This window comes from Rhizobium rosettiformans (genome assembly GCF_016806065.1).
In the GTDB taxonomy this organism is placed as follows: domain Bacteria; phylum Pseudomonadota; class Alphaproteobacteria; order Rhizobiales; family Rhizobiaceae; genus Allorhizobium.
Genome location: NZ_CP032405.1, coordinates 4,260,310 through 4,373,347 on the forward strand (window position 1 = coordinate 4,260,310; position 113,038 = coordinate 4,373,347).

Consider the following 113,038-nt stretch of genomic DNA (forward strand, 5'->3'; position numbering starts at 1 on the left):
CTATCAGGCACCTGCAACCGAGTGAGGCTGGAGGTCAGCGGCGCCGCTTGCGGCCCTCGAACGGGTTCTCACCCGCCTTGAAGTGGATGCGGATCGGCACGCCCGGCATGTCGAAATCGGCGCGCAGACCATTGGTCAGATAGCGCACATAGCTTTCCGGCAGCGCATCGGGACGCGTGCAGGAAATCATGAAGGCCGGCGGGCGGGCCTTGACCTGCGTCATGTATTTCAGCTTCAGGCGGCGGCCAGAGACGGCCGGTGGCGGATGCTGGGTCGTGACGCTATCCAGCCAGCGATTGAGCTTGGCCGTGGAGATACGCTTGTTCCACACCTTGTCGGTGTCGACGATGTTCTGCATCAGTTTGTCGAGGCCGTAGCCGGTCTGGCCGGACATCGGCACCGCGCGGATGCCGCGCGCCTGCGGCAGAAGCCGCTCGGTCTTTTCACGCAGGTCGGCCAGAACCGCTTGTGGATCTTCGACGAGATCCCACTTGTTGAAGGCGAGCACGGCGGCACGGCCTTCGCGGAGCACGAAATCGACGATCTGGATGTCCTGCTTTTCGAACGGAATGGTCGCGTCGAAAACGATGACCACGGTTTCGGCGAAGCGGACGGCGCGCAGCGTGTCGGCGACCGAGAGCTTTTCGAGCTTTTCCTGCACACGCGCCTTCTTGCGCATGCCGGCGGTGTCGAACATCTTGATGGTGCGGCCGCGCCAGTCCCACTCGACCGAGATCGAATCGCGCGTGATGCCGGCCTCAGGCCCGGTCAGAAGACGATCTTCGCCAAGGAAGCGGTTGATCAGCGTCGACTTGCCGGCATTCGGACGGCCGACGATGGCGACGCGCAGCGGCTTGGTGTCGTCGTATTCGGGCTCGAACTCTTCGTCTTCGTCGCCCTCGCCCGCGGTCAGGACAACATCGGTTTCCGCCTCGTCGTCGGGCTCTGGGAAGGCGCGATCCTCGCCGATCGCTTCGACGATGGCGTCGCGCAGATCGATCATGCCTTGTCCATGTTCGGCCGAGATCGGTACGGGTTCGCCGAGACCGAGCGTATAAGCGTCGTAGAAGCCGCCGTCAGAGCCCTTGGCTTCCGACTTGTTGGCGACCAGCACGACCGGCTTGCCGCGACGGCGCAGCATTTCGGCGAGCGTCTGGTCTACGGGCGTGAGGCCATACTTGGCATCGACGACGAAGAGCGACAGATCCGCCTCGTCGATTGCCATCTCCGTCTGCGCCCGCATGCGGCCTTCGAGCGTGTCGGCGCCAGCCTCTTCGAGACCAGCCGTATCGATGATGGTGAAACGCAGGTCCACGAGCTTGGCCTCGCCCGGACGGCGGTCGCGGGTCACACCCGGGGTGTCGTCGACCAGCGCCAGCTTCTTACCGACGAGGCGGTTGAAGAGCGTGGACTTACCGACATTCGGGCGCCCGACGATGGCGACTGTGAAACTCATGGGAACGCTAGCTTTCCGGCCTTAACAGGCCTTGTCGTTGTTACGGCGCCTTGCCCGACGCCTTGATGTTGTCGAGCAGCATCTGGGCGCGGTTGGCGACATTGCGCGGGGTTTCCGCATCTTCACTGATCTGTTCGAACCATTCGCGGGCGCGGACCATGTCGCCGGCCTTGTAGGCGGCGAGACCCAGCGCTTCGCGGGCGGCGTGGCGCATGGCATTGGTCGGCGTTGCCATCGACTCGACGAGCGCCGAGACATCCTGGTAGGTGCCGGTATCGACGAGCAGCCAGGCAGCGCGGATCTTCGCCGTATTGCGCACGGCATCCGGGATCGAGGCATCGTCGCCGATCGTCTTGAAAGAGGCAATGGCGCCGGCCGGATCGCCCTTTTCGGCCAAAACCGAGGCGCCACGGAAACGGGCGAGCACGCCATAGGCGCCGTAGCCCTCCTGCTCCAGCGCCTGAAGTGCGGCTTCCGCCTCGTCGCGCTTGCCCTGGTCGGCCAGAGTAAGCGCCGCCAGGAACTTGTCGCCGGCATCCGACGCCTGGGTCGAATCCCAATGGGTCCAGAGACGATGGCCGGCCGTGCCGAGCACGATGACGACGGCGACACCGATGATCCAGCGGCTGTAGCGCTTCCAGGCATTGCGTACCTGGTCGGAGCGAAGCTCCTCGTTCACTTCGCGGATAAAGCTGTCGTTCTGGTCAACCATTCATACTCCCGGACGTCGCCGGCCTTTCCATGCAGTCTCTCATGCGTGAGCGGCCTTCTAGCCGATTTTTGCCCGCTTGTAAGGGGAAAACCGCCAAGAGCCTTAAGCCGTCACATGGCAAGCGGTGCCACACCGATCAACAGTTTGTGCAGCCACATGGTGATGACGGCCCAAGCGACGATACCACCGACCACGGCAATCGCATCGAAGCGGGCCGAAACGAAGGGCTTGAGCACGAGATCGCCGGCCCGTACACGCCGCTTGTAGTTGATCCTGAGGACCACGCCCCAGGCGAGAAGCGCGACGAACAGGAGAACCGACGCCAGGTCCCCATTGGCGAGCAGATGGGCAGCCGCCCAGATCTTGATGGACAGCACGATCGGGTGCTTGGTCTTGGTGGCGATATGGCCCGCCGGCAGGAAGCCGGCCACCAGACAGATCATCGCAAACAGCATCAGCGTTGTCGTCAGGTGGTTCATGCCGACAGGCGGGAACCAGAGATTGATGACGGGCGCGGTCGCATAGCCCCAGATCAGGACGACGAGTGACACGAGGCTCATCACCGAATTGATCACCCGCCAGCCCGTCTCGCCAAAGCGGTCGATCATCGACAGCCGGAAACCGGGCGCGACGACGCGGATCAGATGGGTAGCGAGAAACAGGATGATGCCAAGGATGAGAAGCGTCATGGGTCAGAACCTTTCAGGTCGAGTTGCCCAAAGCCTTACTGGTCCGGCGATCGAATTTCCAGAGCGTTCAAAGCTTCGCCGCATTTGGATGGGAGGCAACGCACCCTTTTGATTGCCGGGTAAATGTTGATGTTTCGTAGCCTGATTGCCTTTTCCCTCGCCGCAATGGCGACCACCGCGCTCGCCGGGGAGCCTGCCCCTGCGGCAAAAGGCGCAGATGAACAGAGGCCGAAACAACTGCTGCTCGTCTCCTTCGATGGCGCCCATGACAACAGGCTCTGGGCGCGCAGCCGCGAGATCGGCCAGAAAGCCAATGCCCGTTTCACCTATTTCCTCTCCTGCACCACGCTGATCCCGCGTGCCCGTGCTGGCGACTACAAGGCCCCGGGCATCAAGGCGGGCCGCTCGAATATCGGCTTTGCCATAAGCACGGAGGAAGTCGGCAACCGGCTGGACCACATCTGGAAGGCCCGCAGCGAAGGCCATGAGATTGCCAGCCATACCTGCGGCCATTTCGACGGCAAGGACTGGACGAAGGCGGACTGGCTGAAGGAATTCGAGGCCTTCGACCGGGTTCTGACGAATGCGTGGAAGGACAACGGCCTTGCCGATCGCGAACCGGAAGGCTGGGCGGACTTCGTCACGCAGGACATCACCGGTTTCCGCGCCCCTTATCTCTCGGCACCCGAAAGCCTGTTTCTAGCCGAGCGCGAACACGGCTTCCGGTATGACGCAAGCATCGTCACCCACGATCCGACGCTACCCGTCGAAAAAGCAGGCGTCGCCCGCTTTGGCCTGCCGCTGATCCCGGAAGGTCCCAGAGAGCGACGCATTATCGCCATGGACTACAATCTCTTCATCCGCCATTCCGCCGGCATCGACCATCCCTCGAAGGCCGACGAATTCGCCGAGCGCAGCTATCAGGCCTTCCGGTCGGCCTTCGATCGCCAATATGACGGCGAACGCATCCCCCTTCAGATCGGCCTGCATTTCGTCGAGATGAACGGCGGCGCCTACTGGACCGCGATGGAGCGGCTGGTAACGGAGGTCTGCCCTCTGCCCGATGTCGCCTGCGTGACCTATGCCGAAGCGCTCGACATGCTGGAGGGCCGGACCAACCCGGCGGCAGCCCCCGGCGCCATGTGATCGCATGACGCATTTACTTCCCGGCCGGCAAACCCGATATGCCGGTCAAACATCTCGGGGAAATCCATGAAGATCCTGTTCTTGCTTGCCTGCGCCTGCGTGATCGCCGCCACCATCGGCGCTGTCGCCATTGGGCTTTCGCTGTTCACCCAGCCGGAAGCCTATGCCGCCCTGCCCGCGGGCTTCACCACGGCAGCCTTGGTGTCGCCAAGCTTCGGCTGACAACCTCCTTCATCGCAAACGCAAAGGCCGCACCGGTTTCCCGGCGCGGCCTTTGCCATTTGGTCGCGTTGTGTCGGTCTCAGTAAGGCCGATCTGCGGCAATCTCGCCCTCTGCCGCCTCACGCTCGAGGTAGCGCTGGTCGATTGCCGGCAGCGGATCGCCTTCGATCGCTGCCTCGAACGCCTTCAGACGCTTGTGGATCGAGAGCAGTTCAATGATCGTTGACCAGTAGCTCACAAGATACTGGAAGCTGTCCGTCACCTGGCCGAAGGCGGTGGCGATCTGCTGCCACAGGCCCATGGTGATCTTTCCGGCAACGATCGTCGGGATCAGGATGAAGGTCAGGAAGATCGCGTCGAGCTGGCCATAGGTGTAACGCGCGACATTGAAATAGGTGTAGTGCCAGTACATCCGGAAATAGTTGCGGCGGACATTGCTGAAAAGCTCGCGCATCGTGATGGGCTCGGCCCGCTCGGCATTATCCTCGCCATAGACGAGTTCCTTACGGAAAGCAGCCTCGACGCGCTGATTTCGGAACTGCAGGCCCGGCAGCTTGATGCCGGCAACCATCAGCAGGATCGTGCCGAAGGCAGACCAGAAGATCGCCAGCCAGAACAGCGCATGCGGCACCGCGCCAATGATCGGCAACTCGCTGACATTCTCCGACATGCGGAAGAGGATCGGCAGGAAGACGACCAGCGTCATGACCGAATTGATCAAGGCAACGCCCAGTCCTTCCAGGATGTTGGCAAAACGCATCGTGTCTTCCTGGACACGCTGCGAGGCACCCTCGATGTGACGCAGCTTGTCCCACTTCGACAGGTAGAAGTCATTCATCGCATTGCGCCAGCGGAAGACATAGTGGTTGGTGAAGAAGGCGGTGAAGACCGAAAGCGTCACGCCGACCATACCGATTTCCAGGAACCGCAGTTGCAACTCATAGAGCTGGCCGGCCGTCACCGTGCCGTCGCCGTTCAGCGCCTGCTGGAAGAGGTCGAAAAAGGGACCGCGCCAGTTGTTGACCGCGACCGAGATCTGCACGCTGAAATAAGCGATGAAGATGATGAAGGCCGAGCCCCAGATCGACCAGTTGGTCCAGGGATGATCTTTTGCAATCAACTGCCAGGCGACCCCGAAAATCAGCACGAATATGGTGAAATACAGATAGAACCAGAGATTGTCTGGCGTGAAGAAGAAGGCGAGACCGACCGGCGGCTGCTGCCCCTCTGCAAGCGGCGGAAGACCGATCGCGGCACCGATCTGCGGTCCGACCGTATACCAAACGATGATGCAGACGAGGGTCCAGAGCGCAGCCGACGTGAAGAACAGTTTGGGCTGAGGAAAGAAGGAGTGAAACACGCGGAAAACCTTCGTGTGGGAGAAGTCCTGTAGAGCCAGCCGGAACCTAGGGCAGATGGTTCCGTGCAGCAATGGCATCGCCAAATTGTGGCAGAATTACCCCCGCGAAAATTAAGGGTCTGTAAGGTTGGATGGAAGGCGTGTGTCTCAAGCTTGTCTTGCCTCCAGCCCAAAAACCGCTAGGGAAGTGCCAAAGCTTTTTCAGGAGTGCCCCATGAGCGATCTCAGCCTGCAGCAGGCCATCGACAACATCTACACCTCGATCAACAACGACAACGAAGACATCGATCTTCACATTGCAGCCCTGAAGGCCGCGATGGCGAAGGAAGGCGTCAAGGAAGCCGTGTTCGAGCCGTCCAAGCTCGCCCAGTCGAACCGTCAGGGCCGCAAGATCATGCAGTCTTACTTCAAGAAAAAGGGCGTCGCCGTCGCTTTCTCGAAGGCCGACTGAGACACACCAGAAGCCACGGCGCTCGCCCTAGTCGGCGAGCGTCATCACCAGCGGTCCGTTCTTGGTCACCACGATCGTGTGTTCGAACTGCACGGTCGGCGCGCGCGGCTCACTGTAGAGCGTCCAGTTGTCCTTGTCGCCGTCCTCGGCCCATTGGCCGCCGAGCGAGAGAAACGGCTCGACGGTAAAGACAAGCCCCTCCTCCATGATCCGCGTTTCATCCGGATCTGGCCAGGTCGAAAGCTCCGTCGGTTCCTCGTGCAACGAGCGGCCGACGCCGTGGCTGGCGAGATTGGTGATCAGCGTATAGCGGTTCTTCTTGGCAAAGGCGCCGATCGAATTGCCGATATCGGCCAGCGGCCGTCCGGTCTTCACCTGGTTCAAGCCCACCCAAAGCGCCCGCTTGCCGTCGCGCAGCAAGCGTTCCTGCTTGGCCGTGCCCGGCGGCACGATGAAGGACGAGCCGGTATCGCCGAAGTAACCGAGCTTTTCCGCCGAGACGTCGATGTTGACGAGGTCGCCCGCCTTGATGACCCGGTCGCCCGGAATGCCATGGGCGATCTCTTCATTGACCGAGATGCAGGTCGCACCGGGAAACTGGTAGCAAAGCTCCGGCGCAGACTGAGCGCCATTGTCTTCCAGTAGCTTTCGGCCGATCAGATCCAGTTCGCGCGTCGTGATCCCCGGCTCTAGCGCCGCCGCCATCACCTTGACGGCGGTCGCACAGATACGGCCGATATCCTTGAGACGGACGAGGTCCTCTTCGGTTTCAACAATCATCAGGGGTCCTCGCAGTCTTCGGGGCGCAGGCCCTCAGGGCAGCAGCCCACGGGGGCAAGGCCGCTGCTTACGCAGCCGACGCCTTCTCCGTCAATGCCTGGCGCACCAGGGGAGCTACTTTCGTGCCGTAGAGCTCGATCCCGCGCATGATCTCGACATGCGGCATCGGGCCGATCGCCATCTGCATCAGGAAGCGATCGTTCTTGAAGATGCCGTGCATGGCGACGATCTTTTCGGCCACGGCTTCCGGATCTCCGACGAAGAGCGCACCGCGCGGACCGCGCGAGGCATCGAACTGCGCCCGGTTGGTCGGGCCCCATCCACGCTCACGGCCTATCCGGTCCATCACCACCGCCTGCGGCGCGTAGAAGATGTCGGCCGCCGACTGCGTCGTGTCATGGATGAAGCCATGCACGTTGATGCTCGTCTTCAGCAGCGCGGGATCAACACCGGCCTTGGCCGCACTCTGACGATAGAGATCGAAGAACGGCGCAAAGCGATGTGGTTCACCGCCGATAATGGCAAGCGCCAGCGGTAGGCCGAGATAACCTGCGCGCGCTGCCGACTGGGGCGTGCCGCCGATCGCGATCCACAGCGGCAGCAGATCCTGCAGCGGACGCGGATACACGCCGCGACCCTGGATGGGTTTGCGGGTCTGACCTTCCCAGCTCACCACCTCGTTTTCGCGGATCTCCATCAACAGCTGCAGCTTTTCGGCAAACAGCAGGTCGTAGTCTTCCAGGTCGTAACCGAAGAGCGGAAAGCTCTCGATGAAGGACCCGCGACCGACCATCATCTCGGTGCGGCCGTTGGAGAGCAGATCGACCGTCGCATATTGCTGGAAGACACGCACCGGATCATCAGAGGAGAGCACCGAGACCGCGCTGGTCAGCCGGATGTTCTTGGTCTGCACGGCCGCAGCGGCAAGAATGGTCGCCGGCGAGGACGCCATATAGTCAGGGCGGTGATGTTCGCCGAGACCGAAGACATCGAGCCCAACCTCGTCCGCCAGCCGGATTTCCGCCAGGAGTTCGTCGACACGGCGCTTGGCATCGGCCCCCTTGTTCGCGACATTCGGGTCGACATCGGCAAATGTGTAAAGTCCGAGTTCCATGGGAAGACTCCTGATTGCGTGTATTGGCTCAGACATAGAGATTTGCGGCTGCAGACAAAAGGGCCCGCCATCGAACAGTGTGTCTCCCCGGACTTGCTCTATAGGAGGGGCGTTGTCGGCTGCGGCAAAACGCCGTTGCACTGGAACTTCCTTTAGGACTAACCTTTCCCTTCGCGGGCGCAACATCACGCCCGTGATCCATCGGCATCCGTCGAGAAGGAACCATTCACATGAAAAGAACTGTTGTCATCACCGGCTCCACCAGTGGAATCGGCCTTGGAATCGCCCGTGCCTTTGCCGCTGAAGGGGCGAATGTCGTCATCAACGGCTTCGGCGATGCCGCCGAAATCGAGAAGGCGCGCAAGTCTCTGGAAGCGCATGGCGGCAAGGCGCTCTATCACGGCGGCGACATGACCAAGCCGGCCGAGATCGCCGACCTGATCGCCACAGCCGAGAAAACCTTCGGCGGTGTCGATGTGCTCGTCAACAATGCCGGCATTCAGCACGTCTCCCCGGTCGAGGATTTCCCGATCGAGAAATGGGACCAGATCATCGCGATCAACCTGACCAGTTCCTTCCACACCGTGCGTGCGGTGGTCCCCGGCATGAAGGCGAAGAAAAAAGGCCGCATCATCAACATCGCCTCGGCCCACGGCCTCGTCGCCTCGCCCTACAAGTCCGCTTATGTGGCAGCAAAGCACGGGATTCTCGGTCTGACCAAGTCGGTCGCGCTCGAAGTCGCCGAGTTCGGTATCACCATCAATGCGATCTGCCCGGGTTACGTGCTGACCCCGCTTGTGGAAAAGCAGATCCCCGATACGGCCAAGGCCCGCGGCATCACCGAAGAACAGGTGAAGACCGAGGTGATGCTGCGCCTGCAGGCAACCAAGGAATTCGTATCGATTGACGAGGTCGCTCAGACCGCGATCTTCCTCGCGAGCGAAGCTGCCCGCCAGATCACCGGCACCTCGATCTCCATCGATGGTGGCTGGACCGCACAATAGACTTGAAAGATAACGCTGCGCCGCCCACCATTGGTCACGTGGTCGGCGCAGCGCCGGCGTCCGCAAAATGGACGTCTCCAGGGGGACAAAAGACATAAATGACAGACTGCATTCGTTTCATCCTGAACGGCGAAGACATCGCCCTTACCAGCCTCGATCCCACCGAGACGCTGCTCGACTTCCTGCGCCTGAAGCGTCGGCTGACCGGCTCAAAGGAAGGCTGCGCCGAGGGCGACTGCGGCGCCTGCACGGTGTTGGTCGGGCGGCTCGTCGCAGGACGGCTACAGTATCAGACGGTCAATGCCTGCATCCGCTTTGTCGGCTCATTGAACGCCACGCACGTTGTCACGGTCGAACACCTCGCAGCCAAGGACGGGACGCTGCATCCCGTGCAGCAGGCCATGGTCGACTGTCACGGCTCGCAATGCGGTTTCTGCACCCCGGGCTTCGTCATGTCGCTTTACGGGCTTTGGCTGACCTCGGAAAACCCCAGCCGTGCCGAGATCGAGCGCGCGCTTCAGGGCAATCTCTGTCGCTGCACGGGTTATGAGCCGATCGTTAAGGCTGCCGAACAGGTCGCCCGCATCCGCCCGTCTTCCCTCTTCGACCCGCTGGAACGCGAACGGGCCAACATCATCGCGCGGCTGGAAGAGATCTCGACCCGCGAGGCGATCGCGATCACAGGCCCCGATGGCCGGCGCCTCGTCGTGCCCGGCAGCGTCGAAGGGCTGGCCGAAACGCTGGCTACCCATCCCAAGGCGACCGTTGTCGCCGGCGCCACCGATGTCGGTCTTTGGGTCACCAAGCAGATGCGCGTGCTCGACCCTGTCGTCTTCATCAATCATCTGGAAGACCTGCGGAAGATCACCGTCACGCCAGAGGGCATCACGCTCGGCGCCGGTGTCAGCTATACCAGCGCCTTCGAAGCGCTGCGCCGCGAAATCCCCGCCTTCGGTCGTCTGATTGAACGCATCGGCGGCCAGCAGGTGCGCAACATGGGCACGATCGGCGGCAATATCGCCAACGGCTCGCCGATCGGCGATAGCCCGCCGGCCCTGATCGCGCTCTCCGCCACTGTCACCCTGCGCGCAGCCTCAGGCACCCGCACCATGCCGCTCGAAGATTTCTTCATCGACTACGGCAAGCAGGACCGCCAGCCGGGCGAATTCGTCCAAAGCATGTTTGTGCCCCGCCCGAAAGCTTCGAGTCACGTCGCGATCTACAAGATCACCAAACGCCGCGACGAGGACATCTCGGCGCTCTGCGGCGCCTTCCATCTGGAGAGCGATGCCGATGGCACGGTCACCCATATCCGCATCGCCTTCGGCGGCATGGCGGCAACCCCGAAACGCGCCCGCGCCGTCGAGGCAGCCCTTTACGGCAAGCCCTTCACCCAGGCGACCGTGGAAGCTGCCCGCGACGCCTTCGATCTCGACTACAAGCCGCTCACCGACTGGCGCGCCACGGCGGAATATCGCCAGCTGACGGCGAAGAACCTGCTGACGCGGTTTTTCCTGGAAGTGTCCGGCACGCCGCAGGAACTGCAGCGCTTTGCGGTGGAGGAGGCGTGATCATGGATAAGGCGACCTACGAGACGACGAAGTACATCAAGGGGCCGATGCACCAGTCGCTCCGGCATGATTCAGCGCACAAGCATGTCGCCGGAAGTGCCGAATATATTGACGATATTCCAGAACCCGCAGGCCTCCTGCATGGTGCGCTTGGCATGGCGGACCGCGCCCATGCGGAGATCCTGTCGATCGATCTTTCGGCGGTGAAGGCCTATCCCGGCGTCGTCTGCGTGCTGACGGTCGACGACATCACCGGCGTCAACGACGTCTCCTCTGGCGGCCGCCACGACGAGCCGCTGATCGCGACCGACAAAATCGAATTCCACGGCCAGACTATCTTCGCCGTCATTGCCGAAACCCGCGACGCAGCCCGAAAGGCCGCCCGTCTCGCCAAGGTCGAGTACCGCGACCTGCCCTTCTGGACCGATATCGACGGCGCGTTGGGAAATGGCAGTCCGCTCGTCACGCCGGGCATGACCCTGAAGCGCGGCACACCGGAGACCGAACTCGACAAGGCCAAACACCGCATCCAGAGTTCGATGCGCATCGGCGGCCAGGAACACTTTTATCTCGAAAGCCATATCGCTCTTGCCATCCCCGGCGAGGACGACGATGTCACCGTATGGTCCTCGACACAGCATCCGTCGGAGATCCAGCACATCGTCGGTCATGTGCTCGACATCCCCTCCAACGCCATCACCGTCAACACGCGGCGCATGGGCGGCGGCTTCGGCGGCAAGGAGACGCAAGGCAACCAGTTCGCGGCACTCGCCGCACTCGCCGCCAAGAAGCTGAAGCGCGCCGTCAAATTCCGCCCCGACCGCGACGAGGACATGGGCGTCACCGGCAAGCGCCACGACTTCAAGATGGATTTCGACGTCTCCTTCGACGATAGCGGAAGGATCCATGCGATCGAAGCCAATTTCGCCGCCCGCTGCGGCTATTCCTCCGACCTCTCCGGCCCGGTCACCGACCGCGCCCTCTTCCATGCAGACTCAAGCTATTTCTATCCGCATGTGAAACTGACCTCGCAGCCGCTGAAAACCCACACCGTTTCCAACACCGCCTATCGCGGCTTCGGCGGGCCGCAGGGCATGCTTGGGGCAGAGCGGGTGATCGAGGAGATCGCTTATGCGTTGGGCAAGGACCCGCTCGAGGTCCGCAAGGCCAATTTCTACGGCGAGAAGGGCTCCGGCCGAGACGTGACCCCCTACCACCAGCAGGTGGAAGACAACATCATCCTCAAGGTCGTGGAGGAGCTGGAAACCTCCTGCGACTACCAGGCCCGCCGCCAGGCGATCCTGGAGTTCAACCGGACCAGCCCCGTCATCAAGAAGGGCATCGCGCTCACACCGGTGAAATTCGGCATCTCCTTCACCATGACCGCCTTCAACCAGGCGGGCGCGCTCGTCCATATCTATCAGGACGGCTCGATCCATCTGAACCATGGCGGCACCGAAATGGGCCAGGGCCTCTACACCAAGGTCGCCCAGGTCGTTGCCGATTGCTTCCAGGTCGATGTCGACACGGTGAAGATTACCGCAACGACCACGGCCAAGGTGCCGAACACCTCGGCCACCGCCGCCTCTTCCGGCTCGGATCTGAACGGCATGGCAGCATGGGACGCCGCCCGGCAGATCAAGGAACGGCTGATCGCGTTCGCAGCCGAGAAGTATGCGGTCCCGGCCTCGGAGGTCGAGTTCTTGCCCAACCAGGTCCGCGTCGGCGGTGAGATCTTCTCCTTCGGCGACTTCGTCAAACAGGCCTATTTCGGCCGCGTCCAGTTGTCTGCCGCCGGCTTCTACAAGACACCGAAGATCCACTGGGACCGGGCTGCCGGTCGAGGCACACCCTTCTACTACTACGCTTACGGCGCCGCCTGCACGGAAGTCTCGATCGACACGCTGACGGGCGAATATCTGATGGAGCGCACCGACATTCTGCATGATGTCGGCAAGTCGCTCAATCCGGTCATCGACATAGGCCAGATCGAAGGCGGCTTCGTCCAGGGCATGGGCTGGCTGACGACGGAAGAACTCTGGTGGGACGGCAAGGGGCGCCTGCGCACCCACGCCCCCTCGACCTACAAGATCCCGCTCGCTTCGGACCGGCCAAAGATCTTCAACACACGGCTCGTGCCCTGGTCTGAGAATACCGAGCCCACCATCGGCCGCTCCAAGGCCGTCGGTGAACCGCCGTTCATGCTGGCGATCTCGGTGCTGGAGGCGCTGTCGATGGCGGTGGCTTCGGTTGCCGATTACCGTGTTTGCCCAAGGCTTGATGCGCCGGCGACGCCGGAGCGCGTGCTGATGGCGGTGGAGAGGTTGAAGCGGGCCTAGCTCTGGCGTGTTGCTGCCCGCAACAGATAGAGAAAGGCCGCGAGGATCAGCACCGGTAGAACCAGCAGCTTAACCAGATAGGCCGTGGCGATGCCGATCGATGCGGAGAAGAGGTCGGCCGAGATCGCGACGCCATCCTGAATCACCTGCGCATTCGCAGCGGCGGTGGCGGCCATGTCGGAGGCCGCCTGCAATGTCCCGGTAAAGGCCGAACCGAGGCGGTCGAACATCCCCTCCTCCGCAGGTGGAATCCGGTCGGTCGGAGACAGCGTCGGAAGCGCTGGCGCTGCCTCCCCCTCGATCCCGACCAAATCGTGCTGGCCGCTCATGCGATCCAGAACTTCCGTCGCATTGGTCCAGGCTCGGTCGGTGATCGCATCACCCGCATAAAAGGCGATCGTATAGGATGCAGGCAGGAGGACCGCCCCGAGCACGCCAAGGACGAGAACGGCCCTGGCCAACCGGTTAAGGATGGGTGGCACCCGACGCGCGGTAAGGGTGAGCCCGGCGCAAAACAGCGCGCAAGCTCCCAGAGCGATCGACGCGACCTTCGCGACCGGCACCAGAACGAGCGACAGGATGCCGGAGACGATCGCAAGGCCGAAGAGAAAGTCCACCAGGCGCTCGATCGTGTTGATGACAGGCTGCAGCAATTGCCCCGGGCTTGCGGTCACCGATGCGACGCCAACGCCGCCGGTGATATCGGCATCGCGCGCCACACTCATCACCGAATTCGCCACGCGCAAGGTCCCATAAAGCGCGCCGCTGCCAATCATGACGTCGCGGCTGAACCGGGCAGCAATGTCTGCCAGCGGATTGACGAGAAAGAGCGCCACCGCAAAGCAGGCAACGAGAAGCCAGATGATCGTTCCCTGCGTCCTGGTCATTCGAACTCCCATGTCGTCGATGCGAAACCATAACATGGTCGGCATGTTACGGGCGCAGAGAAACCATGGTCGGATAAACCAAAAGCCACGCTGTCCAGTTCCCCGCCGAAAATGCTAGGATCGCCGCATCATGAGCCTCACCACCCTCCGCGTATTCCTCGCCGCCCATCAAAACACCGTCCTCGTCGAGGTCGCCGAGACCAAGGGATCGACGCCGCGCGACAACGGCACGATCATGCTGGTCGCGGAAACCGCGCTGTGGGGCACGATCGGCGGCGGGTATCTGGAATTCCTGGCGATCGGCCATGCGCGCAGGCTGCTCAGCGGCGAGACGCTTGCTGCAACCCTTGACGTGCCGCTCGGCCCGGAGATCGGTCAGTGCTGCGGTGGACGGACACTTCTGAAGTTCACCCGGCTCGACAGGGACGGCAACCAGATACTCTTGCAACGCCTCGCCGAGGAGCGGTCACATTTCCCCGAGGTCATGGTCTTCGGCGCCGGCCATGTCGGCCTCGCGCTAGCCCAGGCACTCGCCCCTCTCCCGCTGAACGTCACGCTCATCGACTCGCGGCCGGAAATCGATGGCGAACCGCCCGAAGGCATCACCTTCCGCCGCGTCGCCATGCCCGAGGCAGAGATCGGGAAGTTGAAACCCGGCGGTGCCGCCGTCATCCTCACCCACGATCATGCATTGGATTTTCTGATCGGCAAGGAAGCGCTTGAGCGCACCGACCTCGCCTATGTCGGCATGATCGGTTCGAAGACCAAGCGCGCTACCTTCGCTTCCTTCTTGGAGCGCGAGGGCGTGGGGCGTGCAAGCCTGGACCGGCTGACCCTGCCGATCGGCGGCAGCACGGTGAAGGACAAGCGCCCGGCCGTGATCGCGGCGATGGTCGCAGCCGAATTGCTGGGTGTGCTGCTGAATACAGAGTGAGTGACATGCGGAGCCGATTGGGTTTATGCTGAAACCCAATCATGAGGATACCATGGCCACCGGATCACACCTGACGATCGAACTCAACCAGGATGTCGAAGCGAAGCTGTTGGAGCTTTCCGCCGCGACCGATCGCAGCCAGGCGGAACTGGCAAACGTTGCGCTGATGAGCTATCTTGACCGGGAGCTGAAGACTGTCGACGGCATTCGCCGAGGGCTGGCTGATATCAAGAGCGGCGATCTTGTTGACCACGACAAAGCCATGGACGAGCTCGACGCCGTGATCGAAGCAGCCGAAGCGGCACGACTGTGACGCGTCGGGTCCGATGGACGCGAACGGCCCTCGATGACCTGAAATCCCAAATTGCCTTTATAGCAGCTGATCATCCGACGGCGGCTAGATTGGTTGCCAGGTAGATCCGATCGAGCGGAGAACTGCTGGGGCAGAAACCGACAGGACGTCCGGGACGTGTCACGGGGACATGGGAAAAATCGGTCCCCGGCCTCCCTTATATCCTCGCCTATACGATGATAGCCGCCGAGACTCCTGAAACGGTCGTAATTCTTCGCGTGATCCATGCGGCCCGTGATTGGCAGTCAGAAAGCTGGCCAGCCTGACATGTGCATGAAGTGCCTGATTCAAGACAGGAGAACCGCGCCTCAAGCACCTGATAAATCGAGAAATCTTTCATATCGATCCAAGCCGCATACGGTCAAGCAGCCGTCTCTGAGACGCCTCTATGCCCCGCTGCATGTCAGCCTCAGCCTCCAACCCCACGTCCCGTCTGAGGTCTTCGGGCAGCTCGTCCACCGAGAACCGCCGGCGCCGTTTGCCCGGCGAGAAGACACCCCGCAGCCATTGTTTGATACCCTCTGATCTGGGCATGAACCGTCCTATCGCGGACACCATCTCTGCCTCCACGCGTTTGATGTCGTCTTGTTTTATGACGCAATCATGCCCGCGGTTGCGGGCGCGATCCAATTCAATTACGCTTTCCATGGATAAAGAGAGCTGATCCATGAAACTGTCGCGACAACTGCCGCTAAACGCGCTTCGTGTCTTCGAGGCCGTCGGGCGGCTCATGAGTTTCACCCGCGCGGGCGACGAGCTCGGCATGACCCAGACGGCCGTCAGCTATCAGATCAAGCTGCTGGAGGAGCATGTCGGAGAGCCACTGTTCTGGCGCCGACCACGGCAGATAGGGCTGACGGAGACGGGCCAGCGGTTGCATCCAAAAGTGGCGGAAGCGCTCGGCCTTATGGCGGATGCTGTCGCGGACGCCAGGCAGGAGGCGGAAGACATTTTGGAGATCCGCTCGACGCCGACCTTTGCCTCACATTGGCTGGCGCGCCATATCGGAGCCTTCCAGCTTCAGCATCCGGGTTTGGCCGTACGCATCCTACGCATCGAAAAACCGATGGACCTTCGCGAGGACAATGCCGATGTCGCCATCTGGCGCGGCGAGAGACCACCGGCGGATCTGGAGGCGCAGGAGCTTTTCCGCCTGCAGTTCGCGCCCATGCTGAGCCCGAAGCTGGCCGAAACCATCGGCGGCGTGAAGACGCCGGCAGATTTTCTCAAACTGCCACTGATCATCGGTGGCGGCGAATGGTGGCGGGCATGGCTCAAGGCTGCCGGCATCGACAACACGAGCCTTGGCATCACCACAATCGATACCTATGGCGCGCTGGACCTAGAAGGAAACGCGGCCATTGCCGGCCATGGCGTGGCGCTTCTCAGCCGTTTCTTCCACCAAGATGATCTTGATGCCGGCCGTCTGATCATGCCGTTCGACATTTCCAAGAAAGACGACAAGACCTACTGGCTGGTCTATCCGAAAAGCCGGCGCAAATCGGCTAAGGTGCAGGCATTCCGCCAATGGATGAATGAAACGCTGCCGCCCTGGATCGCACCTGCGGGATCAGCTGATCAATAAGCCATGTCCCACACATAGAAGCGGCGCAACATGTCCTCGTTGAGATCGAGATAAAGTGTGGGAGTAGTCGTTGTTGCAGCGCACTCTCCCTCTTTCCTTCATGGCAAAATTTTCGCAATGTGGCTGGTCGGGAATGTGAAGGAATTCTGCAATGTATGAATACGCGATTGCCTGGGAATGGCTGAACTTTGCCGTCCGCTGGCTGCACGTCATCACGGCCATCGCCTGGATCGGCTCGTCCTTCTATTTCATTGCGCTCGATCTCGGCCTGGTGAAGCGCCCAGGCCTGCCCGTCGGCGCCTATGGCGAGGAATGGCAGGTGCATGGCGGCGGCTTCTACCATATCCAGAAGTACCTGGTCGCGCCCGCCTCAATGCCGGAGCATCTGACCTGGTTCAAATGGGAAAGCTATGCCACCTGGCTCTCGGGCTTCGCACTGCTCGCCGTGGTCTATTATGGCGGCGCCGATCTCTTCCTCATCGACCGCACGGTCCTCGATATCGAACCATGGCAGGCCATTGCCCTGTCCGTCGGGTCGCTGGCCGTCGGCTGGATCCTCTATGATCTCCTGTGCAAGTCGCCGCTCGGCCGCAACACTTGGGGCCTGATGGCCTTTCTCTATGTCGTGCTGATCGCCATGGCATGGGGATATACGCAAGTGTTCACCGGCCGCGCCGCCTTCCTGCATCTCGGTGCGTTTACCGCCACCATCATGTCGGCCAATGTCTTCTTCATCATCATCCCGAACCAGAAGATCGTCGTCGCCGACTTGATCGCTGGCCGCACGCCCGATCCGAAATACGGCGTGATCGCCAAGCAGCGCTCGCTGCACAACAACTACCTGACGTTGCCCGTCATCTTCTTCATGCTGTCGAACCATTATCCGCTGGCCTTTGCCACGGAGTTCAACTGGATCATCGCAGCCCTCGTCTTCCTGATGGGCGTCACCATCCGCCACTGGTTCAACACCACCCATGCCCGCAAGGGCAAGCCGACCTGGACCTGGCTGGTAACGGTACTGCTCTTCATCGTCATCATGTGGCTCTCGACGGTGCCAAAGGTGCTGACGGGCGAGGAAGAGCAGGTGGGGCTTTCGACCCGTGAACAGACCTTTGTTGCAAACGGCCATTTCGAAGCCGTGCGCGATGTCGTACAGGGCCGCTGTTCGATGTGCCACGCAGCCGAACCCGTCTGGGAAGGCATTGCGCGGGCACCGAAGAACGTGAAACTCGAGACGGACGGCGAGATCGCTGCCCATGCCCGTGAAATCTATCTCCAGGCCGGCCGCAGCCATGCCATGCCGCCCGGGAACATCACCGATCTCTCGAGCGAAGAGCGCAAGCTGCTCGTCGCCTGGTACGAGACGACGGTTGAAGGCAAATGATGACAACTGAGACCCTGATCCGTGGCCGCCTCCTCTCTTTCAACCGTGCACCTGAGCATGCCGGCGACAGCGAGAGCTATCTCTACGAGGAAGACGGCGCGCTGCTGGTCCGCAATGGCAAGATTGCTGCTGTGGGCACCTATGCGGAGGTGAAGCCAAAGGCCGGTGGAGAAGCGACCGAGATCGACCATCGCCCGCATCTGATCCTGCCTGGCCTGATCGACTGCCATGTGCATTTCCCGCAGATGCAGGTGATCGCCTCCTATGCCGCCAATCTCCTGGAATGGCTGAACACCTATACCTTCCCCGAGGAATGCCGCTTCGTCGAAAGCGCGCATGCGCAGCGGATCGCGACGCAATTCTTCGACGAATTCCTGCGCCAGGGCACGACGACGGCGGTGGCCTATTGCTCGGTACACAAGGCGTCTGCCGATGCCTTCTTTGCCGAGAGCCTGAAGCGCGGCACGCTGATGATTGGCGGCAAGGTGATGATGGATCGGAACGCACCGCAGGGTCTGCTCGACACACCGCAGCTTGGGTACGACGAGACCCGCGCCGTGATCGAAGAGTGGCATGGCAAGGGCCGCAACCACGTCGCCATCACCCCCCGCTTTGCCATCACCTCGACACCCGAGCAGATGGCGATGACGCAGAAGCTGGCGGAAGAATTTCCGGACCTGCATATCCAGACGCATCTGTCCGAGAACCACGACGAGATCCGCTACACCTGCGAACTCTATCCTGACGCCACTGACTATACCGACATCTATGCGCGCTATGGTCTGCTGCGGAAAAAGGCCCTCTTCGGCCATGCGATCCACCTATCGGAGCGCGAAGCGGATGCCATGGCGGAGAGCGGTGCGGTCGCGGTCCATTGCCCGACCTCGAACCTCTTCCTCGGCTCCGGCCTCTTTCCGCTGAAGGCAATCCAGCGCAGAGAGAAACCCGTGACGGTCGCGGTCGCCACCGATATCGGCGGCGGCTCCAGCTATTCCATGCTGAAGACCATGGACGAGGCCTACAAGATCCAGCAACTGCTCGGCGAACGCATGAACCCGCTGGAAAGCTTCTACCACATGACGCTCGGCAATGCCGTGGCGCTCGATCTGGCAGACAGGATCGGCACGCTGGACGAAGGCACAGACGCAGATATCGTCGTGCTCAATGCCGCCGCGACCCCCGCGATGCGACTGCGGATGGAAACCGTCACATCACTTACCGAAGAACTCTTCCTGCTGCAGACACTGGGCGACGATCGCGCGGTGGTGGAAACCTATGTGGCAGGCAAGGCTTCGAAGCCCCAATCCGGCCTTTGAAGCAGCCCCGAGGGAGGGAGCGGATCCATGCTGTTGACCAACCTCGCGCTCGGCACGCTGATGATCTCGCTGACGGTGGTCATCCACACCTTCGGCCTGATGGGCGTCACACATGTCATGGCCTGGGTCACCGACCGCATTCGCCTGCATGGCCACAGAAGCCGCCTGCTCGCCATGAACACCGTTGTCATCGGCGTGTTTGCCGTCTTGACGGCGGAAGTCTGGCTCTGGGCCGCCGCCTACAGCCTGCTCGGCGTCGTCGACGATTTCGAGACCGCCCTCTACTTCTCCACCACGACCTTTTCCACCGTCGGTTTCGGCGACGTGGTCCCGCATCCGGAATGGCGCATGCTGGCAGCTCTCGAAGGTGTCAACGGGTTCCTGCTGATCGGCTGGTCGACCGCCTACCTGATTGCCGCCGGCATCCGCGTCGGACCGTTCCGCTCGGGCGAGCATTTCTGACCACAGCAAGAGGTAAAATAGTTTTACCTCTTGGGCGTAATCTCTGTTCCCAGCTGCCTTTCGGACATGATATGGCGGTGAGCATACTTTTCCGGAGAACCTGTCGCATGGCCCCGATCCTCGAAATCGCAGATCTGAAAACCCTTGCGCGCAAACGCGTGCCGAAACTCTTCTTCGACTATGCCGATAGCGGCTCCTACACCGAGGGCACCTACCGCGCGAACGAGAGCGATTTTTCCAGGATCAAGCTGCGCCAGCGCGTGCTGGTCGACATGAGCGGCCGCACACTCGAAACGACCATGGTCGGCGAGAAGGTGAAGATGCCGGTGGCGCTTGCCCCGACCGGCCTGACCGGCATGCAGCATGCCGATGGCGAGATGCTGGCGGCGAAAGCGGCGGAAGAATTCGGCGTGCCCTTCACGCTGTCCACCATGAGCATCTGCTCGATCGAGGACGTCGCCTCTGTCACCACCCGCCCCTTCTGGTTCCAGCTCTACGTCATGCGCGACCGGGACTTCGTGATGAACCTGATCGAGCGCGCCAAGGCGGCCAAATGCTCGGCCCTGGTTCTGACTGCCGACCTGCAGTTGCTCGGCCAGCGTCACAAGGATATCAGGAACAGCCTCTCCGCCCCGCCGCGATTGACGCCGAAACACCTCTTCCAGATGGCCATGCGCCCGCGTTGGTGCTGGAACATGCTGCAGACCCAGCGCCGCACCTTCCGCAATATCCAGGGTCATGCCAAGAATGTCTCCGATCTTGCCTCGCTCGGCGCCTGGACCAACGAGCAATTCGATCCCAAGCTGTCCTGGAAGGATGTCGAATGGATCAAGAAACAGTGGGGCGGCAAGTTGATCATCAAGGGCATTCTTGATGTCGAAGACGCCAAGATGGCGGCAAAGACTGGCGCTGACGCGATTGTCGTTTCCAACCATGGCGGTCGCCAGCTCGACGGCGCGCATTCTTCCATTGCCATGTTGCCGAAGATCGTCGAGGCCGTCGGGCACAAGATCGAAGTGCATATGGATGGCGGCATCCGCTCCGGCCAGGACGTGCTAAAGGCCGTGGCGCTCGGCGCCCGGGGCACCTATATCGGCCGGCCCTTCCTCTATGGCCTCGGCGCGATGGGCAAGGATGGGGTGAGCAAGGCGCTGGAGATCATTGCCAAGGAGATGGATGTCACCATGGCGCTCTGCGGCAAACGACAGCTTACCGATGTCGACAAGTCGATCATCGCGGAAAGCCCCTTCTGATTGGTCTCAGGAAATCCAGCCGCTGGAGAGGGCACTGACCCAATCCATCATGCCGTGGCGGCGCGCAAGCTCTGCCATGGCGAGATTGTCGTAGCGCACCAGCCGAAAGCTCGGCTGCCAGCCGCGCGGCGTCTTCTCCAGGATCGCATAGCTGGCAAAGGGCGTTGCCGCCTGAGCCTTGTGATAGACAGGCACATCATAGTCGAAGCCGGGGCAGCCGACACTGCCGGGATTGACGATCAGCCTGCCGTCGCTGAGTTGCACGGCGCGCGGAATGTGGCTGTGTCCGCAGAGCAGAAGCCTCGCATCGACACCGTCCGCCAAGGCTTCGATCTCGGCCAGCGGCTTCAGGTGGAAGATGCCGTCGGCCGACAGCGTCTCGGTCCAATAGGTGTTATCGTCGCGTGGCGTCGCGTGACAGAGGAAGACCTCGTCACCAAGGCGAGCCGTTTCCGGCAAGTTGCGGATCCAGTCGAGATGAGCGGGCGTCAATTGCGGATAGCTCGGCTTTTCCCAGTCCCCCATTGCCTCGAAGGGCCGATCGATGAGCGCTCGATCATGATTGCCGCGCACAGTGAGCGCATTGAGCGGCACCAGCAATTCAGCGGTCAAACCAGCCTCGAGCGGCCCGGAAAAGCTGTCGCCGAGATTGACGATCGTATCGACTCCCTGCGCCCGGATATCCGCGAGCACGGCTTCGAGCGCCAGATGATTACCATGAATATCGGCGATCGCCGCAAATCGCATGCTCAGCTTCCTCGATAGGTGGAGTAACCATAGGGCGAGAGCAGCAAAGGCACGTGGTAATGCGCCGTAGTGTCGGAAATGCCGAAGCGGATCGGGATCACGTCGAGGAAGGGCGGATCCGTGAGCGTGGCTCCCGTCCCCTTCAGATAATCCCCGGCATGAAAGAGCAGTTCATACTGCCCGACCTGGAATTCCTCGCCGATCAGCATCGGCCCGCCGTCGACGCGCCCGTCGTCATTGGTGAAGACGGTCTTGATCAGCTCCGCCTCCTCGCCATTCATCCGCATCAACTGGATGCGAAGTCCCTGGGCGGGCTTGCCGAGGGCCGTGTCGAGGACATGGGTGGTGAGGCCGGTCATATCTGAGGCTCCCGAATCATGAAGGGGGTATCGAAGAAATACTCTTCGAGATTGTTGCCGGGTCCGTCGCGATCGACAACCAGGAAATCGCTGACCTCGCCGATCGCCATCAAGGGATGGTGCCAAGTGTTGCGCCGGTAGTTCACGCCCTGATGCGGGCTGGCCAGAAACACCTGCGGCTGACCCGGCTTGCCATCTTCATCCGAGGAGACGGCCACGAGAAACGGCCGGCCCGACAGCGGCGAAAAACTCTGGCTGCCGAAAGGATGACGCTCCATCATGCCGATCTCATAGGGAAAGGTGCGTGGCTGTCCGCGGAAGATATTGACGATCACCCGGGCGCCCTCGCCCGCTATCTCCGGCGAAAACAGCGCATGAAAGCGCTCGGTCGTGCCGCCATTGATCAGTCGCATGGTCGAAGGATCGGCCCCGATCACCTCACCGAAGGGCGCGAAGTCGGATGCCGTCAGGGGACGGATGGGGAGGTCGATGGGCAAAGGGGTTATTCTCCCTGGATATGCGGATGGCGGAGTTGGTCGATCTGGCGAACCAGTTTCGGAAGGTCACGCTGCACCGTATCCCAGACCTGACGCCAATCCAGCCGGTCATATTGATGGACCACAAGATTACGCAGCCCCCGCATTTGTGCCCAGGCGATCTCGGGTTGCTCAGAGGCAATATCGGGAAACCGCGCCTGGATACGGGCGGCGGCTGCAGCAATCAGAACGAAGGTCATGGCCACCGCGCGCTGGCGCAGCAGATCATTCTCGAACGCCTCGAAACTCACCCCATCGAGGAACCCTATGGCTTCCGCCGCGGCCTCCTCCATGTCTATGAGATTATCGAGCAGCCGCTCTTCGGGCGTCATATGGCGCGAGCCTCAGCGAGGATCCGCGCTCGCAGCCGCTCTTTCAAGCCGCCCGAGGAGACGATGTCGACCCGACAGGGCAGCAGGTCCTCCATCTCGGCCTGTAGCCCGCCGAGGTCGAATAGCGTCATGCCGGGAAGGCCATCCACCAAGATATCGAGATCGCTGTCCGGCCCGTCTTCGCCTCTGGCGACAGAACCGAAGACGCGGGGGTTTGTCGCCTTGTGACGTGCCGTCACATCGCGGATCACTTGCCTGTTCTTCTCCAGCACTTCGGACGGTCGCATGGCCCATCTCCTTAGGATCAAGTGTAATCCAAAGCCGGAAGCCGCGGAAGCCTCGACCGTTTGCCCCCCCCGAACGAAAACAGCGCCGAGGTCACCCCCGGCGCTGCAATCTTATCACTCAACCTGAAATCAGGCAGCGTTCTTGGCGTAATCAGCCGTCGGCACTTCGGCGATCGTCTTCAGGACGACGGAAGCGATCTGGTAAGGGCAGCCCTGGGAGTTCGGGCGGCGATCTTCGAGATAGCCCTTGTAGCCGTTGTTGACGAAGGAGTGGGGAACGCGGATCGAGGCGCCACGGTCGGCAACGCCGTAAGAGAACTTGTTCCACGGAGCCGTTTCGTGCTTGCCGGTCAGGCGCAGATGGTTGTCCGGACCGTAGACGTCGATGTGGTCCTGCCAGTTCTTGGCAAAGGCGGCCATGAGGGCTTCGAAATATTCCTTGCCGCCCACTTCGCGCATGAAAGTGGTCGAGAAGTTGCAGTGCATGCCCGAACCGTTCCAGTCGGTGTCGCCGAGCGGCTTGCAATGGAATTCCACGTCGATGCCGTAGGTCTCGCAGAGGCGAAGCAGCAGGTAGCGGGCGATCCAGATCTGGTCGGCGGCCTTCTTAGAGCCCTTGCCGAAGACCTGGAATTCCCACTGGCCCTTGGCCACTTCGGCATTGATGCCCTCGTGGTTGATGCCGGCTTCGAGGCAGAGGTCGAGATGCTCTTCAACGATTTCGCGGGCGATCGAGCCGACATTCTTGTAGCCGACGCCGGTGTAATACGGACCCTGCGGAGCCGGGTAGCCCTGCTCCGGGAAGCCGAGCGGACGACCGTTTTCGTAGAAGAAATATTCCTGTTCGAAACCGAACCAGGCGCCTTCGTCGTCGAGGATCGTGGCGCGGCTGTTCGACGGATGCGGGGTGACGCCATCGGGCATCATGACTTCGCACATGACGAGAGCGCCGTTGGTACGAGCCGGGTCGGGGTAGATGGCGACCGGCTTCAGCACGCAGTCCGACGAGTGGCCTTCGGCCTGCATCGTCGAGGAGCCATCGAAGCCCCAGAGCGGCAGCTGTTCCAGGGTCGGGAAGCTGTCGAATTCCTTGATCTGCGTCTTGCCACGCAGGTTCGCTACCGGCTTGTAGCCATCGAGCCAGATATACTCGAGCTTAAACTTGGTCATGGTGCTCTCTCTTCAGTCTCGCGCCACTCATCGGCGCAACAGAGGGGTGATTCTCCGGCGTGCCCGGGAGTCGGAAACTAAAAAGCAGGAAGCGTGCCAGTTTGGCGGTGGCAGCCGAGAGCAGGCCATTTTGTCGCAGGCGGGACCCGGAAACCCTGCAGCAGAAGGCGTTTCTTTAACAGATTCCGCTGATACTCAGGAACCGGAGTGCCGTGTCGGGTGTTTTTCGAGCACAAACGACCACGAAAACAGTGTGATGATTTTAAATTCATCACTTTTTCTTCGCGAATACTGCCCACAAAATAGGCATTTTGCACTTTTCATATGCAATACGGTTTAGAACGTGGTATCTAGAGATCATCGAGACAACACTCGGTGAAACGAGAGGTAGTAGCATGACAACGAACATGGTTCGGGAATCGGCGAAGATCTACGAATTCCCGGTGCGTGACCTGGCCCGGCTGAACGCCATGCGTGAGCGCCAGACGCCGAAACCCGTGATCTATGAGAGCGGTTCGGCAAGCTGGTATCACGAGGAAGCGATCCGCGAAGCCGAACGGGCGCCGAAGCAGTAAGGGCAAAAGCCCAACAAGAAAGCCGCCCGCATTGCGGACGGCTTGAAGCATGCGACGAGCGGGCCTTTGCCCGCTCTTTTCGTATCTATCCTACATTCAAGCCTTCGTGCCGAAAAGGCGCAGGCGCATCACGCCGCCATCCGGATGCACGCCGATCCGCACATGCGTCACCGGCCCGATCTTTTGCAGCTGGTCGCCTTCATAGAAATGCTCGGCATCCATCTGCATCTTCTGCCGCGTTAGGATCGGCTTCCACTGTTCGGACGCCGCAATCTCCGCTTCGGAGAAGGTGTCGCCGGCGTCAGGCAGATAGGCACCCAGCAGCTCGCAGGTATCGGGATAATTGCCCTTGTAGAAATGCGTATCGATCAGCACCCGGTTGATCACACCTGGATGGCCAAGGCGGATGATCGCCCAGTCATGGCCGGGACCGCGGCGACGCTTTGTTTCCCAGCCATCACCCATGTTTGTGCCGCGACCGGGCGACAGGATCTTGTCGGGATGGCCGTAATGGGCGTCCGACCAGGCAAGCGACTTGGCGCCATGGAAGATATAGGCGAGATCGATCTCTTCCGTCGCGCCGACCTTCGACCAGTCGAAATGGGCAGCGCCATAGACGCGCAGCCGCGCCACGCCGCCATCGGGGTAGATGTGCAGGCGCAGATGCGTCCAGACCTTCGACGTGTCGGAATTGGCAAAGAAATGCTGGGCAGACGCGCCGAGCGGAGACTTCGGCACCAGCTCTGTCCAGACGGTCGCATCGGTCGGATCGCCGCTTTCAACGAAAGCTGCCTCGATCGAGCCATGCGGCGGGTAGTTGCCGGTAAAGAAGCGGGTATCGACATCGAAACCGAAGATTCGGCCCGGCATGGCAAGACGGATGATCGCATAGTCATGGCCCGGCACACGCTTGCGACGGCTTTCCCAGCCATCCATGTATTTGCCGTTATCGTCGTAGAGGTCCGGATCGAAACTCGCGGGCTCATCGTTCAGCATGCGCGACACCGGCGCAAAGAACTCGTCGGTCGAGAAGATGCCCACGGCACCAAGGCGGGCCGAGGCAAGGTTGACGGCACCGGCAGCGAAATCCGGCAGGACGACGGTCGAGGTCTCAAGCATGTCAGTGTGTCTCCGGAAGCAGGGCTTCAAGGCGAAGCCTGGCGATTTTTTCCACCTGCTGGCAGGCGGTGTCGAATTCCTGGTCTTTGGCGTTGGCGATGCGCGTCTCGAAGGCGGCGAGAATATCGTCCTTCGTCAGTCCCTTGACCGCGATGATGAAGGGAAAGCCGAATTTCTCGACATAGGCCGTATTCAACGCGGTAAAGCGGGCATGTTCGTCAGCCGACAGCCGATCGAGACCGGCACCGGCCTGTTCCCGCTTGCTGTCCTCCGTCAGTTCACCTGCAATAGCGAGTTTGCCCGCCAGATCGGGATGCGCACGCAAGACGCCCAACCGCTCCTCTGCGCTCGAGGTGCGGAAGATCATCGCCATCGCGTCATGCACGTCGAGCGCCGTCAGCGGCGCCTCGATCATGCCGGCATCGAAGGCACGCTCCGCAATGAAGGGCGAATGTTCGAACACTCCGCCGAAACGCTGAACGAAGTCCGCTCTGTCCATGCCATCAATCCAGTATCATGTGAGGCCGCAGCTGAGACAGCGGCGGCAGGGAGGGCCCGCTTGCGCATCCCGCGAAGCAGTTGACGACAAGGATTAGCCGAGCCCCCTGTCCTTGTCGAGTTTCCGAAGGCGACAGGCACTTTCAACGCAAACAGCAGGTCGGTTCGCTTGTGCAGCAGCGCTTGCGACCTATCTACAGCTCGCTCCTCCCATTCCATTTGAAAGGATACCCCATGCCGATTGCCAAAGGCTATGCCGCAACGGATGCCTCCAAGCCATTGGTTCCCTTCACCTTCGAGCGTCGCGAACCTAACGCGGACGACGTGGTGATCGAGATCAAGTTCTCCGGCATCTGCCATTCGGACATTCACCAGGCGCGCAACGAATGGGGCAACTCGACCTTCCCCATGGTCCCCGGCCACGAGATTGCCGGCATCGTCACCGCCGTCGGCTCGAGCGTTTCGAAATACAAGGTCGGCGACCGCGTCGGCGTTGGCTGCTTCGTCAATTCCTGCCTGCATTGCGAACGCGATCTCTACCGCGAACAATATATGCCCGGCCTCGTCGGCACCTATAACTCCACGGAAGTCGACGGCGTCACCCCGACGCAAGGGGGCTATGCCGATTCCATCGTCGTCCAGGAAGACTATGTGCTCAGCATTCCCGACAACCTGCCGCTCGACAAGGCAGCACCGCTGCTCTGCGCCGGCATCACGCTCTATTCGCCGCTCAGCCACTGGAAGGCCGGCCCCGGCAAGAAGGTCGCCGTCATCGGCATGGGCGGCCTCGGCCATATGGGCGTCAAGATCGGCGCGGCCATGGGCGCCGACGTCACCGTACTCAGCCAGAGCCTGTCGAAGAAGGAAGACGGCCTCGCCTTCGGCGCCAAGGAATATCACGCCACCTCGGATCCGGAGACCTTCAAGACGCTCGCCGGCTCCTTCGACCTGATCCTCTGCACCGTCAGCGCCGAGATCGACTGGAACGCCTATCTCAACTTGCTGAAGGTCGATGGCACCATGGTGCTGCTCGGCGTGTCGGGAAACCCGGTGCCCGTGCATGCCTTCGCGCTGATCGCCGGCCGCCGCTCGCTCGCCGGTTCGATGATCGGCTCGATCCAGGAAACCCAGGAAATGCTCGACTTCTGCGGCAAGCACGACATCACCCCGGAGATCGAGATCATCGACATCGCCCAGGTGAACGAAGCCTATGAACGCGTCATCAAGAGCGATGTCCGCTACCGCTTCGTCATCGACATGGCGACGCTCGCCAAGGGCTGATCTACGAGGATGGAATGAGAAGGGCCCGGCATCGCTGCCGGGCCCTCTTTTCGTGGAGAAACCTGCCCTCAAACGCGACGTCATCCTCGGCCTAGTGCCGAGGATCCACCGAGGCCGAACTAACCAGATACGTTGCAGATGCTCGGGACAAGCCCGAGCATGACGACCGCAGGGTAGACGGCGTTAATCCTGAAGCTGATACCCATTCCGCTCCGGAAACGGCCAATCAGCCAGTAAGGCCATGTCCGGCCTGTAGATCTCCACCTTCAGCGGATAGCACTTGGCGACATCGCTCGAATGGCTTGTGCTGCAGTCGCCACCCGGGCAGGCTGAGAGCGCGCCCAGGAGATCGATCTCCGCAAACATCTCAAGAAAGTCGCCGGGACGAACCGGGCTTGCCTTCATGAAATACTGCTGCGTATCGCGGGTGAAACCGGTGCACATGAAGACGTTCAACACGTCATGCACATGCGGTTCGGCGGCCTTGATGTCGATGCCACGGTGATGCGCCAGCGCACGGCAGAGGTTGGAATGGCAGCAGTGATGATAGTCGCCGCCTGAGAGTAACCGGTTGGTATAGGGGTCGCAACGCGTGCCGATCACGTCATGCACGCCGCCACCGAATTCGTCGAAACCGTACCAGCCGAGCGTATCATGGCTGATCGTCGCCATGGGACGCAGCGACGGCAGATTGCTCCAGAGACGGTTGCCGGTGGTGACATGGGTCGCATGCAGCGCCCGCGTCTTGCCGGAGAAGAAGCGCTCAGAAAGGTCGTTGGCGTTCCAGAGGTTGAGGTCGCCGACCTGCGGCCCCTCGACGCTGACGATGCGGAAGAAATGCCCCTTCGGCACCTCGAACGTATTGCCCTCGCGCGGCGGCACGATCACCTCGCCGACCTTCTCCATCGTCGCCCGCGCCTGCTCCAAGATGCTCATGTCGGGTGCTTTCAACGACTCGACCGGATAGCAGACGACGGGTTTAACAGCCCGGCGGGCAGCCGCATCGGCGGGAACGGGGATGTTGGCGTTGAAGGGGGACATGGAAAACTCCGCGGATCGGCATCAAGATCTGATCCGCAAGGTGCCCCACCTGCCCCATCAAGACAACTGCCTCTCTTCTTGCCCCATGACCAAGTCTGGCTTAGTCATAGAGCCATGAAACTGCCGCCGCTCCCAACACTCCGCGCCTTCGAGGCCGCCGCCCGTCGCGAAAGCTTCCTGCAGGCTGCAACCGAACTCGGCATGACGGCGGCGGCCGTCAGTCAGCATGTGAAGGCGCTGGAAGATTGGCTGGGCCTTGCCCTCTTCGACCGCCGCCCGCGTGGGGTGCGCCTCACCGCTGACGGCCGCGAATTCGGCGCTGCCTGCTCGGAAGGTCTCGGCCACATCGCCCGCGCCGCAGAGCGGCTGACCGCCCGCAAATCCTTGGCCCGCGCCAGCCTCGCCTGCATGCCCTCGGTGGTCACTCACTGGCTCGGCCCCCGCCTGCCCCGCTTCCGCGCCGCACATCCTCAGATCCAGGTCTCGATCGTCTATCCGTTGGGGTCATTGACCCCGGATGAAGCCGGCGCAGACCTGCTGATCGGACACGGGACACGACCGCCGGGTCAGGCGGAGCGCATCCTCGACGCCGCCACCCGGCCCACCTGTGCGCCCGCCTATCTGGAGCAGCACGGGCCGATCACAACACCCGCCGACCTGCTGAAACAGAACTTGCTGCACGACGCGACCGAGGCCGCCTGGCAGTCCTGGCTGGCGGCGCGCGGGATCAAGGGCCTGACACCGTCAGGACCGCTCTATGCCGATTTCAACCTGCTGGTCAGTTCGGTCCTCTCAGGCCTCGGCATCGGTCTCTGCCCAACCGCCCTGATATCAGACCATCTGGCAGCCGGCACGCTGACGGTACTGTTCGAGGAAGCCGCCGACGAGGACAAGGCCTATTGGCTGCTCTCAGGCACTGACTTGCCCGAGCCTGCCGCGATTTTGCGGGACTGGTTGCTGGCGGAAGTTGCCGACTAGCACCGTCACCAAGCCGGCTTGTGATGCTTGTGCCAGTGCTCGGCGATCTCGATGCGCTTGGGCACCCAGACCTTCTCATGACCCGTCACATAATCGATAAACCGCGCCAGCGCTGCAGCCCGCCCGGGACGTCCGACGAGGCGGCAGTGCAAACCGACGGACATCATCTTCGGGCTACCGTTCTTCCCCTCTTCGTAGAGCACATCGAAGGCGTCCTTGAGATAGGTGAAGAACTGGTCGCCGGTGTTGAAGCCCTGCGGCGTGGCAAAGCGCATGTCGTTGGTCTCGAGCGTATAGGGGATGATCAAAAAGGGCTTGCCCTCCAGATCCGGCACCCAGAACGGCAGGTCGTCGGAATAATTGTCGGAGGAGTATAGAAAGCCCCCCTCCTCCATCACGAGGCGCAGCGTGTTGTCAGACGGCTTGCCCTGATACATGCCAAGCGGATGCGAGCCGGTCAGTTCCTTGTGCAGGCGAACCGCCTCGCGGATATGCTCGCGCTCGACGTCTTCTGGAAAGTCCTTGTATTCGAGCCAGCGATAGCCGTGGCTGGCGATCTCCCAATCGGCTTCCTTCATCGCGGCAACGGCTTCCGGGTTGCGCGCCATGGCAAGCGTCACGCCATAGACGGTGACCGGAACCTTGCGCTCAGTGAACATCCGCCAAAGCCGCCAGAAGCCGGCGCGCGAGCCGTATTCGTAAATCGACTCCATGTTGAGATTGCGCTGACCGGCCCAGGGCTGTGCGCCGACGATCTCTGACAAAAGGCATTCCGAGGCTGGATCGCCGTCGAGAATGCAGCTTTCGCCACCCTCCTCGTAATTCACCACGAACTGCACCGCGATCCGCGCCTCCCCCGGCCATTTCGGATCGGGAATGTCGCGGCCATAGCCGATCAGGTCGCGGGGATAGGGAGCAGTCGTCATCGGTTCACCTCTCGTGTTTTGACGCGAGGCTATTGGCGAGGACGGCGCCTGTCGAGATGGAAAACGCGCATTTTGCTGCAGCGCAAACCGGTCAGGCAATCTTCCGGCTCGAAACCCGGCCCAGCGGATGCAGCGAATGCACGGTAAACGGTGCGCCACGCTCGGTTTCGACGAACAGGGCGAGATTGGCAATCACAACGGGCTCAGCGAGGGCGGGATCGAAATGCGCCTTCAGAGCCTGCTCGATTCGCGGAAAATCGCGGGCGAGCAAAGGTCCTGTGAGCGTCATGTGGAACCGGAACTCGTCCATCACGTAAGGATGTCCCCAGCGGCTGAGATTGGTGAATTGCGGTGCCGAGAGCCGTTCGGGATTGCGCCGGTCGATCTCGGCCTCGGAAAGCGGCGCACGAAAGCCGTCGAAAGCCTGGACGATGGATGCGGCCAGATGATCGACCTCCGGACAAGGGCGCTGAAGGATCAAGCCATAGACGTCACCGATGCGTCCGACCGACAGCCCCTGCAGAACCACGGGCTCCATCCGGCCGGAAAAATGCATCAGGTCGCGCAGGAGAGAGGCCTCGTTCGCGCCTTCGCTCAGGCGGAATGGCGCCTTGAAGGTCGCATGAAAGCCGAAGCGTCGCGGAAGCGCCGTGTGAAAGGCAATCTCGTGCACGCCCAGGCCCTTCAGCCCCGGATGCTCCTCTGCCTCGCCGGAGAACACGTTGCGGCCGAGCCAGCGTGCCGCTGCATCGGCAAGCGGATCACGGGCAGGCGGCGTAAAGCAGATGGCATAGCGCATGTCGAGCACCTCACACTGGCTCGCGACGGCACTTTAGCAGATGCCGTTACAACCCGGTGGATAGGTGATTTGCATGACAGTATCACGAAGCGCGCGAGACAAAATCGCGGCAGAGTCCTGAGATAATCCCTTTAATTTCAGGGTATTTCGGTAAATTCCTCACCGCCTGCGCGGCGCGCAGCCACCGAAACGTGATGGGCAAGGGCAAAGCCGTGAGGCAGGGACATGGGCTCACCGGCAATCGAATCGAGAGCGGCATCCGCCAGCAAGTGCGCGATACCGAAACTCACCTTGAAGCCGCCGGTCAGCGCATGCACATGCGGATGATCGGGATGCGGCCCGACCATCGGATCTCGATCGACCGCCTTGGGTCTGAGACCTGCCCAGCGTTCGACCACCTCCGCTCCCTGCAGCGCCGGTGCAAGCTCCCTCGCCCCGGCGATCAGGACATCCAGCTGCGCGTCCGTCGAGAAAGGGTCGTCGAACGTGTTTTCGCTGGTGCTGCCGATGGCGACCCGCCCGCCTTCATGCGGCACCACATAGAGGCCGTCGAGATAGAGGAGCGGCAGGTCCGCCGGCAGGTCCAGTCTGAGCAGCGCCGCCTGCCCTTTCACGCCGCGGCCAAGAGGTCTGCGAAGCGCAGGTCCGATGGCGTCGAGCAGCGGGAAGGATCCGACACCGGCTGCGACCAGCAGATCGCCGTAACCGACCACTGTCCCGTCGGCGAGCTTCACTTGCCTTCCCCCGGCATTGATCGATTGCACGGCGGCACCGACCAGCAACCGCACACGCCCCGATCGCTCAAGACGCGCCCGGATCGCCGTGGTGAGAGCACGCGGTGAGACGCGGCCCGCAAGGCGATCGAACACCACACCGGCCTCCGAAAAACTCCGCGAGGGCCAGTCGGCAAACGGGCTCTCGTCAAGGACGGTCCAGTCGAAGGCCCTGCCCTCCTGGTTCCAATTCGTAGCCGCCTCGCCCGAATGCCTCTCGGCAATCGGCCTCAGATGCGGCTTCGGCAAGGGGATAAGACGACCGCAGCGCTGATAGCCAGCCGAGAGCCCAGTTTCGTCCTCGAGCAGAGCGATCTCCGCCTCGAGCGACAACAGCCCCTCGAATTGCAACTGCTTCTTCTCGTTCCAGCGATCCGGCATATGCGCCATCAGGGCGCCGAGCAGGCCGCCGCTCGCACCGCTCGCAATACCGTCACCGTCGATCAGGATCGTATCGATGCCACGGCGCTCTGCTTTCAGCGCCGCCCAAAGTCCCATGATGCCGCCACCGACGATCACGAGATCGGCGCGCAATTGACCTGACATCGCAGCCGTTTTATCGGACATCACCATGACCCATTCAAATTATCCGCCAGGCACCGGCGACACCCAGGCACCGCTGGCCTGGCACGACGGCGATATGCCCTTTTCCACCGCCTTTGGCGATCATTTTTATTGCCAGACCGATGGCCGGCTCGAATGCGGCCACGTCTTCCTGGCCGGCAACGGACTGCCGGAACGCTGGCGGGATGCGGACGATTTCACTATCGGCGAACTCGGCTTCGGCACAGGGCTCAATGCCTGCGAGACCTGGCGCCAATGGAAGGAGCATCGTCGTCCCGGCACTCACCTCCACTTCGTCTCCTTCGAACTATTTCCCATGCAGGCCGAAGAGATCGACCGCGCCCTCTCCCGGTGGTCGGAGATCGATGCCGAGCGCGAGGTCCTCGTCGCGCGCTGGCCGACGGATCCTTCAGGCGTCGTTAAAATCGATCTTGATGACCAGACGCGTCTCTCGGTCGTCTGCGGCGATGCCTTGAAAAACCTGACGGCAAGCACACTGACCTTCGATGCCTGGTTCCTCGATGGCTTCGCCCCCTCGCGCAACAGCGCCATGTGGTCGGCGGACCTCATGCAGCGTGTCCACGACACGACGCGAGTGGGCGGCAGCTTTGCGACCTATGCCGCAGCCGGCTTTGTCCGGCGCAACTTGATCGCAGCGGGTTTTGACGTCAAACGTCGACCGGGTTTCGCCGGCAAGCGGGAAATGCTGTGCGGCGTCAGGCGCTCGGCCTGATCAGCCTTCGGCGGCGAGCCCGGTGACGGGCCTGCCACTCCATTGCTCGATCTTGCGCATCAGAAGTTCCGGCGAGATCGGCTTGGAGAGATAGTCATCCATGCCGGCAGCAAGGCAAGCCTCACGGTCGCTGTCGAGCGCATGGGCGGTGACGCCGATGATCGGGGTCCTTCCGCCGCTGAGGGCAGCCTCTTCCTCGCGGATCACGCCAGTCGCCTGATGCCCGTTCATGACCGGCATCGAGACATCCATCAGGATCAGATCCGGCGGCTCGCTGCGCCAGGCCTGAACGGCTTCTTCGCCATTACCAACGATGCGATAGGCAATGCCGCTTCCGGTCAGGATCTGGCGGAAGACAATCTGGTTGACGGGATTGTCTTCGGCGATCAGCACCCTCAGGGCCCCATCGTGGGAAAGCACTGAAGCTATTGGCTTGGCCTCAACAGCCGATGGCGCGCGCGGAGCCAGTGGTGCAGGCGGCGACGAAAGGGGACGAAGGCGTGGCGCGTTCACGCCGTGAACCCGCGCCGTTCGCACCACGTCGATGATCGCGCCGCGAAGAACGTTGGCCCGCGCCGGCTTCATCAGATGTGCCTGGATCTTCAGGCTTTCGAACAGCCTGTCATCGCCGACCATGTCCATCGAGGTCAGGAAGACGAGTGCAATATCGTCGAAGCGACGGTCGCTGCGGATTGCTTTCGCCACGTCGATGCCGTTCATGTCGGGCATCTGGTAGTCGATGACGACGACGTCGATCGCCAGCCCTTCCGTATGGGCGGCAGCGAGAATATCAAGGCCGGTCAGCCCGTCCGGAACCGCGAGCCCGTCGAAACCCCACATATCCAGCTGCTCGGTGATAATGCGGCGGTTGACGGCGTTGTCGTCGATGACCAGCACCCGCGCATCCTTGACCGTGGCCGGCAGTTCCTTCTGGCCGCGGCGCTCGGCAACGATGGCGAGCGGCAATTCGACGGAGAAGGCTGAGCCGCGCCCAACCTCGGATTCGACCTGCAGCTTGCCCCCGAAGAGGCGCACGAGACCGCCGGTGATCGCGAGCCCGAGACCGGTACCCTCGTGGCGACGGGTCGACGATGTGTCGACCTGGGAGAATTTCTCGAAAATCTTCGCCTGCATGTCTTCAGGAATGCCGATGCCGGTATCCTCGATGCGGAGCTTCAGGATCGCCTGCCCCTCCGCCACGGCATCCGCAGACACCTCGACATGCACGTGGCCCTTCTCCGTGAACTTGATCGCATTGCCCAGGAGATTGGTGACAATCTGCCGGAAGCGCCCCGGATCACCCATGAAGGTGTGGCGCACCTTCTGGTCGCCGGAGACCACGAGTTCGATATCCTTTTCGGCAGCGGCGGCAGACAGCAGCGTCGCCACATCCTCGATGGCCTCGACCGGATCGAAGGGAGACTTGCGCAGCTTGAGCTGTCCGGCGTCGATCTTCGAGAAGTCGAGAATATCGTTGATGATGGTGAGCAGTGCGTTGCCGGACTTCACCATGATGTCGACAAAGGTCTTCTGGCGGCTGTCGAGTTCGGACTTGGAAAGCAGTTCCGCCATGCCGAGAACGCCATTCATGGGCGTGCGGATCTCGTGGCTCATATTGGCGAGGAAGTCGGACTTCGCCTTGTCGGCCGCCTCGCTGCGCGCCAAGAGCACTTCGAGTTCGGCTTCGCGCTCCTTCAGCTCGGTGAAATCGGTGAGCACGACAACACAACTGCGGTCGCCACCGAAGGTCGCTTCCAGCTTGACCCAGGTCTTGCCGTCGACGAGGAAATTGGTCGAGACTGCGTTTGCTGTCTGCACGGCCGATTGCCATTGCTGCAGAATGTCGTGCGCTTCCTCGCCGAAATCGCCACGCGCCGCGCAATATTCGAAGATCGGCCGCCAGCTTTCGCCCGACGCCACCAGGTTTTCGGGCAGGTTCAGGATGCGGCTGAAGGAAGGATTGACCTCCGCGATCCGGCCTTGCTCGATCATCATTAGGCCTTGCGTCATCATCCGCATGGATTCCTGGACGAAGCGTCCGAGCCGCTCCAGCTTTTGCTGCGCCTGGTCGATCTCGCGTTCGCGCGCCCGCATCTCGGTGAGATCGGAATAGGTGAGCAGGATCTTGCGGTCATGCAACCGCGTGATCGTTGCCAGAACGAACTTGCCATCGTCATAGGCGAGTTCGGTGACATGCGAGCCTTCCAGCGCATCGAACTGCGCAACGCGGGCGCGATAGCCTTCCTCGAACTCGATACCAGGCCAGGCATAGCCGAGCTTGTGGTTCATCTCGCAATAGGACCGGAAGCTCAGCCCGCTCAGCTGCATGTTAGCCGGCCAGCGCCAGATGTCCCGGCACTTCTCGTTGGCGAATTCGACCATGTAGTCGGAATTCATGATCACCACGCCGACAGGCATGACCTGCAACATCGAGACGATGTCGGCATAGAGCGACTCGGCACGCGCTTGGGCCGCGACGAGCGCAAGCTGCCCCTTCTTCAGGATGGAAATGTCGTTCACCGACCCGACGATGTAGTGCTTCTTCTCGGCGGTAGTGATCCGGCTCAATCGCGTGATGACAGAGATCTCCTCGCCGTCTCGAACCACGACTTCGCGGTTCTTCTCGATCATCTCGCCCGTTTCGAAGATGCGGAGGTTTTCCTCCTTCATCAACTGGCCCTGCTCCGGCCATAGCTCCTCTTCGGTCAAACCGTAAATGTCTTCCCGCCGCTGGCCGTGCAGGTCCTCATAGGCAGTGTTGACGTAGATCATCCGCCTATTGATATCGCGGATGAAAACCGGAACCGGCATTTGCTCAAGTGCAGCACGGTAGAGGAGCGTCTCCTCCTCGCGCTGCAACATGTCCGAGATATCGGAGTAGGTCAGGAGAATGCGGCCACCGTCAATGCGACGACTGCCGCCAGCGAGCGCACGTCCGGAAGGGGTCTTGACGTCGATCAGCGCGCCCTCGTTCAGGCCGAGAACCTGTTCCATGCGAAAGGCCACACGCTCTTCGAGTTCCTCGGCGCTGACGCCGGGAATGCCGCGACCGATCGTCCGTGTCAGGAACTCCCGGTACGTCATGCCCTCCAGGGGTATGGGCGGATCAAGTTCCGCCATTTCGACAATGGCGGGATTGGCGAAGGCGATATTTGCATCGGCATCAAGGACGATGATGCCGACAGGAAGCGAGGCCATGAGGCTCTGGAGTTGCGACTGCAGCGATTCGGATTCCCGCCGCGCAGCTTCCAGTTTCTGCTGCTCTTGCCTAAGCAGCGACAGATCTGTGATCGAGCCGACAATGTAGCGGTCTCCGTCAGGGCCGGTCACGGCACCGGTACGGGAGAGAACCGGCACGCGTTCCCCGTCCGCACGGATGAAGGTTTCCTGAACTTCCTCCGTAATACCGCGTTCCAGAACGCGGCTATTTCCCTCGAAATAGTCCTGCCCAAGTTCGCGGAAGTTTTCCTGTTCTGTCCGACCGAGGAGCTCCTCAAGTGGCCGCCCGACCATATCGGCATAGGCGCAATTGGCAAAAATCAGCCTGTGATCGGCGCCGCGGACATAGGTTGCGACCGGATACTGTTCCAGCACGGCCTGAAACAGAGGGGCAGACGGCAACGCGGCCGGTGTGATAGGCGTCGCTGAAACGGACGCGACGCTCTCCTCCATGAAAGCGAAGAGATAGATCCGGTCATCGTCGTCGAAGAAGCGTTCGATATGCAGGACCCGCGTCGGTCCGCCCGGTTCACCCCGCAGCTGCAGCGCCTCGTCCTCCCCGAATACGAGAACCCGCCGCTCGCGATCGTCGCGCAGGGCGTCCAGATCGCCGCCCAGGATTTCCCGATCGCTGCGACCGACGAAGCTTTCGACCGACAGGTTGTGCAGGTCGGCAAAGGCCGCATTGACCGCGACATAGCGCAGCTCGCTGTCCTTCACGTAGGAAGGCAGATCAAGCACCGCGATCTTGTCGCAGACCAAGTCCAGCAAGTCGCTTCCCCGGATCAAATCAGTTTCTCCCTCCTCCGATCAATGACGCGGAATGGTAAACAGCGGGTAAGCGAACCACCATCCCAAGCTTTAAAAGCGAAGCAGAATGAACGCGTATCGGTCTCGGATCCCGTCATCGGCACCACTGTTCCAGATGAGCCGGTTTTTCGTCGCAAACGGCAATGCCTTTTCAGCCGCGAACCTGCGAGACTTGATGTCGAGATTGACACAATGGATCGACCATGAGCGACATTACCACCTCCGCCTTGTCCGAGACTGATACGCTATCCGTCGGCGGTGAACGCCGCCGGCGAACCGGCGGTCGAGGCGCTGAACGCATCCGCACCGGTGCGGCCGGCAAGTATCGCAATCTCGTCAATCGCCTCGCAAAGACGGAGCTCCTCGATCCGGCGGCGCTCGACGCGATGCATGAGGCCTCGCTCACCATCCTCGAAGAGATCGGCATGGACATCATGCTGCCCGAGGCCCGCACCATCATGAAAGCGCATGGCGCCGAGGTCACTGAAGGCTCCGACCGCGTCCGCTTCGACCGCAACCTGATCATGGACATGATCGCGTCGGCCCCGCGCGAGTTCCAGATGTTCGCCCGCAATCCCGAGCGCAACGTCAAGATGGGCGGCAACAACCTCGTCTTCGCCCAGATCGCCTCCGCCCCCTTCGTCGCCGACCGCGAAGGCGGCCGCCGCGCCGGCAACCAGGAAGACTTCCGCAAGCTTGTGAAGCTCGCCCAGTGCTACGACGTGATCCACACGACCGGCGGCTATCCGGTCGAGCCGATCGACATCCACGCCTCCGTGCGCCACCTCGACTGCCTCTCCGACATGGTGAAGCTGACCGACAAGGTCTTCCACTGCTACTCGCTCGGCAAGCAGCGCAATCTCGACGCCATCGAGATCGCCCGCATCGGCCGCGGCGTCTCCATGGAGCAGATGGAGAGCGAGCCCTCGCTCTTCACCATCATCAACTCGTCCTCGCCGCTCCGGCTCGACGGCCCAATGCTGCAGGGCATCATTGAAATGTCGTCCCGCGGCCAGGTCGTGGTGATGACGCCGTTTACGCTGGCCGGCGCCATGGCACCCGTCACCATCGCCGGCGCCGTCGTCCAGCAGAATGCCGAAGCCCTTTGCGGCATCGCCTTCACCCAGATGGTCAAGCGCGGCGCACCCGTCGTCTATGGCGGCTTCACCTCGAATGTCGACATGAAGACCGGCGCCCCCGCCTTCGGCACGCCGGAATACATGAAGGCCGTCATCGTCGGTGGCCAGCTCGCCCGCCGCTATGGCATTCCCTACCGCACCTCCAACACCAATGCCGCCAACACGCTCGACGCTCAGGCCGCCTATGAGAGCGCTTTCTCGCTGTGGGCGCTGACGCAAGGCGGCGGCAATTTCATCATGCATTCCGCCGGCTGGACCGAAGGCGGACTGACGGCCTCCTTCGAGAAGTTCATCCTCGATGTCGACATGCTGCAGATGGTGGCGGAATTCCTCACCCCCCTCGACGTCAGCCAGGATGCGCTGGCGCTCGACGCCGTCCGCGAAGTCGGCCCCGGCGGCCACTTCTTCGGCACGGCCCACACGCTCGCCCGCTACGAGAGCGCCTTCTATTCGCCGATCCTCTCCGACTGGCGCAACTTCGAGACCTGGACCGAGGCCGGCCGCCCGACCACCTACGACCACGCCAACCGCATCTTCAAGGAGAAGCTGGCCTCTTACGAGCGTCCGCCGATCGATCCGGCCATCGAGGAAGAGCTCGACGCCTTTGTGGCGAAACGCAAGGCCGAAGGCGGGGTTGCGACGGATTTCTGATCAGTCAGGACAGCTGCTTCAAGTAAGCCTGATAGGTCTGATGCGGCTCAGGTTCGAAACGGTCCGGCATGACCTTCCAGTCCTCGACCCGGTCGAGGCGGAAGTCGCGGAAGCCGGCGCGCATCTCGCACCAGGCGGTCATCACCCAGATCGCGCCAAAGGCGGCGAGCCCCAGCGGCCAGAGGACGCGCTGGCTGCGCTCGCCGGGCAGCGAGTGATAGGCCACCCACACCTTGCGCTTGGCCGACAGCGCCGATCGGACATCGCCGAGGCAGGCCGGCACTTCCGGCTGGGCCGAGGATCGGAAGGCGTGGATGGGTGCCGAGATAAGGCGTTCGGCATGATCCTTCGGCAACATGCCGAGCATTTTCTCCTTCGCTTCCCGCGCCGCCTGGCCGAGCCTGGGATCCCCGAGCATCTCGACGGCGCGAAGCCCGAAGGCGAGCGCTTCCAACTGTTCGAAGGTGAATGTGAGCGGCGGCGCGTCGAAAGCCTCGCGCAGCATGTAGCCCACCCCGCGTTCACCCTCGATCGGCGCGCCGGAGGCGATCAGGTGATCCATGTCGCGATAGATAGTCCGCGGCGCGACCTCCATCTTCTCGGCGATCTCGGCTGCGGTCATCGCGCGACCTGTCGCGCGCATCAGCTGGATGATCCGGAACAGGCGGTCGGCGGGGCGCATGCAGGCCTCCTTCGAAGGTAATGGCCAGAAGGTTGTCAGTTGCTCTGTGCTAGGTCAAGCCATCATCGTCAACGGGAGAGCCACATGACCACCAACACCATCCTAGAAATCGCGGTCTGCACCGTAACCGACAAACCGGCCGCGGAAGAGGCTCGTCGTGCCGCCATGGCTGCGGTCAAGACCTATCCAGGCTTCGTCAGCTGGCGGCCGCTCAACTCCATGGATCAACGCGACATGATCGCCGACCTCGTCGAATGGGCCGACAAGCAAAGCGCCGACGCAGCAGCCGCAAAGGTTCAGGCAGATCCGGCCTTCGCACCTTACATGGCAGCGATCACGGGTGTTACGCTAATGCAGCACTTCGAGACGCAGGACACTATCCGAGACAATGGCTGAGCCGCTGAAACACCTGATCGGCCCAAACACCGCTCGCGACACGGCAGAGGCCGTGGCGCGGGCGAGTGAGACTTTCGATCGCGCCGCCTTCCTCGCTGACATCCTGCCGGTCATCGACGACCTGGAACTGATGCAACGTGGTCAATGCATTGCGGATGCGCTGCACCGCCATCTGCCGGACGATTTCGAGCAAGCAGCCTCCATCCTGCATTCTTGCCTCCCAGGACCGGAACAGGGCGGCCTCAGCGGCTGGGCCCTCCTCTCCTTCAATCAGTATATTGCCGCCCATGGCCGCCGCGATCTCGTAACCTCCCTCGGCCTTCTGAAGGCACTGACGCCGCATTTCACCGGAGAATTCGGCATCCGCCCCTTCATTGCCGAAGAGCAAGACAGGGCCCTGGCGATTATCGCCGGCTGGGCAAACGACCCGAACCACCATGTCCGGCGACTTGCCAGCGAAGGCACCCGCCCCCGCCTCCCCTGGGCCATGCGACTACCGCGGCTGGTCCGGGAACCATCCCCGATCCTGCCAATCCTCGAAGCCCTGATTGACGACCCCGAGGATTATGTCCGCCGCTCGGTTGCCAACAGCCTGAACGACATCGCCAAGGATCACCCGGATCTGGTAGCAGACTTCGTTGAACGGCATAGGGCCGGCGCTTCCAAGGATCGGCTTTGGCTGCTCAAACACGCCTCGCGCACGCTCATCAAGAAGGGCCATGCCAAGGCGCTCGCCAATTTCGGCTTCGAGCCACTCTCCGATGTCACCGTGACACTGGCTCTTGCAAACGACCGCGTGAGCTTCCCCGGAGAGCTCGGCTTCGAGGTCCGGCTTCGCAACAATGGAATTGAGGTACGCACCGTTCTGGTCGATTACGCCATCCACCATCAGAAGAAGGACGGCTCGCTCTCGCCCAAGGTCTTCAAGGGCAAGAGTCTGATGATACGGCCCGGAGAAAGCCTGGCGTTCGCCAAGCGCCACACCTTACGGCCGATCACGACGCGGGTCTATCATCCTGGCGTTCACAGGCTGGAAGTCATGCTGAACGGCGTCGTTCAGGCCGGGGCAGATTTTGAGCTGACCGCCCTGCAAACACCGATGACGGGAAGCGGCGCAACCATTGAGACACGATAGAACGAGAGAGGCCCGCCGGAAGCGGGCCTCGAATAGATTGAGATAGCGGTCCTGCGCCTCAGTCGTTTTCGATCTTCAGCAATTCGCCCGAGACGGGATGGAAGGTCGCTTCGACACGCTGACCGTCGCGCATCCCCTTCACCTCATAGCAGCCGTCATCGACGGTGATCTCCTCGGCCCTGACATTCGCAGCCAGAGCCTTCTGCTCCATGTCCCCGAGCGACATCCGCGCATCAGCCGCCACATCCCGGCAGGACGGATCGTCATCGGCCTGAACGGATCCGATCGAAGCGGCAAGGATAAGGGCAGATGCGGCGAGAAGGGTCTTCATGGCTGTCTCCATTTGTCATTCATCGGGTGACGCAGTGCCAAAGGGTACAGATCGCGGCTGTCACCGAAGGCCGTCCCGAAACGGGCGTCGTCTTGTTGCAAACACCCGTCAGCCGTATTTGTTCACCTTGCGACTGCGACACCGGAGCCAAGGAAACGGACGAACCGATGGCGCACGAGGGACGACGCCGAGGAGACTGTTTTGTGCATTGCACTTGACTTCTCAGGCAAAAGGTATCATTTGCAGGTCAGCTTTTACCTTCCGGCCGCCGCGTGAGCGTGCCCAGCGACAACTGAGACGCGACGAAGGATAAGGCGCATGACATCAGGGCGGACATTCCGCCGATGCGCTTGGAAAGCTTTTTTCCAACTTACAAGTTCCCAAATCACGCGGGGTTCTTGACGCCAGTGCCAACCGGCTCGCGAAGAACGCGTTCCGGGGTTTGTGCATTTGGCGCCCCGAAAGGTATGACTTTGACAACTTTCGATGATCTTGGCCTCTCCAAGAATATCGTCGCGACGCTGACGACGCTTGGCTTCACGACCCCCACTCCGATCCAGGAGAAGGGTATCCCCGTCGTTCTCGGCGGTCGTGACCTGATCGGTCTCGCACAGACCGGCACCGGCAAGACAGCCGCTTTCGGCCTGCCGATGATCGAGATGCTCCTCAAGGATGAGAAGCGTCCCGACAACCGCACCACCCGTGCCCTCATTCTCGCTCCGACCCGCGAACTGGTAAACCAGATCGGCGACAACCTGCGCAGCTACCTGCGCCGCCTGCCGCTGAAGATCAACCAGGTCGTCGGTGGCGCCTCCATCGGCAAGCAGCAGCTGCAGCTCGAAAAGGGCACCGACATCCTCGTGGCCACGCCTGGCCGCCTGCTTGACCTGATCGCCCGCAACGCGATCTCGCTGCGCGCCGTGCGTTACCTCGTTCTCGACGAAGCCGACCAGATGCTGGACCTGGGCTTCATCCATGACCTGCGCAAGATCTCGAAGATGGTCCCGCCGAAGCGCCAGACCCTGCTCTTCTCGGCGACCATGCCACCGTCGATCGCCGATCTCGCTGCAAGCTTCCTGACCGACCCGCTCAAGGTCGCCGTGTCCCCTCCGGGCAAGGCCGCCGACAAGGTCGAGCAGCACGTGCATTTCGTCGCCGGCCAGAACGCCAAGACGGAAATGCTCAAGAAGATCCTCAACGACAATCCGGATGGCCGCTCCATCGTCTTCCTGCGCACCAAGCACGGCGCGGAAAAGCTGATGAAGCACCTCGACGCCACCGGTTACTCGGTCGCTTCTATCCACGGCAACAAGAGCCAGGGTCAGCGCGAGCGGGCACTGAAGGGTTTCCGTGACGGCGAGATCAAGACGCTGATCGCCACCGACGTTGCCGCCCGCGGCATCGACATCCCGGCCGTCTCCCACGTCTTCAACTACGATCTGCCGGAAGTGCCGGATGCCTATGTTCACCGCATCGGCCGTACGGCCCGTGCTGGCCGTGACGGCATCGCGATTGCATTCTGCGGTCCCGACGAAGGTCGCCTGCTGCGCGACGTCGAAAAGCTGATGGGCATCGACATTCCGGTCGCGTCCGGCGAACCGCCGGCAAACCTTGCACGCCCGGCTCGTCCGCAGCGTCGCGCTGGCGGCGGTGGCGGCGGCAACAACCGCAACCATCAGGGTGGCCCCGGTCGCGGCAAGTCGGAAGGCGGCGCCAAGGCTGATGGTCGTCCGGCCAAGTCCGGTCACCGCAAGGGTGGCAATGGCGGCGGACAGAACCGCAACGCCAATGGCGGCCAGGGTCGTCCGGGCAATGGCAGCGGCCAGGGCCGTCCGGCCCGCTCCGGCACTGCCGGCGGACGCCGTCGCGAAGCCTGAGCCAAGGCTTGAACCTGTTTGAATCTGAAATGGCGCGGTTCACACCGCGCCATTTTTCATAGCATCAGTCTTTCAGGATGACTGGCTCGACCGAGCTCTTCCGGTTGATCAGATAGACGCCGACCATGACCACTGAGGTGCCGATCATCATCGGTACCGTCAATTCTTCTCCGAACGCGATCGCTGCCTCAAGCGCGGCAAGCGGCGGAACGAGATAAATGAGCGACGCTGCCTTCGACACGTCTCCGCGACGGATGAGGTAGAGCAGCAGCGCGACGGCCCCCATCGAAATGCCGACCACCGACCAGGCGAGCGTGGCGAAGAAACCGAGGCTCCAGTCGATCCGCAGGTTTTCCAGAGCGACGGCCGCCGGAATGGTGACGATCAGCGCACCGACATATTGCAGCGTCGCGACCGACCGGAGGTCACCCTCTTTGACGAAACGCTTCTGGTAAAGCGTGCCGACCGTCACGCAGGCCATGGCGAGCACGTTCACTGCAACCGCATAGGCCGGAATGCTCGACGCATCGATGATCAGCATCTTCGGCAAGACCGCGATCGCCACACCCAGGAAGCCGATGACCAGACCGACCCGCTGTCCGGTATTGAGACTTTCCCCGATCAGATAGGCCGCGGCAATCCCGGTCATCAACGGCTGCAGCCCTGCAATGATTCCGGACAAGGCGGCCGGCACGCCCTGCCCGATCGCCCACCAGACCATGCCGAGATAGAGCCCGTGCAGGAACATGCCGGATACGATGGCATGCAGCCACCCGGCCCGCTGCTTTGGCCAGGAAACGCCGCCAATCCGACAGACGACATAAAAGAGGACGACGGCCGTGCCGTAGCGCACCACGAGAAAGGTCAGCGGATCCGCAAAGAATGTCGCGTATTTGGCGGAAATCCAGCCGGTCGACCACAGGAGAACGAAGAGGACAGGCGCAAGCCGGGCAAGGGTCATGGAAAAGTATCTTTCTTGGACCGGATCGCAACAGCCGGCAGAAAGCTTCGATACTGCGGCACCAGGCAACGGTCAAAAGAGTTTTCCTGCAGGCAGCTATGAATTCCGTTCAAGCGCGTCTTTGCAAAAAATCTCTCAGGCCGGCATGCATCTTTTTTCGGCAAATCCGGCCGGATAATGCCTGTCGAATTTTACGATATGCCAAATCACGCGGGAGTAGAGCCGCCGGGACCGGCAAAACAGTCGGGAACCTGCACAGGCTTTACGCGATTGCACTATTTTCCAGCAGATGTGGCCGTCTCTCTTTCTGCGAGCGGAGCCCGCGAACGACCTTGCATTGCCCAATTGGTTGTATTCAAATGAACAAAAAAGGGGATGGCGCCATTGGCATTTGATGAAATGATGACTGCGGACAACGATCCGCGCGCACCGTACCAGAACTACTTCGATTGGTATTCCAGCCAGGACCCGGCAAGGCTTCTGGCGAAGTCGCGAGATGCGGAGAACATATTCCGCAAGACCGGCATCACCTTCGCCGTCTACGGCCATGCCGACAGCGCCGAGAAGCTGATCCCCTTCGACATCATTCCGCGCATCATTTCCGGCCGCGAATGGCGCAAACTCGCCCAGGGCATCGAACAGCGCGTGCTGGCACTCAACGCCTTTCTCGACGACATCTACCACAAGCAGGAAATCATCAAGGCCGGCCGTATTCCCCGCGAGCTGATCGAGAAGAACGTCGCCTTCCTGCCCGAGATGATCGGCTTCCGCCCGCCGGGTGGCGTCTATACCCACATCGTCGGCACCGACATCGTGCGCACCGGCGAAGACCAGTTCTACGTGCTGGAAGACAATGCCCGCACCCCCTCCGGCGTCTCCTACATGCTGGAGAACCGGGAAACCATGATGCAGATGTTCCCGGAGCTCTTCCAGCTCAACAAGGTTCAGCGCGTCGAGGATTATCCTTATCTCCTGCGCCAGTCGCTGGCCTCTCTCGCCCCGCCCGGCTGCAAGGGCAAGCCGCGCGTCGCGGTGCTGACGCCGGGTATCTACAACTCCGCCTATTACGAGCACTCCTTCCTCGCCGACATGATGGGCGTCGAACTGGTCGAAGGCTCGGACCTGCGCGTCATCGACGGCAAGGTGAAGATGCGCACCACGCGCGGCTACGAGGCGATCGACGTGCTCTACCGCCGTGTCGACGACGACTTCCTCGATCCACTCACCTTCCGGCCCGATTCGGCGCTGGGCATTCCCGGAATCATGGATGTCTACCGCGCCGGCAACATCACCATCGCCAATGCGCCGGGCACCGGCATTTCGGACGACAAGGCGATCTACTCCTACATGCCGGAGATCGTCGAATTCTACACCGGCCGCAAGGCCCTGCTCGAGAACGTGCCGACCTGGCGCTGTTCGGAAGCCGACAGCCTCAAATACGTGCTCGAACATCTCGAAGAGCTCGTGGTCAAGGAAGTGCACGGCTCCGGCGGCTATGGCATGCTGGTCGGTCCGACCGCGACCAAGAAGGAGCGTGCCGATTTTGCCGACAAGCTGAAGGCGCGCCCCTCGAACTATATCGCCCAGCCGACGCTGTCGCTCTCGACGGTACCGATCCTCGTCAACAAGGGGATCGCGCCCCGCCATGTCGACCTACGTCCTTATGTCCTCGTCTCCGACAAGGTGCAGATCATTCCCGGCGGTTTGACCCGCGTGGCCCTCAAGCAGGGTTCGCTCGTCGTCAATTCCAGTCAGGGCGGCGGCACCAAGGACACCTGGGTACTGGAGGACTGACATGGTCATGCTCGGAAGAACTGCCAACGGTCTTTTCTGGATGTTCCGCTACATCGAAAGGGCCGAAAACATCGCCCGTCTCGTCGATGCGGGTCTGCGTATGTCGCTCACACGCTCGGGCGCCTCGGACGAGGATTGGGACGCGGTCCTGAAAAGCGCCGACGTCCGGCCGCTGTTTGCCGAACGCCATGGCAAGGTGACGGCCTCTGATGCCATCGACTTCATGCTGCGCGACACCGCCAACCCGTCGAGCGTCATGTCCTGCATCGACGCCGGCCGCAACAATGCCCGCATGGTGCGAACCGCGCTCACCCGTGAGACCTGGGAAGCGACGAACGAATGCTGGATCGAATTGAAGCAGATGCTTGCCCGCAAGTTGAAATCGGCCGACCTGCCCGAGGTGATCGATACCGTGAAGCGCCGCGCCGGCCTGATCCGCGGCGCCTTCCATGGCTCGATGCTCCGAAACGAACTCTACAACTTCGCCCGCATCGGCACCTTCATCGAGCGGGCCGACAACACCAGCCGCATCCTCGACGTCAAATACTACGTGCTTTTGCCGGCGATCACCCATGTCGGCTCCTCGCTCGACAACATGCAGTGGGAATCGATCCTGCGATCGGTCTCCGCCCATCGTTCCTATCGCTGGGTCTATGACGGGGAATACAAGGCGACCAACATCGCCGACTTTCTGATCCTGAGCGGTCAGATGCCGCGCTCGCTTGCCTATTGCTACGAGAAGATCGTTTCCAATCTCGGTTACATCGGCAAGGATTACGGCGAGCGCATCGCGGCACACGACACTGCCGACACGGTCTATGCCACCCTTCGGACGACCAATATCGACCAGATCATGGATCAGGGGCTGCACGAGTTCCTCGACAATTTCATTGCCCTGAACAACAAGCTGGGCAGCGAGATCACTGAGGGCTACAGGTTCTACAGTTGAGCAGGATTGAGCGCATGCGTCTCCGGATTACCCATACCACCGAGTATCGCTACGACGATCCCGTTCAGTATTCGCTGCAGCGCCTGCGACTGAGCCCACAGGATGGCCCGGGCCAGAAAGTGCTGTCGTGGAATATCGTCGTCGATGGCGCGAAGGTCGAAGCGGGCTTCAACGATCAGTTCGGCAACCACACGCACCTCGTCTCCACCGAAGGCGATAGCCACAGCGTTCACATCGTCGCTTCGGGTGAAGTCGAGACGGAAGACAGGGCCGGCGTCTTCGGCCCGCATCAAGGCTATGTGCCACTCTGGCTCTATCTGCGGGATACGCCGCTTACCAAGCCAGGCAAGCTCATCCGCGAACTCGCACGCAGCCTGTCGGGCGACAACGAGTTGGCGAAGATGCATGACCTCATGGGGAAGCTCAACGCACAGATCGCCTATGAAACGGGAACGACCGGCACGGAAACCACCGCCGAACAGGCGCTGGAAGCCGGCCACGGCGTCTGCCAGGACCATGCGCATGCCTTCATCGGCGCGGCACGGGTTTTGAGCCTGCCGGCCCGCTATGTCTCCGGCTATCTCATGATGGACGACAGGATGGAGCAGACCGCGACCCACGCCTGGGCGGAAGTCTATCTGCAGGGCCTCGGCTGGGTGGGCTTCGACGCCGCCAACAACCACTGCCCCGACACCCGATACATCAGGATCGCGACAGGCCTGTCTTATACCGATGCCGCCCCCGTCTCCGGCATGCGCATCGGGCTCGCCGGCGAAGACCTGACGGTCAAGCTGATGGTCGAGGCGACGCAGAGCCAGAGCCAGTCCCAGAGCTGATCCTTCGCCGCCGGGCTGGCTTGGATCATACGACGCAAGCCCCGCACCACGTCAGTCTGTTCTCCTGCAGGGAAAGCGCGGCAAGGTGACCGCTGCGGAGGTCTTTGCACGCATGCTGTTTGGCAAGTCGCTCTTCCAGTCGGTCGTCGACCGGCTCGGTGCCGAGGCGGAAGAAGCACCTCCGACAGAAGAGCCGACCTTCCGGATCAATGGCCTGTCGACGAGCTTCCTGCCGGAGACGCCCGAGCAAGCACCCACTCTTTCCGAACCGAGCGCAGATCCGAGGCTCGATGCCTATCTGTCCCTGATGTCCGATGAGGTCGCGCCGGCCGAGCCTGAACCGCCTGCCGAACCACCACCGGCCGCGCCCCCGCCACCGCCCGCCTGGCTGGACCGGCTCTCTCCGGAGGAGATCGCCGAGGATCTCGGTCTTGAGCCATCGGATGATCGCGAGCGCCTGCAGGAGCGACGACGGGCCTTCGCCCGCGACAATCATCCGGACCGTCTTGCCGAAGACTATCGTGACGCAGCAACTATTCGCATGAAAATCGCCAATCGCCTGATCGACGAAGCGATCAGACGATCCGATCTCGGATTCGGACGCTGAGAATCAGTCGTAGAGGCGCCTGAGCAGGCGGTTCACCGTATCGCGCTCGGCAACGCCGCCGAGTTGCTCCAGCACCCAGCGCTCGTGATCGATCCAGATCGGCATCAACTCTTCGAGATAGGCCTCGCCGGCCGGCGTCATGTAGAGCGACTGGACCCGGCGGTCGGTTTCCGACTTGCGGCGCTCGATATAGCCCTTGTTCTCCAGACCATCGACGATCGCGACGAAATTCGCCCGCTGAATGCCGAGTGCCTCGGCAACTTCGCTCTGCTTGGCACCCTGATTGTCGGTCAAAAGAAGCAGGGTTGCAAAATCGGTCGGGCGAAGACCTTTCGAAGAAAAGGCTTCGTTGAAATGCTGAAAGACGGCGAGCTGCGCCCTCCGCAGTCGATAACCCACAGCATCGTCCATGACTGAGAAGTCTAGACCAGACGTGTTGGGTACCAATTCATCCATAGTAATCTCAGGCATTTCCCCGCCATTATCATTATTGCCCCTCGGGCGACCGCTGCCCCCGACAACGACCTTCCTGTAACGATACTAACCGTTTAAGCCGTTGCCACAAGGGCACAATCGGCTTCACGATGGTGCGACCCGCAAATTTTGAACGTCTAACGTTCATTTCCCCCAGCTTGGGGCTTGGTGACCAGGGACGGCGCGAGCAATTGATCGGCATCTGCCCACTTCGCCCGCTTCACGGCCGCTGCCGTTGGTTTACCCAGCCGTCTACTGTTTTTCGGATTGATGCGCGCGAGCGACTGCGCTATGACCGCTTCTGGAACGGCGAGTCATATCGCCTTCGGATGCACCCGTAGCTCAGCTGGATAGAGTGTTGGATTCCGATTCCAAAGGTCACAGGTTCGAATCCTGTCGGGTGCGCCATTCTCTTGTTTAATCAATCCATCGAACGACAGTGGCTCCGACCGTGTTGCTGCCTCTGCCCGTGTCTGTCCGATAACGCGGACGTGATGGGATTTCTCCGTTCAAGGCTTTACCCGTCAGCCCCATTGCTGTGCCAAGCCCCCGAAAACGCTGGACTTTAAGCCAGGAGAAATCCATCCTCCACACGTTAGAGGGAACCGGAATCGCATTTGCACCCGGCCCCTCGACGGTGAAGCGCCGAAGAGCGCTCTGGGGAGGAAACATGGAACACATTTTCACGCCGCCACGCCCGTGGCTGGCGGCTTACGGAACAGGCATCCCGCAGGAACTGGGCGACCTGCGCTATCGCAGCATCGCCGAACTGGTGGATCGGTCCTGCGCCGAAAACGGTCCGCGCAAGGCATTTACCTGCGTCGTGCCGAACGGCATGAATGGTAGCCTGACCTACGACCAGATCGGCGAGATGTCGGATGCCTTCGCGGCTTTCCTACACCATGATTGCGGCCTGCGCGCCGGCGACCGGGTCGCCGTGCAGCTGCCGAACGGCCTGCCCTATCCCGTGGTCGCCTTCGGCGTCTTCAAGGCCGGCTGCATTCTCGTCAACACCAACCCGCTCTACACGCCGAGCGAAATGATCCATCAGTTCAACGATTCCGGGGCCAAGGCGCTTGTCATCGTCGACATGTTCGCCGACAAGCTGGCGGAAGTCGTGCCGAAGACGGGAATCAAGACCGTTGTTCTCGCCGGCGTGCCGGAATTCTTCCCCAAGCTGCCCGAGATCATCATTCGCGGTGTCCAGAAGGTCTGGAACAAGGTACTCCCGCCTATCCCGAACATCGGCGTTCCCGTTTTGCGGATCAAGGAAGCGCTCGCCAAGGGAAGGAGCCACGGCGCCGACGTGAAGGCCATGTGGGCGGCCTCGGGCCCCGACGACCTCGCGCTTCTGCAATATACGGGTGGCACCACCGGCGTCGCCAAGGGCGCCATGCTCACGCATGGCAACATTTTGACCAATCTCGACCAGGTGCGTGCGGTATCCGGCGGCGTGATGGCCCGCGAGGATCAGGTGCTGACGGCGCTTCCGCTCTATCACATCTTCGCCTTCACCGCGAACCTGATGACCTTCTTTGAACTCGGGGCGCGCAACATCCTGATCCCCTCGCCGCGCCCGGTCCAGAACCTTCAGCGGGCAATCGAGAACTACCCGATCACCTGGATCACCGGCGTGAACACGCTGTTCAACGGCCTGATGAACGAAGAATGGTTCGCAGCCTATCCGCCGAAGAAGTTGCGCGCGGCGATCGCCGGCGGCACGGCGCTGCACGAGGCAGTTGCAACCCGCTGGCGGGTGATGACGGGGACCCCGATCGCCGAAGGCTACGGGCTCAGCGAAACCTCACCGCTGGTGAGCTTCAATCCGCTGGATGATCGCGCCAAATCCGGCAGCATCGGCATTCCGGTGCCCGGCTGCGACGTCATTCTGGTGGATGGCGACGGCAAGCTGGTTCCATCGGGCGAGCCGGGAGAACTACTCGTGCGCGGCCGCCAGGTCATGCTCGGTTACTGGCAGCGTCCGGATGAAACGGCGACGGCCTTGCAAAACGGCTGGTTCGCGACCGGCGACATCGCCGTGATGGACGACCAGGGCTTCCTGAAGATCGTCGACCGCAAGAAGGATCTGGTCCTTGTCTCCGGCTTCAATGTCTATCCCAACGAGGTTGAGGACGCGCTCGCCAAGATGGATGCGGTACTCGAAGCCGCCGTCGTCGCCATTCCCGACGCCAAGACCGGTGAAGCCGTACGTGCCTATGTCGTCAAGAACCCGGACCACGACGGCGAGCTCACAGAGGAGGCCATCCGCAATCACTGCAAGACCCTGCTCAGCGACTATAAGGTGCCGAAATCCATCGTCTTCCGGGACACGCTGCCAAAGACGCCCATCGGCAAGATCCTGCGCAAGGATCTGAAGGCCGAAGTGCAGAGCGAATTCAAGAAGTGAGGGGCAGCCACCATGTTGACGGAACTTGAAACCACACTTCTCGGCATCATGATGATGGTGATCATGCTCGGCATGGGCGCCTCCATGACCTGGCGCGACTTCTTCATCGCCTTTCGCAAGCCCAAGGGCATCCTGATCGGGCTGCTAAGCCAGTATCTGATCATGCCCTTCCTCGGATATGCCCTGGCACTCGCTCTCGGCCTGCCGGCCGGCATGGCGGCGGGCCTGATCCTGATCGCCTGCATGCCGGGCGGCACCACCAGCAACATCTTCGCCTATTTCTCCAAGGGCGTACTGGCGCTCTCGATCATGATGACGACTGTCTCGACACTCGTCGCGGTCGTCACCGTCCCCTTCCTGCTCAGCTTCTACAGCGGCCTCGCGGGCCTCGGGGGCGAATACGTGATCCCGGCCGGCAATGTCGCGCAGGTGCTCGTGGTGTTGCTCGTGCCGACCGTACTTGGCATGTTCCTGCGCAAGATGAACGCCAATGTCGGCGCCACGATCGAGATGATCGGCTCGCTGCTCGGCGTGGTCGTCATCCTCTTCCTGATCGGGTCCTGGGTGCCGCGCAATTACCAGATGCTGCTCGACACCCCCTTCCCCGTTTACATCGCGGCAGTCGGGATCGGCCTGACGGGCATGCTGCTCGGCTATTGGCTTGCCCGGGCGCTCCGCCAGGACAGCAACCGTGCCCGCACCATCAGCCTGGAAACAGGCATCCAGAACGGGCCGCTCGCGGCACTCATCGTGACACTCTCCTTCACAGGCATTCAGCAGCAAGAGGTTCTGTTCATCCCGATCCTCTACAGCCTCTTCATCGTCATCACCTCGTCCTTTATCACCATGTGGTATCGACGAAGCGCAACAGCCGAGGCTCTGGCCCGCGATGCCGCGAAGGTTCGGGTCTGACGGCAGCAAGGCTGATGGGAACACCACCCGGCAGCTAATGTAGTCCCCTTGCCATCGGATCGAGCCCGCCAACTTCCAAGTTGGCGGGCATTTCCGTGGCGAGTCTCTGCCTACACCGGGATCCCGATGCAGACATCATCACTCAAGGTCGACCTCTGCACGAGACGAACACGTCATGCCCCAAACGAAAAGCCCCACCGCAATGGGTGGGGCTCTTCAAACGATCGGTGGGAAGAGGCGGCGAGCGCCTCCCCTGATCAGAGCGACTGGTAGGCTGCGATGACAGCAGCGATCTGATCGTCTTTCAATGCCTGGATCTGTGCAGACGTCAGGGCCCGCAGCTGATCGCTGGTCAGATCATCGATGTCCTGCGTGGAGAGACCAGCAAGAGCTGCCGTGTTGATCGCGGCAATGTCGGCGGTCGAGAACTCGGCCAGATCTTCGCTCGACAGGGCGCTGATGCCAGCCGAATTCAGAGCCGCCACCTGCGCCGGTGTCAGCGCTTCGATCTGGTCCGTGGTCATCGCCACCAGCTGGTCGGTAGAGAGGGCCGCAATGGCGCGGGTGCTCAATGCCATCACCTGGTCGGTGCTGAACGAGGCCAGATTCTCGGTCGAAAGCGAGCGGATCTGGCTCGAGGTCAGTGCTGCGATCTGGCCGGTGGAGAGCCCGTCAATCTGATCAGAATTCAGCACACCCACCTGGGCAGAGCTGATCGCAGCCACCTGAGCGGCGCTGAGGCCGGTCAGCTGAGCCGAGGTCAGTTCGGCGAAGTTGGCGGTCGACAAGGCCGCAATGGTCCGCGTGCTCAGAGCCCCGAGTTCAGCCGACGAGAAGGTCGCCATGTCCTCGGTTTCGAGACCGCCGATCGCTGCGGTGCTCAGCGATGCCAGCTGGGCGGACGACAAGACGTCGATCTGGTCGGTCGAGAGTGCCCTCACCTGGCCCGAGCTCAGGCTTGCGAAGATACGGGTTCCGAGTGCCGCAATCTGTTCCGTCGAGAAGGAAGCCAGATTGTCGGTCGACATCGCGGCGATCTGAGCGGTCGTCAGCGCACCTGCCTGCCCTGTCGTCAGACCATCGATGTCGTCAGTGGTCAGGACCCCGATCTGGGCAGTCGTCAGGGCGGCCACCTGAGCGGTGGTCATCCCGGCGAGCTGCGTCGAGTCGAGGGCTGCGAAGTTCTCGGTGGACAGGGCAGCCAGAGCCCGAGTGTTAAGAGCGGCGAGATCCGTCGGTGCGAATGTCGCGATATCCTCGGTCGTCAGACCGGCGACACCGGCGGAGCTGATTGCGCCGATCTGTGCCGTCGATAGGTAGTCGAACTGGCCAGACGTCATGGCTCCGATCTGCGCCGAGTTCAGGCTGGCAACGCCCGAGGTCGACAGACCCGGAAGCTGTAGAGACGTCAGTGCAGCCAGCGCGCCAGTCGACAGAGCCGCAACCTGCCTGGAGTTCAGGGAAGCGATCTGGCTCGAGGAGAGACCGGCGATCGTATCGCTGGTCAGCAGCGATACCTGAGTAGTGGTCAGCGACGCCAGCTGGTCGCTTGTCAGACCCGAGAGCTGGGTAGAGGTGAGAGCCACGAAGTTGTCGGTGCTGAGAGCTGCAATGGTGCGGCTCTGCAGGACGGCAATTTCGGAGGAGTCGAGGGTTGCAAGGTCATCAGTGCCAAGACCGGCGACCGCAGCAGAGCTGATCTGGGCAAGCTGGGCAGTCGACAAGGCCGCGAACTGAGCCGTATCGAGTGCTCCGATCTGGGCCGAGCTCAGCGCGCCAACCGATCGGCTAGAGATCGCCGCGACCTGCTCAGTATCGAGACCAGCGATCGCACCTGTCGACAGGCCGGAGATCGCGGCGGAGCTGATCACCCCGATCTCGGCAGCCGTGAAGGTGGCGATGTCAGCGGATGACAGGGCAGCGAGGTCGGCCGAGCTGAGCGCCATGATCTGACCCGAAGTCAGGGCTTCCACCTGATCCGTGCTCATAGCATCCAGCTGCTCGGAAGTCAGGGCGCCGATGGCTCTGGAGTTAAGGGCAGCCACCTGATCGGTCGACAGCGAAGCGATGTTATCGGTCGACAGAGCAAGGATCTGAGTGGAGCTCAGAGCAGCAACCTGGGTCGAAGACAGACCGTCGAGCTGGTCGGAGTCGAGGACAGCGAGCTGGTTCGTCGTCAAGGCGGCGATCTGGCCCGTTGTCAGGCCACTCAGCTGCAGCGAGTTGAGGGCAGCAATGTTGTCCGTCGACAGCGCAGCCAGAGCGCGAGAATTAAGCGCTGCCAGATCGGTCGATTCGAATGCTGCGACGTCCTCGGTTGCAAGGCCGGCGACCGCGGCGGATGTAAGGGCGGCAAGTTGGCCGGTCGTCAGCACACCAATCTGGTCGGACGACAGGGCGGCGATGGCCTCAGAGCCGAGGGCCCCGACGGCGCGGCTGCTGATCGAAGCCACCTGGGCCGTGTCAAGCGATGCCAGGGCGTCGGTAGTCAGCGCCTTGACCTGCGAGCTGGAGAGCATCGCGATGAGGGCCGTCGTTATCCCATCCAGCTGATCACTGACCAGGCTCTCGATCTGGCCGGTGGTCAAAGCGGTGACCTGACCAGTCGTGAGACCGGCCAACTGGGTTGAGTCGAGCAGTGCAAAGTTGCTGGTGCTGAGTGCTGCCAGAGTTCTGGAGTTCAGCGCACTAAGTTCCGCAGACGTCAGGGTGCCGATAGCCGAGCTGTCGAGACCGACGATCGCCGCAGATGTCAGGGCCGCAAGCTGAGCGGTTCCAAGTGCGGCGAACTGGTCGGAGTCGAGCGCACCAAGTTGGGTGGAGGACAGGCTTGCGATGGCACGTGTATTGAGAGCGCCGACCTGTTCCGTCGTGAAGGAAGCAATCGCGTCAGCGTCGAGGGCGCGAAGCTGGGCGCTGCTCAGTGTCGCGATCTGCGAAGATGTCAGACCGTCGATCTGATCGGTGGAGAGGATGCCGACCTGCGTGGTGGTCAGCACAGCCATCTGCGCCGTCGTCAATCCTGCGATCTGGTCGGAGCTGATCAGTGCCAGGTTGTCGGTCGAGAGCGCGGCAATTGCACGAGAATTCAGGACAGCGAGTTCTGTCGAAGTGAGGGTGCCGATGGCATCGGAGTTGAGGCCGCGGATTGCTGCAGACGAGAGGACGGCCAGCTGTCCGGTTCCAAGTGCTGCGAACTGGTCGGAGGTCAGCACGTTCAGCTGTTCCGACTTCAGAGAAGCAATGGCGCGAGAGCTGAGCGCACCGATCTGTTCGGTGGACATCGAGGCGATGCCATTCGTGCTGATGGAGGCAAGCTGCGAGGAAGAGAGTGTAGCTACCTGTTCTGTTGTCAGGCCATCGATCTGCCCGCTCGAAAGTCGGCCGACGAGGTTGGTCGACAGGGCAGCGATTTGGGCGGTTGTTAGGCCGACGATCTGGTCGGAGCTGAGAGTCATGAAGCTGATTGTCTGCAGCGCAGCCAGCGAACGCGACTGCAAGGCAGCGAGTTCGGTGGAGGAGAAGGTGGCCACATCCTCGACTTCGAGGGCGGCAACGGCAACCGAGGTCAGCGCTCCGAGCTGGCCGATCGACAGTGCGGCGATCTGGTCCGAGGTCATGGCGGTGACCTGAGCTGCAGAGAGCGCAGCCACGGCGCGGGTGTTCATTGCAGCGATCAGCTCAGTCGAAAGCTCGCCGATCACGTCGGTGGAGATGCCGCGGATGGCGGTCGAACTGATGACCGAAAATTCGGCTGTGGTGAAGGTATTGATGTCTTCAGATGAAAGGGCCAGCAGGTCAGTCGACGAAAGGGCGGCAATCTGCGCCGAGCCAAGGGCTTCGATCTGATCACTCGTCATGGCGGTGAGCTGGGCCGCCGTCAGGGCGCCAACCGCGCGGCTGCTGAGCGCAGCGACCTGCTCGGTGGAGAGAGACACCACATTGTCCGTACCGAGCGCGATGACCTGGGCGGAGCTCAGGGCACCGACCTGGGAGGCGCTGAGGCCGTCAAGCTGAGCACTGTCGAGTACAGCCACCTGCGCCGTTGTCAGTGAGGCGATCTGCCCGGTCGAAAGGGCGGTGAGCTGCTCGGATGTGAGGCTCGCGATGTTTTCGGTGGAGAGAGCAGCAAGCGCACGGGAATTGAGTGCTGCGAGTTCCGTCGAGGTGAAGGTTGCAAGATCTTCCGTCTCCAGCCCCTTGACGGCGGCGGAGCTCAGCGAAGCGAGCTGCATCGTGGACAGGGCAGCGACCTGGTCGCTGCTCAGTGCAGCCACCTTGGCGGAGTTGAGGACACCAATAACACGGCTGCTGAGCGCACCGACCTGTTCGGTCGAGAGCGAGGCCAGCGTATCCGTCGTCATCGCGTTCATCTGGGCGCTGGTCAGGCCGGCGATCTGGGCAGAGGTTAGACCATCAGCCTGATCGGAGCTCAGTACGCCAATCTGTGCTGCAGTCAGTCCGGCGATTTTCGCTGAGGTCAGGCCGACCAGCTGGTCGGACCCCAGAGCTGCGAAGTTCGTCGTCGAAAGGGCGGCAAGCGTCCTGGAGCTTAGGGCGGCCACACCGTCTGAGGTGAGTACGGCCATATCGTCGGTGCCGAGACCTGCTACCGCCGAGGACGTCAATGAAGCGAGTTGACCGGTGGTCAGCACAGCGATCTGGTCGGTCGACAGGGCTGCGATCTGGGTCGACTTCAGCACCGACACTGCACGGCTGTTCAGGGCAACGATCTGGGCGCTGGAGAAGGAGGCAAGGGCATCGGTAGAAAGAGCGGCGATCTGGCGCGAGTTGAGGGCCGAGATCTGCGATGCGTCCAGGCCGTCGATCTGATCCGAGGTCAGGATTGCGATGACAGCGGTCGAGAGCGCGGCGATCTGGCCGGAGGTCAGGCCGGATAGCTGGCTGGAATCGAGAGCGGCAAAGTTGGCAGTAGAGAGACCGCCGAGAGCGCGGGTGCTGATAACCGCGAGTTCCGCCGAGGTCAGCGTCGCGATATCGTCAGTCTGAAGGCCGGAAAGAGCGGCGCTGCTCAGCGAAGCGAGCTGGCTGGTGGTCAGAGCAGCGAATTGCTCCGATGTCAGGGCCGTCATCTGCGATGAAGTCAGCGCACCCAGCTGACGGCTGCTCAGGGCAGTCATCTTGGCGCTGTCGATGACGGACAGCTGGTCCACCGTCAGGCCGCGGATGGCGACACTGGAGATCGCACCGAGCTGGGTGGCGTCGAGCTGGTCGAAATCCTCGGTCTGGAAGGCGGAAATCTGTTTGGACGAAAGCGCAGCGACCTGAGCGGAGCTCAGCGCAGCAACGTCGTCGCTCGTGAAGGAAGCGATGGTCGCCGTAGACAGCGACTTGATCTGGGTGATGCTCAGAGAAGAGATAATCGAGGTCATTTGACGCGCGCCTTCAACGTTAGCGATTGGCCGTTGCATTCCTTTGCCACCGGTCGGGGGAGCACTTCGGGTGCCTCACCGCGCGACCCAGGGAGCATCCTGCGCCCTGAATGGCCACAATCCGAACGCAAGCGCAGATCGATCGCGCTTACCGTGCGGTGTCCTTACGGACGAAAGTTTTTAAGTGGAACATGGCTCGACCGAGCCTGGCGTTGGAGAGGGCATCATGCATGCAGAGTTGATCTCTGCTTCCCACACCTTTTGGAACGTCTACCCCCGGACCCGGGAGACGACCTTGCCTCATCTTTCCGCAAACACAGAAATACGATGAGACGAGTCTTGCCCAGATGATTAGGGCGCACACTCTAATTTTCTATTAACAGTCACCCCCGGAACTCACCTGTCTATTCTTGGCAGAAAGCTACAACGGCACCTCTTAACCTCGGATGCTATCGCCAATGGCGAGTGATTTGGCAAGTCCTAAGATAAGGCGGACTGCGACCACGCAAGCCCAAAGCAAGCTAAGCTGATTAGGAGTTTTTTACACGCCGCTCAGCGGGAACGAAACCCGGCCACACTCGGCCGATGAGAGATGTCATGTCGATGGTGATACATACCGCATTCGCCCCGGAGCAGAACGCCCAGCTCGCAGCAGCTCTGGAAAAGTCGAGACGCCAGCAGCTTTCGCTGCTCGACGCCCTGCAACTGGCGGAACGGTGGTCGGCAGCCGGGCAGTTCGCCCTTGCGGCCGAACTCTACAAGACCTGGACGGCATTCAATGATCAAAGCCCGCTGCTTCACCTCGCCTTCTTCAACTATTCTGTGACACTCAAGCAACTGGGCGACAGCGCCGGCGCGATCAACGCATTGAAAGCGGCGCTCAAGGCCCAGCCGATGATGGGCCAGGCGCACATCAATCTTGGCCGAACCTACGAGGATTGCGGTCTGGGCGCCCAGGCGATCCAGCAGTGGCGGAGCTACGTGGACTCGACCGCCGAAATCACCCCCGACAAATCGGTTCATCGTCTGATGGCCCTGCAGCATATCGGCCGCGTCATGGAAGGCGCCGGCCTTCTGGAGGATGCCGAGACCGCGCTCTGGCAGGCAATCGAACTGCGTCCCGACAAACCTGAAGCAGGCCAGCACTGGATCTCGGTCCGCCAGCACCAGTGCAAGTGGCCGGTTGTCCAGGGATCGGAATATGTGACGAAGCGGCAGATGCTGGATTCCATCTCGCCGCTGCCGCTTGCCTGCTATGCCGACGATCCGCTCTACCAGATGGCCAAGGCCCATCGTTACTTCAAGATGCTCGCCGGCCGCCCGGATGCAGCCCATCTCAACACGCCTGTCCCGCGCAAGAAGGTCGGTACCGGCCAGCGTCTGCGCATCGGTTACGTCTCCTCGGACCTGCGCGACCATGCTGTTGGCTTCGCTTTGAGCGAAGTTCTCGAACTGCACGACAAGACATCTGTCGAAGTCTATGCCTATTACATCGGCGAGCCGCGCACCAATGATGCCACACAAAACCGGATGAAGGCCGTCATCGATGTTTGGCGCGACATCACCGCACTTTCGGACCTCGACGCCGCCCGGCAGATCATGGCCGACGAGATCGACGTCCTCATCGACGTCAACGGCTATACCAAGCTCGCCCGCACGAAGATCTTCTCCTACCGCCCTGCCCCGGTCATCGTGAACTTCTGCGGCTATCCCGGCACGATGGCGAGCCCGGTCCATCAATACATCATTGCCGACGAGCAGATCATTCCGCCCGGCAACGAACTCTACTACACCGAAAAGGTGCTCCACATTCCCTGCAACCAGCCGGTTGACCGCAAGCGCGCAATCGGACCGCGCCCGACACGCACCGAGGTCGGCTTGCCGGAAGACGCCTTCGTCTTCGCCTGCTTCAACGGCATGCAGAAGATCACGGCCCCCATCTTTGCCCGCTGGATGGCCATCCTGACAGCGACCCCCGGCAGCATTCTCTGGCTGCTCGGTGGCTCCGATGCCGTCAACCAGAGACTGCGCGACCTCGCGAAGTCCGCAGGTATAGACCCGGCCCGCCTCTACTTCGCCTCCAAGGTGCCGAACCCGAACCATCTAGCCCGCATCGCAATCGCCGATCTCTTCCTCGACACCTTCCCCTATGGTGCCCATTCGACGGCGTCGGATGCTCTGACGATGGGCCTGCCGGTGCTGACGCTCCCGGGCAAGAGCTTCGCCTCGCGCTTCTGCAGCAGCATCGTCAAATCGGCTGGGATTCCCGAACTGATCTGCACAAGCCCTGACGACTACGTCCGCAAGGCAGTGGCGCTGGCGAACGACAAGACGGAACTGGCACGGATCCGCAGCTCCCTGCAGGCCCAGCGCGAAACCTGCGCGCTTCGCGACATCCCGCGCCTCGTCCGCCGGCTGGAAGAACTCTACTGGCAGATGCAGGGCGAGCGCGAGCGCGGCGAGACCCCGGTTCCGGATCTCACCAACATGGAGATGTATTACGAAATCGGCTCCGAAGTGATGATGACCGAAGTCGAGTTCGAAGACGAAGAGGCCTATCGCAAGCGCTATCGCGACCGCATCTCCGCCTGGCACGATTTCCACCCCGTCCCGACCGACACACGTCTGTGGACGTAACGGCAGTGACGAAAGACTGCGGGCAAAGACCGAACTGGGCTGGGAGAGAATTGTGGCGCCTGTAATACTTGTGACCTTTGCCGGCCGGGAACACCGGATGCAGATCCTCAACAGCTATGTCCGCAAGGCCATGGCGGACGGTCTGATCGACGAATGGCATATCTGGGACTTCACCCGCGCGGCTGCCGATCACCAATGGGTCACGCGTGAGTTTGGCCCGCTCCGCTTCATGGGCGACGCCGTTGGCTACCATGCCTGCGGGACCGTCTCCGCACGGTCTCCGCTGCGGCTCGATGCCAGGATCAACAACGACCTGCATCTGGCGATCTTGCCAAAGCATGACCCGGACAATTTCTACGAGGTCGTCATTGGCGGCTGGAACAATCAGCAGTCCGTCATTCGCAAGGCGCCGCGCGCGCGGCTCAATGATGCCGACCGAGGTGACGCCCCGACTGTCTGGGCGAAGCTGACCCCGAGCGTGCTGTCGCCCGGCAGGGCAAACGAGGTCATCGTCTCCACCGACCACTCAGGAACACCCGAACTGATGGTCAACGGCGTCTTGCTCGGTAGCTGGCCGGACATCGCCCTGCCTGCTGGGGCCGACGTCATGGTCCGCGGCGGCTGGGGGGCCACGCTCGAACTCTGCCATGTCGACGCGCCAGTGCGCCGATACGTCGGCAACCCCGGCGAACAGATGCCCTATTTCCAAGCCTATCAGTATTACGCCCGCCGTCTGGCCGATTTCGCTGACGCACTCTTCCTGAAATGCGACGACGACATCGTCTACCTGGATCTCGACGGCCTCGCAGGCTTCATCGACCACCGTCGCAAGAACCCGCATTACTTCGTGACCTCGGCGAATGTCGTCAACAATGGCGTCTGCGCCTACTTCCAGCAGGCCTCGGGAGCGCTCCCCGCCTCGCTCGGCCATTTCGAGCGTCCACCGGGCGGCTTTGGCGGCACCCTTTGGACCGATCCGGACAAGGCAAACAAGCTGCATGACTTCTTCCTGGCATCGCCGGAGAAAGAGTTGCCGCTGCCGTCGAAGGTCGTCGACTGGCAGGAGCGCCAGTCGATCAACTTCATTGCCTGGCTCGGCCGCGACCTGCAGCATATGGCGCTCGCCAAGGGCGATGACGAGAAGATGCTGACCGTCGACCTACCGGCCTTCCTCGAACGCCCGACATGCATCTACTCTGACTTTACCGTCAGCCATCTGAGCTTCGGACCACAGGAGACCGGCGTCGACGTCAACCGGCTGATCGCCGCCTATGACAAGCTCATGCGCGAGAAGCTGTCAGCCTGAGTAATTCATGATTCGACCGGCGGGCAACCGCCGGTCTCTCTGCAATTAGGCGAGATGCGGCAGGCCGTGAGGCTGGAACCGCACCGCCCCGAAAATCGAGGAACACCCACCGGATGGCACAGGGTCAGAAAATCGGCATCGTCGGCGCGGGCCTGTCCGGCGCGGTCATCGCACGGGAACTGGCGGAAGCCGGCTACGAGGTCGAGGTCTTCGACACGCGTCCGCATATCGGCGGCAACTGCCACACCGAGCGCGATGCGGAAACGGGCGTCATGGTGCACATCTACGGCCCCCACATCTTCCACACGGATGACGCCGAGGTCTGGGACTACGTCAACGGTTACCAGACCTTCCTGCCCTACAAGAACCGGGTGAAGACCACGAGCCAGGGCCAGGTCTATTCGCTGCCGGTCAACCTGCACACGATCAACCAGTTCTTCGGCAAGACCTTCCGCCCGGAAGAGGCGCGCGCCTTCATCGAGGAACAGGCCGACAAGACGATCACCGACCCGCAGACCTTCGAGGAACAGGCGCTCCGCTTCGTCGGCCGCGACCTCTATGAAGCCTTCTTCAAAGGCTACACCGAAAAGCAGTGGGGTTGCTCGCCGACCGACCTGCCGGCCTCGATCCTGAAGCGCCTGCCCGTGCGCTTCAACTATGATGACAACTACTTCTTTCACAAATTCCAGGGCATGCCGGAAAACGGCTACACCGACATGATCGAAAAGATCTTCGATCATCCGAAGATCAAGGTGACGCTCGGCCAGCATTTCGACCCGCGCGCGCCGCATGATTATGCACACCTCTTCTATTCCGGTCCGCTCGACGGCTATTTCGCCTATGAGTTCGGCCGCCTCGGCTATCGCACGCTGGATTTCGAGCGCTTCACCTATCAGGGCGACTATCAGGGCTGCGCCGTGATGAACTACGGCGACGCCTCGGTGCCTTACACCCGCATCACCGAGCACAAGCATTTCTCGCCCTGGGAAAGTCACGAGGGATCGGTCTGCTACCGCGAATTCTCCCGCGCCTGCGGCGAGGATGACATCCCCTACTACCCGATCCGTCTCGTCGAGGAGAAAGCGCAACTGGCAGATTACGTCGCCCGCGCCAACGAGGAGAAGGCCGTCACCTTCGTCGGCCGCCTTGCCACCTACCGCTATCTCGATATGGATGTAACGATCCGCGAAGCGCTTGACACCGCTCGCCTCTTCCTCGCCAAATCGAAGGAAGAGGCAGCCATGCCGGCCTTCGTCCATGCACCGCTCTGATTAGAGAATGACCATGACTGCCACCCCCATCCTCGTTGTCGGCGGCGCCGGCTATATCGGCTCGCACACCTGCCTCGCGCTCTCCGAGCGCGGCTATCTGCCTGTTGTCTACGACAACTTCACCTCGGGCCATCCGGAATTCGTCAAATGGGGGCCTGCCGAACAGGGCGACATCAGGGACAAGGCGCGGCTAAAGGAAGTGCTTGCCAAGTACCAGCCGAAGGCGGCGATGCATTTCGCAGGCCTGATCGAGGTCGGCCAGTCCTTCAAGGAGCCGGAGCACTTCTACGACGTCAACGTCTCAGGCACGCTGAGCCTGCTGCAGGCCTTGAGCGAAGCCGATATCCGCAACTTCGTCTTCTCCTCGACCTGCGCAACCTATGGAGCGCCGGAATATCTGCCGCTCGACGAGAAGCACGGCCAGAAGCCGATCAACCCCTATGGCCGCACCAAGCATATCGTCGAACAGGCACTCGGCGACCTGAACCTTTGCGGCCGTATGCGCTCGGTCATGCTGCGCTACTTCAACGCCGCCGGCGCCGATTTCGAGGGCCGGATCGGCGAGTGGCACTCGCCCGAAACCCACGCGATCCCGCTTGCTATCGAGACGGCACTCGGCCGCCGGGAATTCTTCTCGATCTTCGGCGAAGACTATGACACCCGCGATGGCACATGCATCCGCGACTATATCCACGTCAACGATCTTGCCGACGCCCATGTCCGTGCGGTTGAATATCTGCTTAACGGCGGCGAGACGATCGCCATCAACCTCGGCACCGGCAACGGCACCACCGTCAAGGAACTGATCACGGCCATCGAGACGGTGTCCGGCCGTCCGATGCCGATCAAGCGCACCGAGCGCCGCCCGGGCGATCCACCCGGCCTCGTCGCGAGCAACGCCCTTGCCCGCGAAGTTCTCGGCTGGGATCCCAAGCACGGTATCGACGACATCATCCGCTCTGCCTGGAAGTGGCATTCGACCTTCAACGGCCATTCCGATTGAGGACGACTACCCGGCGGTCGGACTTTCCCTAAAAAGGCGCGTGAACGGCCTGTACCGCTCGCTGCGGCCCCTTGACGCGCCGCGATCCTTCCGCTTTTCGTCGTGCAGATTTTGCGGAGCCCGAACCATGCGCGACAGACTGAAGACAATCCTCTCCTCCAACGCATGGGAGCGGTTGATCATCGCGGTCATCCTGATCAATTCGGTCACGCTGGGCCTTGAGACGTCGCCTGCGGTGATGCAGGTCATGGGGCCGCTGCTGGTGACGCTGGACCGGCTCATCCTGGCGATTTTCGTCATCGAGATCGCAGCCCGGCTCTACACCTTCCGGCTCGCCTTCTTCCGCGACCCATGGAGCATTTTCGATTTCTCGATCGTCGCCATCGCGCTGATCCCCGCGACCGGCCCCTTCCAGGTCCTGCGCGCGCTGCGCGTCCTGCGTATCCTGCGCCTGATCTCCATCGTGCCCTCGCTGCGACGGGTCATCGGCGGCCTCATTGCCGCCCTTCCCGGCATGGGCTCGATCATCGTGCTCCTGTTCATGCTGTTCTATGTCGCGGCCGTCATGGCGACCAAGCTCTACGGCGCGACCTTCCCGGACTGGTTCGGCAATCTCGGCGCCTCGACCTATTCGCTCTTCCAGATCATGACACTCGAAAGCTGGTCCATGGGCATCGTCCGGCCGGTGATGGAGGTCCATCCCTATGCCTGGCTGTTCTTCGTACCCTTCATCCTGCTCAGCACCTATTCGGTTCTGAACCTCTTCATCGGTGTCATCGTCTCTGCCATGCAGGAACAGAGCATGGCCGACACCGACGCGGACCTGAAGACCTTGCATGTCGACAATGCCGAACTGCTGCGAGAAATGCAGGCGCTGCGATCCGAGATCGCCGCGCTTCGGGCCGAGAGAACAGCGGCTGGCGCCTAATTCAAAGTCGTCACTGATTGCCGGGCTTCAGCTTCTGAGGCCCGGCGCCTCATGGCCCGTACGCTCGACATACTCAGTGTAACCGCCGCCATACTGGAAGACGCCTTCGGGCGTGATCTCCAGCACGCGGTTCGACAGGGCCCCGAGAAAGTGACGGTCGTGGCTGACGAAGAGCATGGTGCCTTCGAACTGCGACAATGCTTTGATCAGCATTTCCTTGGTGTCGAGGTCGAGGTGGTTGGTCGGCTCGTCGAGCACCAGCAGGTTCGGCGGATCGAACAGCATCATCGCCATGACGAGCCGCGCCTTTTCACCGCCCGAGAGCACCCGCACGCGCTTGTCGATATCGTCACCTGAGAAGCCGAAGCAGCCGGCAAGCGCCCGAAGCGGCGCCTGACCAGCGCGCGGAAAACTCGTTTCCAGCATCTCGAAGATCGTCATGTCGCCGTCGAGCACATCCATCGCATGCTGGGCGAAATAGCCCATCTTGACGCTGGCACCGATCGACACCGTGCCCTCATCCGGTTTGGAATCACCGGCAACGAGCTTGAGCAGCGTCGACTTGCCGGCCCCGTTGATGCCCATGATGCACCAGCGCTCGCGGCGGCGGACCATGAAGTCGAAGCCGTCATAGATGACCTTGTCGCCGTAGCGCTTGGAGACATTTTTGACGCTGACCACGTCCTCGCCCGAGCGCGGCGCCGGCTGGAATTCGAAGGCGACGACCTGGCGGCGCTTCGGCGGTTCGACCCGGTCGATCTTTTCGAGTTTCTTCACCCGGCTCTGCACCTGCGAGGCATGGGAAGCGCGCGCCTTAAAACGCTCGATGAACTTGATTTCCTTGGCAAGCATCGCCTGCTGGCGCTCGAACTGCGATTGCTGGTGCTTCTCGTTCAGTGCACGCTGCCCCTCATAGAAGACATAGTCGCCGGAATAGCTGTTGAGCTGGCCGGCATCGATTTCGATGATCTTGTTGACGATACGGTTCATGAACTCGCGGTCATGCGAGGTCATCAAAAGCGCGCCCTCGTAGCCTTTGAGGAACTGCTCGAGCCAGATCAGGCTTTCGAGATCGAGATGGTTCGACGGTTCGTCGAGCAGCATCACATCGGGGCGCATGAGAAGGATGCGGGCAAGCGCCACGCGCATCTTCCAGCCGCCAGAGAGCGCGCCGACATCGCCGTCCATCATGGCTTCCGAGAAGGAGAGACCGGCCAGCACTTCGCGGGCACGGCCATCCAAGGCATAGCCGTCGAGTTCCTCGTAACGCGCCTGCACTTCGCCATAACGTTCGATGATCGCGTCCATCTCGTCCATCCGGTCAGGATCGACCATCGCAGCTTCGAGTTCGCGGAGCTCCGCTGCGACTTCGCTGACTGGTCCTGCCCCGTCCATGACCTCGGCAACAGCCGAGCGGCCGGACATCTCGCCGACATCCTGGCTGAAATAGCCGATCGAGACACCCTTATCGACGGAGACCTGGCCCTCGTCAGGCTGTTCATGCCCAATGATCATCCGGAAGAGCGAGGTCTTGCCGGCCCCGTTCGGTCCCACGAGACCAATCTTCTCGCCGCGATTGAGCGCGGCGGAGGCCTCGATAAAGAGGATACGGTGGCTGAGCTGCTTGGAGATGTTTTCGATACGGATCATGGACAAGGGCGCCTGCTGGAAATCGGCGCCCTTATGGCATGTCGAGGGCCCACTGTCCCCTGCTTTTGTTGCAAGGCGGCATCGCGGCTGCGCCGGATTGCCACGGGAACATCACACCGGTTGCAAGAGCGGGGCGAAAGCGCGAAAAGAGCTCACGCAAGGACGACAGCATGAGTGACGAGACGATAACCCTCTACGAAGCGATCGGCGGCGATGCGACCGTCAAGGCGCTGACGCGGCGCTTCTACGAGCTGATGGATACGCTGCCCGAGGCCGCCCATTGCCGGGCGGTGCATCCACCGGATCTCTCCGGTAGCGAAGAGAAGTTCTACGAGTACCTCACCGGCTATCTCGGTGGTCCACCCGTCTACATGCAGAAGCGCGGCCATCCGATGCTAAGGCGGCGCCATTTCGTGGCAGAAATCGGCCCGCTGGAACGGGACGAATGGCTCTTGTGCTTTCGCCGCGCGCTGGATGAAACCGTCGAGCATCCGAAGCTGCGGGAACTCATCTGGCCGCCGATCGAGAAGCTGGCCTTTCACATGCAGAACAAGGAATGAGGGACATGGCGAGCGTACGAAGTTACCGCTGGGCGACCGTCGCGGCCGGACTGATCGGGGCTGCCGGTGTCGGACTGGCCGCAGCCGCCAGTCACGCGGGCGGCGAAGCGCTTCTGCGCCCGGCCTCGACGATATGTCTCGCCCATGCCCCGGCACTCGTTGCACTCTCCATCGCCGGAGATCGGGTCAGACTGGCAGCACTGGCGGCTGTCGGCATGACGCTCGGCACACTGCTGTTTTCAGGCGATCTGGTAGCCCGGCACTTCATCGGAAGCGGGCTCTTTCCGATGGCGGCCCCCACAGGCGGGGTGACGCTCATCGTATCGTGGCTGCTGCTCTGCGCAGGAGCTTTGGTTCCGGGGCGTAACTGACGCCGATCAACCTCCACTGGAGGACGAGGCTTCGGCATCAACGCCCCGAAATCATTGTGATGGTATGGCTCAGTGGGCCATGGTAGCCGAAATGGTACCACCGAACATCAGCAGATTGCCGTGGGGATCGCGGATGTGGAAACGCACGGTTCCGCCGCACTCTCCCGAATTGTCCGACGGACGGATCGCCTCGATGCCGCGATCGCAGAAGTCCCGGTAGATCTCCGTCGGCGCTTCGGCCCTGAAGAACACAGAGCTGTTCTGGCACTGGAGTGGATCGTCGCTCAGCCAGAAATGCAGTTCCATTCCGCCGCGGCGGACGACGAGGTAATCAAGCCCATCGAAGCCGACATCCTCGAAACCGAGCGTATCGACGTAGAAATTGCGTGTTTCCGAAAGATTAAGGGATGGGAGGATGGGCACGGCGTTGAGGATCGTCTTCGCAACAGGTTGCTGGGCGTTCATGCGGAAAGTTCCTCTGCTTCCCGCATGAGATTGGCTGACGAAACGGCTACGACCTTGCGTTGGCGTTTCGCTGCCATCTTGGCGCGGGAAAATCGATAACAAGGGCGGGGGCCCGGTTCAATTCTGCGTACATGGTAGCAGGTTTGCGTTCATGCAAGCCCGACAAAGTGACGATTTCGCAATTCGTCACTTCACTTTCCCGAGAGCGTTGCAACATTGCATCGGCGAGCTCCGGTAAGAGCCCCTCGCCGCGCTGACGTGCAAGCTCGTGGAACGAGTTCATGCCACCCTTGTCTGACCCGTCCCTGCTCATGCTTCGGCATTCCTTTCATTCAGCGTCTGCAACGCGCGCTCGAGACTGGATTTCGAGCCGTTTCGCAGCGGAATGAAAGTCTTTCCGAACTTCTTGCAACCGCTCTTCACGCGCAGACAAGCATCGTGACTGATACAGTCGATAGGGCAGAAGACGCAGTCGACGGAGGGTAGCACCGTGTCGATACGCGAAACCGCTTCACGTAAACCCCCATCATGGTGAATTAGTTCCGCACCAAAATTGCTGGCGATCTGACGAAGATGGGCGACCTGGCAATCACGGCCGCCGACATACAGAAAGCTGCGAACTTCCGCTTGCGTTTTCGCGGTGGAGGCCGTCGCGGAAGCCTCCGCACCCGACTTTTTCGTAGCCTGCTTCTTCTTCTTCGCCATGACGTCCTGTCTCCTCGAATCCGATCAGAGGCAGCGGTTGCGAGCCTCATGACGACAGGCATACAAAACATGACAAAAAGAGTAAAGTATATAGTTGAGGTTTACAGTCATGTTTTCTCCGAGAGAGATGCGACCCAATTCGGGCATGGCGCCTAGGATTGACACGGATCAACTTCCTTTGATTTCCAGGGGTTCCGCGGCGCTCATTGCAATTTTTTACCGTTTGATAAAACTTTGTTCCTGAGTTACCTTTCTCTGCATCGCTTCGAATATAAAAGAGGGAACTGCGATGCGAAGACTGGAACCGGGCCTCAAGGCCGGGCGGCTTGACGCTGCCGATTATGCAAAGAATTTCTCTGACCTGCATCCCCGCCTCGGCGGCCATGAGGCACTCGTCGCCTCCGACAGATGCTACTTCTGTCACGACGCGCCGTGTATGACGGCCTGTCCCACCGCCATCGATATCCCGATGTTCATCCGGCAGATATCGACTGGCAATCCGCTCGGCGCCGCCAAGACCATTTTCGACCAGAACATCCTCGGCGGCATGTGCGCCCGCGTCTGTCCCACCGAAACGCTCTGCGAGGAAGCCTGTGTGCGCAACACGGCCGAAGAGCGCCCTGTCGAAATCGGCCGCCTGCAACGTTACGCCACCGACATCGCGATCGAAGAAGGCCGCCAGTTCTACCATCCGGCAGCGTCCTCCGGCCACACGGTGGGCATCGTCGGCGCCGGCCCCGCCGGCCTCGCCGCTGCTCATCGCCTCGCCATGCACGGCCACCAGGTCACCATCTACGAAGCGAAGGAAAAGGCCGGCGGTCTGAACGAATATGGCATCGCGGCCTACAAGACCCCCAACGATTTTGCCCAGAAGGAAGTCGACTACATCCTGTCGCTCGGCAATATCGACGTGCTGGATGGCCAGATGATGGGCCGTGACTTCACACTCGGCGACCTCCAGGCGAAACACGACGCCGTCTTCCTCGGTGCGGGTCTCGGCAACGTCAACGGGCTGAACATCCCAGGTGCCAAGATCAATGGCGTGCTCGATGCCGTCGAATTCATCGCCCATCTGCGCCAGGCGGATGACAAGGCAGACGTGCCCGTCGGCCGCGACGTGGTCGTTATCGGCGGCGGGATGACCGCGATCGACGCTGCCGTCCAGGCGAAGCTGCTCGGAGCCGAGAACGTCACCATCTGCTACCGCCGCGGCAAGGAGCACATGAACGCCTCGGAATTCGAGCAGGATCTGGCGACCTCCAAGGGCGTTCACATCCGCCATTGGCTGCAGCCGAAGGAAGTCGCCCATCACGGCGGTCACTGTTCGGCGATCACCTTCGAATACACCCATCTCGAAAACGGCATGATGAAGGGCACCGGCCACACGACCGAGATCAAGGCCGACCAGATCCTCGTCGCAATCGGCCAGAAACTCGACGGCCAGGGTCTGGACGGACTGAAGCTCGAAGGCGGCAAGATCGCCATCGACGCTGAAGGTCGGACATCGATCCCGGGAGTCTGGGCCGGCGGCGACTGTGCCTTTGGTGGCCAGGACCTGACGGTCTCCGCCGTCGCCATGGGTCGCGATGCGGCCGAAAGCATCAACCGCTCTCTCGCCGTTTTGACGGCGGGCGTGACAGCCGTCGCATGACGCATCGCTCTTGAGAGGATTTGAACAATGGCTGATCTGAGAAACAACTTCGTCGGCATCAAGTCGCCCAACCCCTTCTGGCTGGCCTCGGCACCGCCGACCGACAAGGCCTACAATGTCGAGCGCGCCTTCAAGGCGGGCTGGGGCGGCGTTGTCTGGAAGACGCTGGGCTCGGAGGGACCACCGGTCGTCAACGTCAACGGCCCGCGCTACGGCGCGATTTGGGGCGCCGACCGCCGTCTTCTGGGCTTGAACAATATCGAGCTGATCACCGACCGTCCCCTGCAGATCAATCTGCAGGAAATGAAGCAGGTCAAGATGAACTGGCCGGATCGGGCGCTCGTCGCCTCGATCATGGTGCCTTGTGTCGAGGAAGAGTGGAAGGCGATCCTGCCGCTCGTGGAAGAGACCGGCGCCGATGGCATCGAGCTCAACTTCGGCTGTCCGCACGGCATGTCCGAACGCGGCATGGGGGCTGCGGTTGGCCAGGTGCCGGAATACATCGAAATGGTCGTGCGCTGGTGCAAGCAATACACCCGCATGCCCGTCATCACCAAGCTGACGCCCAACATCGCCGATATCCGCAAGCCGGCCCGCGCTGCCAAGGCCGGCGGTACGGACGCCGTGTCGCTGATCAACACTATCAATTCCATCGTCTCGGTCGATCTCGACAACTTTGCCCCCAACCCGACGGTTGGCGGCAAGGGCACGCATGGCGGCTATTGCGGCCCGGCAGTCAAGCCGATTGCGCTCAACATGGTCGCCGAGATCGCCCGCGATCCGGAAACCTACGGGCTTCCCATCTCCGGCATCGGCGGCGTTACCACCTGGCGCGATGCAGCCGAATTCCTCGTGCTGGGTGCTGGCAATGTCCAGGTCTGCACGGCGGCCATGACCTATGGCTTCAAGATCGTCCAGGAAATGATCTCGGGCCTCAATGACTGGATGGACGCCAAAGGCCATCGCAATCTTGACGACATCTGCGGTCGCGCCGTGCCGAATGTTACCGACTGGCAGTATCTCAACCTCAACTATGTCGCCAAGGCCCATATCGACCAGGATGCCTGCATCAAATGCGGCCGTTGCCACATCGCCTGCGAGGATACCTCGCACCAGGCGATCACCAGCATGGTCGATGGCATCAGGCATTTCGAGGTGATGGAAGACGAGTGCGTCGGCTGCAATCTCTGCGTCAATGTCTGTCCGGTCGAGAACTGTATCACCATGGTCGAACTGCCAACCGGCACGCTCGACCAGCGCACCGGCAAACCGGTCGATCCGAACTATGCGAACTGGACGACTCATCCGAACAACCCGATGGCCGTGCAGGCTGCGGAATAGTCTCGATGAAGCAAATCCGGCCCGCTTGCGGGCCGGATACCCCTTAACAGAAGAAAAACTCGAACTTTCGCCCAGCCCTTCAGAAATTGTTCAGCGCTATACTCCACCATCCCGCCATCGGCACTGACCGCAATTGCGTCAGGCCGGGCCAGCGGGCAAGGAGACCATGGCGATCAAGAGCAAGAATACGGATGGTGGATCGAACCTGCGGTCCCGCCTGCAGATCCTCATTCCGAGCGCGATCGTCCTCGTCGGCGTCGCCGTCTCTGCTCTCTATGCGGATCTTCAGCAGCAGCGATTGAGCCGCGAGGCAGCCCGCAATGCGGTTGAGGAAAACCTGGGCCTGATCCGCACCAAGCTCGAAGCCAACATCAACGCCAATATCAAGCTTCTGCAAGGCGTAGTCGCCGTTATCGGGACCGAGCCCTATGTCACCCAGAGGCGTTTCGAAGCGTTGGCCTCAAGCCTCCTGTCGACGCCCTCCCAGATCGGCAACATCGCTGCGGCACCCAATCTCATCACGAGTTTCGTCTACCCCTACGAGGACAACAAATCCTTCATCGGACACTGGATTCTCCCGCCACCGAACGGCGAGGAAGAGGCACGCCAGTTACGAGAAGAAGGCAAGACGATCATCAGCGGCCCGCTGCCGCTCAAGAATGGCGCCATGGGCTTGATTATCACGCTGCCCGTGAAGATGATCAATGACGACGGCAAGCGGGTCTTTTGGGGTGGCTTGGCGGGTGTCGTCGATGTCGCGAGACTGTATGACGACAGCGGGCTCAGAGCCCCCGATCTGCCGCTCGCCATCACCATTACCGATGACAGTCAGCAAACGGGAAGCCGCGCCGTGATCTACGGCGACAGTCACATCCTGACCGACGACCCGGTCACCATGACCGTGGATCTCGGCAACGAGAAATGGTCCATTTCGGCGGCACCCAAGGGGGGCTGGCACGCGGTGAGCCGCCCGGACATCCTCATCCGCGGCATGATCGCAGCCATGTCCGCGCTGATCGCCGGCAGCGTCATATGGGTCGCCGGGCTGATGCGGGAGCGGCAGCGCAACTATGCAGCTCTCCGGCAACGCGAAGAGCAGTTGACAGCGGTATCACACCGATTGGGTCTCGCACTGGACGCCTCACGGATCGGGATCTGGGAACTTGATCTTGCCTCCGGCAAGATCAAGTGGGATGAGCGAATGTACCAGATGTATGGCGTCAACCGCGATGTTGCTGCCTGCTACGACGTCTGGAAATCCTGCGTACACCCCGACGACCTGGCCGCATCGGATGAAGCGCTCGCGAAGGCAATCGAGAAAGACACTCTCTACGAGACCCAGTTCCGCATCATCCGCGACGGCGGTGAAATCTGCCACATCCGAACCGTTGGCACGATTTCCAGAGATGAAAAAGGACCGGTCAGCGTGCTCGGCGTTAACTGGGATGTCAGCGCCGACATCAATCTGCAGGAGAACCTCCGCAAAGCGCAGCGCGAGACGGCGCAGCGCAACGAGGAGCTAGAAAGCGCACGGCAGCGGATGGAATACAACTCGCTGCACGACGCGCTGACCGGCCTGCCCAATCGCCGCTACCTGGACCAGCGTCTCGAGGCCCTGGTTGCAGCAGGTGATCGTCCCAGCGGGCGGCTGACCGTGCTCCATATGGATCTCGATCGCTTCAAGGAAATCAACGACACGCTCGGCCATGGTGCCGGCGACGCCATTCTTCGCCATGTCGCGCAGGAACTGCAGAGCATGGTCGGCGCCTCTGATTTCGTCGCGCGCATCGGCGGCGATGAATTCGTCATCGTCTGCCAGGGCTGCGATCTCTCCGAAGGCTACGAGGCCATGGGGTCGAACCTGATCGCAGCCGTCAACCGGCCAATCGTTTACAACGGACACGAGTGCCGTGTCGGCGCATCGATCGGCATCGCCGACAGGATCGAGCCCGAGCTGACCGCCGAGCAGCTCCTCGTCAATGCGGACATCGCCCTCTACGAGGCAAAACGCCGTGGCCGCAATCGCGTCGAGCGCTTCAACGACACGCTGCGCGCCCGCACAATCAACATCAAGCGCACCGCCGACGCCATTTTTCGATCCCTGGGCGATGACGATTTTATCGCCTGGTACCAGCCGCAATTCGATGCCCGAACGCTTGCGATCAACGGTGTGGAGGCGCTTGCTCGCTGGCGTCACCCGGAAAAAGGCATCCTCGCACCCATCGCCTTTCTCGAAACGGCCGAGAACCTCAATGTCGTGTCCCAGATCGACGCGAGCATTCTCGATCAGGCACTCGGGCAGCTGGCGCGCTGGAAGACCGAGGGCCTCGGCATCGAGCATGTCTCGGTCAACATCTCTGCCCAGCGGCTATTCGAGGACAAGCTGCTCGACCACCTGGCCAAGCTCGCCGTCACGCCGGGCAGCCTTTCATTCGAACTGTTGGAATCGATCTCCTTCGACGACAAGGCCGACGCCGTGGCGGAAAGCCTCGAACGCATCCGCACCCAGGGCATTGCCATTGAAATCGATGATTTCGGCACCGGCTACGCCTCGATCCTCTCCCTGATCAAGCTCTCGCCGAGCCGCTTGAAGATCGATCGGCAGCTGGTAGCCCCGATCGTGACCAACCCTGCCCAGCGCAAGTTGATCAGCTCGATCGTCGATATCGGCCGCTCCTACGGGATCGGCATCGTCGCAGAGGGTGTGGAGACCATGGAGCATGCCGCGATCCTGCGCGACCTCGGCTGCCAGACGCTGCAGGGCTACGCGCTGGCGCGCCCGATGAGCCCTGATAGTTTCATCGATTTCGCAAGGAAGCATGCCTTGCAACGTGAAGACCTGCTGCGGCGGAGCGCGTGATCCGCGTGCTTTGGCAAGGGATCAGCCGAGCAGGCTCTGGCCGGCGGCAAACCCGGCATAGGCCAAGGCCGAGAAATAGACGAGCGTCAGCAGCACCATCAGGTGCCCCATGGCCACTACCATGCCGTCTCTCTGAGAAATCCCCGTCGACAGAAGCAAGATCGCAACGCCCGGCAGCGTGTTCGAGAACGGAATGAAGCCGAGCGGCATCATCAGGAGCACGCCGGCGCCCGTCAGCACGAGACCATTGATACGGTTGACCGCCGCGCCATCCGTCAGACCCGGCATGCGGGGACGAACGTAACGGTCGACCTTTCTGAGGATGTTGAGCCCGCGCTCCAGCACCGGGACGAGGCGCGCCCGATCGAGCTTGCGATCGGCCACCTTCTTCGGCAGCCAGGGAAAGCGGTTGAAGGTAATCGCGATCCCGATCAGCACGATTCCGGCACCGAAGACCGTCGAGACGCCCGGGATCGAAACCGGCACCAGAAAGGGCAGAGACAACAGGCCGCAAAGCAGCAGAAGCCCGCTTTCACCCATCTTCTCCAGGATCTGCCGCAGCGTGACGTGATCCTCATCCATCGAGTCGATCACATCCTGCAGCACTGCGCTGGTACTCTTGTCGGTATCAGTGAAGCCGATCATCGTTGTCATCGGAGCCGCTTTCGATTAACTGCCGGAAGGATCTTGGGGCGGCGCATGGTGCGCGCATCCGCGATCGCAGATGAATGAGAAAGACGGTCGGGTCAAGTCACGCCAACGGCGAGACTGCTTCGTGCCGAAAGACATCCGATGACAGAGCAAGCCCCACCAGTCGCCTCCCCCGTGAATCGACATACCGTCCATGCCAAAGGCCCGGAAAAACTGAAGGCGCATGCTGCAATGCTGCTCTTTGCCGCCCTGATCGCGGGCTCCTTCTCCTTTGGCGGCATGGCCGCACGGCACATTGATGCCGGCCCGCTGACCCTCTGGCGTTATCTGATGACGGTTATCGTCATGGGCGTCCTGACGTTTGGCATCCTGCGTGTCCCGTTCCGGGCACCACAGCGGATCTGGCGCTTTGCCCTGCTTGGCGGCCTGATCGCCGTCTACATGCTCACCATGTTCGTGGCGCTGGAATTCACCAGCCCTGTGCAGACGGGTGCCGTCTTCACCCTGATGCCATTGATCAGCGCCGGCTTCGCGCTTCTCTTCATCGGGCAGAAAACCCGCCCGGACGTGTTCATCGCGCTGGTCATCGCAGCCCTCGGGGCGATCTGGGTCATTTTCCGCGCCGATATCCAGGCGATCCTCTCCTTCGATGTCGGACGCGGCGAACTGATCTTCTTCGTCGGGGTCATCTGCCACGGCGCCTATGTTCCGCTGATCCGCAAGTTCAATCAGGGAGACAACCCGGTCGCCTTCGGTTTCTGGGTCGTGGTCTTCACCGTGCCCTGGCTCCTGCCGACCGGTGCTGTCCAGCTGGCGACGACGGATTTTCTCAACCTCCCCCCCATGGTCTGGGCGACGATCGCCTATCTCTCCGTCATCACGACCGCACTCACCTTCATGCTGCTGCAATACGCTTCCATGCGCCTGCCGGCCCCCAAGGTGCTCGGTTACGGCTATCTGACGCCGACCTTCATCATCCTCCTGGAAGGCGTGCTCGGTCACGGCTGGGCAAGCCCTGCCGTCTTTCTCGGCGCGCTGGTGACCGCCGCCGGTCTTCTGGTGATGGGCCTGCTCAGGGACTGACGGCCGGCGTCACACGGCAGGCTTCAGAATGAGGCCGTGCACGAAGAGACCTTCGAGAAACGAGGCGGCCGCCTCGAAGCGGTCTTCGCCTTCTTGGCCTGCCCCCAGCACGGACCGGACCTGAACGTCGAAGTCGGCATAATGCTGCGTCGTTGACCAGATCGAGAAGATCATGTGGTGCGGATCGCATTCTCGGATCTTGGCCGCGGCAATCCAGGCTCTGATGACCTCGGCCTTCTCATCCACGAGTTCCTTCAACGGTCCTTCGAGAACACCGGCGATATGCGGCGCACCCTGCAGGATCTCGTTGGCAAACAGCCGGCTTTCGCGCGGGAAGTCGCGTGCCATCTCCAGCTTGCGGCGAATATAGGACTTGATCTCGTGTTCGGGGTCGCCGTCCGCATCGAAGGCCTGCAGCGGCTCCAGCCAGTTTTCGAGCACCCGGTCGATCAGCGCCCGGTGCATGGCTTCCTTGGTGCGGAAATAATAAAGCAGATTGGGCTTTGACATGCCCGCGACCTCGGCAATCTGGTCGATGGTCGAGCCGTGGAATCCCCGCTGCGAAAACACTTCCAGGGCTGCTTCGAGGATCTGCTCTTCCTTTTCCTCCTGGATCCGCGTCCGCCTCTGGGTTTGCGCCGCTCTCGGTATTGCCATCTTAGAGTTGTTCCCCGCCTAAGACCCTGAAGTCACTCAACAATATCCGCGCTCAAATTCTGTGCATCTGCTCTGTTTTTTGTCGCAGATTTTTGCCGATTTTGTCTTGAGTGCCGTGATGGAAGCTGTAATGTTTTACCAGTCGGTCAAATTATTGGACAGATGTCAAATAAAGGCAACTGCCGATACGACAGCGAAAATAACAAAGACAAGTCGCTGTTGTTGACCCCGGGAACAAGGGGAACGGGCGGAAGATCCGGTCCCAGCAAAACAGGTGAGGATCTGCAATGACGGCGCAAACCGGCACGAACCTTCGCGTGAACGGCGATCGGCTCTGGGACATGCTCATGGAGATGGCGAAGATCGGCCCCGGCATTGCCGGCGGCAACAATCGCCAGACCCTGACCGACGAGGATGCGGAAGGCCGCCGCCTCTTTCAGCGCTGGTGCGAAGACGCTGGCCTCACCATGGGCGTCGATACCATGGGCAACATGTTCATGACCCGCGCCGGCACCGATCCGGACGCACTGCCCGTCTATATCGGCTCCCACCTCGACACCCAGCCCACCGGCGGCAAATATGACGGCGTGCTCGGCGTCCTCGCCGGCCTAGAGGCCGTGCGGTCGATGAACGACCTCAACATCACGACCAAACACCCTATTGTCGTCACCAACTGGACCAACGAGGAAGGTGCCCGCTTCGCCCCCGCCATGCTGGCGTCTGGCGTGTTCGCCGGCGTCATCGACCAGGATTACGCCTATGGCCGCAAGGACATGGACGGCAAGACCTTTGGCGACGAGTTGAAGCGCATCGGCTGGCTGGGCGACGAAGTGGTCGGCGCGAGAAAGATGCACGCCTATTTCGAGTATCACATCGAACAGGGACCGATCCTGGAGGCCGAGAACAAGCAGATCGGCGTGGTCACCCACTGTCAGGGCCTGTGGTGGCTAGAATTCACGCTCTCCGGCCGCGAAGCCCATACCGGCTCCACCCCGATGAACCTGCGCGTCAATGCCGGCCTTGCCATGGCCCGGATCATGGAAATGGTCCAGGAGGTCGCCATGAGTGAACAGCCCGGCGCCGTCGGCGGTGTCGGCCAGGTGAAATTCTCGCCCAACTCCCGCAACGTGCTACCCGGCACAGTCGTCTTCACCGTCGACATCCGCACGCCCGAGCAGGCAAAACTCGACCGCATGCGCGCGACAATCGAGGCGAAGGCAGCCGAAATCTGTTCCGCACTCGGCGTCGGCTGTTCGGTTGAGGCCGTCGGCCATTTCGATCCAGTCACTTTCGACGAAAAGCTCGTCGCCTCCGTCCGCAAGGCGGCCGAAGACCTCGGTTATTCCCACATGAACATCATCTCCGGCGCCGGCCACGACGCCTGCTGGGCCGCCAAGGTCGCGCCATCGACGATGATCATGTGCCCTTGCGTTGGCGGATTGAGCCACAACGAGGCGGAAGAGATCTCCAAGGACTGGGCGACGGCCGGCGCGGATGTTCTGCTGCGCGCGGTTCTGGAGACGGCGGAGATTGTGGGGTAAACTCAAGACCTGTCCTATGCGGAGGCCTGCCAATGACTTTGCCGAGAGAATTGTCTGCACAAGAAATGGCCGAACTTCGAGCAAAGGGGTTCCAACGCTTCGAACTATGGCTACCGGACCTGCGCGACCCGGCCATCCGAGCGCAGGCGGTAGCAGAGGCAAATCGCATGGCCTTTGCCGATGAAGAAGACAATGTGATGGAGTGGATTGAATGTCTTCAGAAGGACATGTGGGATCATGAGGACGGAGAAGGCGGCCAATGAAGCGTGGCGATGTCGTCACCGTGGTCCTGCCAAGCGATCTGGGCAAGCCTCGCCCAGCCGTCATCGTTCAGACCGACGCAATGACGGAGTCGCAGCTCAAGACCGTACTCGTCTGCCCCATCACCAGCTTCAGCTCCGCCCCGAGCATCTTTCGGGTGCCAGTCGAGCCCACTCCCTCAAATGGGTTGAAACTGCAATCTGAAGTCATGGTCGACAAGATCAGCCCGGCCAGCCGGCAGAGGATTGGCGAAATCATCGGGGCTTTTGATGACGTGACGATGGGCCGACTTGAGCGCTCAATGGCCATGGCCCTGGGCTTCGCTGGATGAGCACACACTAAAATGAATCTAAGGGGAGAGACCACATGACCACCACAGTCATCAAGGGCGGCACGATCGTCACCGCCGATCTAACCTATAAGGCCGACGTCAAGATCGCGGGGGGCGTGATCGTCGAGATCGGACCGAACCTGTCAGGCGACACCGTGCTGGATGCGGCGGGCTGTTACGTCATGCCGGGCGGCATCGACCCGCATGTTCACCTCGAAATGCCCTTCATGGGCACATACTCGGCGGATGACTTCGAAAGCGGCACCCGTGCAGGGCTCTCCGGCGGCACGACCATGGTCGTCGATTTCTGTCTGCCAGGCCCTGACCAGTCGCTGCTCGAAGCCTTGCAGATGTGGGACAACAAGACCTCCCGCGCCACGGCTGACTATTCCTTCCACATGGCGATCACCGGCTGGAACGAGCGAGTCTTCGATGAAATGAAGACCGTGGTTCAGGATCGCGGCATCAACACCTTCAAGCACTTCATGGCCTACAAGGGCGCGCTGATGGTGAATGACGACGAGATGTTCGCCTCCTTCCAGCGTTGCGCAGAACTTGGCGCTTTGCCGATGGTGCATGCCGAAAACGGCGACGTCGTTGCCTCGATGACGGCAAAGCTCTTGGCCGAAGGCAATAACGGCCCGGAGGCCCACGCCTATTCCCGTCCGCCTGAGGTCGAAGGCGAGGCGACCAACCGCGCCATCATGCTGGCCGACATGGCCAGCGTCCCGCTTTATGTCGTGCACACATCCTGCGAACAGGCCCATGAAGCGATCCGCCGCGCCCGGCAAAAGGGCATGCGAGTCTATGGCGAGCCGCTGATCCAGCACCTGACGCTCGACGAGAGCGAATATTTCAACAAGGACTGGGACCACGCCGCCCGCCGCGTCATGTCGCCTCCCTTCCGCAACAAGCAGCACCAGGATTCCCTGTGGGCCGGCCTGCAGTCGGGTTCGCTCTCGGTCGTCGCGACCGACCACTGCGCTTTCACCAGCGAACAGAAGCGCTTCGGCGTCGGCAACTTCGCTAAGATCCCGAACGGCACCGGCGGGCTTGAAGACCGCATGCCGATGCTCTGGACCTATGGTGTAGCGACCGGTCGCCTGACGATGAACGAATTCGTTGCGGTCACCTCGACCAATATCGCCAAGATCCTCAACATCTACCCGAAGAAGGGCGCCGTCCTTGTCGGCGCCGATGCCGACCTCGTGGTCTGGGATCCCAAGCGCTCCAAGACCATCTCCGCCAAGACCCAGCAGTCCTCGATCGACTACAATGTCTTCGAAGGCAAGGAAGTCACCGGCCTGCCGCGCTACACGCTGACCCGCGGTTATGTCGCGATCGAGGAAGGCGCGGTGAAGACCCGCGAGGGACACGGCAAGTTCGTCAAGCGCGAGCCCTTCCCCGCCGTTTCCAAGGCGCTGTCGACCTGGAAGGAACTCGTGGCACCGCGCAAGGTGGAACGCACCGGCATTCCGGCGACGGGGGTGTGAGCGTGAGGCCAGCGAAGAAGGCATGGCTGCTGAGGAGTGCCCGCTTCGGCGCGGGCTATGCAGCGGCCGTGTTTGTCGGCGTCATGGGCATCTGGGCCACCATGGAGGTCGAAGATGCCTTCACTTACGGCCGCCTGCCGCACTTCATCTCGATGTTTCCGCGCCCCATTCTCCAAGCACTCCAGCTGACCCTCGAGATCCTGCCGGTTGCCTTGTTGCTGGCCGCTCCCTTCACCTTGCTGGCGACCTGGGTGCTGCTGCGGATGCGTTGGAACCGCTGGTGGCATTTCGCCATTGCCGGTGCCGCATGCCCTCTGTCCGGCATCGCCCTTTTGCAACTGGCAACCTGGGGCCGCTTTTTCAATCAGAACGAGGCATCAATGGCGATGTCGCTCGCTCCGACAGGCATGATCTGCGCGATCATCTACAGGTGGATCGCCCTGCCCCAGAGAGAGGGTCTGGCGAGATGAAGCCAGCGTCACACCTCCACCAGCCCATCCAGCTCCGGCAAAAGCACAACGCTTTCCTGCTCGTTGGGGTCTGTCCGCGCAATGATCGCCGTGCAGGGCGTATTCGACAGGTTCGCCGGCAAATGCGGCACGCCGGCGGGAATGTAGAACAGCTCGCCTGCATGCACGATCACATGGTTCTCCAGCCGCTCGCCGTACCAGGTATGCGCCTGGCCGGAGAGCATGTAGATCGCCGTTTCGTGGCTCTCGTGCAGATGCGCCTTGGCGCGCGCTCCGGGCGGCATGGTCAAGACGTGCATGCAGATGCCCTTCGCACCCACAGTCTCAGCGGCAATGCCCTCGAAGTAACTCAGTCCCTGCTTGCCCTCATAGGTGTGGCCGGGCTTCACGATCCGGCAGGTGGGCTTTGATGATGTGTCCATGGTTTGATCTTCATCCCTTCCGCGGCAAAGCCGCCTCTCCTTCTCAGCTGCTCCCGAGCGGCCGCATGTCAAAAGAATGCAAGAGGCAGGCTGCCTTTGCAACGAACCCGATTGGTCCCAGCGCATGAATGCACCCTACTCCGTCGTCTCGGCCAGGAACCTGAGCCTCACCTTCGAGACCAATGACGGCCCCGTCCACGCACTGTCGAATGTCGACCTTGAGGTGAAGAAGGGCGATTTCGTCTCCTTCATCGGCCCCTCCGGCTGCGGCAAGACCACCTTCCTGCGCGTCATCGCCGATCTCGAAAAGCACACCGCCGGTGAGATCACGGTCAACGGGATGACACCGGAAGAAGCACGCAAGGCGCGCTCCTACGGCTATGTCTTCCAGGCAGCGGCCCTTTATCCCTGGCGCACGATCGAAAACAACATCGCGCTCCCGCTTGAAATCATGGGCTATAGTGCGGCGGAAAAGAAGAAGCGCATCGAGCAGACGCTGGAGCTGGTCAACCTGTCGGGCTTTGCCAAGAAATATCCCTGGCAGCTGTCAGGCGGCATGCAGCAGCGCGCCTCGATCGCCCGCGCGCTCGCCTTCGACGCCGACCTGCTCTTGATGGACGAACCCTTTGGCGCGCTCGACGAAATCGTACGCGACCACCTGAACTCCGAGCTGCTGAAACTCTGGGACCGCACCAACAAGACGATCTGCTTCGTCACCCACTCGATCCCCGAGGCCGTCTATCTCTCTACCAAGATCGTCGTGATGAGCCCGCGTCCCGGCAGGGTGACCGACATCATCGAGTCGACGCTTCCCAAGGAACGCCCGCTCGACATCCGCGAGACCCCGGAATTTCTCGAGATCGCGCATCGGGTGCGCGAGGGCCTGAAGGCGGGGCATAGCTATGAGGAATAACATCCACATGGAGTATATGGTTACCCCCCTCTGCCCTGCCGGGCATCTCCCCCACAAGGGGGGAGAACGGGATGTGGTCGCCGTCCCGCTCTCATGGCAAAGCGCTAGCCGCCACTCTCCCCCCTTGTGGGGGAGATGTCACGGAGTGACAGAGGGGGGTAAAACCCGCGCAACGGAAGCGGGGTCCACCCCATGAACCCCACCTTCCTCCTCTGGCTCGGTGCCGCCATGGCGACCTTCCTCGGTGCCGCGACCGTCTCCCGGGCCTATGTCGACAACGGCAAGCTCTGGGTGCTCGCGGCCTCGCTCGCCCTCTACTGCATCGGCAATCTGATGATGGTGAAGCTGATGCGCGAGGGGGGCTTAGGCCTTGCCATCTCCGCCTCAGCGGTCGCCCAACTGGTGCTCATCAATGTCATTGCCTTCCTCCTTTTCGGCGAGAGGCTGAGCGCGGTTCAGATGGCCGGCGTCGCGCTCGGTGTCGTCTCCATGGCTTTGATGCTCTTTCCTGCAAAAGGAGGTGTCTGATGACGTCAGCCCCTTCCGCCTTTCGTGACCGCATCTTGCCGGTTCTGACCGTCATCCTGGCGATCCTCGTGATCTGGCATGTCTTCGTCATTTATCTGAACGCGCCCTTCGTGCGCGACCAGGCGGCACGCGCCGGCGAGACGATCACCTTCTCCCAGATCGTCGAGCGAACCTTCGCCCAGGAACGTCCGGTCCTGCCGGCCCCGCACCAGATCGTCGCCGAACTCTGGGATACCACCATCAACAAGGCCGTCACCTCCAAGCGCAGCCTTGTCTACCACGCCTGGATCACGCTTTCCGCCACGCTGATGGGCTTTGCCATGGGCACCGTACTCGGCATCGTGCTCGCCATCGCCATCGTGCACAACAGGGCGATGGACAAGTCGCTGATGCCCTGGGTGATCGCCTCTCAGACCATCCCGATCCTCGCGATTGCGCCGATGATCATTGTGGTTCTCAATTCCATCGGCATCTCAGGCCTCATGCCCAAGGCGCTGATTTCCACCTATCTTTCCTTCTTCCCGATCGTCGTCGGCATGGTGAAGGGCCTGCGCAGTCCGGACATCCTGCTCCTCGACCTGATGCACACCTATAATGCCAGCCAGTCTCAGACCTTCTGGAAGCTCCGCTGGCCGGCGTCGATGCCATACCTCTTCACCTCGCTGAAGGTCGCAATCGCCATCTCGCTGGTCGGCGCGATCGTCGGTGAGCTGCCGACAGGGGCCGTCGCCGGTCTTGGCGCCCGCCTGCTGTCCGGCTCCTACTATGGCCAGACCATCCAGATCTGGGCCGCCCTCTTCATGGCGGCGGGGCTGGCGGCCCTGCTCGTCTCGATCGTCGGCATGGCCCATACACGGGTGCTCGCACGCATGGGGGTCAAGCCATGAACGGTTACCTCGTCTTCGCCTTCGTCTTCTGGCTCGGTGCCTGGGGCCTCAACGAGTGGCTTGTCCGCCGCCGTCCAAAGGACCAGACGGCGAAACGCGCGATCGGCCTCGCCGTCCCCCTGATCTTCGGCGTGACCCTGCTCGTGATCTGGGAATGCATGGTGCGCGGCTTCGAGATCCCCTCGATCCTGCTCCCCGCCCCGTCGATGATCTGGGCGCGGATCCTCACCTCCACCCATATCCTCTGGGCGGATTTCCAGCAGACTTTCCTGAAGTCTGTCATCACGGGTTATGTCGCCGGCTGTGGCCTCGGCTTCCTCGTTGCAATCCTGATCGACCGCTCGCCCTTCCTGCAAAAGGGCCTGCTGCCGATCGGCAACTTCGTCTCCGCCCTTCCCGTCGTCGGCATCGCACCGATCATGGTCATGTGGTTCGGCTTCGACTGGCAGTCCAAGGTCGCGGTCGTCGTCATCATGACCTTCTTCCCGATGCTGGTGAACACTGTCCAGGGTTTGGCCGCCGCCAGCCACATGGAGCGCGACCTGATGCATACCTATGCCGCTTCCTGGTGGCAAACGCTGGTGCGCCTAAGGCTACCGGCCGCCTGGCCTTTCATCTTCAATGCGCTGAAGATCAATTCCACCCTCGCGCTGATCGGTGCGATCGTGGCAGAATTCTTCGGCACCCCGATTGTCGGCATGGGCTTCCGTATCTCGACAGAGGTCGGACGCTCGAATGTCGACATGGTCTGGGCCGAGATTGCGGTTGCCGCACTCGCCGGCTCGGTCTTCTACGGATTGGTGGCACTGGCAGAACGCTGGGTCACCTTCTGGCATCCGTCCGTCCGTGGTGGACGGGCGTGAACTGCACCAACAAAAAAAGAGGGAACTGAAATGACTGTCAAACTCGCATCCATGCTGCTGGCTGCTGCGGTCTCGCTGACCGCCATGCAGGCCGCCGCCGCCGACAAGGTGACCCTCCAGCTGAAGTGGGTAACCCAGGCCCAGTTCGCCGGCTATTACGTCGCCAAGGACAAGGGCTTCTACGAAGAAGAAGGCCTCGACGTCGAAATCAAGCCGGGCGGCCCTGACATTGCTCCTCCGCAGGTTCTGGCCGGTGGCGGCGCAGATGTGATCGTCGACTGGATGCCGTCGGCTCTGGCCACCCGCGAGAAGGGCGTTCCGCTCGTCAACATCGCGCAGCCCTTCAAGTCCTCGGGCATGATGCTGACCTGCCTGAAGGAAACCGGCATCACCACGCCGGAGGATTTCAAGGGCAAGACCCTCGGCGTCTGGTTCTTCGGCAACGAGTATCCGTTCCTGTCCTGGATGAGCACGCTCGGCATCAAGACTGACGGTTCGGATGGCGGCGTCACCGTCCTGAAGCAGGGCTTCAACGTCGATCCGCTCCTGCAGAAGCAGGCCGCCTGCATCTCCACGATGACCTATAACGAATACTGGCAGGTCATTGACGCCGGCATCAAGCCGGAGGAACTGGTGACCTTCAAGTATGAAGACGAAGGTGTGGCCACCCTCGAAGACGGTCTTTACGTGCTCGAAGACAAGCTCGCCGATCCGGCCTTCAAGGAAAAGATGGTCAAGTTCGTCCGCGCTTCGATGAAGGGCTGGAAGTATGCCGAGGAGAACTCCGACGAAGCCGCCGAAATCGTGCTCGAAAACGATGCGTCCGGCGCGCAGACCGAAGCCCATCAGAAGCGCATGATGAGCGAAGTCGCCAAGCTGACGGCAGGCTCCAATGGCGCGCTCGACCAGGCCGACTATGACCGCACGGTCAAGACGTTGCTCGGTGGCGGCTCGGATCCTGTCATCACCAAGGAGCCGACCGGTGCCTTCACGACCGAGATCACCGACGCGGCCCTGAAATAGTCTTGGCGGACCATTGAAAATAGAGACACGGGGGCAGCGGTCCCCGTGTTTTTTTGTAGGTTCTGCTTATCGATTCAGACGCCTGGTCTGGCAGTTCGGCAACACTACCGTTCTATATTGAACAATTTTCAGAGGAATCAGGGAATCGGCTGTTCCGCCACTTGCAAGCGGTTTCGCCATCCCCCACCTCTTTCACTAGATTTCAATGCCGCGGTTGTGAAGACGCGCTTTATCGTCAGGCGGGATTAGGCCGGTGAGCCGAATGGCTTGTCGCCACGTATCAGGGCGTGAACTGCATAATAGATCTTTGGGAAGGGACCTATGTTTCTTAACACGAGCGCCAAGGCCGTATTGATGGCCGCCACTATCTCGCTGTCGGCCTCGGTCGCGCTGGCGCAGGAGCAGCCGACACCTCCGGCACCGGCCCAGAACCTTCCAGCCATTATCGTCACCCCGGCCCAGACCCGCGACCTGGTGGACCGCGTCGTCGCGACGGGGACCGTCATGGCCGTTGAAGAGGTCCAGATCCAACCCCAGGTCGAAGGGCTGCAGATCAAGTCTCTCGAAGCGGATGTCGGCGACACGATCGCAGCCGACGCTGTTGTTGCGCGACTGAACGAAGACACGCTCGTGCTCCAGCGCAGCCAGTTGGTGGCCAACCGCGCCAAGGCGGAAGCGGCACTTGCCCAGTATCAGGCTCAAGTCGTCGAAGCGGAAGCGAGCCTGAGTGACGCGCAGCGCCAGTTCGATCGTGCAACGCGCCTCGTCTCTTCTGGTTCCGTCTCGACCGCACAAAAAGAGCAGGCTGAAACTGCGCTCGCAAGCGCCACCGCCCGCGTGGAAACCGCGCGTCAGGCGATTACGGTTGCGGATGCCGATATCAAGGTCGTCGACAGCCAGATCGCCGACATCGATCTGCGTCTTGCGCGCACTGAGGTCAAATCGCCTGTGGCCGGCACGATTTCCGTGCGCAATGCGCGTATCGGCGCGATCGCATCCGGGGCCGGTCAGCCGCTTTTCACCGTCATTCGCGATGGTCAGATCGAACTTGTGGCGGACGTCCCGGAAAATGATATCCTGCGCCTGCAGCCGGGCCAGAAGGCGGCCATCTCGGTTGCCGGACGCGCCGAGCCGCTGTCGGGCTCCGTCCGACTCGTGTCTCCTGTGATTGATCCGGTCACGCGCCTCGGCTCGGTGCATATCGCGCTTGACGATGATGCGGCGGCTCGCTCCGGCATGTATGGCAATGCGGCGATTATTGTGACTGAGACGAAGGGCATTGCCCTACCCCTCTCGGCAATTACCACCGAGGGCGGAAAGACGACGGTACGCAAGGTTTCCGATGGTAGCGTCCAGATGGTGGAGATCCGTATCGGCATTCAGGACGGAGCTTATGTCGAGGTGACAGAAGGCCTTGATGAAGGGGACAAGGTGGTGGCCAAGGCGGGCGTCTTTGTCCGTGACGGCGACCGCATCAATCCCGTGGAAGAAACCAGCAGCGTTTCCAACTGAGAGGCGACGACGCCATGAATTTCTCTGCATGGTCCATCCGCAATCCGATTGCGCCGATCCTTGGCTTCTTCCTGCTGATGGTCGTCGGCATCCAGTCGTTTTATGCGCTGCCGATCACCCGCTTCCCGAACATCGACGTGCCCCTGGTGGCGATCACCGTCGGCCAGAGCGGCGCCTCCCCGGCTGAACTCGAAAGCCAGGTGACAAAGGAGGTCGAAGACGCGGTGGCCTCGATCACCGGCGTCGACGAAATCAACTCGACCGTCACCGACGGGATGTCCCAGACCGTCGTCATGTTCCGCATGGAAGTGCCGACCGAACAGGCGGTGCAGGACGTCAAGGACGCGATCGATCAGATCCGTGGCGATCTTCCGGCCTCCGTCGAGGAGCCGATCGTCACGAAGATCGACGTCGAGGGCCAGGCAATCCAGAGCTTCGCCGTCTCCTCGCCGAACATGAACCTTGCCGAACTCTCCTGGTTCGTCGACGATACCGTCAAGCGCGCCTTGCAGGGCCAGCCCGGCATCGGCCGCGTCGACCGCTACGGCGGCGCCGATCGCGAGGTGCGCGTCGAACTCGATCCCCACCGCCTCGATGCGCTAGGCGTCACCGCCTCCGACATCTCGGGCCAGTTGAAGGGCACCAACGTCGATTTGGGCTCGGGCCGCGGCCAGGTAGCCGGCGCCGAGCAGTCGATCCGCACGCTCGGTGACAACCGCGACGTCGAGAGCCTTGCCAACACCACAATTGCGCTCCCCGGCGGCCGCTTCGTGAAGCTTTCCGACCTCGGTCGTGTATACGACACTTACGAGGAACAGAGGTCCTTCGCCCGTCACGACGGCAAGCCGGTCGTGTCCTTCGCCGTCTTCCGCGCCAAGGGTGCCAGTGAAGTCACGGTAGCAGAAACCGTCGCCGAGAGCCTCGCCACGGTTCGCGCCGAAAACCCCGATGTCCAGATCGAGATGATCGACGACTCGGTCTACTTCACCTATGGCAACTACGAAGCCGCGATGCACACCCTCGTCGAGGGTGCGATCCTCGCCGTCATCGTGGTTCTGCTTTTCCTGCGCAACTGGCGTGCAACCCTGATCTCGGCCGTAGCGCTGCCCCTCTCGGCCATCCCGACCTTCTGGGTCATGGACATGATGGGCTTCTCGCTGAACCTCGTCTCGTTCCTGGCCCTGACGCTGGCGACCGGTATCCTCGTCGACGACGCGATCGTCGAGGTGGAGAACATCGCCCGACACATCAAGATGGGCAAGACGCCGTACCGGGCGGCCATCGAGGCGGCCGACGAAATCGGTCTCGCCGTCATCGCGACGACGTTTACGATCATTGCCGTCTTCGTGCCGGTGTCCTTCATGCCGGGCATTCCCGGCCAGTACTTCATCCAGTTCGGCCTGACTGTGGCCTTCTCCGTCTTCTTCTCGCTGCTTGTCGCGCGTCTCATCACCCCGATGATGGCCGCCTATCTCATGCGGGCGGAAGACGCGATGGACGACCATCACGACAACGACAGCCTGCCGCTGAAGCTCTACACGAAGCTCGTGCGCTTCACGACGCGCCACTGGTATTCGCGTCTCGGCACGCTGGCTGCTGCGATCGCCTTTCTGGTGGGCTCGATCATCCTTCTCGCAGGCGTCCCCGGCAGCTTCATTCCGCCGGAAGATGCAGGCCGTATCGTTCTGTCCGTCGAACTTCCGCCGAATGCGACGCTCGACGAAACGGAACGCAAGACCGACGAGATTTACGCGGCCATCCAGGACGTGCCCGATGTCGCCAGCATCTTCATCCTCGGCGGTTCCTCACCGCGCGGGGATCTAGAACTGCGTCGCGCCAGCGTCACCATGAACCTCGACCGGATCGAGCACTCGCTCGCCAAGACGCTGGTCAATGGCGGTCTCGGCAACATTCCCCTGATCGGCCAATACCTGCCGAAACTTCCCGAAAACGGCCGCATCCGTCCGCAATGGGATGTCGAGGAAGAGGTCTTCGCCAAGCTTGCCGGTATTCCGGACATCCGGATCACCAAGCTCAATGACCGCGGCGAACGCGACATCACCTTCAACTTCCTGTCCAAGAACGAGGAAGAGTTGAACCAGGCTGTCGGCATCCTTGAAGCCAAGCTTCGCCAGGTGCCGGAACTCGCCAATGTCAGTGCCGATGGCGCCCTGCCGCGTCCGGAGCTGCAGATCCGCCCACGTGCGGATGAGGCGGCCCGCCTCGGCATAACCGCCCAGCAGATCGCCCAGACTGTTCGCGTTGCGACCATCGGCGACGTGGACGCCGCTTTGCCGAAGATCTCGCTGGACAACCGGCAGATCCCGATCCGCGTCCAGGCTTCACTGGACATGCGCACGGACCTCGCTGCCATCCGCTCGCTGAAGATACGCACGGCAAGCGGCGCGACTGTCCCGCTCTCCAGCGTCGCCGACATCGACTACGCGGAAGGCGTATCGTCGATCAAGCGCAACGACCGCAACCGCGTTGTCTCCATCGGCGCGAGCCTGCCGCAGGGGGTAGCGCTGGATACGGCAACGGCCGCCTATCGCACCACGGTTGAAACTGCCGAGATCCCGGCAAGCGTTCGCCTCGCCGAAAGCGGTGACGCCAAGATCCAGGCGGAAATGCAGCAGAGCTTCGTCAACGCCATGATCCTCGGCTTGCTTCTGGTGCTGACAGTGCTGATCCTTCTGTTCAAGGACGTGATCCAGCCCTTCACCATCCTGTTCTCGCTGCCGCTCGCGATCGGCGGCGTGGCGGTCGCGCTGATCATCACCAACAACGCGCTCTCGATGCCGGTCCTCATCGGCATCCTGATGCTGATGGGCATCGTGACCAAGAACGCCATCCTGCTGGTGGACTTCGCCATCGAAATGCGCCGTCAGGGCATGCACCGGCTCGAGGCCATGGTCGAAGCGGGCCGCAAGCGCGCCCGCCCGATCATCATGACGTCGATCGCCATGTCGGCGGGCATGTTGCCCTCGGCGCTCGGCGTCGGCGAAGGTGGCTCGTTCCGTGCGCCGATGGCGATCGCGGTCATCGGCGGTATCATCGTCTCGACGGTGTTGAGCCTTGTGGTCGTGCCGGCCTTTTTCCTGATCCTCGACGATGTCTCCCGACTGCTCGGATGGTTCTTCGGTCGCTTCGTCGGCAAGAAAGAGGAAGAGGAAGAGCCACTCACGCCGGAAGTGCTTTCCTTCCTGGCGCGTCAGAACGTTCAGGCGCTGGAAGCCATGGAAAAGCGTGTCGCAGCCGTGGAACGCAACCAGCCGGTCAACCGCAAGCGCGATGGCAACGGCAACGTCATCAACCTGCCGCCGCTCGCGGCAGAGTAAGGCGTTTTCTCATCGAGACCAGAGGCCGGGCCCAAGTGCCCGGCCTCTGGCGTTTTAGCAGCCGCCAGGCTCAGATTAGGGAAGTCTGATTTGCCTCAAGGCGGTTGATCGAAATCAATCCGATCTCCCCCTGCTCGCGATAATGTGACTGTCACTGGAAAGGGCAAGATCACCCGGACCTGCAGGAGACGTGCACATCCGGCAAGGCGGAGGCGGCGCGACGACCGCAGCGGTGCATGCCCTGATACCGTGATGGATGGGGAGCCGTGAAGACCGTGAACAAGATCCTGAGACTGAACACGCGCGACAAGAACACGCTACTGCGGACGTCGTTCTTGTCACAACTTGGCCCCACGGCGATGGCCTCGATGATGGAGATCGCCAACATCTCCACCTACGAGGCGCGTGAGGTCCTGTTCCGCGAAGGAGAGCCGGCCGACAGCTTCTACAGCGTGCTGACCGGCTATGTGCGCCTTTACCGCCTCAACAAGGACGGCCGCGAGGCCGACATCCGCATTTGCGGTCCCGGGGACACCTTTGCAGAATGCCTACTGGCCGTCGGCGACAAGTATCTCTACAACGCCCAGGCGGCTGAAACGGTGACGCTTGCTCGTTTTGACCTGCAGCGCGTCCGGGCCCTCTCTGAACAGGAGAAGGATGTCGCAAAGGCGGTCATCCGCTGCCTGTCCGACCATCTGCGCACGACCATGGACTGTATTGCCAATGACCGCCTGCAGACCGCCCCCCAGCGCGTGGCGCATTATCTCCTGACCCATTGTGAAGCCGAGGGCGGCCCGGCCTCCATCCGCCTGCCGTTCCAGAAGAGCCTGCTTGCGGGCAAGCTGGGCCTGGCACCGGAGGCCCTGTCCCGCGCGTTCTCTTCACTGCGCCGCGTCGGCGTCATCGTGCGTGGACGCACGATCCAGATCAGCGACGTCAACGCCCTCAGGCAGATCTGAGGGCATCGGCACCCGGTACCCCCTTGGCTTCCGCTCAGAGCCCCCCACTCTGCTGCAGGAAGCTGACGATCCTGTCGACGCCGGAACCCCGCTTCAGATCGGTAAAGACAAACGGGCGCTCCGAGCGCATCTTTCCCGCATCCCGCTCCATGACCTCAAGATCGACGCCGACATGCGGCGCGAGATCCGTCTTGTTGATCACAAGCAGATCCGACCGCGTGATGCCTGGCCCGCCCTTGCGCGGGATCTCCTCGCCCTGGCAAACCGAGATGACGTAGAGGGTGATGTCGGCGAGATCGGGCGAGAAGGTTGCCGCGAGATTGTCGCCGCCCGACTCGATGAAGACCACGTCGAGATCCGGGATGCGTGCATTGAGATCGGCAATGGCCTTGAGATTGATCGAGGCATCCTCACGGATCGCGGTATGCGGACAGCCGCCGGTCTCGACGCCGACGACGCGATCCGAGCTCAGAGCCTGCATGCGGATCAGCGCATCGGCATCCTCGCGGGTATAGATGTCGTTGGTCACGACCGCGACCGAATAGTCGTCGCGCATGGCCTTGCAGAGTTTTTCCGTCAGCGCCGTCTTGCCGGAGCCGACCGGTCCGCCGATCCCGACGCGGAGAGGACCATTCTTCGATTTCATCATCTTCGTCCTGTGTGAGCGCTTTCGCCTAGGATTGGAAAAGCCGTGAATATTGCGTCTCGTGGCGCATGCTGAGCGTATCGGCAATCACGGTCGCTGATCCGAGATCGTCGAGGCCGAGCTCGGAAAATCTGGAGACAGCATCGAGAATGCGGCTTTCCGATGCAGCGAGGATCGCCACCCCGCGCGTCTGTCCGATCACCCCGAGGCGGATCGCGACGGAGACATATTGCGACATCTGCGCATGCAGAAAGGCGGCAAGCGCGTCCGATCGGTCGACGCCATGGGATGCGGCCACCGCACCAACAGCGACGCTGTAGGGAACTGGCCCCGCCAGTGCGTCGATCACCGGATGCGGCCAGGCGGAAGCGGCCTTGACGAATGCCTCGCCGAGCCGGGTAATTTCAGCATGCCGCTCCGCGGACCCCGCCAACGCCGCCGCGAGTGCAATCAAGTCGGAAAGCGCCCTTCCCTCGCTCTGGCAGCGATGCGCTTCGGAAAGCAGGATCACATCATTGCGCAGCCCGCCATCACTCATCAGCATCTGAAGCCAGGCCTCGACCGCGTCACCATCAACGACATGGCCCTCGACCACCGCGCTCTCGAAGCCCGCGGAATAGGAGAACCCACCGACCGGAAAGGCCGGGGACATCCAGGCCATGAGACGCAGGAGCGCCTGGCGTCCGGCAAGGCCACCGGCTCCGAGTTCAGCCGTGGCCATGGCCGGCATCCTGGTGCCCCCCTCCGTGGCCGTTACCATGGGCATGATAGGCCCCGCGCACCGGCTGGAACGGCTCCACGACCTCGCTGACCTCGGCACCGAGCCCGGCCAGCATGTCGCGGATGACGTGATCGCGCTGGATGAGAATGCGGTCGGTCTCGATCTGGGCCGCCAGATGCCGGTTGCCGAGATGCCAGGCGAGTTCGATCAGATGCAGCGTGTCGCGCGCACGGATCTCGAAGAGCCGCTCCTCCGCCGCCTGGATCTCGATGGTCGTGCCATCGTCGAGCACAAGCCGATCTCCATGATGAAACAGCACCGGCTCCTTAAGGTCGAGCATGACCATCTCGCCATTGTCGAGATGCAAGAGCTTGCGCCGCAGATGGCGCCCGTCATGGGGAAGCACAACGACGCCATCAGGCGCGTCGGTGATGAAACCGGCGGGTTTGAAAGACGTTGCACGCTGCATGAAAACTCCGGCATGGCTGTTTTTTGAACCATGCACAGGAATGAGGCAAACAGCAAGATCGTTCTTCAGCCCCGGCGCCCTATGGCCGCAAAAAGCTGAGCATCATCAGGCGCATGGTCGCCCGGGAAGGCCTCGACGAGGGCGAGCGAATTTTCGTGGAAAACGCAGTCCCGTCCGCTCTCCTTGGCCAGATACAACGCCTTGTCGGCCCAGGCATAGACGCTTTCGGGCCTCTTGCCGGGCGTAAATTCGGCAACGCCGGCGGAAACTGTGACGCGAAGCTCCGCATCCTGATACAGGATCGTTTCGGCCGCCACACGGCATCTCGCCTGCTCGACAAGGGCGAGCCGTTCGGCAACGCTGCCGCCTCTGATGATGACGCCGAATTCCTCCCCACCAAGGCGAGCGACGAGATGCGCTTCGCCAAAGACCTCCTTCAACAGCGAGGAGATGGACTGGATGACGCGATCCCCCGTTTGATGGCCGTAGCGGTCATTGATCGTCTTGAACCGGTCGACATCGATGATCGCCAGGGAAGCATCCCGATCCGTGGCGAGAGACACCTCGTTGAAGGCACGGCGGTTGGCGAGACCGGACAGTGTGTCGGTGCGGCTGAGGCGCTCGAACTTTCGCCGTGACAGCAGAAGTTCGCGCAGCACATGGCCGGCGACGAAGGCGCAAGCCGCCGAAAGCACGCCGCCGAACAGCCAGGAAAAGGCCACCATCAACCGCATCGTCTGGTCGATCGGGGTGGCGACGACATTGAGGACATAAAGGAGCGGCAGCAAGACGAGGCCTGCCAGGCTGGTCACGATCACCGCCCGGAAACCCACCGACAGGGCAAAGCGACGGACCGCGCCGGCGCTGTCCAGCGCCCCCACATCGACCTGCCGCCAAAGCCATTTGCTGCCGCGACTCAACCGCCCGCTCCTTCATGAAGATGCGTACTGGATTAGGCAGTGTCGCTTCCCCAATCCCTAATCGAATCGCTAAAATACGATCGATCGCCGCATTGACTTCGGAAGCCCCTAAATTGGACGAGATTGTCATCCGATGACGCGCGGTTAGATGATGAGGGCCACGCCTCAGGCGCCGTGGTGAAGATCGATGGAAAGATCGAGCAATTGCGGCAGGGGCGTCCACCAGCCGGTACGCACCCCACCCTCCCGCAACACCGCAGCCGTCCAGGTGTTGCAGCCGATGAGGGCGTTGAAGGCACCTTTGGCCTCGAAGAACACATCGTCGGCACCATAGGCAGCACCCGGAATGGCAACCGGCAAACCGCCATCGCGGATGAAGCTCTCCCGGATCGCTGCGATCATCCGGCTGCGCTCTTCCGGTGTCACGATGAGCGGACGCACGGTGGGATGGCCAGGATCGATCGGACCGGCAACAGAGACATGCAGCACGGAGCGGTCAATGGTCAGAGCCTTCAGGACCGGCAGCGGCCGGATGTCACCCCAGGTCGGCGTCTCGATGTAGAAGGACCGCCCACCCCAACCGATGATCAGATAATCGACGCCGGGCATGTCGACCGGCAGGCCGGAGGGGACGAGATCGGCAAAGGCGGCCCTGATTTCGTCATCGACGGGCAGCGCGATATCGGTATGGATCGGATTGGCGAGCAGCAGGACCTGGCTCTCGCCGCCGACGGATGCCTCCGCAGTCGAGGTCAGCGGGCGGGGCACAACTGTTCCCAAGGCCAGAGAGACCAGAAGGGCGGCCAACAGGCCGCCCATCCATTTCAGCAACCGGAGAGCCGCAATCATCAGAACAGGAAGTACCGCTGCGCCATCGGCAGCTTGGTCGCCGGCTCGCAAGTCAGCAACTCACCATCAGCGCGCACTTCATAGGTTTCCGGATCCACTTCCACATGCGGCGTCGAGTCGTTGTGGATCATCGACTTCTTCGAAATTCCGCCACGGGTGTTTTTCACCGCGACCAGCTGTTTGGCGACACCGAGACGGTTGCCGAGGCCGGAATCAATCGCCGCCTGGCTGACGAAAGTGACGGAGGTGTTGGTGCGTGCCTTGCCATAAGCGCCGAACATCGGCCGGTAGTGCACCGGCTGCGGTGTCGGGATCGAGGCGTTCGGGTCGCCCATCGGGGCAGCGGCAATCATGCCGCCCATCAGGATCATGTCGGGCTTCACGCCGAAGAAGGCCGGGTTCCAGATCACGAGATCGGCGCGCTTGCCGACTTCGACCGATCCGATCTCGTGGGACACCCCATGGGCGATCGCCGGGTTGATCGTGTATTTCGCGATATAACGCTTGGCGCGCATGTTGTCGTTGTCGCCGGTCTCGGACGGCAGGGCGCCGCGCTGACGTTTCATCTTGTCGGCCGTCTGCCAGGTGCGGATGATGACTTCGCCGACGCGACCCATGGCCTGACTGTCGGAGGAGATGATCGAGAAGGCGCCGATGTCGTGCAGGATGTCTTCCGCCGCGATCGTTTCCTTGCGTATACGGCTTTCGGCAAAGGCGATATCCTCAGGGATCGACGACGACAGGTGATGGCAGACCATCAGCATGTCCAGATGCTCGGCGATCGTATTGACTGTGTAAGGCCGCGTCGGATTGGTCGACGACGGGATAACGTTCATCTGGCCGCAGATTTTGATGATGTCAGGCGCATGACCGCCGCCCGCCCCTTCCGTATGGAAGGCGTGGATCGTGCGGCCACGGATGGCATTGACCGTATCCTCGACGAAGCCGCTTTCGTTCAGCGTGTCCGTGTGGATCATCACCTGGACGTCATACTGGTCGGCGACCGAGAGGCAGCAATCGATGGCGCCAGGCGTCGTGCCCCAGTCCTCATGCAGCTTGAGCGAGGTCGCACCTCCAAGAACCATTTCCTCAAGCGCGCCGGGTAGCGAGGCGTTGCCCTTGCCGGCAAAGGCGAGGTTCATCGGGAAGGCATCGGCGGCCTCGATCATCCGGGCGATATGCCAGGGTCCGGGCGTGCAGGTGGTTGCAAGCGTGCCATGCGCCGGCCCCGTGCCGCCGCCCAACATGCACGTGAGGCCGGACATCAGCGCCTCCTCGATCTGCTGCGGGCAGATGAAGTGGATATGCGCATCCATGCCGCCCGCGGTGACGATCTTGCCCTCGCCCGCGATGGCTTCCGTGCCCGGACCGACGATGATGTTCACGCCTGGCTGCGTATCCGGATTGCCGGCCTTGCCGATCGCAACGATCCGGCCGTCCTTCAGCCCGATATCGGCCTTCACGATCCCCCAGTGATCAAGGATCAGCGCATTGGTGATGACGGTGTCGACGGCGCCATCCGCCCGCGTTACCTGGCTCTGGCCCATGCCGTCACGGATGACCTTGCCGCCACCGAACTTCACCTCTTCGCCATAGGTGGTGAAATCCTTCTCCACCTCGATGAACAGTTCCGTATCTGCAAGACGCACCTTGTCGCCCGTGGTCGGACCGAACATCGAAGCATAGGCGGCGCGGGACATCTTGTAGGACATGGGCGTCAGGTTCCTTGGGAGAGGGAGGAAGCAAAGAGAGGTTGCAGCCGCATCACGCGACCGCTGGCGATGTGACGGTCCACCAGACGGCGCTCGGCTTCGAAGGGATGGCCATCCCAGCCGCTGTGGCCGAAGCCCGCGAGGATGATGGTATCCTCGGCATGTCGGGGATCGGTGAGCAGCGCCTGAATCACCACCATGCCGCTCGACGGCACGACATAGGGTTCGGCATCGAGCGCCAGAAGCGCCTCATCCAAGGCCGTGTGCACGTCGCCATGGATGATCCGGTGCTGCTTGCCATTGGCTGTGGCAAAGGTCGCAAAACCGTCGGTGTAGTCGTCGCAGAAATCGTCGAGCTCGGGATGGCTGATCGCCAGCTGCGGCTTGAGTTCGGCGAACTTGTCGGGATCGCGGACGGACCAGATCTCGGCAGTCCGTTGCACGGTTTCGCTCTCGCGCCATGCGGGATCGGCGAGCATCTGAGCCCCCGGTCGCCCGGTGTTGCAGACGGCGATGATGTCGGTCTTGCGTCCGGCTGAACCGAAATTCCGGCTGCCGTTGAAGCGGATGACAAGATCGGCAGCGTCGATGAGCGCGGCCACCCCGTCATCCACCGGTCCATTGCCGACAATCATGATCTGTCTCGCCTGAGCCATCGCGTCACACCCTCAAAAGAGCCCGACCAGCGATTTCAGTTCCTCGATGCGGCGCCGCGTCAGCTCCGCAAGGCAGGATGAAATCACCAATGGCTGCATCGAACCACCTTCGACCGAGTAACCTTCGACATCGCAGGCCGCGTCGCGATAGGCGAGCCAGGCACGCTGCGAAGCCAGAAGCCGCTTGGCTGCTCCATTGCCGTCCGATGGTGGCGTCGCCTTATCCCATGCGAGCATGGCGGCGCGCGTCTCGGCCCATTGGGCATTCATTGCGGCATCGGCTTTTCGATAGTCCTCGGCCGCACACTGGTTCATGTCGGCCTGGGTCTGGGCATTGTTGCAATCGACGTCCCGCACGTCCTCACCCGAGGCCGGCGCGTCTTGCAGCAATACGCAACCGCACAGCATCAGGATCACGCCCCAGTTCATCGCACGCCCCATGACCAAGCCCCCGCCTCGCGCATCTCAGAGGCCGCCCATGACCTGCTGGCGGAAACCATAGACCTCGCGCTTGCCCGAGAGCGGGATCAGCGTCACCTGACGCGTCTGCCCCGGCTCGAAGCGTACCGCCGTTCCAGCCGGAATATCGAGCCGCATGCCGCGCGCCTTGTCACGTTCGAAGAGCAGTCCGGCATTGGTCTCGAAGAAGTGGTAGTGGCTGCCCACCTGGACGGGCCGATCGCCGCTGTTGGAGACTTCGATTGTCACGGTCGGATGGCCGGCATTCAGTTCGATTTCGCCAGGTGCTGCAATGATTTCACCGGGGATCATGGGCCTCTCCTTCAGCGAATGGGTTCGTGAACGGTGACAAGTTTCGTGCCGTCCGGGAAGGTCGCTTCGATCTGCACGTCGTGGATCATCTCGGCAATGCCTTCCATCACCTGGTCGCGGGTGATGACATGGGCGCCCGCCTCCATCAGATCCGCCACCATCCGGCCGTCCCGCGCACCTTCGACAACGAAGTCGGTGATCAGCGCGATCGCTTCCGGATAGTTGAGCTTCACGCCCCGTTCCAGCCGGCGCCGGGCCACCATGGCGGCCATCGCGATCAGCAGTTTGTCCTTTTCCCGCGGCGTCAGATTCATGCGTGCTCCAATGGCGTGATCGTCAGAGAGTCCAGACTTTTGGCACAGACGCGCCCCCGCGCAAGGCCGAAATGACGGGCAACAGGATTTTTCTCAAGGCAAAACCGTCGGATGCAGCCACACGGGCAACAAGCTTGCCTTGCCAATGACTTACGCCGCCCATTTCTTCACCGATCTGCTGACGAATTGGGCGGATCAGCGCTTCGGCACGCGGGCTGATAAGGATGAGAGTCGCAAAGGCCACACGCCCGGCCAGCACCGCCGGCGACGCCACAAGGTTGGCGACATCGCCCTCGAGTTTGAGCTCTTCGGCATGCAGCAATTGCCCTTCGCGGCGGATCCGCCAGCGGTCGCGAACCAGCCCCGCATTCATCGCCTCCCCCATGGCCTTGCGCCCGAGCAGGATCGCCTCGACGGCCAGGAATTCGGCGTCCTCGGCGAGATCGACCTCCAGCCGGCGCGTCAGCGATGCGTTGTCGAAGAGAATGCTTTCCTGTGGCAGCCAATGCATCTTGGCGCCCTCGCCCACCTCGATGCGCGTGGTGATCTGTCCGGTACCGGCAGAGGCCTTGTAGATCTTCTCACAGGCCTGCGTGGTCGCGGTGAGGAAGCATCCCGGACCGGCGCGAAAGCTCCAGTCGAACTGGTCGCCACCGGTAATACCGCCCGCAGTGTTGATCGTCACCGCTTCGAGCTCGTCGGTGAAACTCTCAGGAAGGCGGATCTTCGCCGCCCCTTCCTGATAAAGCTCGGCGATGCGCGTACGCCCGCCGAGCGACTTCGTCACAAGTCGTCCGACACCGACGGCGCGTTGCTGTCTGGTTTGCTTGTTGGCGTGCACCGTGTCCCCTGCCCGCCATCGCTGATCGCGGCGGTTTTCTGTTTATCGCTGCAGGCAGCGTTGACCGCGACTGTCGCAATCATCTCGCCGCCCGAGGCCTTGAAGAACTCCCACATTCTGTCGGTCGCATCAACCTCGCGGATAGCCTTGTCGTCATTGTTGGACGCAAGCCGGAAGCGGACCGTGCGGGCCGGCCAGGCATGGTCGGCGCTGGCAATCACATAGGAGACGACGCTGGTGCCGGCACGGCAGCCGGCATAGGTCGCCACATCGGCATTTTCGCCTGTCTCAAGCGAGGCCCGCGTGTCGCAACCATTCAGCTCGGCCCAGCGGTTGAGCGCCACTTCGCCGCCATAACGCCAATAGGCCCGGCCACCGCCCTCGAAGGGATTGACGTGATCCTTCTTGCCGGAAAACGCGATAATCGACACCGGCCGGCTCGGCTGGCAGCTTTCGCGCCGCGGCTGCCAGACACCGTTTTCCTCGACCGGGGTACCGGCGCGCAGGCCCATGACGAAGCCGGCAGCGGCAAAGTCACCGAAGCCGTTGCAGATATATTGCGACAGCATGCGCCCGCCGCCGGAATAGCCCGAGGCATAAACCTTGGTGGCGTCGATGCAGAGCGTCTCTTTCGCAAGCTTCAGAAGCTCACGAATGGCGGCGGATTCATCCGCGCCGTCACCTGCGGTGACGCCCGGCACGTTCCAGGCATGCGTATTGGGCAATTCGCCCTTCAGGCTGCCGGCCAGCGCCATGACCACGAAGCCCTCGCGCTCCGCCACTTCGTTCCAGTGGCTGCGGCCAAGCTGAACCGTCGGATTGCTGTTCGAGCCGTGGAAGTCGAGAACCAGCGGAACCTTCTTCTTGCCCGTGTAGCTCGGCGGGATGACATAGACCGCCTCGCGTTCCACGCCACCGGACTGGAAAGTGAGGCCATATTGGCCAGGCTCTATCGGGCTGCCGCAAGTGGCCGCCTCAGCAGCAACGGCCGAGAAGCCGAAGAGAAAGAGCCCCGCGACCGCACGAGCAAATACGCCCGTCCGAGCGCGGTGGGATACCGTGCTGGTTGTCATGGATGTGCCTTCTGTTCGCAGATGCGCGTTCAATATCACGCGTGTCCCCAGCATCAACCCGACTTCGCTAATAAATCATCAACCCTGTCATGCAAAATCACACGGTCAGGTGACGCCGCGCTTCCGTCGTATCGAGCGTCTCAGCGGCACCCTGATGGACGATCTCGCCGCGATCCATGATGTAAACGTGATCGGCAAGCTCCCGGCAGAAATCCAGATATTGCTCGACCAGCAGGATCGCCATGCCGGTTGTGTCTCGCAAGTAGCGGATCGCCCGACCGATATCCTTGATGATCGACGGCTGGATGCCTTCGGTCGGTTCGTCCAGCACCAGTATCTTCGGCCGTGTCACCATAGCCCGCCCGATCGCCAGCTGCTGCTGCTGGCCACCGGACAAGTCACCGCCGCGCCGCGACAGCATCGTATCCAGCACCGGGAAGAGCGCGAAGATATCATCCGGAATGAAGCGGTCCTTGCGCTCCAGCGGCGCATAACCGGTTTCGAGATTCTCCTTCACCGTGAGGAGCGGAAAGATCTCGCGGCCCTGCGGCACGTAACCGACGCCTGTCCGCGCCCGGTTGAACGGCGCCATGCCGTTGAGCTTCTGGCCGTTGAAGGTGATCGTTCCGGCCGACACCGCGTGCTGTCCGGTGATGGCGCGGAGCAGCGACGACTTGCCGACGCCGTTTCTGCCGAGCACGCAGGTGATCTTGCCCATTTCGGCGTTGATGGAGACACCGCGCAGCGCCTGGGCGGCGCCGTAGTGGAGATTGACGTTTTCGACTGTCAGCATGGCATTTCTCTTTTCATATCAAAGTCGCCCCTCATCCGGCTGCCGCCACCTTCTCTGAGGGCGGACAGATGGTTTGATCTAAGTGTGGCGAAGGGCCGTTTGAATTTAAAGAGAAATTTTCAGCGTTTTGGACAGATGGTTTGATCCTTTCGCGGAAACTGCGCGGATGAGCCCACACCTAGAAAAGCTGGAGGTGTGCTAACGCTTTGATTCCAAACAATGTGGACAAACAGCGAAAACACGAAAGGTGTGGGCTCCGAGCAAGAACCCACACCTTTCGTGTTTTGGACTGAAAGCATTTGTCGGCAGATTAGGAAGGCTAGTCTGGCCAGTCTGCTACCGCCGAAACATAAGCCAGCAGTTCGCGATCAGTACGTTTTTCTAAGTCTTCACATACGGCATAGGCTGCATCGATAGTGTTAATGTTTCTGACTGTAGAATAGTCATGTATCTTATTCTCCAAATCTTCTGTGAGAGATGGAAAGTTCGCGGCCCACCAGAGCAGACGATTCTGTTCGCTCAACCCCACCATCAGTGGTCCAAGGCGGTTATAGAGCCAAAGCGCGGGAATGCTCGCCGTCCAGTTATGTGACTCCGTTGGAACAATCGTCCGCTTGAGTTCTGTTCCCGGCAGAAGGCTGTCAGGTGATATACCGAGCCTCTGCGCAATTCGCTTAATCGTCTCGTGGCTTGGAAGCCGTCGACCAGCCTCGTAGTTCGACCAAGCCGAGCGACTGACATCCATTTGGTCGGCAAATTCAGCCAACGTTTTGCCCCCTCGGAGTTCCCGAAGGCGCTGCCCGATCTGTGACATTGTTTCACTATCGAAAATTCTTCTTGATGTTTTCACTATCGTGACATACTCTTCACATTGTTTCGCTGGTGTGTAACACGGAATTTCGAGCAATGAAACAGGCTGAGCAGATCAAAAGGGACTTCGAGAGCGCAGGCATCAGCATGCGGGAATGGGCAGAGGCCAACGGCTTCAACCCGCGTACCGTCTATGCTGTCGTAGACGGCAGCCTGAAGTGTAAGCGTGGCGTTAGCCACCAGATAGCAGTTGCACTCGGAATGAAGGAGAGCCGCCCCGTTCACCACCTTACCAACGTTGCAAGCGGTAAGAAGTGACGCAGGGAGCAGGTTCAACTCAATGATGGTCAGCCTCTCCACAATCCGATCTGTTTCCGCAAGCCACGGATATCCCGTCGATAAAACGAGTTTAATCAGACGTTTGGATAGAGACGGCGTTCTTCGAGTTCAAGAGCGCGTGCATCGCGGTCAGGAAGGGTTCGTCTATGATTTTGAGTCGCTCCCTGAGGTCCTTCGAGTAGCTTTGCGCGACCGGGTTGGGGCTGCACCATCGGCGAACAAAGTGGCCTGGGAAAGATACTATCAGGCACCTCGTTCCCTCAGGGAAGACGCCGAGGGCCGTCTGTCGATGGTGCAGGACCTGTTTCGCCTCGTCAATGCTGGGCGCGGTATCGTCGAAGCCCAAGTTGAAGTGTCTGAGGCGCATCGGGTCAGTGTCCCAACGGTAAAGCGAGCCTGGAAAGCAATCCGCAACGTACCTGAAGCCGACTGGCTTCCCGCCCTCGTCAAGGACTACAGGCCACGCCAGAAAGAGGATATCCCGCAGGAAATCCTCAATTATTTCTTCGCTGACTACGGGCGCGTCGAACAACCACAGCTACAGGCTGTCTGGGAACGCACGGTGCGTGCCGCTGCCAAACACGGCTGGGGCCAAGTGCCGAGCGCGAAGACCCTCAAGCGGCGCTGGGAGGCGTTGCCGCCGGATGTTCGCATTCTCTGGCGTGACGGCGAAGATGCATTGCAAAATGCGTATCCGCATGCCGAGCGGGATCGTTCCGGCATGAAACCGCTGGACATGATCAGCCTGGACGGACGCGAATGGGATTTGTTCGTTCGTCTTCCCGGCCATGCGGGCGAAGAGGGCCGGATCGTTCGCGTTTGCGTCGTCATGGTGCAGGACGTGGCAACAAACATGATGCTCGCCTATCACATCGGCGAAACGGAAAGCGCCGATGCCTATCGCAGAGCGCTTTGTCAGTCGTTCGTGAGCTACGGCATCGCAAAGGTGGCCCAGTTCGACAACACCCGCGCCGCCGCGAACAAGACGATCACCGGAGGGGCGAAGAAGCGCAACCGCTTCAAGATCAAGGATACCGATCTTCCTGGCATCCTGCCCCGAGTCGGCTGCGAACCGATCTTCACAAAGCCCTATAACGGTCGTTCAAAGACCGTTGAAAGAGGCTTTGCCGAGGTTAAGGAGCGCTCTGAGAAGGACCCGCGTTGCGCTGGAGCCTACACCGGGCGCAACCCTACCGAAAAGCCTGAAAACTATGCGGAAACCGCCATCGACCTCGCTACTTTTGAGCAGGTCCTTGCCGAGGCCGTCGAGCACTACAACACCCGCACAGACCGCAAGAGCAAGGTGGCTTACAAAATCTCGCACCGTCAGGCCTTTGAGGCAGGACTTGAGACAACGCAGGTTCGCCAACTGGCGGAGAAGCAGCGCCGCTATTTCTTCTTCACGGCGAAGCGCGTGACGGTGTCGCCATCTGGCACCGTCTCCATCGGCAAACGGCCCTTCATGAACCGCTTTCATCATGAGGCTCTGCTGGCATTTGCAGGCGAAGAAGTCGTCTTCTTCTACGATCCAGACAACCACAAGGCTCCCGCCTGGGCAGAAACGGTCGATGGTCGCAGGATCACCGATGACATCGTCTGCATCGAAGCGAGCGGCTTCTCTTCCACAGAGGATGCTAAGGCATACGAACGCGAAAAGCGTAAATCTATCAAGGCCACGAAGGCCAAGGCCGATGCTATCGGACGAATGTCGCAGATCGAAATGAAGTCGGCCCTTGCGCCGTTGCCAATCGATAAGCCGCCGTCGCCGCCCATCGTTCAACCCATCTTCACCAGGACGCCAACCGTCTCACGGACGGACAACATGGACCAACTGGCCGAAGTTCTCCGGCTCGCTCGCCGAGGCATGGAGATCGAGAAACGCGCAGTCGGCTTTGACGACTGAGTGTTTGGCCGAAGGCGTTCGCAGCGCCTCCGGCCATATCCAAAACCGAAAAGGAATGTGGAATGGACAGAGACCAGAATAGTACGCCACCGCCCGAACAGCAACAGGGCGACCCGACACGGGTTTACGTGCCGACTCCGACTTCCCAGCATATTCTGGCAACGCTGGAATTCGCCAAGGAAGACGGGGAAATCGTCTCGATCTCGGGCATGCCTGGGATCGGTAAAACGCAGTCTCTCAAGCAGCTTCAGCAAACCTCGCGGAATGTCTGGTACTGCGAATTCTCCGACGACACGTCCAGCGTCTTCGCCACTCTGACGGAGATCGCCGTAGCCCTTGGCATCAACGAGGTGCCGAGCAAGCCCGACGACGTGCGCCGCCAGATTGTCCGGCGCGTACAGGGATCGCAGGGGATTATCCTTTGCGATGAAGCCCAGCACCTCAACCACAAGGGCTTCGAGGTCATCAGGACCATCCATGACCGCAGCGGCGTTGCAATCGCGTTCTGCGGCCATCTGGACCTTGCCGACAAGATCGCTCGCCTTCCCCAGCTTTCGGGCCGCATCACGGCTCCGCTGCGGATCGGCGCGGCTCGCGCTGAAGATGCTGACGCACTCTTCGACGCGTGGGGTCTGACGGATAAGCGCTCGCGGGAATACCTGCGCCGCTATGCGGCCAATGCCACAGGCCTGCGCCGGATTGCCAAGGCCTTCAGGCAGGCTCGCCGGATGGCCCTGGGAGCCCAAAAGCCGATCTCTTTCGAGCACATCCGCGCCGCCTGGGCGTCTCTCCAAGAAACCGTCATCGAAGCGTGAGGACCGGACATGTCAAACACTGAACACAATGCCGAAATGCCCGTTTCGAACGGGTTTTCCCGCGATACCACGTCACCCGTCGGCTCGCAGGACGTGTTGAACATGCGCCCGCTTCCGAACCGTCTCGGGCACAATGGGCCCTACTTTGGCACGGCTGCCCGCAGCCCGGTCGCACATGATTGCAACAGCATCGAAGGCCATTCGGCGTTCTTTCGTGACGTGAGCGCTTTCGAGGATGATCTCCGCAAGGCCATCATGGTTGTTTGGGATGAGGTGACGGCATTGAACGTCATCCGTCATCGCCTTGCCGAAGGAGCGGAGCAGCCTGAAGCCGCTATTGAGCAGGCCACCTATGCCCTGACGACGGCATTCCAGTTCATGCAGGAAGCCTATCTGATGGCCGAAATCCTTGATGAGCGTGAAAGACGGCGGCTGAAGGAGCGGGACACGAAGGATTTCTTGGCTTTGGTGCCGTCCACGCCACCAGAGTTGATGTCCTCTCTCGAAAGGCTTGCGGAAGAGGGCGAGCTGACGTGGAAAATCTCGGTCCTTCTGGATCGCATGGGGCAGTCCAGGGGCGCGAAATACGACTGGCCAAAGCCCGGCGCTGATCAGTTGAAGGAACTCACCGGACGGCTTCAGAAGGCGATCACGCCTCCAACGACGGAGGAACTGGAAGCCATGCCCGACGACGCTCTGAGCGGCGAGCTGCGGGCACTCGAAGAGAGGATCAGCGAAATGCGCCAGGCTGTTTCGCTGATCCACGCCGTTCGACTTATTCGCCGGAACCGTTGAGGAGGGAATGACCATGCCGACAATCCGCAAAGAGGTCTACAGCGACATTCCCGATGTTCTGGATACGCTGAGCACGACAACCAGCATGCTGGAAGCCTTCAGCGTCTTGCTGGAGCACGCCCACCGCTCTGGTGAAGCCATGTCGCACTACAGCGACGGTATTCAGGGCATGCTCAACCAGCAATGCGAGGACCTGAAATTCATCGAAAAGGCGTTGCGCGATCAGTATCAGGAAATGAAGGTCAGTAAGCTTGAGGTGCGCGATCTCGCCACCTTGGCGCAGTGGGCAGGCGTAAGCCCAAAGATCGCGGCCAACGTCGTTTCCATCGCCACAGGCATCAATCTGGCAGAGGGTGGCGAGGAGACGTATCGGGAACTGGTGGAAACCGCTCAGCAGGTTTCAATCTTTCGGGCAATGCAAGGTGTTGCCGACATAGAGGCGATAGCCAAGGCGACGGCGGTTCCGGCCGAGACGGTCAGCCGCATCCTGGACGAGGCCTATCTCTACAATCCCCGTCGTATGGCCGCGATCCGTGAGGCCAATGAAAAAGCTCATGAAGCAGAAGGAGCGTCCTATGTCGGCGCATGATTTCAAGAAAACGGGGACGGCGAAGGTGTCAGTCTCCGAAGCCGACCTCTACGTTTCGGACCCAGATGGCCGCGTAGCGAGACCGTCAGTCGTTACTGTGACTGACACTGAAACGGGCGTCATAAAGAGCTTTACGGTGCAGGAGGCGCACGATGGCCAGAAGTAGCGCCGTCGCACCCGCGACCAAGAAGCAGATTGCCCTTCTGCATGTAGCCAAGCGGGAGCTGGGGCTCACCGATGACGATTACCGGGCAATTCTTGCCAGACACGGCCATTGTAACAGTTCCGCCGACCTCAACGCCTCGGGCTTCACCAGCGTCATGAAATACATGGCGGCGCTGGGCTTCAAATCGACCTCTGCCACGCCTTCCGGCTTTGGTGAGCGGCGTGGAATGGCAAGCCCTGCCCAGATCGATCTCATACGGGCGTTGTGGCTGAAGTATCACGGCGAGGCAGACGACAAGGAAGCGGCCCTCAATAACTGGCTGACCCGCTTCCACAAGGTATCGGCGCTCCGCTTCGTTGATGTTGCTAAGGCATCGAAGATCATCACCGCCCTGAAGCGGATGACCTCTCGGAAGAAAAACGAAAGCTAAGCCCGATTCTGAGGCCGTGGAGCGCGTTCCCCGTTCGGGACCGCACTCTGCGGCCTTCTTCGCTCAACCGCCTCTATGGGCCTTAAAATCGAAGGAAAGAGCATGCCGAAGAAAATCAAGTACGTTGAGATCGAAGTGGCGAAGATCGACCGCCAGAAGTATGCGGTCGTTCCGCTTCACGAATACGAGGCATTCGTTCGAGAGCATCGCCTGAAGAGGGCATGCTTCAGGCCCAGACCGTCGAAGATCGACCAGAACCCTGAACTCGCGGCGTTCCTTGCTGATGTTTTGGGCACAAAGCCTATGCCTGAGGTGATGGCGGATTGCGTCGCCAAATTCGGGGCTGAGAACGTTCCGACAATCAACCGCATTTATGCCCACTGGCAGAAACTGCGTCGGCAAGCGATCCTTGACGGCGAAAAAAGAAGCATGCTCGGAAGTTTCTCACTTGATCGATTGGGGCCTCATGCGTCCAAAATCGAGCGGAACCCCGAGTTGGCTGCGCACCTTGCCAACATCTTGGGAACGAAGCCGATTGATGAGGTGATGGCCGATTGCCTGGCTAAATTTGGCGCGTCGAACGTCCCTTCCAAATCTGCCGTCTACAATCATTGGCAGAAGCTGCGCAGGCAGGCCGCAGAGATCGCAGGGAAGGAGAGCGACTATGAATAAGAGCGTTGGCAGCATCTTGGGCTTGGAGCGGTGCTCTACCTGCAATAAGCTGGCGCTCCGTCAGGAGACGATTTCAGTTCCCGTATCTGAATACGAGGCTCTCAAGGCCGCTGCGGATAGCAGCGTGCAGCGTAAGAAGATCGCCAGCTACCGTGCCATATCCGGTTCCAAGATTGCGAAGAACCCGGAGATGGCAGAATTCATCATTGAGTGCGCGGCGTCGATGACCGTGTCCGAGGTCCGGGAAGCATGTAAGGAGCGGTTCGGAGCGGCCACTCCGTCGTGGTCCTCGATCTTCCGTTTCCTTGACGCAATGAAGAGGGGCGGCAAGTGATTAGCGCCCGCAGTTTTACTTCGCGGGCCTGTTTTTACTTGGGCAATCGGTCAGCTCAGGTGGTCCCAGACATCACTGAATACACTCGCATACGATTGGATGATCCCGCATTAAATCGGATCAAACCTACTGTCCCTGTAGATCAAACCATATGTCTGTACACATTCTCCCCGCAAGCGGGGAGAAGACCCCGTGCCGCTGCCCTCCCAGCCACCGGAGGTCTCGGCGGACTAGTCCCCTCTCCCCGCCTGCGGGGAGAGGGTTAGGTCGAGGGGCAAACGCCATAGCGCTCATCATCACCGCCCCAGATAGTTCTCGATGACCTTCTGGTCGTTCGAGACGAAATCGATCGACCCTTCCGCCAAGACCGACCCTTCCGCCAGGCAGGTGACCTTGACGCCGAGATCGCGGATGAAGCCCATGTCGTGTTCGACGACGACGACGGAACGCGTCTTCGCGATTTCCTTCAGGAGAATAGCGGTTTCCGCCGTCTCGGCATCGGTCATGCCGGCGACCGGCTCGTCGACGAGCAGAAGCTTGGGCTCCTGGGCGAGCAGCATGCCGATCTCCAGCCACTGCTTCTGGCCATGGGATAGATTGGCGGCGAACTCGTCCTTGCGGTGAGTCAGACGCACCGTCTCGAGGATCTCCTCGATGCGCGCCTTGTCTTCGGACGTCAGCCGATAGAAGAGCGTGGCAAAGACGCCGCGCTTGCGGTTCAGCGCAAGTTCCAGATTGTCCCAGACGGTATGGCTCTCAAACACGGTCGGTTTCTGGAACTTGCGGCCGATCCCGAGCTGGGCGATCTCGGCCTCGTCCTTCTTGGTCAAATCGATCTTGCCGCCATCGAAGAAGACCTCGCCCTCGTCCGGCCGGGTCTTGCCGGTGATGATGTCCATCATCGTCGTCTTGCCGGCGCCGTTCGGGCCGATGATGGCGCGGAGTTCACCCGGCTCGACGATGAAGGAGAGCGAGTTCAGCGCCTTGAAGCCGTCGAAGGAGACGGAGACACCGTCGAGATAGAGCAGGCTGGACGTGGTCTTTTCGCTCATGGTCTCACTCCGCAGCCACGGGGGCCGATTGGGGTTTCACGTCGCTATTGGCAGCGTCCTTGTCCGCCTCGCGGGCATAGTCCTTGCGTTTCGCGAGATAGGCCTGGACCGTGCCGACGATGCCCTTGGGCAGGAACAGCGTGACGAAGATGAAGAGGCCGCCCAGCGCAAAGAGCCAGAGATCGGGAAAGGCACCGGTGAAGTAGCTCTTGCCGACATTCACGAGGATCGCCCCGATGATCGGCCCGATCAGCGTGCCGCGTCCGCCGACCGCGGTCCACACGACCACCTCGATGGAGTTGGCCGGGGCAAACTCGCCGGGATTGATGATGCCGACCTGCGGCACGAAGAGCGCGCCGGCAATGCCCGCCATCATCGCCGAGACGACGAAGGTGAAGAGCTTGATGTTCTCGACGCGGTAGCCGAGGAAACGCACACGGCTTTCCGCATCACGCACACCGACCAGCACCTTGCCGAATTTCGACCGCGTGATGCCCGATGCGATCACCAGGCAGAGTGCGAGGAAGATCGCCGAGAGCGCAAAGAGCACGGCGCGCGTGCCGGACGCCTGGACGGAGAAGCCGAGGATCTCCTTGTAGTCCGTGAGACCGTTATTGCCGCCAAAGCCCATGTCATTGCGGAAGAAGGCGAGCATCAGCGCATATGTCATCGCCTGGGTGATGATCGACAGATAGACGCCGTTGACGCGGGAGCGGAAGGCGAACCAGCCGAAGACGAAGGCGAGCAGGCCAGGAACGATCACTACCATCGCCATGGCGACGGGGAACATGTCCATGCCGTACCAGAACCACGGCAGTTCCTTCCAGTTCAGGAAGACCATGAAGTCTGGCAGGATGGGATCGCCATAGACGCCGCGAGAGCCGATCTGGCGCATCAGATACATGCCCATCGCGTAGCCACCGAGCGCGAAGAAGGCGCCGTGGCCGAGCGAAAGGATGCCGCAATAGCCCCAGACAAGATCGAGGGCCAGCGCCAGCAGTGCATAGCAGAGATACTTGCCGAGCAGCGACATGATGTAGGTCGGCACATGCAGCGGGCTGTCCGGTGGCATCAGGAGATTGAGCGCCGGAATGAGCAATGCAAAGGCGACGAGGATGCCGGCGGCAATCAGGATCTTGCCTTCGAGTGCGCGTAAGATGAAGCCGGTAATCATGCTTCCACCGCCCTTCCCTTGAGCGCGAAGAGGCCGCGCGGTCGTTTCTGAATGAAGAGAATGATCAGCACGAGCACGAGGATCTTGCCGAGCACGGCACCTACTGACGGTTCAAGGAACTTGTTGAGGATGCCGAGTGACAAGGCGCCGACCAGCGTGCCCCAGAGATTGCCGACACCGCCGAAGACCACGACCATGAAACTGTCGATGATATAGGCCTGGCCGAGGTTCGGAGAGACATTGTCGATCTGGGAAAGCGCCACCCCGGCGATACCGGCAATGCCCGAACCGAGCGCGAAGGTGAAGGCATCGACCCAAGGCGTGCGAATGCCCATGGAAGACGCCATCCGGCGGTTCTGGGTGACGGCGCGCATCTGCAGGCCGAAGGCGGACTTCTTCATCAGCGCCAGAAGCGCAAAGAAGATGGTGAGGGAGAAGAGCACGATCCACAGACGGTTCCAGGTGATCGTCATGCCGCCGAGCGCAAAGGAGCCTGACATCCAGGACGGGTTGCCCACTTCCTGGTTGGTCGGGCCGAAGATGGTGCGCACGGTCTGCTGCAGGATCAGCGAGATACCCCAGGTGGCAAGCAGCGTTTCGAGCGGCCGTCCATAGAGGAAGCGGATGACGCCGCGCTCGATGACGAGGCCGATCAGCGCCGTCATCAGGAAGGCAACGGGAAGCGCAATGGCGAGGGACCAGTCGAAGAGCCCGGGATAGCTGGTGCGGATGACCTGCTGCACCACGAAGGTGGAATAGGCGCCGATCATCACCATCTCGCCATGCGCCATATTGATGATGCCCATGACGCCGAAGGTGATGGCAAGACCAATGGCCGCCAGCAGCAGCACCGATCCGAGCGAAATGCCATACCAGACGCTTTCGGCGGCATCCCAGACCACCAGCTGGCTTTCGATCTTCGAGACCGCGGCATCGAGATCAGGCCGCAATGTTTCATCAATGGTGCCTGACACCGACAGAAGGATGCTTTTTGCCGGACGCCCGCCGATCGATGCCACCGACTCGATCGCACCACGTTTTTCCTCGATCGAGCGATCCGAAGCGAGAACGGAGACGGCCCTCGCCTGCTCCATGCGTGACTTGACCTCGGGATCAGTCTCCTTGGCCAGCGCCGCCTCGACGAGTTCCAGATTTTCGGCACTCGGAGACTGCAGCACCGCCTGGGCGGCAGAGAGACGCACAGTCCTGTCGGGGCTCAGCAGCGTCAGACCGCCAAGCGCAGAACGGATCGCGCGGCGGAGGTTGTTGTTGACCCTGATCTTCGTAAAGGCGCTTTTCGGCTCCTCGCCGACAGTCTCGCCGGTCAGCGGATCGATCGCAGCAAGATTGCTGCCCGCAGCCTTGGTGATGAAGACGGCACCGTCCGACTTGCGAACGAAGAGCTCCCCCTCAGCAAAGGCTTCCAGCGCCGGCACGATGCGCGGATCCCCGGTCGCGGCGATCTGCCCGATCAGCTCTTCGGTCTGCTTGAAATTGGCCTTGCCGAGTGCGTTGAGGAGATCCTTCGGATCGCTCTGCGCATAGGAGGGCGCGGCGAGTGCGAGGAAGGTGAAGAGGAGTGTGATGAAACGAATGAGCATGCTGTTGTCCCCGGATTGGCGGGCGGTCGAGCCTGAAAAGGCCCCTCATCCGCCTGCCGGCACCTTCTCCCCGTGAACGGGGAGAAGGAGGATTGCCGCACCCTCGCCGCTAGTGACCGGCAGACCGCCGGACAAATCCCCTCTCCCCGCTTGCGGGGAGAGGGTTAGGGTGAGGGGCTTAGACCTCAGGCCAAGCGATCAGCTGCCCTTGCCGCCGCACTTGCCGGTGGCAACGTTGAAGTTGCCGCATTCCATTGGCTTGCGCCAATCAGCGATCAGGTCCTTGGAATCAGGCAGATAATCGGACCACTCGTCACCGACGACGGCAGGCGTTTCCTGGACGACTTCGAACTGGCCGTCGGCCTGGATTTCGCCGATCAGCACCGGCTTGGTGATGTGGTGGTTCGGCATGACGGTCGAGTAGCCGCCGGTCAGGTTCGGAACGGCAACACCGATGATCGAGTCGAGAACGGCATCAGTCTCGGTGGTGCCGGCAGCTTCGACAGCCTTAACCCAGGCGTTGAAGCCGATATAGGCAGCTTCCATCGGGTCATTGGTCACGCGCTTTTCGTTGCCGGTAAAGGCGTGCCACGTCTTGATGAACT

General features: G+C 61.5%; 111 protein-coding genes and 1 tRNA gene (2 of these 112 running past the window's edge). 63 read left to right on the plus strand and 49 right to left on the minus strand.

Annotated elements, in window-relative coordinates:
* Window positions 1-25, plus strand: partial view of a glycosyltransferase family 4 protein gene (locus D4A92_RS20980; protein ID WP_203017082.1) — the final stretch only. Its footprint begins 1,070 nt before the window's first position; the window shows 25 of its 1,095 coding nt (coding positions 1,071-1,095); the start codon falls outside the window, past its left edge; it ends in the stop codon at window positions 23-25.
* A 9-nt stretch (window positions 26-34) separates the two neighbouring features.
* Here D4A92_RS20980 and der read toward each other — a convergent pair whose 3' ends face one another.
* The 3 genes from der to D4A92_RS20995 form a co-directional block, all read right to left on the minus strand.
* Window positions 35-1,456: a ribosome biogenesis GTPase Der gene (der, locus tag D4A92_RS20985; protein WP_203017084.1), complete on the minus strand. Its 1,422-nt coding sequence runs from the start codon at window positions 1,454-1,456 to the stop codon at window positions 35-37.
* Between the two features lie 40 nt (window positions 1,457-1,496).
* Window positions 1,497-2,168, minus strand: coding sequence for a tetratricopeptide repeat protein (locus tag D4A92_RS20990; RefSeq protein ID WP_006725728.1), 672 nt, complete (start codon window positions 2,166-2,168; stop codon window positions 1,497-1,499).
* Window positions 2,169-2,278: 110 nt separating this feature from the next.
* Window positions 2,279-2,857, minus strand: a complete 579-nt coding sequence (locus tag D4A92_RS20995; RefSeq protein ID WP_203017086.1) for an NnrU family protein — start codon at window positions 2,855-2,857, stop codon at window positions 2,279-2,281.
* Window positions 2,858-2,986: 129 nt separating this feature from the next.
* Here D4A92_RS20995 and D4A92_RS21000 point away from each other — a divergent pair, with 129 nt between their 5' ends.
* Together D4A92_RS21000 and D4A92_RS21005 are read left to right on the plus strand one after the other, a co-directional pair.
* Window positions 2,987-4,003 (plus strand): polysaccharide deacetylase, encoded by a 1,017-nt coding sequence (locus D4A92_RS21000; RefSeq protein ID WP_203017088.1) that lies wholly within the window; start codon window positions 2,987-2,989, stop codon window positions 4,001-4,003.
* A 66-nt stretch (window positions 4,004-4,069) separates the two neighbouring features.
* Window positions 4,070-4,225: a hypothetical protein gene (locus D4A92_RS21005; RefSeq protein WP_203017090.1), complete on the plus strand. Its 156-nt coding sequence runs from the start codon at window positions 4,070-4,072 to the stop codon at window positions 4,223-4,225.
* Between the two features lie 79 nt (window positions 4,226-4,304).
* Here D4A92_RS21005 and sbmA read toward each other — a convergent pair whose 3' ends face one another.
* A complete protein-coding gene (gene sbmA / locus D4A92_RS21010; RefSeq protein ID WP_203017092.1) occupies window positions 4,305-5,585 on the minus strand; it encodes a peptide antibiotic transporter SbmA in 1,281 nt (426 codons plus the stop codon).
* A gap of 214 nt (window positions 5,586-5,799) precedes the next feature.
* Between sbmA and D4A92_RS21015 the strand changes: the two genes are divergently transcribed.
* A complete protein-coding gene (locus tag D4A92_RS21015; RefSeq protein ID WP_203017094.1) occupies window positions 5,800-6,036 on the plus strand; it encodes a hypothetical protein in 237 nt (78 codons plus the stop codon).
* Window positions 6,037-6,063: 27 nt separating this feature from the next.
* Here D4A92_RS21015 and map read toward each other — a convergent pair whose 3' ends face one another.
* Both map and D4A92_RS21025 read right to left on the minus strand, forming a co-directional pair.
* Entirely contained in the window at window positions 6,064-6,816 is a 753-nt protein-coding gene (map, locus tag D4A92_RS21020) for a type I methionyl aminopeptidase (protein ID WP_203017096.1), read from the minus strand.
* A 67-nt stretch (window positions 6,817-6,883) separates the two neighbouring features.
* Entirely contained in the window at window positions 6,884-7,930 is a 1,047-nt protein-coding gene (locus tag D4A92_RS21025) for an LLM class flavin-dependent oxidoreductase (RefSeq protein ID WP_203017098.1), read from the minus strand.
* A gap of 230 nt (window positions 7,931-8,160) precedes the next feature.
* Here D4A92_RS21025 and D4A92_RS21030 point away from each other — a divergent pair, with 230 nt between their 5' ends.
* The 3 genes from D4A92_RS21030 (at window position 8,161) to xdhB (ending at window position 12,844) form a co-directional block, all read left to right on the plus strand.
* The gene (locus tag D4A92_RS21030) at window positions 8,161-8,934 is read left to right on the plus strand and encodes a 3-hydroxybutyrate dehydrogenase (RefSeq protein WP_203017100.1); all 774 of its coding nucleotides are present in this window, start codon (window positions 8,161-8,163) and stop codon (window positions 8,932-8,934) included.
* Between the two features lie 98 nt (window positions 8,935-9,032).
* On the plus strand, window positions 9,033-10,505 hold the full coding sequence (xdhA, locus tag D4A92_RS21035; protein ID WP_203017102.1) for a xanthine dehydrogenase small subunit: 1,473 nt from the start codon (window positions 9,033-9,035) through the stop codon (window positions 10,503-10,505).
* Window positions 10,506-10,507: 2 nt separating this feature from the next.
* The gene (gene xdhB, locus D4A92_RS21040; RefSeq protein ID WP_203017103.1) at window positions 10,508-12,844 is read left to right on the plus strand and encodes a xanthine dehydrogenase molybdopterin binding subunit; all 2,337 of its coding nucleotides are present in this window, start codon (window positions 10,508-10,510) and stop codon (window positions 12,842-12,844) included.
* Here xdhB and D4A92_RS21045 read toward each other — a convergent pair.
* Entirely contained in the window at window positions 12,841-13,731 is an 891-nt protein-coding gene (locus D4A92_RS21045) for a hypothetical protein (RefSeq protein WP_203017105.1), read from the minus strand. The genes xdhB and D4A92_RS21045 overlap by 4 nt on opposite strands.
* A gap of 130 nt (window positions 13,732-13,861) precedes the next feature.
* On the opposite strand from D4A92_RS21045, the gene xdhC reads away from it, so the two are divergent.
* The 8 genes from xdhC to D4A92_RS21085 all read left to right on the plus strand — a co-directional run bounded on the left by xdhC (window position 13,862) and on the right by D4A92_RS21085 (window position 21,017).
* Entirely contained in the window at window positions 13,862-14,665 is an 804-nt protein-coding gene (gene xdhC / locus D4A92_RS21050) for a xanthine dehydrogenase accessory protein XdhC (protein WP_203017107.1), read from the plus strand.
* A gap of 52 nt (window positions 14,666-14,717) precedes the next feature.
* A complete protein-coding gene (locus D4A92_RS21055) occupies window positions 14,718-14,978 on the plus strand; it encodes a CopG family ribbon-helix-helix protein (RefSeq protein WP_203017109.1) in 261 nt (86 codons plus the stop codon).
* A 125-nt stretch (window positions 14,979-15,103) separates the two neighbouring features.
* On the plus strand, window positions 15,104-15,283 hold the full coding sequence (locus tag D4A92_RS25295) for a type II toxin-antitoxin system RelE/ParE family toxin (RefSeq protein WP_348649897.1): 180 nt from the start codon (window positions 15,104-15,106) through the stop codon (window positions 15,281-15,283).
* Between the two features lie 401 nt (window positions 15,284-15,684).
* Window positions 15,685-16,602 carry a LysR substrate-binding domain-containing protein gene (locus D4A92_RS21065; protein WP_203017111.1) on the plus strand — a complete coding sequence of 306 codons (918 nt, stop codon included), beginning with the start codon at window positions 15,685-15,687 and terminating at the stop codon, window positions 16,600-16,602.
* A 151-nt stretch (window positions 16,603-16,753) separates the two neighbouring features.
* Window positions 16,754-17,986 carry a urate hydroxylase PuuD gene (gene puuD, locus D4A92_RS21070; RefSeq protein ID WP_203017113.1) on the plus strand — a complete coding sequence of 411 codons (1,233 nt, stop codon included), beginning with the start codon at window positions 16,754-16,756 and terminating at the stop codon, window positions 17,984-17,986.
* Window positions 17,986-19,302 carry a guanine deaminase gene (guaD, locus tag D4A92_RS21075; protein ID WP_203017114.1) on the plus strand — a complete coding sequence of 439 codons (1,317 nt, stop codon included), beginning with the start codon at window positions 17,986-17,988 and terminating at the stop codon, window positions 19,300-19,302. Before puuD ends, guaD begins: the two co-directional genes overlap by 1 nt.
* Window positions 19,303-19,329: 27 nt before the next feature.
* Window positions 19,330-19,764: a potassium channel family protein gene (locus tag D4A92_RS21080; protein WP_203017115.1), complete on the plus strand. Its 435-nt coding sequence runs from the start codon at window positions 19,330-19,332 to the stop codon at window positions 19,762-19,764.
* A 107-nt stretch (window positions 19,765-19,871) separates the two neighbouring features.
* The gene (locus D4A92_RS21085; protein WP_203017116.1) at window positions 19,872-21,017 is read left to right on the plus strand and encodes an alpha-hydroxy acid oxidase; all 1,146 of its coding nucleotides are present in this window, start codon (window positions 19,872-19,874) and stop codon (window positions 21,015-21,017) included.
* Between the two features lie 6 nt (window positions 21,018-21,023).
* Here D4A92_RS21085 and D4A92_RS21090 read toward each other — a convergent pair whose 3' ends face one another.
* The 6 genes from D4A92_RS21090 to D4A92_RS21115 all read right to left on the minus strand — a co-directional run bounded on the left by D4A92_RS21090 (window position 21,024) and on the right by D4A92_RS21115 (window position 24,448).
* A complete protein-coding gene (locus D4A92_RS21090; protein WP_203017117.1) occupies window positions 21,024-21,764 on the minus strand; it encodes a metallophosphoesterase family protein in 741 nt (246 codons plus the stop codon).
* A 2-nt stretch (window positions 21,765-21,766) separates the two neighbouring features.
* The gene (gene uraH / locus D4A92_RS21095) at window positions 21,767-22,123 is read right to left on the minus strand and encodes a hydroxyisourate hydrolase (protein WP_203017118.1); all 357 of its coding nucleotides are present in this window, start codon (window positions 22,121-22,123) and stop codon (window positions 21,767-21,769) included.
* Window positions 22,120-22,620, minus strand: coding sequence for an ureidoglycolate lyase (locus tag D4A92_RS21100; RefSeq protein ID WP_203017119.1), 501 nt, complete (start codon window positions 22,618-22,620; stop codon window positions 22,120-22,122). The genes uraH and D4A92_RS21100 overlap by 4 nt, the downstream gene beginning before the upstream one ends.
* Window positions 22,621-22,625: 5 nt before the next feature.
* The gene (locus tag D4A92_RS21105; protein WP_203017120.1) at window positions 22,626-22,991 is read right to left on the minus strand and encodes a HepT-like ribonuclease domain-containing protein; all 366 of its coding nucleotides are present in this window, start codon (window positions 22,989-22,991) and stop codon (window positions 22,626-22,628) included.
* Window positions 22,988-23,278, minus strand: coding sequence for a nucleotidyltransferase family protein (locus D4A92_RS21110; RefSeq protein ID WP_203017121.1), 291 nt, complete (start codon window positions 23,276-23,278; stop codon window positions 22,988-22,990). Before D4A92_RS21110 ends, D4A92_RS21105 begins: the two co-directional genes overlap by 4 nt.
* Before the next feature lie 129 nt (window positions 23,279-23,407).
* Window positions 23,408-24,448, minus strand: coding sequence for a glutamine synthetase beta-grasp domain-containing protein (locus D4A92_RS21115; protein ID WP_203017122.1), 1,041 nt, complete (start codon window positions 24,446-24,448; stop codon window positions 23,408-23,410).
* Window positions 24,449-24,843: 395 nt separating this feature from the next.
* Here D4A92_RS21115 and D4A92_RS21120 point away from each other — a divergent pair, with 395 nt between their 5' ends.
* Window positions 24,844-25,023 carry a DUF2735 domain-containing protein gene (locus tag D4A92_RS21120; RefSeq protein ID WP_054148428.1) on the plus strand — a complete coding sequence of 60 codons (180 nt, stop codon included), beginning with the start codon at window positions 24,844-24,846 and terminating at the stop codon, window positions 25,021-25,023.
* Window positions 25,024-25,119: 96 nt separating this feature from the next.
* On the opposite strand, the gene alc is transcribed toward D4A92_RS21120, so the two are convergent.
* Together alc and uraD are read right to left on the minus strand one after the other, a co-directional pair.
* On the minus strand, window positions 25,120-26,142 hold the full coding sequence (alc, locus tag D4A92_RS21125) for an allantoicase (RefSeq protein WP_203017124.1): 1,023 nt from the start codon (window positions 26,140-26,142) through the stop codon (window positions 25,120-25,122).
* A gap of 1 nt (window position 26,143) precedes the next feature.
* Complete coding sequence (uraD, locus tag D4A92_RS21130) at window positions 26,144-26,641, minus strand: 2-oxo-4-hydroxy-4-carboxy-5-ureidoimidazoline decarboxylase (RefSeq protein WP_203017126.1); 498 nt, start codon at window positions 26,639-26,641, stop codon at window positions 26,144-26,146.
* 233 nt (window positions 26,642-26,874) lie between these two features.
* On the opposite strand from uraD, the gene D4A92_RS21135 reads away from it, so the two are divergent.
* Complete coding sequence (locus D4A92_RS21135) at window positions 26,875-27,921, plus strand: NAD(P)-dependent alcohol dehydrogenase (protein WP_203017127.1); 1,047 nt, start codon at window positions 26,875-26,877, stop codon at window positions 27,919-27,921.
* A gap of 183 nt (window positions 27,922-28,104) precedes the next feature.
* Here the strand turns inward: D4A92_RS21135 and D4A92_RS21140 are convergent, their stop codons facing one another.
* The gene (locus D4A92_RS21140; RefSeq protein WP_203017128.1) at window positions 28,105-28,962 is read right to left on the minus strand and encodes an urea carboxylase-associated family protein; all 858 of its coding nucleotides are present in this window, start codon (window positions 28,960-28,962) and stop codon (window positions 28,105-28,107) included.
* 114 nt (window positions 28,963-29,076) lie between these two features.
* Between D4A92_RS21140 and D4A92_RS21145 the strand changes: the two genes are divergently transcribed.
* Window positions 29,077-29,940 carry a LysR substrate-binding domain-containing protein gene (locus D4A92_RS21145; RefSeq protein ID WP_203017129.1) on the plus strand — a complete coding sequence of 288 codons (864 nt, stop codon included), beginning with the start codon at window positions 29,077-29,079 and terminating at the stop codon, window positions 29,938-29,940.
* A gap of 5 nt (window positions 29,941-29,945) precedes the next feature.
* Here the strand turns inward: D4A92_RS21145 and puuE are convergent, their stop codons facing one another.
* The 3 genes from puuE to D4A92_RS21160 all read right to left on the minus strand — a co-directional run bounded on the left by puuE (window position 29,946) and on the right by D4A92_RS21160 (window position 33,011).
* Window positions 29,946-30,866, minus strand: coding sequence for an allantoinase PuuE (gene puuE / locus D4A92_RS21150; RefSeq protein ID WP_203017130.1), 921 nt, complete (start codon window positions 30,864-30,866; stop codon window positions 29,946-29,948).
* Window positions 30,867-30,957: 91 nt separating this feature from the next.
* Complete coding sequence (locus tag D4A92_RS21155) at window positions 30,958-31,665, minus strand: DUF1045 domain-containing protein (protein ID WP_203017131.1); 708 nt, start codon at window positions 31,663-31,665, stop codon at window positions 30,958-30,960.
* A 137-nt stretch (window positions 31,666-31,802) separates the two neighbouring features.
* The gene (locus tag D4A92_RS21160; protein ID WP_203017132.1) at window positions 31,803-33,011 is read right to left on the minus strand and encodes an NAD(P)/FAD-dependent oxidoreductase; all 1,209 of its coding nucleotides are present in this window, start codon (window positions 33,009-33,011) and stop codon (window positions 31,803-31,805) included.
* Between D4A92_RS21160 and mnmD the strand changes: the two genes are divergently transcribed.
* A complete protein-coding gene (gene mnmD / locus D4A92_RS21165) occupies window positions 33,010-33,735 on the plus strand; it encodes a tRNA (5-methylaminomethyl-2-thiouridine)(34)-methyltransferase MnmD (RefSeq protein ID WP_203017133.1) in 726 nt (241 codons plus the stop codon). The genes D4A92_RS21160 and mnmD overlap by 2 nt on opposite strands.
* Here mnmD and D4A92_RS21170 read toward each other — a convergent pair whose 3' ends face one another.
* Window positions 33,736-37,725 carry a response regulator gene (locus tag D4A92_RS21170; protein ID WP_203017134.1) on the minus strand — a complete coding sequence of 1,330 codons (3,990 nt, stop codon included), beginning with the start codon at window positions 37,723-37,725 and terminating at the stop codon, window positions 33,736-33,738.
* A 242-nt stretch (window positions 37,726-37,967) separates the two neighbouring features.
* On the opposite strand from D4A92_RS21170, the gene D4A92_RS21175 reads away from it, so the two are divergent.
* A complete protein-coding gene (locus D4A92_RS21175) occupies window positions 37,968-39,554 on the plus strand; it encodes a trimethylamine methyltransferase family protein (RefSeq protein WP_203017135.1) in 1,587 nt (528 codons plus the stop codon).
* A 4-nt stretch (window positions 39,555-39,558) separates the two neighbouring features.
* Here the strand turns inward: D4A92_RS21175 and D4A92_RS21180 are convergent, their stop codons facing one another.
* Window positions 39,559-40,236 carry a helix-turn-helix transcriptional regulator gene (locus tag D4A92_RS21180; protein WP_203017137.1) on the minus strand — a complete coding sequence of 226 codons (678 nt, stop codon included), beginning with the start codon at window positions 40,234-40,236 and terminating at the stop codon, window positions 39,559-39,561.
* 84 nt (window positions 40,237-40,320) lie between these two features.
* Between D4A92_RS21180 and D4A92_RS21185 the strand changes: the two genes are divergently transcribed.
* Both D4A92_RS21185 and D4A92_RS21190 read left to right on the plus strand, forming a co-directional pair.
* Window positions 40,321-40,632: a hypothetical protein gene (locus D4A92_RS21185; RefSeq protein ID WP_203017138.1), complete on the plus strand. Its 312-nt coding sequence runs from the start codon at window positions 40,321-40,323 to the stop codon at window positions 40,630-40,632.
* A complete protein-coding gene (locus D4A92_RS21190; RefSeq protein ID WP_203017139.1) occupies window positions 40,625-41,767 on the plus strand; it encodes a DNA alkylation repair protein in 1,143 nt (380 codons plus the stop codon). The genes D4A92_RS21185 and D4A92_RS21190 overlap by 8 nt, the downstream gene beginning before the upstream one ends.
* Before the next feature lie 58 nt (window positions 41,768-41,825).
* On the opposite strand, the gene D4A92_RS21195 is transcribed toward D4A92_RS21190, so the two are convergent.
* The gene (locus D4A92_RS21195; RefSeq protein WP_040299764.1) at window positions 41,826-42,098 is read right to left on the minus strand and encodes a PepSY domain-containing protein; all 273 of its coding nucleotides are present in this window, start codon (window positions 42,096-42,098) and stop codon (window positions 41,826-41,828) included.
* 467 nt (window positions 42,099-42,565) lie between these two features.
* On the opposite strand from D4A92_RS21195, the gene D4A92_RS21200 reads away from it, so the two are divergent.
* Window positions 42,566-43,975, plus strand: a complete 1,410-nt coding sequence (locus tag D4A92_RS21200) for a DEAD/DEAH box helicase (protein WP_203017140.1) — start codon at window positions 42,566-42,568, stop codon at window positions 43,973-43,975.
* A gap of 64 nt (window positions 43,976-44,039) precedes the next feature.
* Here the strand turns inward: D4A92_RS21200 and D4A92_RS21205 are convergent, their stop codons facing one another.
* Entirely contained in the window at window positions 44,040-44,936 is an 897-nt protein-coding gene (locus D4A92_RS21205; protein ID WP_203017141.1) for a DMT family transporter, read from the minus strand.
* On the opposite strand from D4A92_RS21205, the gene D4A92_RS21210 reads away from it, so the two are divergent.
* From D4A92_RS21210 to D4A92_RS21230, 5 genes are all read left to right on the plus strand, one after another.
* Window positions 44,935-45,114: a hypothetical protein gene (locus D4A92_RS21210; RefSeq protein WP_203017142.1), complete on the plus strand. Its 180-nt coding sequence runs from the start codon at window positions 44,935-44,937 to the stop codon at window positions 45,112-45,114. The two genes, D4A92_RS21205 and D4A92_RS21210, sit on opposite strands and share 2 nt — an antisense overlap.
* Before the next feature lie 206 nt (window positions 45,115-45,320).
* On the plus strand, window positions 45,321-46,730 hold the full coding sequence (locus D4A92_RS21215) for a circularly permuted type 2 ATP-grasp protein (RefSeq protein ID WP_006725770.1): 1,410 nt from the start codon (window positions 45,321-45,323) through the stop codon (window positions 46,728-46,730).
* Window positions 46,731-46,737: 7 nt separating this feature from the next.
* Entirely contained in the window at window positions 46,738-47,679 is a 942-nt protein-coding gene (locus D4A92_RS21220; RefSeq protein WP_203020083.1) for an alpha-E domain-containing protein, read from the plus strand.
* A 14-nt stretch (window positions 47,680-47,693) separates the two neighbouring features.
* A complete protein-coding gene (locus D4A92_RS21225) occupies window positions 47,694-48,515 on the plus strand; it encodes a transglutaminase family protein (protein ID WP_203017145.1) in 822 nt (273 codons plus the stop codon).
* An 85-nt stretch (window positions 48,516-48,600) separates the two neighbouring features.
* Window positions 48,601-49,122 carry a hypothetical protein gene (locus tag D4A92_RS21230; RefSeq protein ID WP_246753990.1) on the plus strand — a complete coding sequence of 174 codons (522 nt, stop codon included), beginning with the start codon at window positions 48,601-48,603 and terminating at the stop codon, window positions 49,120-49,122.
* A 3-nt stretch (window positions 49,123-49,125) separates the two neighbouring features.
* Here D4A92_RS21230 and D4A92_RS21235 read toward each other — a convergent pair whose 3' ends face one another.
* Window positions 49,126-49,578 (minus strand): MarR family winged helix-turn-helix transcriptional regulator, encoded by a 453-nt coding sequence (locus D4A92_RS21235; RefSeq protein ID WP_246753991.1) that lies wholly within the window; start codon window positions 49,576-49,578, stop codon window positions 49,126-49,128.
* 349 nt (window positions 49,579-49,927) lie between these two features.
* Here D4A92_RS21235 and D4A92_RS21240 point away from each other — a divergent pair.
* The 3 genes from D4A92_RS21240 (at window position 49,928) to D4A92_RS21250 (ending at window position 52,915) form a co-directional block, all read left to right on the plus strand.
* Window positions 49,928-50,004, plus strand: a tRNA-Arg gene (locus D4A92_RS21240).
* 262 nt (window positions 50,005-50,266) lie between these two features.
* A complete protein-coding gene (locus D4A92_RS21245) occupies window positions 50,267-52,003 on the plus strand; it encodes an AMP-binding protein (protein WP_203017147.1) in 1,737 nt (578 codons plus the stop codon).
* A gap of 12 nt (window positions 52,004-52,015) precedes the next feature.
* Entirely contained in the window at window positions 52,016-52,915 is a 900-nt protein-coding gene (locus tag D4A92_RS21250) for a bile acid:sodium symporter family protein (protein WP_203017149.1), read from the plus strand.
* Window positions 52,916-53,172: 257 nt separating this feature from the next.
* On the opposite strand, the gene D4A92_RS21255 is transcribed toward D4A92_RS21250, so the two are convergent.
* Window positions 53,173-58,308, minus strand: coding sequence for a beta strand repeat-containing protein (locus D4A92_RS21255; RefSeq protein ID WP_203017151.1), 5,136 nt, complete (start codon window positions 58,306-58,308; stop codon window positions 53,173-53,175).
* 603 nt (window positions 58,309-58,911) lie between these two features.
* Here D4A92_RS21255 and D4A92_RS21260 point away from each other — a divergent pair.
* From D4A92_RS21260 to D4A92_RS21280, 5 genes are all read left to right on the plus strand, one after another.
* Complete coding sequence (locus tag D4A92_RS21260) at window positions 58,912-60,945, plus strand: glycosyl transferase (RefSeq protein WP_203020087.1); 2,034 nt, start codon at window positions 58,912-58,914, stop codon at window positions 60,943-60,945.
* A gap of 52 nt (window positions 60,946-60,997) precedes the next feature.
* Entirely contained in the window at window positions 60,998-62,251 is a 1,254-nt protein-coding gene (locus tag D4A92_RS21265) for a hypothetical protein (RefSeq protein WP_246753992.1), read from the plus strand.
* Window positions 62,252-62,364: 113 nt separating this feature from the next.
* Window positions 62,365-63,522 (plus strand): UDP-galactopyranose mutase, encoded by a 1,158-nt coding sequence (glf, locus tag D4A92_RS21270; RefSeq protein ID WP_203017153.1) that lies wholly within the window; start codon window positions 62,365-62,367, stop codon window positions 63,520-63,522.
* 13 nt (window positions 63,523-63,535) lie between these two features.
* Window positions 63,536-64,525 carry a UDP-glucose 4-epimerase GalE gene (galE, locus tag D4A92_RS21275; protein ID WP_203017155.1) on the plus strand — a complete coding sequence of 330 codons (990 nt, stop codon included), beginning with the start codon at window positions 63,536-63,538 and terminating at the stop codon, window positions 64,523-64,525.
* Between the two features lie 127 nt (window positions 64,526-64,652).
* Complete coding sequence (locus tag D4A92_RS21280) at window positions 64,653-65,453, plus strand: ion transporter (protein WP_006725784.1); 801 nt, start codon at window positions 64,653-64,655, stop codon at window positions 65,451-65,453.
* A 27-nt stretch (window positions 65,454-65,480) separates the two neighbouring features.
* Here the strand turns inward: D4A92_RS21280 and D4A92_RS21285 are convergent, their stop codons facing one another.
* Window positions 65,481-67,103, minus strand: coding sequence for an ABC-F family ATP-binding cassette domain-containing protein (locus tag D4A92_RS21285; protein ID WP_076394299.1), 1,623 nt, complete (start codon window positions 67,101-67,103; stop codon window positions 65,481-65,483).
* Between the two features lie 170 nt (window positions 67,104-67,273).
* On the opposite strand from D4A92_RS21285, the gene D4A92_RS21290 reads away from it, so the two are divergent.
* Window positions 67,274-67,663, plus strand: a complete 390-nt coding sequence (locus D4A92_RS21290) for a globin (RefSeq protein ID WP_203017161.1) — start codon at window positions 67,274-67,276, stop codon at window positions 67,661-67,663.
* Between the two features lie 5 nt (window positions 67,664-67,668).
* The gene (locus tag D4A92_RS21295; RefSeq protein ID WP_203017163.1) at window positions 67,669-68,034 is read left to right on the plus strand and encodes a DUF423 domain-containing protein; all 366 of its coding nucleotides are present in this window, start codon (window positions 67,669-67,671) and stop codon (window positions 68,032-68,034) included.
* 69 nt (window positions 68,035-68,103) lie between these two features.
* Here the strand turns inward: D4A92_RS21295 and D4A92_RS21300 are convergent, their stop codons facing one another.
* A complete protein-coding gene (locus tag D4A92_RS21300; RefSeq protein WP_203017165.1) occupies window positions 68,104-68,499 on the minus strand; it encodes a glyoxalase superfamily protein in 396 nt (131 codons plus the stop codon).
* Window positions 68,500-68,808: 309 nt separating this feature from the next.
* Window positions 68,809-69,204, minus strand: a complete 396-nt coding sequence (locus D4A92_RS21305; protein WP_203017166.1) for a DUF2325 domain-containing protein — start codon at window positions 69,202-69,204, stop codon at window positions 68,809-68,811.
* Between the two features lie 289 nt (window positions 69,205-69,493).
* Here D4A92_RS21305 and D4A92_RS21310 point away from each other — a divergent pair, with 289 nt between their 5' ends.
* The 3 genes from D4A92_RS21310 (at window position 69,494) to D4A92_RS21320 (ending at window position 75,056) form a co-directional block, all read left to right on the plus strand.
* Window positions 69,494-70,855 (plus strand): NAD(P)-dependent oxidoreductase, encoded by a 1,362-nt coding sequence (locus D4A92_RS21310; protein WP_203017168.1) that lies wholly within the window; start codon window positions 69,494-69,496, stop codon window positions 70,853-70,855.
* A gap of 27 nt (window positions 70,856-70,882) precedes the next feature.
* Window positions 70,883-72,196 carry an NAD-dependent dihydropyrimidine dehydrogenase subunit PreA gene (gene preA, locus D4A92_RS21315; protein WP_203017170.1) on the plus strand — a complete coding sequence of 438 codons (1,314 nt, stop codon included), beginning with the start codon at window positions 70,883-70,885 and terminating at the stop codon, window positions 72,194-72,196.
* A 166-nt stretch (window positions 72,197-72,362) separates the two neighbouring features.
* A complete protein-coding gene (locus tag D4A92_RS21320) occupies window positions 72,363-75,056 on the plus strand; it encodes a bifunctional diguanylate cyclase/phosphodiesterase (protein WP_203017172.1) in 2,694 nt (897 codons plus the stop codon).
* 21 nt (window positions 75,057-75,077) lie between these two features.
* Here the strand turns inward: D4A92_RS21320 and D4A92_RS21325 are convergent, their stop codons facing one another.
* Window positions 75,078-75,710, minus strand: a complete 633-nt coding sequence (locus D4A92_RS21325) for an exopolysaccharide biosynthesis protein (protein ID WP_203017174.1) — start codon at window positions 75,708-75,710, stop codon at window positions 75,078-75,080.
* Window positions 75,711-75,848: 138 nt separating this feature from the next.
* Between D4A92_RS21325 and D4A92_RS21330 the strand changes: the two genes are divergently transcribed.
* Window positions 75,849-76,790, plus strand: coding sequence for a DMT family transporter (locus D4A92_RS21330; RefSeq protein ID WP_203017175.1), 942 nt, complete (start codon window positions 75,849-75,851; stop codon window positions 76,788-76,790).
* Between the two features lie 9 nt (window positions 76,791-76,799).
* On the opposite strand, the gene D4A92_RS21335 is transcribed toward D4A92_RS21330, so the two are convergent.
* Window positions 76,800-77,447 carry a TetR family transcriptional regulator C-terminal domain-containing protein gene (locus tag D4A92_RS21335; RefSeq protein ID WP_203017176.1) on the minus strand — a complete coding sequence of 216 codons (648 nt, stop codon included), beginning with the start codon at window positions 77,445-77,447 and terminating at the stop codon, window positions 76,800-76,802.
* Window positions 77,448-77,734: 287 nt separating this feature from the next.
* Here D4A92_RS21335 and D4A92_RS21340 point away from each other — a divergent pair, with 287 nt between their 5' ends.
* The 5 genes from D4A92_RS21340 to D4A92_RS21360 are packed head-to-tail and all read left to right on the plus strand — an operon-like array spanning window position 77,735 to window position 81,543.
* The gene (locus D4A92_RS21340; RefSeq protein ID WP_203017177.1) at window positions 77,735-78,988 is read left to right on the plus strand and encodes a Zn-dependent hydrolase; all 1,254 of its coding nucleotides are present in this window, start codon (window positions 77,735-77,737) and stop codon (window positions 78,986-78,988) included.
* A gap of 32 nt (window positions 78,989-79,020) precedes the next feature.
* Complete coding sequence (locus D4A92_RS21345; RefSeq protein WP_203017178.1) at window positions 79,021-79,251, plus strand: antitoxin MazE-like protein; 231 nt, start codon at window positions 79,021-79,023, stop codon at window positions 79,249-79,251.
* Complete coding sequence (locus D4A92_RS21350) at window positions 79,248-79,580, plus strand: type II toxin-antitoxin system PemK/MazF family toxin (protein ID WP_203017179.1); 333 nt, start codon at window positions 79,248-79,250, stop codon at window positions 79,578-79,580. The genes D4A92_RS21345 and D4A92_RS21350 overlap by 4 nt, the downstream gene beginning before the upstream one ends.
* A gap of 35 nt (window positions 79,581-79,615) precedes the next feature.
* Window positions 79,616-81,073, plus strand: coding sequence for a dihydropyrimidinase (gene hydA, locus D4A92_RS21355; protein ID WP_203017181.1), 1,458 nt, complete (start codon window positions 79,616-79,618; stop codon window positions 81,071-81,073).
* Between the two features lie 2 nt (window positions 81,074-81,075).
* Window positions 81,076-81,543, plus strand: coding sequence for a hypothetical protein (locus D4A92_RS21360; protein ID WP_203017183.1), 468 nt, complete (start codon window positions 81,076-81,078; stop codon window positions 81,541-81,543).
* Between the two features lie 8 nt (window positions 81,544-81,551).
* Here D4A92_RS21360 and D4A92_RS21365 read toward each other — a convergent pair whose 3' ends face one another.
* Window positions 81,552-81,965: a cupin domain-containing protein gene (locus tag D4A92_RS21365; protein ID WP_203017185.1), complete on the minus strand. Its 414-nt coding sequence runs from the start codon at window positions 81,963-81,965 to the stop codon at window positions 81,552-81,554.
* 124 nt (window positions 81,966-82,089) lie between these two features.
* Between D4A92_RS21365 and D4A92_RS21370 the strand changes: the two genes are divergently transcribed.
* The 8 genes from D4A92_RS21370 (at window position 82,090) to D4A92_RS21405 (ending at window position 91,988) form a co-directional block, all read left to right on the plus strand.
* On the plus strand, window positions 82,090-82,878 hold the full coding sequence (locus D4A92_RS21370; protein WP_054148384.1) for an ABC transporter ATP-binding protein: 789 nt from the start codon (window positions 82,090-82,092) through the stop codon (window positions 82,876-82,878).
* A gap of 192 nt (window positions 82,879-83,070) precedes the next feature.
* Entirely contained in the window at window positions 83,071-83,406 is a 336-nt protein-coding gene (locus tag D4A92_RS21375; protein WP_203017186.1) for a hypothetical protein, read from the plus strand.
* Entirely contained in the window at window positions 83,406-84,293 is an 888-nt protein-coding gene (locus D4A92_RS21380; RefSeq protein ID WP_203017187.1) for an ABC transporter permease, read from the plus strand. The genes D4A92_RS21375 and D4A92_RS21380 overlap by 1 nt, the downstream gene beginning before the upstream one ends.
* Entirely contained in the window at window positions 84,290-85,156 is an 867-nt protein-coding gene (locus D4A92_RS21385; RefSeq protein WP_203017189.1) for an ABC transporter permease, read from the plus strand. The genes D4A92_RS21380 and D4A92_RS21385 overlap by 4 nt, the downstream gene beginning before the upstream one ends.
* 30 nt (window positions 85,157-85,186) lie before the next feature.
* A complete protein-coding gene (locus tag D4A92_RS21390; RefSeq protein ID WP_203017190.1) occupies window positions 85,187-86,179 on the plus strand; it encodes an ABC transporter substrate-binding protein in 993 nt (330 codons plus the stop codon).
* Between the two features lie 321 nt (window positions 86,180-86,500).
* Window positions 86,501-87,691, plus strand: coding sequence for an efflux RND transporter periplasmic adaptor subunit (locus D4A92_RS21395; RefSeq protein WP_203017191.1), 1,191 nt, complete (start codon window positions 86,501-86,503; stop codon window positions 87,689-87,691).
* Between the two features lie 14 nt (window positions 87,692-87,705).
* Complete coding sequence (locus tag D4A92_RS21400) at window positions 87,706-91,029, plus strand: efflux RND transporter permease subunit (RefSeq protein ID WP_203017192.1); 3,324 nt, start codon at window positions 87,706-87,708, stop codon at window positions 91,027-91,029.
* 275 nt (window positions 91,030-91,304) lie between these two features.
* Entirely contained in the window at window positions 91,305-91,988 is a 684-nt protein-coding gene (locus D4A92_RS21405; RefSeq protein ID WP_203020091.1) for a Crp/Fnr family transcriptional regulator, read from the plus strand.
* Window positions 91,989-92,022: 34 nt separating this feature from the next.
* Here D4A92_RS21405 and ureG read toward each other — a convergent pair whose 3' ends face one another.
* The 14 genes from ureG to D4A92_RS21475 all read right to left on the minus strand — a co-directional run bounded on the left by ureG (window position 92,023) and on the right by D4A92_RS21475 (window position 102,567).
* A complete protein-coding gene (gene ureG, locus D4A92_RS21410) occupies window positions 92,023-92,634 on the minus strand; it encodes an urease accessory protein UreG (protein WP_203017193.1) in 612 nt (203 codons plus the stop codon).
* Window positions 92,635-92,662: 28 nt separating this feature from the next.
* Window positions 92,663-93,355 (minus strand): urease accessory protein UreF, encoded by a 693-nt coding sequence (locus D4A92_RS21415; RefSeq protein WP_203017195.1) that lies wholly within the window; start codon window positions 93,353-93,355, stop codon window positions 92,663-92,665.
* Window positions 93,342-93,824: an urease accessory protein UreE gene (gene ureE / locus D4A92_RS21420; protein ID WP_203017197.1), complete on the minus strand. Its 483-nt coding sequence runs from the start codon at window positions 93,822-93,824 to the stop codon at window positions 93,342-93,344. The genes D4A92_RS21415 and ureE overlap by 14 nt, the downstream gene beginning before the upstream one ends.
* Window positions 93,825-93,889: 65 nt before the next feature.
* Window positions 93,890-94,744 (minus strand): GGDEF domain-containing protein, encoded by an 855-nt coding sequence (locus D4A92_RS21425; RefSeq protein WP_203017199.1) that lies wholly within the window; start codon window positions 94,742-94,744, stop codon window positions 93,890-93,892.
* A gap of 165 nt (window positions 94,745-94,909) precedes the next feature.
* Window positions 94,910-95,593, minus strand: a complete 684-nt coding sequence (locus D4A92_RS21430; RefSeq protein WP_203017201.1) for a TIGR02117 family protein — start codon at window positions 95,591-95,593, stop codon at window positions 94,910-94,912.
* Window positions 95,593-97,305, minus strand: a complete 1,713-nt coding sequence (gene ureC, locus D4A92_RS21435) for an urease subunit alpha (RefSeq protein ID WP_203017202.1) — start codon at window positions 97,303-97,305, stop codon at window positions 95,593-95,595. The genes D4A92_RS21430 and ureC overlap by 1 nt, the downstream gene beginning before the upstream one ends.
* Before the next feature lie 5 nt (window positions 97,306-97,310).
* Window positions 97,311-97,961, minus strand: coding sequence for a Urease operon accessory protein (locus tag D4A92_RS21440; RefSeq protein WP_203017204.1), 651 nt, complete (start codon window positions 97,959-97,961; stop codon window positions 97,311-97,313).
* 12 nt (window positions 97,962-97,973) lie between these two features.
* Complete coding sequence (locus tag D4A92_RS21445; protein ID WP_203017205.1) at window positions 97,974-98,402, minus strand: lysozyme inhibitor LprI family protein; 429 nt, start codon at window positions 98,400-98,402, stop codon at window positions 97,974-97,976.
* Between the two features lie 24 nt (window positions 98,403-98,426).
* Entirely contained in the window at window positions 98,427-98,732 is a 306-nt protein-coding gene (locus D4A92_RS21450) for an urease subunit beta (RefSeq protein ID WP_203017207.1), read from the minus strand.
* An 11-nt stretch (window positions 98,733-98,743) separates the two neighbouring features.
* On the minus strand, window positions 98,744-99,046 hold the full coding sequence (locus tag D4A92_RS21455) for an urease subunit gamma (RefSeq protein ID WP_054148370.1): 303 nt from the start codon (window positions 99,044-99,046) through the stop codon (window positions 98,744-98,746).
* Between the two features lie 22 nt (window positions 99,047-99,068).
* Window positions 99,069-99,887, minus strand: a complete 819-nt coding sequence (locus tag D4A92_RS21460) for an urease accessory protein UreD (RefSeq protein WP_203017209.1) — start codon at window positions 99,885-99,887, stop codon at window positions 99,069-99,071.
* Window positions 99,830-100,960 (minus strand): alpha/beta hydrolase family esterase, encoded by a 1,131-nt coding sequence (locus D4A92_RS21465; RefSeq protein ID WP_203017211.1) that lies wholly within the window; start codon window positions 100,958-100,960, stop codon window positions 99,830-99,832. Before D4A92_RS21465 ends, D4A92_RS21460 begins: the two co-directional genes overlap by 58 nt.
* Before the next feature lie 97 nt (window positions 100,961-101,057).
* Window positions 101,058-101,753 (minus strand): urea ABC transporter ATP-binding subunit UrtE, encoded by a 696-nt coding sequence (gene urtE / locus D4A92_RS21470; RefSeq protein WP_203017213.1) that lies wholly within the window; start codon window positions 101,751-101,753, stop codon window positions 101,058-101,060.
* Window positions 101,754-102,072: 319 nt separating this feature from the next.
* Entirely contained in the window at window positions 102,073-102,567 is a 495-nt protein-coding gene (locus D4A92_RS21475; protein ID WP_281435270.1) for a helix-turn-helix domain-containing protein, read from the minus strand.
* 92 nt (window positions 102,568-102,659) lie between these two features.
* Between D4A92_RS21475 and D4A92_RS21480 the strand changes: the two genes are divergently transcribed.
* The 8 genes from D4A92_RS21480 to D4A92_RS21515 all read left to right on the plus strand — a co-directional run bounded on the left by D4A92_RS21480 (window position 102,660) and on the right by D4A92_RS21515 (window position 108,606).
* Complete coding sequence (locus D4A92_RS21480; protein WP_203017217.1) at window positions 102,660-102,881, plus strand: DNA-binding protein; 222 nt, start codon at window positions 102,660-102,662, stop codon at window positions 102,879-102,881.
* A gap of 22 nt (window positions 102,882-102,903) precedes the next feature.
* Complete coding sequence (locus tag D4A92_RS21485) at window positions 102,904-104,805, plus strand: transposase domain-containing protein (protein WP_203017218.1); 1,902 nt, start codon at window positions 102,904-102,906, stop codon at window positions 104,803-104,805.
* Between the two features lie 62 nt (window positions 104,806-104,867).
* Entirely contained in the window at window positions 104,868-105,620 is a 753-nt protein-coding gene (locus D4A92_RS21490) for an AAA family ATPase (RefSeq protein WP_203017219.1), read from the plus strand.
* A 9-nt stretch (window positions 105,621-105,629) separates the two neighbouring features.
* Window positions 105,630-106,415, plus strand: coding sequence for a hypothetical protein (locus tag D4A92_RS21495; RefSeq protein ID WP_203017222.1), 786 nt, complete (start codon window positions 105,630-105,632; stop codon window positions 106,413-106,415).
* A 13-nt stretch (window positions 106,416-106,428) separates the two neighbouring features.
* Window positions 106,429-107,004, plus strand: coding sequence for a hypothetical protein (locus D4A92_RS21500; RefSeq protein WP_203017223.1), 576 nt, complete (start codon window positions 106,429-106,431; stop codon window positions 107,002-107,004).
* Between the two features lie 152 nt (window positions 107,005-107,156).
* Window positions 107,157-107,600 carry a regulatory protein GemA gene (locus D4A92_RS21505; RefSeq protein ID WP_203017224.1) on the plus strand — a complete coding sequence of 148 codons (444 nt, stop codon included), beginning with the start codon at window positions 107,157-107,159 and terminating at the stop codon, window positions 107,598-107,600.
* Window positions 107,601-107,702: 102 nt separating this feature from the next.
* Entirely contained in the window at window positions 107,703-108,272 is a 570-nt protein-coding gene (locus D4A92_RS21510; RefSeq protein WP_203017225.1) for a hypothetical protein, read from the plus strand.
* On the plus strand, window positions 108,265-108,606 hold the full coding sequence (locus D4A92_RS21515; protein ID WP_203017226.1) for a hypothetical protein: 342 nt from the start codon (window positions 108,265-108,267) through the stop codon (window positions 108,604-108,606). Before D4A92_RS21510 ends, D4A92_RS21515 begins: the two co-directional genes overlap by 8 nt.
* A 296-nt stretch (window positions 108,607-108,902) precedes the next feature.
* Here D4A92_RS21515 and urtD read toward each other — a convergent pair whose 3' ends face one another.
* The 4 genes from urtD to urtA form a co-directional block, all read right to left on the minus strand.
* Window positions 108,903-109,658 carry an urea ABC transporter ATP-binding protein UrtD gene (gene urtD, locus D4A92_RS21520; RefSeq protein ID WP_203017227.1) on the minus strand — a complete coding sequence of 252 codons (756 nt, stop codon included), beginning with the start codon at window positions 109,656-109,658 and terminating at the stop codon, window positions 108,903-108,905.
* Between the two features lie 4 nt (window positions 109,659-109,662).
* Window positions 109,663-110,832, minus strand: coding sequence for an urea ABC transporter permease subunit UrtC (urtC, locus tag D4A92_RS21525; protein ID WP_203017228.1), 1,170 nt, complete (start codon window positions 110,830-110,832; stop codon window positions 109,663-109,665).
* On the minus strand, window positions 110,829-112,433 hold the full coding sequence (urtB, locus tag D4A92_RS21530) for an urea ABC transporter permease subunit UrtB (protein ID WP_203017229.1): 1,605 nt from the start codon (window positions 112,431-112,433) through the stop codon (window positions 110,829-110,831). Before urtB ends, urtC begins: the two co-directional genes overlap by 4 nt.
* 198 nt (window positions 112,434-112,631) lie before the next feature.
* A protein-coding gene (gene urtA, locus D4A92_RS21535; RefSeq protein WP_203017231.1) for an urea ABC transporter substrate-binding protein crosses the window boundary here: on the minus strand, window positions 112,632-113,038 show its final stretch. It continues 883 nt past the right edge of the window; only the last 407 of its 1,290 coding nucleotides appear in the window; the start codon falls outside the window, past its right edge — the gene reads right to left on this strand; the stop codon is at window positions 112,632-112,634.

Excerpts from the sequence above, each read along its gene's own strand:
- der (WP_203017084.1), bottom strand. The coding sequence starts at position 1,456 with ATGAGTTTCACAGTCGCCATCGTCGGGCGCCCGAATGTCGGTAAGTCC.
- D4A92_RS20990 (WP_006725728.1), bottom strand. The coding sequence starts at position 2,168 with ATGGTTGACCAGAACGACAGCTTTATCCGCGAAGTGAACGAGGAGCTT.
- D4A92_RS20995 (WP_203017086.1), bottom strand. The coding sequence starts at position 2,857 with ATGACGCTTCTCATCCTTGGCATCATCCTGTTTCTCGCTACCCATCTG.
- D4A92_RS21000 (WP_203017088.1), top strand. The coding sequence starts at position 2,987 with ATGTTTCGTAGCCTGATTGCCTTTTCCCTCGCCGCAATGGCGACCACC.
- D4A92_RS21005 (WP_203017090.1), top strand. The coding sequence starts at position 4,070 with ATGAAGATCCTGTTCTTGCTTGCCTGCGCCTGCGTGATCGCCGCCACC.
- D4A92_RS21015 (WP_203017094.1), top strand. The coding sequence starts at position 5,800 with ATGAGCGATCTCAGCCTGCAGCAGGCCATCGACAACATCTACACCTCG.
- map (WP_203017096.1), bottom strand. The coding sequence starts at position 6,816 with ATGATTGTTGAAACCGAAGAGGACCTCGTCCGTCTCAAGGATATCGGC.
- D4A92_RS21025 (WP_203017098.1), bottom strand. The coding sequence starts at position 7,930 with ATGGAACTCGGACTTTACACATTTGCCGATGTCGACCCGAATGTCGCG.
- D4A92_RS21030 (WP_203017100.1), top strand. The coding sequence starts at position 8,161 with ATGAAAAGAACTGTTGTCATCACCGGCTCCACCAGTGGAATCGGCCTT.
- xdhA (WP_203017102.1), top strand. The coding sequence starts at position 9,033 with ATGACAGACTGCATTCGTTTCATCCTGAACGGCGAAGACATCGCCCTT.
- xdhB (WP_203017103.1), top strand. The coding sequence starts at position 10,508 with ATGGATAAGGCGACCTACGAGACGACGAAGTACATCAAGGGGCCGATG.
- D4A92_RS21045 (WP_203017105.1), bottom strand. The coding sequence starts at position 13,731 with ATGACCAGGACGCAGGGAACGATCATCTGGCTTCTCGTTGCCTGCTTT.
- xdhC (WP_203017107.1), top strand. The coding sequence starts at position 13,862 with ATGAGCCTCACCACCCTCCGCGTATTCCTCGCCGCCCATCAAAACACC.
- D4A92_RS21055 (WP_203017109.1), top strand. The coding sequence starts at position 14,718 with ATGGCCACCGGATCACACCTGACGATCGAACTCAACCAGGATGTCGAA.
- D4A92_RS21065 (WP_203017111.1), top strand. The coding sequence starts at position 15,685 with ATGAAACTGTCGCGACAACTGCCGCTAAACGCGCTTCGTGTCTTCGAG.
- puuD (WP_203017113.1), top strand. The coding sequence starts at position 16,754 with ATGTATGAATACGCGATTGCCTGGGAATGGCTGAACTTTGCCGTCCGC.
- guaD (WP_203017114.1), top strand. The coding sequence starts at position 17,986 with ATGACAACTGAGACCCTGATCCGTGGCCGCCTCCTCTCTTTCAACCGT.
- D4A92_RS21080 (WP_203017115.1), top strand. The coding sequence starts at position 19,330 with ATGCTGTTGACCAACCTCGCGCTCGGCACGCTGATGATCTCGCTGACG.
- D4A92_RS21085 (WP_203017116.1), top strand. The coding sequence starts at position 19,872 with ATGGCCCCGATCCTCGAAATCGCAGATCTGAAAACCCTTGCGCGCAAA.
- D4A92_RS21090 (WP_203017117.1), bottom strand. The coding sequence starts at position 21,764 with ATGCGATTTGCGGCGATCGCCGATATTCATGGTAATCATCTGGCGCTC.
- uraH (WP_203017118.1), bottom strand. The coding sequence starts at position 22,123 with ATGACCGGCCTCACCACCCATGTCCTCGACACGGCCCTCGGCAAGCCC.
- D4A92_RS21105 (WP_203017120.1), bottom strand. The coding sequence starts at position 22,991 with ATGACGCCCGAAGAGCGGCTGCTCGATAATCTCATAGACATGGAGGAG.
- D4A92_RS21110 (WP_203017121.1), bottom strand. The coding sequence starts at position 23,278 with ATGCGACCGTCCGAAGTGCTGGAGAAGAACAGGCAAGTGATCCGCGAT.
- D4A92_RS21115 (WP_203017122.1), bottom strand. The coding sequence starts at position 24,448 with ATGACCAAGTTTAAGCTCGAGTATATCTGGCTCGATGGCTACAAGCCG.
- D4A92_RS21120 (WP_054148428.1), top strand. The coding sequence starts at position 24,844 with ATGACAACGAACATGGTTCGGGAATCGGCGAAGATCTACGAATTCCCG.
- alc (WP_203017124.1), bottom strand. The coding sequence starts at position 26,142 with ATGCTTGAGACCTCGACCGTCGTCCTGCCGGATTTCGCTGCCGGTGCC.
- uraD (WP_203017126.1), bottom strand. The coding sequence starts at position 26,641 with ATGGACAGAGCGGACTTCGTTCAGCGTTTCGGCGGAGTGTTCGAACAT.
- D4A92_RS21135 (WP_203017127.1), top strand. The coding sequence starts at position 26,875 with ATGCCGATTGCCAAAGGCTATGCCGCAACGGATGCCTCCAAGCCATTG.
- D4A92_RS21140 (WP_203017128.1), bottom strand. The coding sequence starts at position 28,962 with ATGTCCCCCTTCAACGCCAACATCCCCGTTCCCGCCGATGCGGCTGCC.
- D4A92_RS21145 (WP_203017129.1), top strand. The coding sequence starts at position 29,077 with ATGAAACTGCCGCCGCTCCCAACACTCCGCGCCTTCGAGGCCGCCGCC.
- puuE (WP_203017130.1), bottom strand. The coding sequence starts at position 30,866 with ATGACGACTGCTCCCTATCCCCGCGACCTGATCGGCTATGGCCGCGAC.
- D4A92_RS21155 (WP_203017131.1), bottom strand. The coding sequence starts at position 31,665 with ATGCGCTATGCCATCTGCTTTACGCCGCCTGCCCGTGATCCGCTTGCC.
- mnmD (WP_203017133.1), top strand. The coding sequence starts at position 33,010 with ATGACCCATTCAAATTATCCGCCAGGCACCGGCGACACCCAGGCACCG.
- D4A92_RS21160 (WP_203017132.1), bottom strand. The coding sequence starts at position 33,011 with ATGGTGATGTCCGATAAAACGGCTGCGATGTCAGGTCAATTGCGCGCC.
- D4A92_RS21175 (WP_203017135.1), top strand. The coding sequence starts at position 37,968 with ATGAGCGACATTACCACCTCCGCCTTGTCCGAGACTGATACGCTATCC.
- D4A92_RS21180 (WP_203017137.1), bottom strand. The coding sequence starts at position 40,236 with ATGCGCCCCGCCGACCGCCTGTTCCGGATCATCCAGCTGATGCGCGCG.
- D4A92_RS21185 (WP_203017138.1), top strand. The coding sequence starts at position 40,321 with ATGACCACCAACACCATCCTAGAAATCGCGGTCTGCACCGTAACCGAC.
- D4A92_RS21190 (WP_203017139.1), top strand. The coding sequence starts at position 40,625 with ATGGCTGAGCCGCTGAAACACCTGATCGGCCCAAACACCGCTCGCGAC.
- D4A92_RS21195 (WP_040299764.1), bottom strand. The coding sequence starts at position 42,098 with ATGAAGACCCTTCTCGCCGCATCTGCCCTTATCCTTGCCGCTTCGATC.
- D4A92_RS21200 (WP_203017140.1), top strand. The coding sequence starts at position 42,566 with ATGACTTTGACAACTTTCGATGATCTTGGCCTCTCCAAGAATATCGTC.
- D4A92_RS21210 (WP_203017142.1), top strand. The coding sequence starts at position 44,935 with ATGGAAAAGTATCTTTCTTGGACCGGATCGCAACAGCCGGCAGAAAGC.
- D4A92_RS21205 (WP_203017141.1), bottom strand. The coding sequence starts at position 44,936 with ATGACCCTTGCCCGGCTTGCGCCTGTCCTCTTCGTTCTCCTGTGGTCG.
- D4A92_RS21220 (WP_203020083.1), top strand. The coding sequence starts at position 46,738 with ATGCTCGGAAGAACTGCCAACGGTCTTTTCTGGATGTTCCGCTACATC.
- D4A92_RS21225 (WP_203017145.1), top strand. The coding sequence starts at position 47,694 with ATGCGTCTCCGGATTACCCATACCACCGAGTATCGCTACGACGATCCC.
- D4A92_RS21235 (WP_246753991.1), bottom strand. The coding sequence starts at position 49,578 with ATGGATGAATTGGTACCCAACACGTCTGGTCTAGACTTCTCAGTCATG.
- D4A92_RS21245 (WP_203017147.1), top strand. The coding sequence starts at position 50,267 with ATGGAACACATTTTCACGCCGCCACGCCCGTGGCTGGCGGCTTACGGA.
- D4A92_RS21250 (WP_203017149.1), top strand. The coding sequence starts at position 52,016 with ATGTTGACGGAACTTGAAACCACACTTCTCGGCATCATGATGATGGTG.
- D4A92_RS21255 (WP_203017151.1), bottom strand. The coding sequence starts at position 58,308 with ATGACCTCGATTATCTCTTCTCTGAGCATCACCCAGATCAAGTCGCTG.
- D4A92_RS21260 (WP_203020087.1), top strand. The coding sequence starts at position 58,912 with ATGGTGATACATACCGCATTCGCCCCGGAGCAGAACGCCCAGCTCGCA.
- glf (WP_203017153.1), top strand. The coding sequence starts at position 62,365 with ATGGCACAGGGTCAGAAAATCGGCATCGTCGGCGCGGGCCTGTCCGGC.
- galE (WP_203017155.1), top strand. The coding sequence starts at position 63,536 with ATGACTGCCACCCCCATCCTCGTTGTCGGCGGCGCCGGCTATATCGGC.
- D4A92_RS21280 (WP_006725784.1), top strand. The coding sequence starts at position 64,653 with ATGCGCGACAGACTGAAGACAATCCTCTCCTCCAACGCATGGGAGCGG.
- D4A92_RS21285 (WP_076394299.1), bottom strand. The coding sequence starts at position 67,103 with ATGATCCGTATCGAAAACATCTCCAAGCAGCTCAGCCACCGTATCCTC.
- D4A92_RS21290 (WP_203017161.1), top strand. The coding sequence starts at position 67,274 with ATGAGTGACGAGACGATAACCCTCTACGAAGCGATCGGCGGCGATGCG.
- D4A92_RS21295 (WP_203017163.1), top strand. The coding sequence starts at position 67,669 with ATGGCGAGCGTACGAAGTTACCGCTGGGCGACCGTCGCGGCCGGACTG.
- D4A92_RS21300 (WP_203017165.1), bottom strand. The coding sequence starts at position 68,499 with ATGAACGCCCAGCAACCTGTTGCGAAGACGATCCTCAACGCCGTGCCC.
- D4A92_RS21305 (WP_203017166.1), bottom strand. The coding sequence starts at position 69,204 with ATGGCGAAGAAGAAGAAGCAGGCTACGAAAAAGTCGGGTGCGGAGGCT.
- D4A92_RS21310 (WP_203017168.1), top strand. The coding sequence starts at position 69,494 with ATGCGAAGACTGGAACCGGGCCTCAAGGCCGGGCGGCTTGACGCTGCC.
- preA (WP_203017170.1), top strand. The coding sequence starts at position 70,883 with ATGGCTGATCTGAGAAACAACTTCGTCGGCATCAAGTCGCCCAACCCC.
- D4A92_RS21320 (WP_203017172.1), top strand. The coding sequence starts at position 72,363 with ATGGCGATCAAGAGCAAGAATACGGATGGTGGATCGAACCTGCGGTCC.
- D4A92_RS21325 (WP_203017174.1), bottom strand. The coding sequence starts at position 75,710 with ATGACAACGATGATCGGCTTCACTGATACCGACAAGAGTACCAGCGCA.
- D4A92_RS21330 (WP_203017175.1), top strand. The coding sequence starts at position 75,849 with ATGACAGAGCAAGCCCCACCAGTCGCCTCCCCCGTGAATCGACATACC.
- D4A92_RS21335 (WP_203017176.1), bottom strand. The coding sequence starts at position 77,447 with ATGGCAATACCGAGAGCGGCGCAAACCCAGAGGCGGACGCGGATCCAG.
- D4A92_RS21340 (WP_203017177.1), top strand. The coding sequence starts at position 77,735 with ATGACGGCGCAAACCGGCACGAACCTTCGCGTGAACGGCGATCGGCTC.
- D4A92_RS21345 (WP_203017178.1), top strand. The coding sequence starts at position 79,021 with ATGACTTTGCCGAGAGAATTGTCTGCACAAGAAATGGCCGAACTTCGA.
- D4A92_RS21350 (WP_203017179.1), top strand. The coding sequence starts at position 79,248 with ATGAAGCGTGGCGATGTCGTCACCGTGGTCCTGCCAAGCGATCTGGGC.
- hydA (WP_203017181.1), top strand. The coding sequence starts at position 79,616 with ATGACCACCACAGTCATCAAGGGCGGCACGATCGTCACCGCCGATCTA.
- D4A92_RS21365 (WP_203017185.1), bottom strand. The coding sequence starts at position 81,965 with ATGGACACATCATCAAAGCCCACCTGCCGGATCGTGAAGCCCGGCCAC.
- D4A92_RS21370 (WP_054148384.1), top strand. The coding sequence starts at position 82,090 with ATGAATGCACCCTACTCCGTCGTCTCGGCCAGGAACCTGAGCCTCACC.
- D4A92_RS21375 (WP_203017186.1), top strand. The coding sequence starts at position 83,071 with ATGAACCCCACCTTCCTCCTCTGGCTCGGTGCCGCCATGGCGACCTTC.
- D4A92_RS21380 (WP_203017187.1), top strand. The coding sequence starts at position 83,406 with ATGACGTCAGCCCCTTCCGCCTTTCGTGACCGCATCTTGCCGGTTCTG.
- D4A92_RS21385 (WP_203017189.1), top strand. The coding sequence starts at position 84,290 with ATGAACGGTTACCTCGTCTTCGCCTTCGTCTTCTGGCTCGGTGCCTGG.
- D4A92_RS21390 (WP_203017190.1), top strand. The coding sequence starts at position 85,187 with ATGACTGTCAAACTCGCATCCATGCTGCTGGCTGCTGCGGTCTCGCTG.
- D4A92_RS21395 (WP_203017191.1), top strand. The coding sequence starts at position 86,501 with ATGTTTCTTAACACGAGCGCCAAGGCCGTATTGATGGCCGCCACTATC.
- D4A92_RS21400 (WP_203017192.1), top strand. The coding sequence starts at position 87,706 with ATGAATTTCTCTGCATGGTCCATCCGCAATCCGATTGCGCCGATCCTT.
- ureG (WP_203017193.1), bottom strand. The coding sequence starts at position 92,634 with ATGAAATCGAAGAATGGTCCTCTCCGCGTCGGGATCGGCGGACCGGTC.
- D4A92_RS21415 (WP_203017195.1), bottom strand. The coding sequence starts at position 93,355 with ATGGCCACGGCTGAACTCGGAGCCGGTGGCCTTGCCGGACGCCAGGCG.
- ureE (WP_203017197.1), bottom strand. The coding sequence starts at position 93,824 with ATGCAGCGTGCAACGTCTTTCAAACCCGCCGGTTTCATCACCGACGCG.
- D4A92_RS21430 (WP_203017201.1), bottom strand. The coding sequence starts at position 95,593 with ATGATTGCGGCTCTCCGGTTGCTGAAATGGATGGGCGGCCTGTTGGCC.
- ureC (WP_203017202.1), bottom strand. The coding sequence starts at position 97,305 with ATGTCCTACAAGATGTCCCGCGCCGCCTATGCTTCGATGTTCGGTCCG.
- D4A92_RS21440 (WP_203017204.1), bottom strand. The coding sequence starts at position 97,961 with ATGGCTCAGGCGAGACAGATCATGATTGTCGGCAATGGACCGGTGGAT.
- D4A92_RS21445 (WP_203017205.1), bottom strand. The coding sequence starts at position 98,402 with ATGGGGCGTGCGATGAACTGGGGCGTGATCCTGATGCTGTGCGGTTGC.
- D4A92_RS21450 (WP_203017207.1), bottom strand. The coding sequence starts at position 98,732 with ATGATCCCCGGTGAAATCATTGCAGCACCTGGCGAAATCGAACTGAAT.
- D4A92_RS21455 (WP_054148370.1), bottom strand. The coding sequence starts at position 99,046 with ATGAATCTGACGCCGCGGGAAAAGGACAAACTGCTGATCGCGATGGCC.
- D4A92_RS21465 (WP_203017211.1), bottom strand. The coding sequence starts at position 100,960 with ATGACAACCAGCACGGTATCCCACCGCGCTCGGACGGGCGTATTTGCT.
- urtE (WP_203017213.1), bottom strand. The coding sequence starts at position 101,753 with ATGCTGACAGTCGAAAACGTCAATCTCCACTACGGCGCCGCCCAGGCG.
- D4A92_RS21475 (WP_281435270.1), bottom strand. The coding sequence starts at position 102,567 with ATGTCACAGATCGGGCAGCGCCTTCGGGAACTCCGAGGGGGCAAAACG.
- D4A92_RS21480 (WP_203017217.1), top strand. The coding sequence starts at position 102,660 with ATGAAACAGGCTGAGCAGATCAAAAGGGACTTCGAGAGCGCAGGCATC.
- D4A92_RS21485 (WP_203017218.1), top strand. The coding sequence starts at position 102,904 with ATGATGGTCAGCCTCTCCACAATCCGATCTGTTTCCGCAAGCCACGGA.
- D4A92_RS21490 (WP_203017219.1), top strand. The coding sequence starts at position 104,868 with ATGGACAGAGACCAGAATAGTACGCCACCGCCCGAACAGCAACAGGGC.
- D4A92_RS21495 (WP_203017222.1), top strand. The coding sequence starts at position 105,630 with ATGTCAAACACTGAACACAATGCCGAAATGCCCGTTTCGAACGGGTTT.
- D4A92_RS21500 (WP_203017223.1), top strand. The coding sequence starts at position 106,429 with ATGCCGACAATCCGCAAAGAGGTCTACAGCGACATTCCCGATGTTCTG.
- D4A92_RS21505 (WP_203017224.1), top strand. The coding sequence starts at position 107,157 with ATGGCCAGAAGTAGCGCCGTCGCACCCGCGACCAAGAAGCAGATTGCC.
- D4A92_RS21510 (WP_203017225.1), top strand. The coding sequence starts at position 107,703 with ATGCCGAAGAAAATCAAGTACGTTGAGATCGAAGTGGCGAAGATCGAC.
- D4A92_RS21515 (WP_203017226.1), top strand. The coding sequence starts at position 108,265 with ATGAATAAGAGCGTTGGCAGCATCTTGGGCTTGGAGCGGTGCTCTACC.
- urtD (WP_203017227.1), bottom strand. The coding sequence starts at position 109,658 with ATGAGCGAAAAGACCACGTCCAGCCTGCTCTATCTCGACGGTGTCTCC.
- urtC (WP_203017228.1), bottom strand. The coding sequence starts at position 110,832 with ATGATTACCGGCTTCATCTTACGCGCACTCGAAGGCAAGATCCTGATT.
- urtB (WP_203017229.1), bottom strand. The coding sequence starts at position 112,433 with ATGCTCATTCGTTTCATCACACTCCTCTTCACCTTCCTCGCACTCGCC.